The following is a 115,343-nucleotide window of genomic DNA, read 5'->3' as shown; positions in this document are numbered from 1 at the left end:
ATCAATTAAGAAAATCTAAAGTTAAGGTTGATATTTACCTTGAAGGTGGAAAGTTTGCTAAAAAAATGAAATATGCAAATAAATTAGCTATACCATATGTTATTATCATTGGAGAAGATGAGAAAACATCTAATAAAATACTTTTGAAAAATATGGAAAATGGTGAGCAACAATTAGTATCTACAGAAGAATGTATTTCAATTTTAAATAGTAGATAATTATAATGGTAGTATTAAAATCTAATAAATGATATAACATTTTTAGTATAAAAATGATTAGAGTCAATTAACTCTAATCATTTTTTATTTAAGTATTATTTAAATGCTTTTATATATGAAGACATTATGTATTCTCCAACTTTAAGATTATGTCCCCACTTTTCCTCATATTCATTAGGAACGGCTTTAGTAGTTATATTAATTTCTTTAAAACCTGAGTTTTTTAAGTATACTTCTAATTCTTCAACTGAAGAAGCACCGGTAACTCACCCACAATATAAAGATTCATCCGCCTTCATGTCCTCTGTAAGTTCCCTCATTAAAACTATATCAGAAATTGCAATACGTCCACCAGGTTTTAGAACTCTATATATTTCATCATAAACCCTTTGTTTATTTGGAGATAGATTTATAACACAGTTAGAAATAACTACATCTACAATGTTGTCTGCTACAGGTAAGTTTTCAATTTCGCCAAGTCTAAAATCTATATTTTTATAGCCGTTTTGAGAGGCTGCCATTCGAGCTTTTCTTAACATTTCATGAGTCATATCAACTCCAATTACAAAACCCGTAGGACCAACTTTTTTTGAAGCTAGAAAACAATCAAATCCACCGCCACTTCCCAAATCTAAAACAGTTTCATTAGGACTTAAGTTAGATATAGAAAGAGGATTACCACAGCCAAGTCCCATATTTACTCCTGAAGGTACAGAGTTTATTTCTTCTTCAGAGTACCCTATTTTATTTGAAATTTCTACTGCGGACTTTTTAAGAGATATTTTACTAGTGCTGCAGCAACTATTTTTATCTATCTTTCCGAGAGCTATGTTTTTATAGCTTTCACGAACAGCATTTTTTATTAGTAAGTTTTTATTTGGATTCATATAAAACTCTCCTTAATTATTTATTAAATAGTAGGGTAAGCAATAATTAGTATATTATGCATTTTATTATACTATATAAAATGGCTTATTTATACTTAGTAGTAGATAAAATGGATTAATATATAATAAATCAATGTGATTTTAAATCATAATTTGATTATAAAATCAATGAATATATAGTTAACAAAATATAAATTTTAAATAAAATTAAGAATAATTAGGTATACGAAGTTAAAATTTTTGTTATACTTTATTTTCGAAATAATGTAGATATTTGGATTATTATGGATTTACATGTTGAAAAAATATCAAATATATGGATAAAAAAACAATAAAAAGTATTTTTATGTAATAGAATAGTGTTTATGGAAGAAAAATCAGATAATTTTTTTATTGAAATAAATTCTTATACTGTTAATATATTCTTAAAAGTATATAAAATAATTAACATAAGTTAATAAGTTTATATACATATCATATAAGGTTAAGAAAATTATATATCAAGGGGGTAATTTAATGAACTTTAAAAAGGGCATATCTGTTGGACTAGCTCTATCTTTAGTGTTAGGTTCAACAATGACAGCGTTTGCTTCTCCTAATGAACTAGTTAAGTCTTTGGGAGAAAGTAAAGAAAAACTAATGGTATTACAGGCTCAGATAAAACAAGAGCCAGCACTTCAAACAATTAAAGACTCTGATGAAGTTAGAGTTATAGTAGAGTTAGACAGTGAGGCAGTACTTGAAAAGGCTACTAAAAAGGGGATAAAACTTGATGAAATGAGTAAATTTGAAGTTGGTAAACTTCAAAGCCAAGTTTTAAAAGAACAACGATCATTACAAAGTAAAATCAGTTCTAAAGGAATTAAATTTGAAGTTATAAATAGCTTTACTAATGTAGCTAATGGATTTAGTATGAAAACTACATTAGGACAAGCTAAAAATCTCGAAAGTATGGCTGGAATTAAGTCAGTTACTATTGCTAATGAATATGAAAGACCAGAGCCTATGATGAATAATAGTGGTGAAATCATAAAAACGGAGCAAACCTGGGCTAGTGGATACAATGGAGAAGGTACAGTAGTAGCAGTTATTGATACTGGTGTGGATTCAACACATAAAGATATGGTTCTTACAGATAAAAATAAAGCTGAACTTCAAGCAGATGAAGTACAAGCTATATCTAAGGAAAAGAAATTACTAGGTACCTATAGAACCTCAAAGGTTCCTTATGGATACAACTACATGGATAATAATCAAGAAATCTTAGATTTAGGTCCAGATGCTTCAATGCATGGAATGCACGTTGCAGGAACAGTAGGAGCTAATGGAGATACTAGCAAGGATGGAATTAAGGGCGTTGCTCCGGAAGCACAAATTCTTGCAATGAAGGTATTTGGTAATGACCCAGCTATGGCGTCTACCTTTGGTGATGTTATAGTTAAGGCTATAGATGATTCAGTACTTCTTGGCGCAGATGTTATTAATATGAGTTTAGGTTCAACGGCATCCTTTGTAGATGATACAGATTTAGAGCAAGTTGCTGTTAATAGAGCTGTTGATAATGGTGTAGTTATGGCATTATCAGCAGGAAATGCTAATGTGTTTGGAAATGGGCATGATAATCCATATGCAGAAAATCCTGACTACGGTGTTGTTGGTTCTCCAGGGTTAGCAACAGATTCTCTTCAAGTAGCATCTATAGAAAACAATGTTGTTACTGGATATGGACTAGAATTTTCAATTGGTGGAGAAAAGAATATAGCTCCATATGCTTCATCAGGAACAGATATTTTATCTGTATTTAAAGGAAAAGAACTTAAAGCTGTAGATTGTGGATTAGGTGGATTACCAGAACACTTCCCAGCAGAAGTAAAAGGTAATTTAGCTTTGATCGAGCGTGGTGGTTATAATTTTACAGATAAAATAGCTAATGCTGAAGCAGCAGGCGCTAGTGCAGTTATAGTTTATAATAATGCTAGTGGTGGAGAAGGACTTATAAGTATGATGTATCCAGAGGGGGGTACAATTCCAGCGTTATTTATAGGGAATTCATTTGGTGCTAAAATTGCTACACAACTAAAAACTTCAGAAGTTAAGGTTGTAGCAAATGGTAATACTATATCAGTTCCTAATACAGTTAAAGGAAGCATGTCAGATTTTACATCTTGGGGAACTACTCCAGATTTAGAGTTTAAACCTGAAATTACTGCACCTGGTGGTAATATATGGTCAACACTTAATAATAATAAATATGGAAACATGAGTGGTACATCTATGGCTTCACCACATGTAGCAGGTGGATCAGCATTAGTACTTCAAAGAGTAGATAAAGACTTTAAATTAACTGGTGAAGCAAGAGCTAAAATGGCTAAAAAGTTAATGATGAGTACAGCCGTAGCTCATGTAGACAATGGAGCAAATCAGGCAGAAGGAGTTGTTGCAGGACCCAACTATACATCACCTAGAAGACAGGGTGCTGGAATTATGGATCTTCAAGCGTCTACTACTACACCAGCTATAGTTACAGATACAACTACTGGTGAATGTAAGGTCAATTTAAAAGAAATTAAAGATAATAAAGCTACATTTACTATAGAAGTTCAGAACTTTAGTGACAAAGAATTAACTTATAATGTGGCAGGTACTGTTCAAACAGATTTAATGTATAAAGGATATACACTTTTAGAAGCACAAAATATAATTAATAAAGATACTAAAAAATTCCCAATATCTTTTAGTAATAATACAATTAAAGTAGCTAAAAATGGAAAAGCTCAACTTACTGCTACTGTGGATTTAAGCAATACTATAACAGCATTTAATAAAGCATCCATTGAAGATGTTTTTGTAAATGGTGGATATGTTGAGGGATTTGTAACTTTATCTGATCCTACAGATACAAACCCAACTTTAAGTATTCCATATCTAGGATTTAAGGGAGCATGGGATAAAGCTCCAGCTATAGATGCATCAATCTATGAAACAGAAAGAGATTCTTTCTATGGAGTTACATCTATAGTAAATAGTGATTTAGATTTCCTAGGTGTAGATTTATCAGGTAAAAATACAGATGGTAATAAAGTTGCATTCTCACCAAATGGTGATGGTGCAAATGATGCAATATTACCTATTCTTTCTTACTTAAGAAATATGAAGGAATTGGATATAGAAGTATTAGATAAAGATGGAAAAGTTATAAGAAATTTAACTCAAGATTTCAATGTAAGAAAGCATTACCATGATGGAAAATACGATAAGTATAGTATCCGCAAAGATGCTACTTGGGATGGAACTGTTAACAATAAGGTAGTTGCAGATGGTGCATATACTTATAGAGTTAAAGCAAAAGTAGATTATGATAATGCTAAATGGCAAAACTTTGACTTTAAGGTAAATGTTGATACAAAGGCACCTGCAGTTAATAAAGTTAATTATGATAAAGATACTAAACAACTAGAAGTAATTGCAGAAGATAATAATAAGGGACATGTTTATAAATATGTACTTATTAGTGATGGTAAAGCATTAGAAGAAAATGCAACAGGAAAATTTGATTTAAGCAAGTTAGATTATAAAAAGTGTTCTGTAGAAGTTTATGATTATGCACAAAATAAAACGTCTACTAAAGTAACAGAAGCAACTACAGGAGAATATAAGGAGCCTACAGGAGCAGCACAAGGAGATACTACAATTCCTACAGTGATGGTTGAAGGACCAGAATTCTTTGGAGTATCAAAGAGTGGTAAAGTAGTTGTTGAAGGTACCGTAAAGGATGCTTCAGCTATAGCAGAGTTTACTGTAAATGGAAAGAACGTACCATTAACCTTTGATACTCATAGTGGTCTTTGGAATTTCTCAACTGAAGTAGAATTAAAAGATGGATATCATAGCATTATGGTTGCTGCGAGAGATGCTGCAAATAATAAAATAGAATTTGCTCATAAAATATTTGTAGATACTACAGCACCAGTAGTTAACCTTGCAGCTGTACCATCTGAAACTACTAAAGATTCAGTAATTATTTCTGGTAAAATAAACGATAACCTACCAAGCTTAAAAGTTAAGGTAAATGGTAATGTTGTTAAAACAATAGCACCAGATTGGTCATACTTTAATGATTTAGAAAGTGCTAAATATGATTTAGCTTATGAAGTAAAATTAGCTGAAGGTGAAAATAAAATTTCTGTTGAAGCTATAGATGATGCAGGAAATACAACTGTTAAGGAAATAACTGTTAAAAAGGTTAAAAAGATTGTTGAGTCTACTGGTAGATTATATGGAAAAGATAGATATGCAACAGCAGTAGAAGTTAGTAAGACTGGTTGGGAAAAGTCTGATATGGCTGTAATAGCTAATGGAACAGCATATGCTGATGCTTTAGTAGCAGCACCTCTTGCAGCAAACTACGACGCACCAATACTATTAACTGAAGTTGGTAAATTAACTGAAGCTACAAAGACTGAATTAAAGAGATTAGGTGTTAAAACGGTTTATGTAGTAGGTGGAACAGGTGTTGTATCTGAAGCTACAGTTAAAGAGATGGCTAAGATGGGAATTGATGTAGTAAGATTAGGTGGAGCAAATAGATATGAAACTTCACTAGCAGTGGCTACACAGATAGATAGACAAAAGAATGTTGAAAATATCTATGTAGTAGGTGGATATGCTCCAGCAGATGCAGTAACTATTTCATCTAAAGCAGCTACAGATAAGACTCCAATAATATTAGTTGATACTAAAAAGATTCCTGAGAAAGTATTATCATGGCTTAAAAATCAAAAACTTAAATCAGCTTATGTTATAGGTGGAGAAGGTGTAGTTAAGAACTCAGTTATGAAAGATTTAAATAAAATCACATCTGAGGATATAGCTAAAAATAGAATAGGAGGAGCAGATAGATACGAAACTAATGCATTAGTTATAGAAAAATTATTTGCAAAAGAGCAAAAAAATATGTATGTAACTGAAAGTATGAAGTTAGTAGATTCTCTAGTAGTTGCACCTCTAGCAGCTAAAACAGGTTCACCAGTTATAATAACTAATTCTAATTTATCTGATAAACAAAAGTCTTTAGCAGATAAGATGTTAGTTAAGAAAGTAGTAGAAGTGGGTGGAGAAGTTAGTAAAACTGCTGTGCAAGATTTAGCAAATAGAATAAATAATAAGTAAAATAAAGATAATAGTAAAATATCCTAGGTAGTAATGCCTAGGATGTTTTTTATGTAAAATATGAATATATTGCAATTATTTATATTTTAGTACACGTATATGTTTAAAAATCCCAAAATATAAATCGCATACGATATAAATATTTTTTTAATGTAGTAAAAGTGAGAAATACAAAGAAAAAATCCTCTTGAAATAAATGAATACAATGTTAAAATATTCTTATAAATGTAAAATTATGCATTAAAAAATGTATAGGGGGGATATGTATGAAAAGTGATAGGTTAAGGCGTATCATGGCAGGAATTTTTACTATTATCGTAATGACCACTTCTGTATTTACTACAAATGGATTTGTAGCATATGCGGATAATAATGAATTGCATATTGATGTCAGTAGAGCGCATTCAATTACTAGAGGGGAAAAAACAATATTAAGTGCTATAACAGATTCTCAGTCAAGCAGTGAATTGGATCCACTATATAAATCTAATGATGAGGTAACTATTATTGTTGAATTAGAGGACAAGCCTTTAATTGAATATTATTCAGCAGAGAAGACATCTGATAATGTATCATCTTTTATCACGTCAGCAAAATCTCAAGGAATTAATAACAAATTATTGAAAGAACAAGAAGTTGTAACGAAAAGAATTTTGAAAGAAGTTCCTATAGTTGTGGAACAAGAATACACTGTGGTAATGAATGGATTTTCCTTAACTGCTAAATACGGTGATTTAGATACCATTAAGGCAGTTAAAGGAGTAAAAAATGCATTTGTTTCAACAATTCACTATTTACCAGAACCAGAAGTTGGGCATGAACCGACTATGAAAAATAGTAGTGAAATTATTAGTTCTAATGAGGCTAATAAAGCAGGATATACAGGTAAAAATATGGTTGTTGCAGTGTTAGACACTGGACTAGATGTTAATCACGAAGCGTTTAAAAATAGTCCAGAAGACATAAAGTACACAGAAACTGAAATTACTGATCTTATGAATTCTAAATATACAAATGCAAAGGGTAAGATATATAAGAGTGAGAAGATTCCTTTTGCCTATGATTATGCAGATAAAGATAATGATGTAAAGGATTTACAAAGTCATGGTACTCATGTAGCTGGAACAGTAGGGGCTAATGGTGAAAATTTAACTGGAGTTGCTCCAGATGCACAACTTATGATTATGAAAGTATTTAGTGATAAGTCTAGTGGGGCAAGAGATAGTGATATTTTAGCAGCATTAAACGATGCAGTAGCATTAGGTGCAGATGCAATTAATATGAGTCTTGGTTCAGGGGCTGGATTTACAGCAGAAGCTGAAGAGGTAATTAATAAAACCTATGATAGAGTAGCAGAAGCAGGAATAAATTTAATGTGTGCAGCAGGAAATGACTATAGCTCAAGTTATAATTCTAATTTAGGAATAGATCTTCCATTAGTATCTAATCCAGATAATTCTATGGTGGGATCTCCATCAACCTATAATGCTGCCACATCAGTTGCAAGTATTAATAATAGCAAAATAATTGGAGCATATATATTAGCGGATGAAACAAAAATAAGATATACAGATGCAAATGAGGGAACTAGTAAAGAATTTAATTCTCTTGAAGGTGAATCAGTAGAATATGTAGTTATTCCAGGTATTGGCACAGTAGATGATTTTAAAAATATTGATGTAAAGGGTAAAATAGTTCTAGTAAAACGTGGAACCATAACTTTTACAGAGAAAGAGACTAATGCTGTTACTGCAGGAGCATCAGGAGTTATTGTTTATGACAATGCTCCAGGAAACCTATTAAATATGAAGACTGATGGTAAAATACCAGCTATTTTTATTTCAAAGGAACATGGTGAAATCCTCGTTAATAAGTCAGAAAAAAACATTTCTATATCAAAATCATACAAGGAAGCCTTTGATTCAATTTCCAAAGGTCAAATGTCTGACTTTTCATCTTGGGGTGTAAGTCCAGATTTGAAATTAAAACCAGAAATAACAGCTCCGGGAGGAGACATATACTCTACATTACCAGGAGGAGTTTATGGTTCAATGAGTGGTACATCAATGGCTACCCCTCATATGGCTGGTGCTTCTAGCTTAGTGAGACAATATATAAATGAAAAGTTTCCTTCTTTAACAATGAAGGAGAAAGAATTATTAGCAACACAATTGTTGATGAGTACATCAATTCCTGCAACTGATCCAGATGGCGTTGCATATTCACCACGTAAACAAGGTTCTGGAGTTGCTAATATTTATAGTGCTGTAAAAACATCAGCATACTTAATTGGAAGTGATGGAAAACCAAAGGCTGAATTGGGTGATAGTACATCAGGTGAATATTCTTTCAAATTTAGTGTAAAGAACACATCAGATTTGCCAGTTAAGTATACTGTAGATACTACAGTTTTAACAGAAAAAATATTGGCTACAGATGAAGGCAAATTCTTTGCACAAGCTTCTGAAGAATTAGATGCATCTAAGGTAAGTGTTACATTAGAAGGAGTAGAGGGAAATATTATAACAGTAGATGGAGGAAAAACAGAATCTATAAGTATTTCTTTAAAACTTACTGATAGTGCAAAGAAAGATTTAAAAGTCTGTAATAATGGAACTTTCATTGATGGTTTTGTTACACTTATATCTGAAAATACGGATAAGATTAATTTGAATTTTCCATTTGTAGGCTTCTATGGAGATTGGCAAGCTATACCAATATTTGATAACGATTTATACGATGATGAAACAGCAGCTATGTATGAAACTACTCTTGGATATTTCAATAGAACTACTTGGAAAGGAAGTTACCTAGGGGTAAATCTTTTTAATGGGAAGGATAAACCTGTAATAGCTGATGAAAATAAGATTGCTATAGGACCAAATATTAACGGCTCTTATTCTGTAAATGCAGTAGTTGGATTATTGAGAAATGCAGAAGAAGTAAGTTACACAGTAACTGATAGCAAAGGCAATGAAGTTTATAAAAATAAGGCTGGAAAAGAAACTAAATCCTTCTATGATGGAAATAGTGGTAGCATTACCTATGCAGTAGATGGTGCTGGTTGGGATAGTATGAATAGTAAGGGAAATAAGCCTCTTGAGGATGGAGTTTATACTTATAAAATAAGTGGAATACCAATAGGGGGGGGTGAAAAGGATTTACAAGAGATTAAATTCCCAGTTACAATTGATACACAAGAACCAGAATTGATAAATACAAAAATTCAAACAATTGATGGAGTAAAATATCTAACTATAACTTTAAAAGATAATCATTACTTACAAGGTATGCAATTAGTAGATGAAAAAGGAGATCCTTTAACAGAAATTATTGTGTTAGATAAAGATAAAACAGGAAGTGAATATGACCAAATATTTAAGATAGGTGACTTAAATATGGAATCAGTAAAAGTCGTGGCCGTGGATTATGCTATGAATTTCCTAGAAACTGATTCTATTGCATTATCTGAGGGAGATATTGCCCCTGAAAGTGTAACCTTGAAGGATAGAAATCTTGAATTGGCAGAAGGCTCAGAATTTCAAATGAGTGCTAAAGTAAATCCTTATAATTCAAAGGATAAGACTTTAACATGGTCCTCTTCTAATGAAGATGTTGCAACAATAAGTGAAACCGGTTATGTTAAGGCTCTGACTAAAGGTGAAACCACAATTACAGTTTCTACAGTAAATGGAAAAACAGATTCTACTACATTAAAAGTTGTAGATAAAGATGAACTCACTACTGAATTAAAAGCGCCATATATAATTTATAATGATGGTAATTATAAACTTCCAGTAGATTTATTAGATAAAACAGTTGTAATAAAAGATACAGCAAAATCAGTATCTATTGTTGGAAATAATACAAATACAAATATGAATCCATATTCTGGCGTAGACATAAGCTGTGAGGGAAATGTAGACCTTGTAATAAATAATTTCAATACAAAAGTAACTTCATTCTTTAAAAATGCAATTGAATTTAAAGGAGCTAAGAATACTTTAACATTAAAAGGTGATAATACCCTTACAAGTGTATCTGAGTACTCAGATAGAGCTATTATAAGTGCAGCTTATGGTACAGAGCTTGAAATATTAGGTAAGGGTACATTAAACGTAATAGCATCAAAAAATAATTATGGAGCATGTATTGGTGGCGGAAGTTCAGAGAAAATTATGGATTCTGGTACAATAAATATAAGTGATGGTGTTATTAATGCTACTACCTATGGAGCAGGTGCAGCCATAGGCGGTGGATATGGCGGTATTGCTACTAATATAAATATAAGTGGTGGTAAGGTAACAGCTATTGCAGATGTTAAGAGCTATAATGGATCAGCAACTATAGGTAGTGGATCAGGAGCTGAAAATATTGATAAATTACCTGGAACAATTAAAGTTACTGGTGGTGAAATTAAAGCAATTAACTGTAGTAATGGCGCGACTATAGGTGATTGTAGTATGGGTAAGACAGATTACAATATATTAGTTTCAGGTGGTAGTTTAAGCGCTGAATCAAATAGCAAGAGTACCTTAACTGCTGGAGCAGCCATAGGTTCAGGTGTTTCAGCTAAAGGTAAAATATCAATAAATATTTCAGGTGGTGTAGTAAATGCTACAACTACAAGTAGAGGTGCTGCCATAGGTGGAGGCTCTAAAAGTGAAGCTGGAACTATAAATATTGAAGGTGGTACCATTACTGCAACTTCAAGTAGTTATGGTGCAGCTATAGGTAGTGGTTATAGTGGTAAGAAACAAGATATAACCATATTAAAGGGTACAATAAAAGCTACAGCAACAGATAAAGGACAAGCAATAGGTAAAGGTGAAGGTGGAGAAGAGTGCACATTAAAAGGAATAAATGATTTAACTCCTTATATAGCAACAATTTCAGCACCTAATGTAACAAATGTTAAGGTTGATGGTGTAGATTGGAATATAACAAAAGGACATGAAGAAGACGAAAATATTTATTTATATCTAGTAGATAAAACTGAGCCATACAAAGTAGAAGTTTTAGCAGATGGTGTAAATAAGATGTTCCTTGTAACAGTAAAGGATGGTAAGACTAGTGTTGAAGAAATAGATATTACTCCTCCAAAAACTCCAACTATAGCTGAAGAGAATGGGTTAGTAACATTAACAGCAGCAGATGAAGATACAACAAAAATGGAATATAGTTTAGATAATAAAACCTGGGCTGTTTATACAGAACCAGTAAAAGTTGATGAAAAAGCAACAATATATGTAAGAGCTATAGACAAAGTAGGGAATATAAGTGAACTAGGAAAGTATACAGTACCGGATAGGACAGCACCAGGAGTTCCTAAAATAGAAGAAGAAAAAGGCTTGGTAACATTAACACCAGCAGATAAAGACACAAAAGTTATACAATATAGCTTAGATGGTAAGGAATGGAAAGAATATATTGAACCAGTACAGGTACCGGAAAAGTCAACTATTTATGTAAGAGCTATAGATGAAGCTGGTAATATTAGTGGTGTAATAACTTACACAATACCAGATATAACAGCACCGAAAGCTCCTGTTATTACTGATAAGGATGGCTTAGTAACATTAACAGCAGCAGATGAGGATACAGTGAAGATGGAATATAGCTTAGACAATAAAAACTGGGATACCTATACAGAACCAGTAGCATTAAAAGAACAAGAGACTATATATGTTAGAGCTATAGATGAAAGTGGTAATGTAAGTGCTATAGTTTCTTATACATCTCCAGATGTAACAGCACCTAAGTCTCCGATTGTAACTGAAAAATCTGGTGTAGTAACAATAAAAGCAGCAGACAAAGATACGGCGAAAATAGAATATAGCTTAGATAACAAAAACTGGACTATTTACACAGAACCAGTAAAAGTTGATGAAAAAGCAACAATATATGTAAGAGCTATAGATGGATCTGGTAATATAAGTGAATTAGCACAGTATACAGTTCCAGATAGAACAGCACCTAAGTCTCCAGTTATAACTGAGAAGGATGGTTTAATAACATTAACTGTAGCAGATAAAGATACAATAAAAATGGAATATAGCTTAGACAATAAAACATGGGCTATCTATAAAGAACCAGTAAAGGTTGAAGAAAAGGTAATAATTTATGCAAGAGCTATAGATGAAGCTGGTAATATAAGTGCAGTAGTAGAATATAAGATGACAGAGAAACCAGAAAAGCCGGAAGAACCGGGAAACCCAGAAAAACCGAGTAATCCAGAAAAACCAGAAAAACCAAGTAATCCAAGTACAGGAAAACCAAGTAATCCAAGTACTTCAAGCAAACCAACAGGTAAGATACCACAAACAGGTGGTATGGTTGGAAGTGGTGTAATGGCATTAGGAGGTATAATTACCGTTGCAATTGGATCACTAGTTTTAAAAAGAAGAAAATAATTAAAATTAACAAATAAACAAAAGAAGATATAATTATAATATAAAACCAAAAGACTGAAATAGATAAATTAACTATTTCAGTCTTTTAATATGATTTAACATTCATATTACTATATATATGGTATAATTGTATTAAAATGTTAAGGGGGATATCATGTATATAATAGTAGGACTAAATATATTGTTAGTTTTCATAGCGGTAATTTATATGGTGAAAAATATACTTATTAACTACAGATTATCTGAAAGTGGACTAAAAAATGGATGTATTGCAATACTTATTTGTATAATGGTATGGTTTGCTGGAAATGGAGCACTTATTGGTATAAAAATAATAGAGGCAGAGGATACTTTAGAGTACATGGTTAATAATGAAAAAGAGGAATATGAAGAATTAGATGTAAATTTTGTTAAATCAACTATTGAAGAAGATAAAAAATATGTTAAGAAATATTTTTTAATTTCAGGAATATCCTTTGTATTCTTTGTGTTATTAACAAAGAATATTTCAAAAGAAATAAGGGAAAGACCTACTACAAGCAAATGGGACTTATCTAAGTATAAATAAAAGCATATTTACAAACTCATATGTAAAGGGTTAATATAATTATAGAAGGTTTATTAACTTTCAAAATACAAAGATGTATTATAGGGGGATTTTTAACATGGAAGGTACAATAAAAACTAAAGTAGAAAATTATACTTTAAGATTTGCTGAAGAGAAGGACATACCTTTAATTCTAAAATTTATAAAGGAATTAGCTGATTATGAAAAGCTTTTAAATGAAGTAGTTGCTACTGAAGAAATTTTAATGGAATCATTATTTGTTAGAAAGGCAGCTCAAGTAGTAATTGGTGAGTATGAAGGTATACCAGTAAGTTTTGCATTATTTTTCCACAACTTCTCAACCTTCACAGGTAAACCAGGTTTATATTTAGAAGATTTATATGTGAGACCTGAAATGAGAGGAAAAGGAATGGGAAAAGCACTTCTTTCATTCTTAGCTAAATTAGCTGTAGAGAGAGATTGTGGTAGATTTGAATGGTGGTGTATTGATTGGAATGAACCATCAATAAAATTCTATAAGCAGCTTGGTGCAATACCAATGGATGAATGGACTGTATATAGAGTATGTGATAAAGCATTAACTAATTTGGCAGCAGAATTTTAATTCATAGCTGTATTTAAAATAATAGGTAAAATTTTAATATATTATATGATTTATATAGTAAATATTTTTATTTTTTAGCGACTATTTTATAGTCGCTATTTTTTATGAAATTTATATAATAGAAAATATATTTAATAAATTCAAAAAATTTAGAAAAAGTCATTGACATTATTTATACTAATTGTATATAATAAAAGGGTAGTAAAAATTAGTAAAACTAAATAAAACTAGAAAATAAATTTTAAAAAAGGAGGTAGGAAAATGTTAAACAATTTATTAGTAATCAGTGAAATGAATAGAAATAGAGTTAATGCTAGAGTCAATGTTGGCGCTGGCAATATTAATAGTGCATATAATCACATTTTACAATTTAATATTTGGAATATTACCCTGCCTCAGAATATAGGTTTAAAAGATTGATTTTTAACAAACTATTTTGTGAGAAAAGTCCTAGGGTAACCCGGGACTTTTTATATATTTATAAGGCTTTTAATACAATTATTTATACTAAGATAAGTAAGATATACATAAGCCTAAAATGAATTTTAATATTTAAGGATTAATTCCTTAGTATTATTCACGCTATAGATGATTTAAGTCATAGTCCTATATACCAAGAGGTATAGGACTATGACTTTTTTATTTTTATTTATATCTATAGCAAATTTATAGACAGCAGAGTTTAACATGATTGGGGATTATATGACAAAAGGGAGGAAGTATTATGACTAAGAGGTGGTTTGCAGATACTAATTTTACACATTAAAACATAAGAGGTTAATAATAATAACCACATTGAAGGAGGGATTCAAGTGAAAAAAATCTTGAGCTATGTAAAAAATCATTTAGGGGTAGCTATATTTGGTATAGTTTCAATGATTCTGGTAATTTCAGCAGATTTAACAATTCCCTATGTAACTGAAATATTTATAGATGATGTACTTCGTGGTAAAAACTATGAAATTATAAATAAAATATTGTTTATTATAGGATGTATATCATTAATAAAGTTTTTCTTTGGATATCTAAAGGAGTACTTATTTGATTATTTAGGAATAACTATTTCTAAGGAAGTAAAGGAAACTTTATTCAAGCATATTGAAGGACTGTCCTTCTCTTACTTTGACAAAGTAAACACCGGTGAATTAATGTCAAGGGTAGGGGAAGATGCAGATAATATAATGGACATTATGGGCTTTGGGTTTAGGCTTTTAATAGAAAATATAGCCTATTTTGGTATAGCTTCAGTTCTATTATTAAGGATAAGTCCAACACTTACCTTAGTAGCTCTTTCTACTATGCCAATAATAGCATATATCACCATAAAATCTGAAAAGAAGATTGATGATGTATATGACAGAATAAGTGACCACATTGCAGAGCTAAATACTACAGCACAAGAAAATATTGCTGGAGTTAAGCTAGTTAAAGCTTTTGGAAGAGAAAAACATGAAATTCTTAAATTCTTAAAATACAATTCTAAAAACTTTGATTTACAAATGGAACATACAAAGATATGGATTAAATTCTTCCCATTAGAGGAGTTCTTAGGGAATCTTTCTGTAGTTCTTGTAACCTGTGTAGGTGGTATTTTAGTAATCTACAATAAGATTACTGTAGGTCAATTGGTGGCATTCACTAGTTATCTATGGATGCTTATATGGCCAATGAGAGAATTTGGATGGCTTATGAATCTATTCTCTAGAACTAAGGCTTCAGCAGGAAAGATAAACAACATTTTAGAGGTAAGCACTACTATTGAAAATTCTAAAGAGGGAATTGTTCCACAGAATATAGAAGGTGAATTATCACTTAAAAATGTATCTTTTACCTATGGAGAAAAGAATGTATTAGATAATATAAATCTTAATATTAAAGCTGGATCTACAGTAGCTATTATGGGTACTACAGGTTCAGGAAAATCAACATTAATGGCACTCTTAGGAAGAAACTATGATGCTACAGAAGGAGAAATAACTTTAGATGGTATAAATCTTAAGGATTTAAACCTAAAATCTTTAAGAGATAGTATTTCTATAGTTCCACAAGATTCTTTTCTATTCTCTGATACCATTGAGAATAACCTTAAATATGGTAAGAACAATGCTACTAAAGAAGAACTAGAAAAGGCTGTAGAGCTTGCATGTGCAAAGGAATTTGTAGATGGACTTAAGGATGGATATGACACATTAATCGGTGAGAGAGGTCTTGGACTCTCAGGAGGTCAAAAGCAAAGATTATGTATAGCTAGAGCTTTGATAAGAGATAGCAAAATTTTAATTTTAGATGATTCAACTTCTGCTTTAGATATGGAAACCGAGTATCAATTGCTTAAAAATTTATATCATGGAGACACGAAGAAGACTACCTTTATCATTGCCCATAGAATATCAGCTGTAAAAAATGCAGATATGATTTTATATATGGAGGATGGAAAGATAGTAGAGAGAGGAAATCATCAAGAACTCTTAAATAAAAAAGGTAAGTATTTTGAGATATATCAAACTCAATTTAAAGATTTCTTAGAGTTGTCAGATGAAGATGTGGCTAACTTTTAAGAGAGAAAGAAGGTGCTAGAATGGCTAAAAATTCAGTTAATCAAGACGAAAAAATTAATAGTTTAAAAGGTCGGGATATACTATTAAGATTAGTGAAATATGTAAAACCCTATAAGTTAAAAGTATCTTTAGTACTTTTTCTTATGCTTATAGTAATGGGTACAGGGCTTTTAAGCCCTATGCTTTTAAAAATTGCTATAGATAATTATATTGAAGTAAAAGATGTAGTAGGACTTATAGTTATAAGTCTAGGGTTAGTAGGAATAAATGTTATAGGTATGTATGCTAGTAAATTATCTACCTATCAAATGAATAAAACCACTCACAGTATACTGCATACTATAAGGCAAGAGCTTTATATTCATATACAAAAACTCTCATTTTCCTTTTTTGACGATAGACCAGTAGGAAAGATTTTAGCGAGAGTTGTTGGAGACGTAAACTCTCTTTCAGAGCTGTTTTCAAAATCTGTTACTACAGTTATACCACAGGCACTAAATCTTATAGCTATAGGAGTAATACTTTTTGTAATGAATGCAAAATTGGCTATAGTTTCTATAATAATTTTACCGGTACTTGCAGTTGTAGTATCTACAATGATGGTAAAAGCTAGAGCTAAATGGCAGGTATTTAGACAAAAACGTTCTAATTTAAATGGCTTTACCCATGAATCTTTTTCAGGGATAAAGATTATTCAAAACTTCACCTTTGAAGGAGAAACTACTAAGAAATTTGAAAAAGCTGTAGGTGAGGTTAGAGATGGATTTTTATCAGCAGTTAAATATAATGACTGGCTTTGGTCTTTTATAGATATGTCCTTTGGAATAAGTTCCATCATAGTGTTTTGGTATGGAGCAACCTTAACTAGACGTGGAGAAGTTTCCATTGGAACCATAATAGCTTTTATATCATATACAAGTATGTTCTGGAGACCAATCATAAATATAGCTTCTTACTACAATACATTAGTTACTAACTTTGCAGCAGCAGAGAGAATATTTGAAATTATGGATGTAGTACCAACCATTGATGAGATGGAGGGAAGTGAAGATATGCCAACTATTAAGGGAGCAGTAGAGTTTAAAAATGTTTCCTTTGAATATGAGAAAGACGTTCAGGTACTTCACAATGTAAACTTTAAAATAAGACCAGGTGAAAATATCGCCTTAGTTGGACCAACAGGGGCAGGAAAGACTACTATAACTAGTTTAATCAGTAGATTTTACGATACTACTGAAGGGGATGTTTTAATTGATGGTAAGGATGTTTCTAAGGTCAATCTTTATTCATTAAGAAGCCAAATGGGAATAATGCTTCAAGATACATTCTTATTCTCGACTTCTATTAAGGAGAATATAAGATATGGAAAATTAGATGCTACTGATGAAGAAATCATAGCAGCAGCAAAGGCCGTTAATGCCCATGATTTTATTATGAAATTAGAAAAAGGATATGACACAGAAGTTAACGAAAGAGGTTCAAGACTTTCAGTAGGACAAAGACAACTTATATCCTTTGCAAGAGCATTACTTGCAAATCCAAGAATTCTTATCCTTGATGAAGCAACATCTAATATAGATACTGCAACAGAAATATTAGTTCAAAAAGGTATAAATAAATTACTTCATGGAAGAACTTCCTTTGTAATTGCCCACAGACTTTCAACCATAAGAGACTGTGACAAAATTATGGTAGTAGATGATGGTGAAATTGTAGAGAGTGGAACCCATGAAGAATTATTAAAACTTAAAGGATTCTACTATAACTTATACATGGCTCAGTACAGCTTCTTAAATGAAGGAGCATAAGTGACCATCTAAATCTACGATTTAGATCTAGGAACTTACTCATTTGAACAAAGTGAAAAGGAGTGTCCTTGTAAATAATATAAGAAAATAAAATTTATAGCTGATTCAATGCATGATTTTAAATTAAATTTTACCTATGAGCTATGTAAATAGTTATATAGCTTCATATGAAACTATTTGTATATTTAAATAGTTTCATATATAACTAGTTAACTAGATAACTAGTTGTTCTGTTCATGCGGGTTTCAGCATTTTTTCTATATGGGAAATAGTATTAAGGCATCTTCAAAAAATAAATAAGTCAGAATGCTCGTCTATTTTGTGTTATACTGCGTCAACAGAACCCTTAGATAGTGCTACTATCTGCGGAACCTGTTTCCTTGTCTAACTCAAAATATACTTTCCATCTTTGACTTATTATTTATTTTCAGATACCTAAAATAGAACAATTAAATTCTTAAATTAGGAAGTGAGATTGAGTAATTATTAATGTTCAGATAGTTATGGTTATTTTTTTTATAATTGCCCTAACTACGTTACTGATATTAAGTTTTATCCTATTTTAAAAAAGGAATTAGACCTTATGGAATAGGAATATAGTTGATATACATAAAGATAAAATAAAGGCTAAAGATGATAGGATAAAACAACTATATACAAAAAATCTAGTATAAAACTAGAGGGAGGTAGCGGTAATGGAAAATGAAAAATATTCACAAGAAAAAATTGATATGTTCTGGAAAACATTTTTGAGGGAAACGAACAGAAATGAAACAACAAAGTGTTTAGAGGTATTCCATTTTGAATTAACTGAAAAATGGGCCAATGAACTGTTGCGTTTAGTATTAATTGGGCAAAAGAGGGCTACAGCAAGTAGTTTATTGAGGTATGAAATTGAAGGCGAGCGTATACCTCAGGTTGGTGATTTAAGTATTGTCACTGATTGGGAAGGTGTACCACGATGTGTTATTGAAACTACTGAGATAACAATTATTCCATTTTCAGATATTACTTATGACATTTGTAAGCGTGAGGGTGAGGATGATACATTGGAATCTTGGGTTGAGGGACATGCTCATTTCTTCAAGGAAGATGGAAAACAGCTAGGGTATGAATTCAGTGATGATATGCTAGTGGTTTTTGAAGATTTTGAAGTAGTATATCAAGTATAGATATTATATAAAAATAAACCTAATATGTAATGTTATTGTTGAGATATAACGTTCTTATAAATCGAATTAACAACTTATTAGACACATAAAAGTGTATAAAATGAAAGGAGGATAGATTTAGTGAGGGATTGGTACTTACAATATAATCTCTCACTAAAGATAAATTATGAATAAAGACAATATCAAAATAGAAATACCTAATGAGGAAGAAATAGATTATATTGATGAAATGCTTATGGAACATAACAAACTGTCTAAACCATTTGAACAAGAGGAGCCATACATTAAGATAAATCGTTGTATTAAGAATGAAAAGGGTGAAGTTATGGGAGGCATATTAGCTTACTCTGTGTTTTGGCACATCTTCTATATTGACACATTGTGGGTTAAAGATGATTATCGCAATAGAGGGTATGGTTCAATACTTTTGAAAGAGGCAGAGGATGCAGCAAGGAGTCAGGGATGTCATATAGCACATCTAGATACCTTCGATTTTCAAGGACCAGACTTTTATATGAAGAATGGATATAAGGTTTTTGGAATTTTAGAGGATAGCCCTAAAGGACATAAGGAGTATTTTTTAACTAAGAAATTATAAATGAAGTTAAGGGAAATATTTGAATTGAAATGAGGAGAAAATTTTAATGATCTATGAAGTAGATAGTAATTTAAGAAAAAATTTATGTTCTGTTTTTAAAAATATAGATTGTACACTTATTCTTTCATGCCTTCAAGGACATATGGGAAAAGCTTGGGCTGATGACATTGAAAAACCAACAGTTGTACAGGTTATAGTAGGGGTTTTTGCATTTTATGCAGGAAACCATAACAGTAAGGAAGCAGAAGAACTATTATATAATTTGCCTGAGAATATTTTAGTTATCGTGGATACTGAAGAGTGGAAAAAACGTATAGAAATTATTCATAAGGGACGTATGGAAAAGTTTCAACGATATAGATTTAAAAGGGATATTAAGAATTTAGATGTTGATCATTTAAATACATTTCTATCAACATTACCTGAAGGATATGAGTTAAAAAAAATAGATAAATCTTTAGCAAAAAATCCATCACTACAAGAGTTATCAGAAGATTTTACAAGTCAGTTTAAATCCATAGATGATTATATCAATATAGGCATTGGATTCTGTATTTTGCATAATGAAAAGATTGTATCGGCAGCGTCATCTTATAGTGTTTACGATGAAGGAATCGAAATTGAAGTTGATACACTTCCAGAATATAGAAGGAAAGGGTTAGCAACTATAGCAGCTGCTGCATTAATTTTAGACTGTATTAGCAAGGGGAAGTATCCTAGTTGGGATGCTGCTAATCTTGAGTCCGTTAAGTTAGCTCAGAAGCTTGGATATGTATTAAAAGAACCATATGATACTTATTATGTTAATTATATAAGATAAATTTAAGAAGAAGTTTGACTATGAAGTTTAAGTTTGTACCTATGAATGATAATTATGCAAAAACAATGATTAATGAATGGAAATATGAAAATGAATATTCCATATATGATTATTGTAATGAGGCAGAAGATTTATTGGAAAAGAAAAATTGGGGTTTCAGTAAATTTGCAGTTTTAAATGAAAAAGAAATTTTAGTAGGGGAATTAACTATAAATTTTTTTAGAGAAGTTGAAGAAGATTCAGATGATGATGGTTATGTTGATATAGACACCGTGAAAGATAATCCTGATATAAATTATGAAATGTGGGTTGGTTTTGGGTTAGAACCTAATTTAACAGGAATAGGTTTAGGAAAAGAGTTTGTTTCTGCTTGTGTCAATTTTGCAGTAGAACATCATCAATATAAAGGTGATTATGTAAGGTTGGGAGTAGCTGAATTTAATGAAAGAGCCATAAAAACTTATGAGAAATCAGGCTTTAAAGTATTTAGTGAATATGATGGCGAGATTGCAGGAGAGAAAGTCAAAGTATTATGGATGAGAAAGTCGCAATCGTAATCTATTGTGCTATAAGGATTGTAATAAGAAACAACGAAATTAAGGAATATGAAAAGGAGGATGTATGATGGTTAAAATACTAACAAGCGGATTTTCTAATGGATTCCCTGATGATTTTAACAGACTATTGAAGTCATATATAAATACGGGTATGAACTTTGTTTTTGTGGCTTCTGAATTTGAAAACATATATGACAAAACGGATTGGTATTGTAATCACTTTTTAAAGATGTTTTCTGATTGTGGAATAACTTTTAGTAGCGTAAAGGTTATAGATGGCAGAATGTCAAAAGAAACTGCACAAGATATAGTTAGAAATGCCGATGTTTTATGGCTCGCAGGTGGCGATACACCAACACAGTTTGCTTATTTGGAATCTTATGGACTGATACCATGTATTAGAGAACAAAAAGGTGTAATTATCGGAATGAGTGCTGGTTCGATAAATATGACGAAAACGGCAGTGTGTACATTAACTTGCGAACATGATGAACTGAAAATATATGAAGCACTCGGATTAGTTGAATTTTCAGTTGAACCTCATTTAGATAAAAATAATATAACCGAGGAGTTGCTTTTACTTTCAGAAAAATATCCATTGTATGGTATATGTGATGACGGTGCTATCATATGTGCAGAGGATAACACCTTATACATAGGTGAAGTATTCTTGATAGATAAGGGACAAGTAATTCGAGTTTGACATATTACAATTTATTAATTGAATATAAGTTAATACGCAACTTTCATATATCACGAATTATTAACAAAGTTATACACAGAAAATAGTCTAAAAATAAAAGAAGTGAATTTTACTTAGAGTTAATAGCTCTTGCTATAAAGGTATGAAGGTAGTTGTATATGATAAAGTTGAAGATAGTAAAGGAGTTTAAAAATACGTGATATATAAGTTTCAATAAATAAAACTCATTAATATTCCCTAATGTGATCTAAGATTGCAAGTAAATTTAATGTAGAGACTTTATTAAAACATATATAATAAAAAATCTAATTATAATTAGAGAGAAAACAGGAGGGATTACTATGAATTTTAAAATAATAGGTAGTGGAGGATGTGTTACACTACCAAAGCCACTTTGCTGTTGTAGAGTATGTATGGAGGCTAGAAAGAAGGGAAATCCTTATGCAAGATTTGGATGTAGCATATATCTAGAAGAAGCTAAGCTACTTATAGATACCCCAGAGGATATTTCTCAAAGCTTAAATTATGGAGAAATTAAGGAAATAGATAGAGTTTTATATAGTCATATGGATCCAGATCATACCCTTGGTATGAGGGTATTTGAACAGCTTCGACTAAATTGGCTAAATATTTCCCAAGGAATAGAATGTGAAAATCCCATAGAAGTTATAGCTATGGATCATGTAATGGAGGATTTAAATTCCATACGCTCAAAGCATGGCTCATATTTTGACTACTATCAAAAAATAAGAAATTTAATAAAAAGACATGTGGTTAATGATTCAATACAAATAGGAGAAATAAAAATAACTCTAATTAAGGCTGAATCTGCTACAGTATTTGTTTTTGAAGAAGGAGAAAAGAAGCTTATATATGCTCCTTGTGATGTAAAACCTTTCCCAGTGAATGGAATATTTAAGGATGCTGATGTAATGATTATAGGTAATACAGTTATTGGTGATGTCTTAAAGGGTGACTTTAAGTTAGAAGAGGACAATCCTTTAAGAGAAGAATTATTTGTAATGGATGAGATAGTGGACTTAAAGAATAAATATAATATTAAAAAGGTTATAATGACACATCTTGAGGAAGATTGGGGAAAATCCTATGATGATTATTTAGAGTTACAAAATCATTATGAAGATATTAGCTTTGCTTACGATGGAATGGTAATAAAATTATAAAACTTATTCAATAAGAGTACAAATCATTTATATAGAAAAAGGGGGTGTATTTAGTATGAGTTAAGTCTCATACTATGAAAATTATGAAGGTGGTTATATATGATAAGGTTAAGGATTTTTTAAACATTAATGAAGAGATACTTCTTGAGAAGGAATCAGTAAACCAATTAATATTATTTAATGCATATGTAAATAGAGAAAAAGATACTGATAGTGATGTTTTATTTGGGCGTGTAGAAGATGAGTCAGGAGTATCCCTTGTTTTCTGTAATGTGAGTCCATATAATTTGCAAATAAACAATTTAAAAGAAAAAGATGATAATGCTATTAAAGCATTAGTTGATTATTTGATAGAAAATAAAATTAATATAGTAGGTATTAATGCAAATAAAAAAGTTTGTGATAAATTTATTGAATATTATGAAGGTAAAACAAAGTGTCAATTCAAGGAACGCTTAGCCATGGATATTATGGAGTTGAGAAAATTAAATTCTGTTACATTGCCTAAAGGGTATTTTCGAGAAGCTACAGAGCAGGATTTAGATTTAGTAATAGATTGGCATATTAAATTTGGAAAAGAAGCTTTAAATGAGGACATGGTTGTAGAAACCTTTATAGAAAAGCTAGTTACTAGAATTAGAAATGGAGCTATATATATTTTCGAAGATGAAAATCATGTGCCAGTTTCTATGGCAGCATTTACAAAACAATTAAAGAAAGGAATTTCTGTTAGTTTAGTTTACTCAGATGCTAGAAAGAGGGGCATGGGCTATGGAGTTGCTGTAGTTTATAACCTAAGTAAATTATATTTAGAAAGAGGAAATGAGTTCTGCAGCCTCTTTGTAGATAAACGCAATCCTGTATCTAACGGAGTTTACACTAAGATAGGATATAAAATTATTGAAGATAATTTTGATTATAGAATTGTTCAGTAGGGATTAAAGAGAGAGTAATTTTTAGAATTTTTAGAAAGCTAGGTGACTTATGATGATAAACATTATAGATACTTTTAAGGATTATATGGGATTGATGGAAGAAAACTTAAATAAAGAGCCTAAGGAAAAGATGGAGTTATGGGAGAAGTTTTACAATAGTAATTTTCCAGAGATGGGGAGAAAATAGATGCTTTAGTTTGTCACGAACTTTGTCATGTAGTTCACTTTCAAATAAGAGGTGAATCAAAATTACCAAAGCAGGTAGAGCAGAGTAAGTATAATGAAGGAATCTGGAATATATATGAGGAAGGCTTTGCCCAATATTTTCAACAAGTATTAGGAGAGAGTAGTTTTGATTCTAGGGGAGAGCAGTGGAGCATTGACTGTGAAGAGTTAGAAAAAGAACTTAAATTAAAATATGTAGAAGCTTTAAAGGACAAATAAAAAGGAACTAGAGACTTTTATGGTGATTGGTTCAAAGTTTTAGGTATCAGTGATGTGGGGTATTTCTTAGGATCTAAGCTGATAGGTGAGTTAAGTAAGAGATATACCGTGGAAGATATAGCAGCTATGGATTTTAATCTTATAGAAAAAGAAGTTTTAAGCTATTTAAAAAGTTAAGTTTTTAAATAGTAATAATCACAAGAGAAGGAAATAGCTTTTACAATATGCTAAAAAGTAAAAAATAAGGATTTATTAAAGGCGTAAAAGAAAAGAGGAATAATATGAAAAGATTAAACTTATATTATTTTGGTGATATAGAAGTTTATGATAAATATAACCCTGCATATGTGTGTGATGAAAATTTTGCATCAGAAATATTATATATTATTGCAGAAAATGAGGCATTTTCATTAACACAGGAGGATATAAGTAAATTTATAGATATTGATAATCATAGGTTAAATAGTATTATAAGTAATTTGAAAAGAATAAATGCAATAGAAGAAAATAAAGAAAAATTTAAAATAAACTTCCCTATATTTTTAGAGAGTGATATTGAAATCATGGATGTATATCTAAAGAATGTGGGAGAGCAAATAGTAGATATAATTATTAGGATAAAACCTTTAGTAGTTGAGAAGCTTCAAAATTTATCAAGTTATAAGATTTTTGATGAAGAAAGATTACTATATCATATAATTTGCGACATGATTTTTGATGGAATTGCCTTTGATTTTTTTGAACAAAGAAATGTATTTACTAGCTCTAAGCTTCAGCCAGGTAATAGGAATTATATGATAATTGGATATGAAGACAGCTATATTGTTGATAGTTATAGCAATAAACCTTTATGCAGTAGTAATAATTATGGAAGTAATAAGTTTATCTTTAATAGTTTTGGAGATTCTAATGGAGTACGTAAAGATATGTATAGATTTTTTAGAATGACGCAACAGAGTATTAGAAATTCAACTCCTTTCCAAGATTTAAATCTACCATATATAAAAATTATAGATAAGGTTAATAAAAACACTGCGGAAAAATGTGGCCAACTAATGTGGGGAATTTTTAGTGAAGCAATTAATTATAATGAGTTGTCAAATGAAGATAAAGAGTTAGCAATTTTTCTTAAAGAGATGGACTACATAAACATAGATGAAACAGATAATAAATTATATTGTAATGTACCTATATTTCAAGAAAGAGATATGAAAATAGTCACCGAAATAGGTGAAATTATTCTTATAGAGATCCTTGAAACAGTAAAAAATACGTTAAGTAGCATAGAGAAATATTCCAAGGGTTTAACGGCAATTAAGCATAAAGTGAGTATAAAGGAAGTAGGAAATGAACTTTGGCATCAAATATTTGGACGTGCCAATGAGGATTTAATAAAAGAAGGAATTGTAGCTAAACCATATGAGAGTAAGAAAGAAGGAAGATACTTAAAGAGCATGATGGTATATGATTAATAAAAATAGGTTTATAGAAAGAAGTGATGAATATGAAGGATGACATATTAAAGCTAGTAAAATTAGAAAATCGCAAGGTGCTTATATTAAGAAAACCAACTGAAGAGGATTCAGAGGCTATGATTGAGTATCTAAATATAGTTGGTGGAGAAAGTGACAACCTTCTTTTCGGTAAAAATGAGTTTAGACTTACTCTGGAGCAGGAAAGAGAGCATATTAAAAATATAAATGAAAATAATAATGCTCTTATGCTCCTAGGTATTATAGATAATCAAATAGTTAGTGTTTCTCAAGTTAGTGCTCCGAATAGAAAAAGAATAGCCCATAATAGTGAATTAGCTATTTCAGTAAAAAAGGAATGCTGGAGCATGGGAATTGGCACTACAGTTATGAAAGTATTAATAGACTTTGCTAAGAATCATGAAACTATAAAAACTATAAGTTTAGGTGTTAAAGCTAGCAATAAAAAAGCTCAACATCTTTATGAGAAGCTTGGATTTGAAAAAGTGGGAGTTCATAGAAACTTCTTTAACATAGATGGAATTTATGATGATGAAATTCTTATGGATTTATATATAGAATAAAGGCGTATTACGGGGATTTAATAAAAGGTTAAAGAGGAGAAATATAAGTTGGAAAAGCAAGAATTAAAAGAATTGTTAAAGAGTATAAAGGAAAATGATTATAAAGTACCAGAAGGGGTAAATCCATATGAGTTATCTTTGAAAATGATGGACAATATAAGGGATATTGATAGTGAATTACGTGATGATCTTATACTTTCCAATCTATTTACTTGGATATATGAAAATCAGCTATCAGGAAAGCAGGTTAATGAGCTATTGTGGATAGCTTTAGATGAAAAGCATATTCTTAAGGGTTTAGGTAATATTGATGATTCGGTTTTCGGTAGAACCTTTTCAAGTGAAATAGTTGCAGCATGCATCTATAGACATAGAAGTGATAAGTTCTTATCTAAAAGTGATATTGAAAAGGCCTTTGATATTCTTTTGAAATTTTATAATGAAGATAAGGATGTTAGAGGATATGTAGAAGTTAAAGGCTGGGCTCATGGAGCTGCCCATGGTGCTGATGCTCTTGATGAATTTGCTAAGTGTGAAGAAATTGGATATGAGAGATTAAAAAACATACTAGATGCATTTTATAAAAAGTTAAATATAAATTATTATGGATATATTCATTTTGAAGATGAACGTATGATTACAGCTATTAAATCTATATTGGAAAGAGAAATAATACCAATAGAAGAAATAGAAGCTTGGGTTAAGGGGTTCAACAAAATAGAAAAAGTGGGAAGATATCCAGAAGATCTAGTCATTGCTTTTAATATCAATATATTTTTGAAAAGCCTGTACTTTAGACTAATTGATATACCTAAATATGAGAATATTGCAAATACAGCTAGAGAAGTATTGAATGAAATAAGTAGATTTAAATAAGGGGAGTAGAAATGATAAAGGTAATGCAGATTTCAAGCGATATTGCAGATATTATCCATGATATACAGAAAAGGTCATTTAAACAATTGCTTGACAAATATCATGATTATGATGTAAATCCTGCAATGGAAAGTATTGATATGGTTAAAGAAAAGATGGATAGAGCCAATACTACTGCTTATATTTTTAAACTGAATGACGTTAATGTTGGCTGGGTTAGAGTAACAGAATTAGAGGAAATGACTTATAAGATATCAGCTTTATGTGTTCTTCCAGAATACCAAAATAGGGGAATTGCACAAGAAGCATTGAAACAAATAGAAAGTTATTATCCTAAAGTACAGAAGTGGGTTTTGGATACAATATTTCAGGAAAAGGGCAACTGTCATCTATACGAAAAATTAGGATATAAAAAAGTTGGTGATCTAATACCGATAAATGAAAGAATGACACTTGTTAGTTATGAAAAGATATGTAAAATATAAGATTGATTATTTACTAGAAGTAATTTTAAAATTATAAGATAGTTCAAACTTGCCTAATTTGAAAAAGAGGAGTGATACTAAGTGACAAGTCATAATATTATGCATGAAGTGAAAATTGACAAGTCGTGCTTTGAGGTATTTCCAGAATTAGAATCTGATAGATTAATATTTAGAGAGGTAAATCCAGAAGATGTAGAAGAGATATTTAAGATTTATAGTGATCCTGAAGTTGCTAAATATGATTGGTTTACACCCATTAATACTAAAGATGATGCACTATCCATAATAAATCATTACAAAAATGAATTTAAAAATAAAGAAGAGATTACATGGGGTGTAGCAAGAAAGAATGATAATAAAATCATTGGATATTGTAATTTAGGGAGCTTTGATGATGCTTCAATAAGAAGCGAGATTGGATATGGATTTAATCGTGATGAATGGAATAAAGGATATGCAACTGAAGTTATAAGGGTTTTGGTGAAATTCGGATTTGAAGTAATGAACTTTAATAGGATAGAAGCCACTGTAACCCTTGGTAATGAAGCGTCTGTAAAAGCTCTAAAAAAAGCAAACTTTGTTCAAGAGGGTATTTTTAGAGAAAGAACCATTATGAAAGGTGAGTTTGTGGATGATATTGTATTAGCCATATTAAAGAAAGATTATAAAGTATGATGATAAAGTTCTTATGGATTTATGCTTTTAAGTAAATAATTAGGGGATGAGTTTTTGAAAATTGGGGTTATTGGACCAACGGAAAATGAAATTATGCCTTTTATTGAGGAGATTTCTAATAAAAAAGTAGAAAATGTTGCTATGCTGACATTTTACAGTGGTATATATGAAAACAGAGATGTTGTTGCATTGTATTGTGGGGTTTGTAAAGTAAATGCAGCCATTGCAACTCAAATATTAATAGATAAATTCAATGTTACTCATATTATTGTAACAGGGGTAGCAGGAGGAATAGATAATATATTAAATATTGGAGATACTGTTATTTCAACAGAAATAACATATCATGATGTGGATGAAGGTATCTTGACTGAATATCATCCATGGATGGAAAGTATATACTTTAAAGCAGACAGTAAGCTGGTTGAATTATGTAGAGCAGTGATAGATAAAAATACATTCACTCAAAAAATATTCTTTGGAAGAATTGTTACTGGAGAAGCCTTTATAAGTAATAATGGTCGTACTGAAATAATTTCTAAATATCATCCACTTTGTGTAGATATGGAAACGGCAAGTATTGCTCATGTGTGTTACGTGAATAATGTTCCATTCATAGCAATAAGGTCTATAACAGATACAGAAGATCAGTGTGGGGTAGAAGTATTTGAAAAGAACTGTGTATCAGCATCAAATAATTCAATTAATATGGTTAAAAAAATATTAGAGATGAGGTGGATGTAACATGAGAACTGAAAAGGAAATGTTTGATTTAATATTGAGTGTTGCAAATAGAGATAGCCGAATTAGAGCTGTTTATATGAATGGTTCTCGGGCAAATCCTAATGTGAAAAAAGACATTTTTCAGGACTATGACATTGTTTATGTAGTTACTGATACAGAATCTTTTCTGAGAGATGAGGATTGGATAAGTGTTTTTGGTGAGCCAATTATTTTCCAAGAACCTGATAAGCTTGATAAAATGCAAGGAAGAGATGTTGATTTTAAAAATGGCTATACTTATTTAATGCAGTTTACAGATGGAAATAGAATTGACTTGCATATTCAGCCTATAGAGATATTAATAAAGGAATATGGAAAAGATAAATTAACTGTTCCTTTACTTGATAAAGACAGCTGTTTACCACAAATACCAGCAACAACTGATGAAGATTATTGGGTAAAAAGACCTACCTATGGACAATATTATAGTCGATGTAATGAGTTTTGGTGGGTAGCGCCATACTGTGCAAAAGGACTTTGGAGGGAAGAAATTCTTTTTACAATAGAGGTAATGAATAGTTATGTAAGAAAAGAATTATTAACTATGTTATCTTGGCAGGTGGGGATTCAAACAGAATTTAAAGTAAGTATAGGGAAAGCAAATAAATATTTAAAAGAATATTTGGATTTAGATGTATGGACAAGGTTAATGAGTACCTTTAATATGAGTGATTATGATTCCTCTTGGAATGCACTAATTACAACATGCCAGTTATTTGAAGAGATTGCACCTAAAGTAGGTAAAATATTTGGATATGAATATAATTATGAAGAGGCTAAGAGAAGCTATGAGTTTATAAAGCATATCAAAGAATTACCGAGGGATGCTACAGAAATATATTGATTAAATAAAAATATATAGTAATTGGGGTGGGATAAAATAATGGTAATCTATAATGATATTTTAGAAAGAACTGAAAGGCTTGAAATAAGGGCACTAAAATTAGAAGATTATAAAGTATGGCTAAGGGGGTTCAAAGAACAGAATGAATCTCAATCTCCTTATGATGAGGGATGGTTTGATACATCTTTTATCACTGAGGAATGGTATGCTAAGAAATTAAAGGAACGAGAGGAACTAGGCAAAAATGATTCCACCTATATGTTGAATATTTTTCGTAAAGAGGATGGAGCTTCAATTGGTTATTGTGATATTACAACTCATGTGCGTGAAGACTTCCAATATGCAAGGGTTGGTTATACAATACATAATCAGTTTTGGAATAAAGGTTATGGAAAGGAGAGTATAAAAGCACTAGTTAATATAGGATTTGAAGACTTGAATTTTCACAGATTAGAGGCTCATATAAATCTTGATAATATAGTTTCTAAAAAAGTAATTTTATCAGCCGGTTTTCATTTTGAAGGAATTAGAGAAAAGTTTATTCTGGAAGATAATGAGTGGAGAGACAATGAAATATACTATATTATTAATAAAAATTGGAAATATAATCAATAATAGTTAAGAATAGATAAATGAAACTTTTTTAAAGTGTGTAAGAGTTTAAGGAAAGATGATATGTAGATTAGATGGAGAAGAGGATTTGGAAGTTTTCGCAGAATGAGATGGCAACGTGAATAGGAAGAGGAAGACTTTTCAATTAAGAATGAGGTAATGGAACTAGAACTATAGAAAATTAGGACAAAGAGGGGCAGACCCATAATTTTAAGTAAGGTGGTATTTAGATGAAGATAGAGGATATTTCAAAGATAGAACAGGAAGCGGATAGAGTTTCAGCTCTTTATGATATTTTTGATGAAGGTTCAAGATTATCTACAAAGGCAAGGCAAGTGGAGTTTTTAACAACGGTAAGGCAGATTGAAAAAAATCTTAGACCAAGTATGAAAATACTAGATTTAGGAGCTGGAACAGGAGAATATAGCTTGTACTTTGCAAAACGGGGATTTGATGTAACTGCCATTGAGCTAGTTGAAAAACATGTTATGCAAATAAAGGGAAAAGTTGATTCTCAAATGTCCATGGAAGTATTTCAAGGTAATGCAATGGATATATCTATGGTTAAAGATAAAACTTATGATATTGTATTATGCTTTGGTCCCTTATATCATTTGTCAAAAATTCAAGATAGGATGAAGTGCATAGCAGAAGTAAAAAGAGTTTGTAAGAAGGATGGAAAGATGTTCTTTGCATTTATATCTAATGACATGGTTATTACTACGGAAACTATGCTCTATGAAGAAGATTTTTTAAAGGGAAATAACTATAATCATGACACCTTTAAAGTTGTAGACTTTCCTTTTGTTTTCCATACAGTAGACCAGTGTAGAAAGCTATTAAGAGAATCTGACTTAAAAATTACGTCAGAGGTTGCTACAGATGGATTAAGTGAACTCTTGGCAGATAAAATAAATAATATGGATGAGGAAAGTTATAGTAAGTGGCTTAACTATCATTATTATTGCTGTGAAAAGCCTGAGTTTTTAGGTACAAGTAACCACCTTTTATTTGTAGCGGAGAAGTAAATATTAAATTCATTGTGAATTGAGGTGTAAATGATGATTGATTTGGTACAGCCAGAACCCTGTCTTGAGGAAAAATTTATTGAAATGTTTAATGACTATAATAAAAATGACGAAGATGTGATTGAGAGAAGGTATTCTAGAGCAAATTATGATTTTAAAAGTTATTTAGATTATCTTAAGAATAGGGAAAAGGGAGTTAATCTAGAAGTGGGACACGTTGCATCATCAGAATGGTGGCTTTTAAATGAAAACAAGGATATTTTAGGAACTGTTAGATTAAGATATGAGCTTAATGAGACAAACTATGAAGAAGGTGGACATATTGGTTATGATATATCACCAAGGTATAGAAGAAAGGGATATGGAAAGTTAATATTAAATTTAATATTGGAAAAAGCAAGGGTGCTAGGACATAGAACAGTTTTAGTAACATGTGACTTTGATAATATTGGTTCTAAAAAGATAATTGAGTACAATGGTGGAAGGTTAGAAAACACTGTAATTTCAAAGGAATCAGGTAAAGAGGTATTAAGATATTGGATAGAACTTTAATTGGAAAGGATTTCTTTTTACCACAGATAGCTATGGAAAAGTATATTATTTAAGATATCTATTTAATTGGTATATGATATATGAACTATAGTGATATAAATAATATGAAAGATAAAGTCTACAAGAATTAAAGGAATGAAGTTATTATTGGACTGGAGGAATTTACATGAATAGGATAGAGAAATTAAAAAAAGGTGATTTTATTGGTATTTTTTCACCATCATCACCAATAACATATTCATGTCCTAAAAGATTTGAAAGAGCAAAGAAATATTTACAAGATAAAGGATTTAAAATAGTAGAAGGAAACTTAACAGGAAAGTACGATTTCTATAGGGCAGGTAGTATCAAAGAGAGGGCAGAGGAGTTAAATAATTTAATTAGAGATCCCGAAGTAAAATGTATAATGTCCACTATTGGAGGAATGAACTCAAATTCACTCCTTCCTTATATAGATTATGAAGCATTTAAAAAGAATCCTAAAATAATAATAGGTTATTCTGATGTTACAGCAATTCTACTGGCTATTTATGAACAAACAGGAATAAGTACTTATTATGGACCTGCATTGGTAGCTTCATTTGGGGAATTACCACCCTTTGTTGATGCCACTTTTAAATATTTAAAAGAAATTACGATGGATGAAATAAAAATTCCTTATGTTTTTGAAATTCCACAATATTGGACAGATGAATATGTTAATTGGGAAACACAAGATAGAGGCAAAGAAGAGAGAGAAAATAAATGGATTACGATCTATGAAGGGGTTGCTAGAGGTAGAATAATAGGTGGAAATCTGAATACAATGCAAGGTATATGGGGGAGCAAATACATGCCTGAAATAAAGGATGGAGATATACTTTTTATAGAAGATTCTTTAAAAGATGCTGCAACAATAGAAAGAAGTTTTTCTTTTTTAAAAGTAAATGGTGTCTTTAATAGAGTTTCAGGAATAATACTTGGAAAACATGAGTTGTTTGACGACTTAAAGACAGGTAAAAAACCATATGAAATATTGTTAGAAGTGTTAGGCAATAAAAAATTACCATTCATTGCAGATTTCGATTGCTGTCATACACATCCAATGATGACTCTACCAATAGGATGTGAGATTGAACTTGATGCTACAAACAAGAAAGTAAGTATTATTGAGGAATGGGGATTATAGGGTATTGCGAATTTAACAATGTTTACTAATTACTGGAGGGAGAGTTTATGGAAACATATATAAAAAAGAAATTGCAGGAAAGAAACCATAGAATAATTGAAGCTATAATCAAAAAGGCAGAAAATGTATGTCCAGGCTCCATTGCATTAATAGGAATTGCCGGTTCGTTCCATTCTGGTGATATCTATGAAAAATCCGACTTAGATTTATGTATCGTTATTAATGATGATAGTGGTTGGAAAGTTGCATCGTGCTTTATCATTGAGGATGTAGCTTTTGATATATATTGTACTCCATGGAATAGACTCGAGGAAATGTCAAAATATAATGATCCCTATATTACAAAACTAATAGAGTTAGATATTGTTTACTGTAATGATGAGAAGTACATGCAGAAATATATGAAATTAAGATCAGTTGTTATAAATAAACTAAATGAAGAGTATTCAATAGAAAATATTGAGAAGGCTGAAAATTTTGTCAATGAAGCAATGAAAGGATATGGAAATGTAATGCTGAGTAATAAATACGGTGAATGTAGATATGAGGCAGCAAGTATTTTATATTATATTGAGTTTGCTATTTATATGTATAATAAGTCATATGTAAAAAGAGGTGTTAAAAGAGTCCCAGAAGAAATTTCTACAATGAAATATCTTCCCATAGGTTTTAATGAATTATATTGGAATTTAATCAAAGCGACAAGTATTCAAGAGGTTAAAGAATCATCAACAATGTTAATGAAATCACTAAAAGATTTTGCAAAGGAAATGAAGGATAAAGTTATTTCAAAAAAGGTAATCTCCCAAGCTGACATTATTGGCACATATGAAGAAATTTATTCTAATTGGAAGAATAAAATGTATCATGCTGCTGAAAAGGGTGATACCTATTTATCATTGATGACAGCTGCCAGTTGCCAACAATTCTATGACGAAATGTATAGTAAATACGATATTGCTAGAACAGACCTAATGAAGAATATCACTCCAGACAACTTAGCTTTATCAGCAAAAGAATTTGATAATTCAATGGAAGAATATAAAAAGAACTATGAAACACTTGGTATGGAGATTGAATATTACAAAAATTTGGATGAATTTGAAAAAATGTATTTAGGGTAATCAATGATTTTTATTAGAATAGTAGCAGTTCATGATACTAATAATATTACCTAGCTGTATATTCAATATTAAAGAATGAGTGGAACAATGAAGCATTGGAATCTATATAATTTGATTATCTAAGAATTAAATTAATAAAATAGCAAGAATAGAAGAGGTATTATGTTTATGGAATTTAAAGAAGTAAAAATCGAAATATATGTTCCAGAAGAATATGTAATAGAATTAAGAGATGAACTTAATAAAGTGAATGTTTGCAAAATTGGAAACTATGATAATGTTATCTCGATAACAAATGTTAGAGGATATTGGAGACCTTTAGAAGGTTCAAATCCTTTTATTGGTGAAGTAGGTAAAGTATGCGAGGGTCAGGAATGTAAGATTGAGATAAGATGTAAAAAAGAATATGTTAGGAATGCTATTAAAGTTATTAAAAAAATTCATCCATATGAAGAACCACTAATTAATATTATTCCAATTATAAATGAATTATTTGAATAAAAAATAATTCATTTGAATTAGATGGACAAAGGTTATAGGAGGAATTTTATGATTAATTTGCGGTATCCAATAATAGAAGATGCTGAGGATTTCTTTAGAATACTTATAGAGGGAAGGTTTGAATTTTATTATGCAACAATACCTGAAAGTATTGAATTGGAGAGAGAATGGATTAAGAGACGAGAGTATAAAAGAGCAAATAATCTTGAATACAATTATTCAATCATATATGAAGATGCTGCTATAGGAGGATGTAATATAAAAATATTTCAAGATAGTCCTCACGTTGGAGAAATAGGTTATTTTATAGATAGAAATTTTTTTAATAGGGGCATTGCAACCGAAGTTGTAAAGATGTTAGAAAATATTGCTTTTAATAATTTGAAATTAATAAGACTGGAAATTCGTATGGATCCACGAAATAAAGCAAGTGAAAGAGTTGCTATAAAGAATAATTTTAAAAAAGAAGGCTTATTAAAAAAGGTTATGAAGTTTGAGAATAACTATTATGATAATTTGCTCTATGCAAAAATAAATGAAGAATAACCAAAGGAGAGATTAAAAGAAAAGATTCAATTGTAATAAATTTAAAGGAGAAAATAAAATCATGAAAATATGCTTTGAAGAATTTAAAGATGAAATTGATACTCTTGTAGGATTTTTAACATCAGATACTTGGGAATTTTATGGAACACCGAACCAAAATCCTGAAAGAATTAGAGAGAGCTATGAAAAACATTATTATACTGGGGATGACTGCAAAACGTTTTGGGTTATTCTAGATGAGGGTATAAAAGTGGGAATGATAAGAATTTATGATTTACAAGATGATAGCCCGTTGTTTGACATAAAACTTTTGAGCAAGTACAAAGGTATGGGAATCGGGACAATTACTGTGAACTGGCTTGTTGATTATATATTTAATAATTACTCTGATAAGGAAAGGATAGAGGCAAATACAAGGCAGGATAATTATGCAATGAGATGTGTATTCCATAAGTGTGGTTTTGTTAAAGAGGCACATCATCGAAAGGCATGGGGAAGTAAAAATGGAAAACTATATGATGCAATTGGTTATGGTATTACAAGAGAAGATTGGCAAAATGGAAAAACTACCCCAGTAAATTGGAATGACTTTAAGTGTTAATTATATAAATAAACAAAATTCTTATTTGACGAATTATAAAGATGTAGTAGTACAAAAATAAAATAGATAAATTTTAGTTAAGCTTATTCACTTATTGTACAAGTTTAACTAAAGATAATTATGAGAATTACAATAAAGAAAGAAGATTTTAAAATGATAAATATTAGTATAGAAACAGAAAATCTAATTATAAGACCATTTTTACCATACGATGCAAAGGATGCAGTATATTATAGTCAACAACCCAATGTGTCTTACTGGCTGTCTGATATGGTTTTGCATAATGAGTCAGAAGCACTTTCTTGGATAAATTGGCTAAATGAAAAGTTTAATATAAATGAGCCTTTTATAATATTGGCAATTGAATATAAAGTGGAGCATAAATGTATTGGTGTTGTGGGAGTTCATGCAAAAGCTGAAATAGATAATGAAGTTGAGATTTTATATGGTATTTCTGATAGCTACCAAGGGAATGGATATGCAACAGAAGCAGCTAAAGCGCTAATTCAGTGGGTTTTTGAAAATACTGAATTAAAGTCTTTAACTGCAATCGTAAAGCCAGAGAACACTTCATCTAAAACTGTGATTAATAAACTTGGATTTAATTATGTTGACGACAGAGTAGTACTATATGATGGTGAAATGTGTAAGTTTAATTATTATAAATTGTTTAATAATCATTCATAATAATTATGTTAAAAAGGAGAGCGCAATGAAGTTAGATATAATAGCTGTTTACGAAAATCTGGATGACTACTTGTTAGATATGGAAAAAGAAAATGCAGATTTTGAGATGTTATGGGATAAATATGCCATTAAGCCTTATTGGGAAAAAATTAGCCAATGGGCGCCATTTGATATGTCTGATAGAAAACCACAACCTATCAAGAACATATTTAAATTAAAACAACAGATTGAAGTAATGAGAAATATAGACATTAACGATATTAAACATAGGTTTATGCAAATAGTGAATACACTTCCTAATTATGATGATGATCCTATAGTAATTGCCATCTATCCCGTTGATGATGACAATTTGATTGTTAAGGAAAATCAAAATGGTGTATGGGGAGTTAATGTGTTTGGTAACATTTTATTAAACATTAATCCATTAGCTAAAAATTATTTAGAGTGGATACCTTATGTATTTGCTCACGAGTATCATCATAGCGTGTGGGGGAATTATTGGCACGTGGTACATGGAGGACGTACAGGAAAGTTTATAGAATCTATGTTAATCGATGGGCAAGCAGATGCCTTTGCGAAAAGTTTTAATCCGTCTTTAAATCCTAAGTGGATTTCTCAAATAAGTGAAGAACAAGAAGAGGAATTATGGAATAAGCATTATTCTAAATTGTTAAATTATACTGATGTAGATTATGGTAAATACATGTTTGGTGATGATGAAGTGGGAATACCTTGGTGTGCAGGTTATTTCTTTGGATATAGAATTGTTGAATATTTTAAAAGAAACTATCCATATACTAGTGAAAAGGAAATGATTGAAATGAATTCAGACGAAATTTATGATATGAGTGGGTATGGTCAAAATAATAAGTAGTTTTTAATAAATATCTAGAGAAATAAGGAATTTAAATTAAAAGGGGAAATTTATATGTTGACACATAAGGGGACACAAACAATAAATACAGATAGGCTTTTACTGAGAAAGCTTGAAATTGAAGATTCCAATGACATGTTTAAAAACTGGGCAACAGATAGTGAAGTAACAAAATTTTTATCTTGGAAGCCCCATGATAATGTAGAAGAAACTAAAGAAATTATAAAACAGTGGACTTTGGAATATGCAAATGATGATAACTATAATTGGGCTATTGTGTTAAAAGATATTGGAGAAGTTATAGGTGAAATTTCTTTGGTGAGAATAAATGAAAAACATTATTCCTGTGAAGTAGGATATTGTATGTCAAGAAAATATTGGAATATGGGCATAATGACTGAAGCATTGAAGGCTGTGATTGATTATTTATTTTCTGAAATTAGATTTAATAGAATAGTAGCACTTCATGATACTAAAAATGGTGCATCAGGAAAGGTAATGAATAAAAGTGGAATGAAGTATGAAGGAACATTAATACAAGCTAGTTTCAGTGAGAAAAGAGGCTTTTATGATTTAGCGATATATGCCATATTAAAAGATGAATGGAATAGTGAAAGTAGAAGTTAAAATAGAGAAAGTTCTATGAATATAAAGGAGAATATTGATATGTATACAAAAAATGAAATTATAGAAATTGCTAAGGCTCAGTTAGCTCTGGATTATAACTGTGAGGTATCTGATTTTGAAAAAGAAGTAAATACAATAGTTGAGAATAAACTTGTTGAAGGTAGAAGAATTTATGATACTGATGGATGTGCTCTTAAAATACTATGTTTTGGAAACAAAGCAATTATTAGTACAACTCCTACATTGATGCCATGGCTTGAAGAAAAATTTATTAATGCAAGTGCGGCATGGCTATTTGAATATCCTAAACTTAGGGCTATTGATAAAAAGCTACAGGAGGTTGGACATGAGATAGCAGATGCTCACCATTATTATCTACCAAATCCTGATGTTCAAGAGATGGATAAACCTATTTATGATATAAAATGGTACGAGCAAGAAGAAATTTTGAAGTTTAAGGGTGATAAGAGATTTGGAGAAGCTTTTTTATTTGATAAAAATATTCCAGATATGCTTGCAGTCTCTGCTTGGGATGGTGATGAAATAATTGGTATGGCGGGTGCAAGTGCAGATAGTAAAACTATGTGGCAAATAGGTATTGATATTTTGCCAGAATATAGAGGTAAGAGAATAGGAACAACCTTAGTTAAACTTTTAAAGAATGAAATTTTAAAGAGAGGAAAGGTTCCTTTTTATGGAACGGTGGAATCTCATTTTCACTCACAGAATATTGCCATAAATTCAGGCTTTTTCCCAGCATGGGCGGAACTTTATTCGAGAAGTAATTCCAAGGAATGCTAGTGCCATTAAATTGTATAAGGAATGTGGTTTTGATCACTTAAACATGATACAGCTTAGAAAAAATTATGATAAAACCTTAGATAAGGATGAGCATATAGAAGTTTTAGGTTTTGATTTTATAAAATATTAAAGGAGATATTTATGATAGAGGGGAAAAGTGTAGTTATAAGGCAAATTGAACTAGGAGATGAGGAGTATTTATATAAATGGTGGAATGATGGAAGTTTTATGTCTCATGCTGCCTTAGCCTATGGTACTTTAGAGAGTAAGACTGCAATAAGAAATAGTATAGAGAAGGAAGTTTTAAATTCACAGTTATATGCTGCAAGTAAAAGATTTATAATCTGCAAGAAGGAGGATATGACTCCTATAGGTGAGATGAGTTATTGTGGCTGGGATAAAAGGGAGCAAAAATGTGAATTTGGAATAAAGATTTGGAAGGAAGAGCAAGGAAAGGGCTATGGAAAGGATGCTTTAAGTCATTTCATAGATTTCATGTTTAGATTTTTAAATTTAAATAAGATTGAACTTACTAGCATGATAGATAATAAACGCGCTCACAGTTTATATAGAGCATTAGGCTTCAAAGAAATTGGAATTGTAAGGGAAGGGTTCTTTGATAGTAGAACAGGAAAGTTTTCAGATGTAATGTACATGGATTTATTGAAAAGAGAATGGATTGATATTAGAGAAGAAGTATTGTAACAGATACATCAGAAGGAGATAATTATGATTTTAAACCAAGTTATAGGAATTGAAACTGAGAGATTAATTATTAGAACAATGTCACTTAGATTTATAACAGAAGTCTTAAAAAATGATATAAATGCGTATGATCATATAGGTGTAAATTTTAATGAAGAATGGCCAAGTTCCGATATAATGCCTGCGTTACCAATATTTAAGGCTCAGCTAGAAAAGAAACTTCCAGATGGGTATGGACCTTGGATTTTTATTGATAAGGCGGACAATACCATAATTGGAGATGGTGGATTTAAAGGTTCTCCAAATGATATTGGAGAAATTGAAATTGGTTATAACATAGTTGAAAGCAAAAGAATGCTTGGGTATGGCTATGAAGCCGTTAATGCTTTGATAGAATGGGCATTTTCTCAGGAATCTGTGAAGGTAATTATGGCAGAATGCTTAAGAGATAATATGCCATCTATTAATTTATTAAATAAGGTTGGAATGACTAAGGTTAGAGAAGATGAAGAATTGGTTTATTTATCCTTAGATAAGAGCATTTGATAGTATAGTGTTTATCACGTAAAAAATTATTAAGGATAAGGAGAATATTGATAAATATGAATAAGATTGCTGTAATAGGAAGTGGCGGTTCAGGTAAATCTACATTTTCACGTAAGTTAGGAAGCATATTAAATCTTCCTGTATATCATCTAGATACTTTGTATTGGAATCCGGGTTGGATAGAGACACCAAAGGATAAATGGGAGAGTGTAGTAAGAGAATTAGCTGATAATGATCAATGGATTATAGATGGAAACTATAGATCAACTATGGATATCAGGTTAAACTCAGCAGATACAATAATATTTCTTAATATGTCAACTCTACTTTGCACCTATAGAATTGTAAAGAGAAGATTCATATTCAAAGGAAAGAAAAGGCCAGATATGACAGAGGGATGTGAAGAAAAGCTAGATTTAGAGTTTGTTAAATGGGTATTGAAGTTCAATAAAAATGAAAGACCTAAGATTTTAGAAAAGCTTAAAAACTATGAAGACAAAAAGATAATAGTACTTAATAATCTAAGAGAAGTAGATGAACTTCTTAAGAATTTAAAAGAAAATTAGAATGGTAAGTAAAGTTGATAAGAGTGTAAAGGAGATGAAAGAATGAGTATATATAATTCATAGTTTTGATGAGTGCATGGAGGCTATAATAAATCCAAAGGAAGTAGTAGATAGAATTGAGGGTTTTCCTAAAGTAATAATAGCTACTTTTTCTCATAAAGTAATGGATGTTTTTTCAAAGTTAGAAGGTGTAGTTCAAGTAGGGGTTACAAGGTCAGTAAATGGTGACGTAATTATTTATAAGATGAATTACGAGGGCAAGGATATAGGATTTTATATGACTCCAGTAGGAGGCTCCTTTGCAACAGGTACCCTTGAAGAAATTATAGCTATGGGGGCAGAGAAGGTTATAGTATATGGCTCTTGTGGTTCATTAGATAAAAATATTACAGCTGGACATTTAATTGTTCCAACTGATGCATATAGAGATGAAGGGGTAAGTTATCACTATATGAAACCAAGTGATTATGTAACTATTGAAAAGGCTGATAAATTGGCAAGTATATTAAATGATTTAAAAATTCCCTATGTTAAAGGAAAGATTTGGACAACTGATGCAATTTATAGAGAAACCATAGGAAATATGCAAAAAAGAAAGGCTGAAGGATGTATTGCTGTGGATATGGAATGTGCATCACTAGCAGCTATGTGCAAGTTTAGAGGAGTAGAGTTTTTTCAATTTCTATACTCAGCAGATAACTTAGATAGTGAAAAGTGGGAAAAAAGAATTCTTGGTAATCTTGATTTAAGTGAAAGAGAAAGATATATGATGATAGCTTTTGAGGTTGCAAGTAATATATAAAATTATTTTAAAATAAATGTAAGTAATGTATAATAATAACAAGGGAGTGTAAATGCTCATTTTAGGGGGGAAGTTTATGATTATATCAAATTTCAGTAAATATTCTAATTTGCTAAAGGGGTATACAGAACTGCGATGCCAAGAAAATTCATCCATAGGTATAATGATGACAAATGGCAGTTTGATTCAGAATATTAGAACAAATTCTAGTGGTATTTCTGCAAGAGTAAATGTAAATGGAGCATGGGGATTTGCTTCTAATTCTAATATTAAGGATGAAAGTATTAGACAAGTACTAAATATTGCAAGGCAAAATGGGGAATTTTTAAATTCTAAGTCAGTGAGTAGGCATAGAGAGTTAATAATTTCAAACTATTCTATAGAAAAATCATTTGCTACAAAGAAGGCAAGATTAACTCAAAAACAATTAATAGAATTTACTAAAGAGATAGATAATTATATTATAAAAAAATATAGTAATTTAGTTAGCAGAAGTATAAGAATTAATGAATTAAATATGGAAAAAAGTCTTATTACATCTTCAGGAGCTGAGTTATATTCATTTTTACCAAGAGCAAATATAATGATAGAATTAGTGGTTAATGATAATAATGGTGTACCTGTAGAATTATATGAAATTATAAGTGGATTGGGTCAATTTGAGGATAAGTTTTTAAAACCAGATGATCTATATGAAAAAATAGATAAGACTTATGAAAGACTAAGAGAAAAGGCTGAGGGAGTATATGCAAGTGGTGGATTAAAAGAGTGTATATTGGCTACAGATTTAGCTGGTATCCTTGCCCATGAAGCAGTTGGACACACTACAGAGGCAGACGTTGTACTAGCTGGCTCTATAGCAAATGAATATATGGGCAAAGAGGTAGCTAGTCCGTTAATTACTTTAGTGGATTATGCTAATACAGCATTTGGTGATACATGTCTAGTACCTATATATATAGATGATGAAGGAACTAAGGCAGAGGATGTAACTATAATAGATAAGGGCATTTTAAAGGGATATATGCATAATAAAGAAAGTGCAAATATGTTTAATGTAGCACCAACGGGAAATGCAAGAGCCTATGAGTTTTCAGATGAGCCTATAATAAGAATGCGAAACACTTGTATCCTTCCAGGAACGAATAAACTTGAAGAAATGATTGCTTCTGTAGAGGATGGATACTATCTAATGAATCCTGGTAATGGTCAAGCTGATGCTACTAGTGAGTTTATGTTTGGAGTAACTATGGGCTATGAAATAAAGAATGGAAAGCTAGGTAAAGCCATAAAGGATACCACTATATCAGGAGTGGCCTTTGATATGTTAAAGACTGTTACTATGGTATCTGATGACCTTTCATGGTCAAATAGTGGAATGTGTGGAAAGAAACAACCTATAACTGTAGGTATGGGTGGACCTGCAATAAAATGTAGTGTAAATATAGGGGGAAAATAGTATGGGAAATAGAGAAATAGCCTTATATTGTATTGATAATATAGTGAAGCAAGGGGCGGATAAGTCTCAATGCATTCTTAAAAGTAATAAAAAATATGAGTTGAATTTTGGAAATGAAGATATAACTCTTTTAAGAACAACTATTGATACTAACATAGATTTAGTAGCTATAAAGGATGATAAAAAATCTACTATAACCTTAAATAAACTAGAAGAAGAAGCAATAAATACAAAAATTAAAGAGTTAATGGAGATGTGTGAATCAGCAGAGAGTGATCAGTGTAATGATATTGCAGAAGAGCAACCTAAAGAGGAATTTAGTAGTGGAGCTAGTGAGCCAGACTTAGATAAGATGTATGAATTTACAAGTGTATTTTTAAAGAAACTAAAGGAAGAGTTTCCACAGGTTAAGTTTTCGGATGGAACTACCTTAGAATTTAATAGTAGTGAAACTAATTTTTTAAATTCTAATGGTGTAGACTTTAAAATAGTAGAAGGAATATATAGAGTTGACATAGGGTTCTTGGCAAAGGAGGGTGAAAAATCTACATCTTTTACAGGTTTTAGTTATTTATTTAATGAATTACCTTTAGATTTTATGGAGTATGCTGATGTTAGACAAAGATTTAAGGATATAGTTAGTCAACTTAATTGCGAGAGAATAAAGGATAAATTTATTGGAGATATAATTTTAACTCCAGAGTTAGTAGTAGAAATGCTATATTACTATAATATAAATTTTCTTGGAGATAGATCACTAATTGGTGGTACAAGTATTTTAAAGGATAAATTAAATGAGAAGGTTGCTAATCATAATTTTACGGTTAAATGCATGCCTCTAAATGATGAAATAGCTAATAAGAGTTTTGTAACTAAAGATGGCTATAAAACAGAAAATATAAGTATCATAGAAAATGGGATATTAAAGTCATTTATTATAGGATTATATGCTGCAAAGAAAATTGGAAAGCCAGTTACTAAAACTGACTTTAATATAGTTGTGGATAATGGAGATAAATCCATAGAAGATATAATAAAATCGACTAAAAAAGGAATAATTCTAGGAAGATTTTCAGGAGATATGCCAGCATCAAATGGAGATTTTTCAGGAGTAGCTAAAAATAGTTTTTATGTTGAAAATGGAGAAATTAAGTATGCCATAACTGAAACTATGATAACTTCAAATTTAAAGGATATGTTTAATAATATAGAAGAAATCTCTATAGAAACTTTAAATACTGGAGAATCCGTAACTCCTTGGATGAAAATTAAAGGTGTAACTATTTCAGGAAATTAAAATCATAAAAGCTCTATGACTGAAGACTTTTAGTCATAGAGCTTTGCTATATATTGTTTATTCTTCACCTTTAAATATGGAGCCTAATCCTTTAATAGCTAAAAATATTATAAGCATTACTACAAAGATTCCGCCCATACCTTTACCCATTACAATTAAACTTTCCATGAATGCCTCTATATTTATATTCATTACATGCCACCTCCGATTAAGAAGAGAACTAATCCACCAGCTATAACAGATCCTATTTGTCCAGATACGTTAGCTGCAACCGCATGCATTAATAAGAAGTTTTGAGGATCTTCTTTTTGACCCATTTTTTGGATTACTCTAGCGGACATAGGAAATGCAGATATTCCAGCTGCTCCAACCATTGGATTAATTTTATCCTTTGCAAATAGATTTATAAATTTAGCAAATAAAACTCCACCAATAGTGTCAAATATGAAGGCAATTAGACCAAGACCTATAATCATAAAGGTTTGAGAGGTTACAAAGAATTCAGCTTTCATCTTAGAAGCTATAGTAATTCCTAAAAGTAAGGTTACTAAGTTAGCTAATTCATTTTGTGCAGTACTGGATAACCTTTCTAAAACACCACATTCTCTAATTAGGTTACCAAACATTAAGAAACCTATTAAAGCTACAGAGGTTGGTGCAATAAGACCAGCAATAACAGTAACTATTATTGGAAATAATATCTTTGTAGTTTTAGAAACAGATTTAGGATTGTACTTCATTTTTATCTGTCTCTCTTTTTTAGTAGTTACTAGCTTGATAGCAGCTGGTTGAATAATTGGTACTAAAGACATATAAGAATAGGCGGCCACGGTTATGGGTCCTATGTAATTGCTTTTAAAATAGTTTGCAACAAAGATAGAAGTAGGTCCATCAGCAGCTCCTATAATTCCGATGGAAGCTGCATCTTTTAATGAAAATCCTAATAGTGCCGCTAAAGAAATGGTAAAGAATATACCAAACTGAGCTGCAGCGCCAAATAAAAGCATTTTCGGATTTGTAAGCAATGGACCAAAGTCGATCATAGCTCCAATACCTATGAATAAAATAAGTGGAAACAGCTCATTAGCTATACCCATATTAAATAAATTGTCTATTATTCCGATTTCTTCATGACCATTAATAAGTTGAGTTACAGCTCCAGAGAGCGGTAAGTTTACAAGAATTGCACCAAACCCCATTGGTAGTAAAAGTGCCGGTTCAAAACCTTTTTTAATTGCAAGCCATATTAGCCCTGCACCTATACCCCACATTATTAGTTGTTGCCAGGTGACGGACATTATGCCTTTCAGTAGAAATTCCATGATTAATCCTCCCATATAAGTTGAATATTTTGCCATTGTAGTTAGTGAGTGTAATTATAATAAAATAGTATTCCCCAATATATTTATTACAACAACATAATTTTACTACAACGTATACATAATTTCTATAATTGTATTTATATAACATAAAAATAACCTAGGTTGTAGTAAAAAGTGAATAGAATAATCACTTAACCTACAACCTTAGGTTAAAATATAATCATTAAGTAGTTAAGTAATCTTTTAGTGTTTTTATAATAAAATCTATGTTTTCATAACTAATCCAGTAGTGAGTAACAAATCTCATTAAGCCATCTTCTATATCACAAACCTTTATGCCTCTTTCTAAAAGGTGTTGAACTAAGTCTTGAGAATTTACAGAAGTAGGTAGCTCAAAGAATACCATATTTATGTGTAGGTTATCTTCCATTACTTTAAATCCAGGAAGTTTTGCTAGTTCTTTAGATAAGTATACAGCTTTCTCATGATCTACTTTTAGGTTTTCTCTCATATCTTTTAATGCCACAAGCCCAGCAGCAGTTATTACACCACATTGTCTTAAGCCACCACCCATTAGTTTTCTATATTTTCTAGCTCTATCAATAAAATCTTTGCTACCTGCTAAAATAGATCCTACAGGAGAACAAAGTCCTTTTGATAAGCAGAACATTACTGTATCTACATTTTTAGTGATTTCCTTTACATCTACATCAAGATAAGCAGCAGCATTAAATAATCTTGCACCATCTAAATGAATAGGTAAATTATATTTATTAGCAACTTTTCGTATTTCAGCCATATTTTCTAGAGAAATAACTCTTCCATTTGAATGAGAATTTTCAAGACATATTAAGGCAGTATCAGGATAATGGATATCTTCTTCTTTTCTTATGGTTGCTTCTATTTCACTAGGTGAAAGTTCACCCATATTGCTATTTAAGGTTCTAAGTTGAACTCCAGCAATAATTGATGCTGCTCCAACTTCATGACAAACTATATGACAGTCATTTCCTAGAATAACCTCATTCCCTTGTCTACAGTGAGTAAGTAATGAAAGTTGGTTACCAAAAGTTCCACTAGGAACAAATAGTGCAGCTTCTTTGCCTACAAGTTCTGCAGCATATTTTTCAAGTTCTACAGTAGTCTCATCATCTCCATATACATCATCACCTACAGTAGCTTCATACATAGCCTTTCTCATAGCTTCCGTCGGTTCTGTTACGGTGTCACTTCTTAAATCGATAAATTTCATACATATCCCCCCTACGTCATAATTAAATTGTACTATGAGAGGGGTTAAAAGTCTAGAATATCTCATGGTATTTCAGATAAGAGAGAATTATAGAAAAAATTTAAAATTATATAATTATTTTCATGTAACATATATAATATTAGTATGAATTATAAATTTTTAATACAGAGTTATATTAAAAAGGGGTTGAGTTTAAATGAAATCTGCTACAAAGGATCGATTACAATTATTGCTTATAGGTATCTGTTTTTTATTAATGTTATTAGGGGTTAGATATATAATTGGGAGCAATATTGAGGCAATATCTTATATAGGTATGGTGAAGATTGTAAGAGAAAATGATGAAGAATCTATAACCATATATAAGAAGTATAATAATGCTTATGGATACAAAATAAAAGAACAAGATAAGTTTTTATTAAAGTATGAAAGTGGATATAATAAAAGTAATTTAGAAACATTAATGCTAACAGAGGAACAGTACAATGAATTAGTAGAAGGATAATACTATTGGTTTAAAGTAAAGAATTATGATCCAGAGAAAGATAATAGTGGTGTTGTTAAAAAAATTTATACTAGTAATCCTAGGGCGAAATAAGTTAAAGGTTTTTGAAAATGTTGTTAACTAGATTTTAAATTATGGGTATAACGGAGGAAAACAATGATAGATGTATGTTTATTAGGCTGTGGAGGATCTATGCCAATGCCGGAAAGAAGCCTTTCAGCTACTTTAATTAATTATAAAGGAAGAAAGATACTTATAGATTGTGGTGAAGGGACTCAGGTTTCTATGAAGATGGTGGCATGGGGGTTTAAGTCCATTGATATTATATGTATTACCCATACCCATGGAGACCATATCATAGGACTTCCAGGGCTTCTTTCAACTATAGGTAATAGTGGTAGAACTGAGCCTTTAACTATAATTGGTCCTGAGGGAATTACTAGGGTTGTAAATGGTCTAAGGGTTGTTGCAGAATATTTACCCTATGAGGTAAATATTATAGAAGCCCCTTCAAAGGTAGAGCTTAATGTATCAAAGGATGGGATATATGTGGCAGAGAATAATGAGCATAGAAAAATTCATAGTAGTGAAATAATATTAAATGCTATAGATGTAGACCATTCATCACCTTGCAAGGGATATAGTTTTTATTTTAAAAGGGAAAGAAAGTTTAATGTAGAAAAGGCTATGGCAAATAACATTCCTAAAAATCTATGGAGTAAGCTACAAAGGCAGGAAGAAGTAACTTTTGAAGGGAAAACATATACTGGAGATATGGTATTAGGAGATGAGAGAAGAGGAGTTAAGATTAGTTTAATAACTGATAGCAGACCAATGGATTCAATGGTGGAATTCATTGCAGAAAGTGATTTGTTTATCTGTGAAGGCACCTATGGTAAGGATGAGGATATAGACAAGGCTATCAAAAATAAGCATATGATTTTTAGAGAATCTGCCACTCTAGCTAAGGAAGGGAGAGTTAAAGAGCTTATATTAACTCATTTTAGTCCTATTATGGGAGAACCAGCACAGTTTATAGATAATGCTAAAAAGATATTTGAAAATAGTATCATAGGAGAAGATAGGATGGTTAGGGCATTAACTTATATGAACTAAAATGAATTATTCATTAAATTTATAGCATTATAACTCTATATATTGTAAAATGTAGGGTATACTGTTATATTGACTAAAGATAAACTGTAAATATGAGTAAGTTGAAATTGATGTAAATGTAGTTTTAATTATTGCTGGAGGTCTAAAATGGATAATACTATTAATAATGATAAAATTAAAGATAAACCTAAAAATTATAAAAAGGAGTACTTAATAGGGATATGTATTTTAATAGGATTTATATTTCTCCAATTATTTGTTTCAGGATTTCATGATATTTATGATGATTCACCAGTGTTTTGGATTATACTTATGGTAAGCGGTATTGGGTTTCACAGGAAAGATTGGAAGAAATATATGATATTGATTTTTCCAATATTAAATTATTTTATATTTAGATTTTCTTATATTTATATTCCTAACTATATTATAATTTTTATAGTGTTATCAGTTTTAACTATTTTTTATGCAGTTAAAGAAAATTCCCATAAAAAGAAAATTAAAATTGCTTTTGTAGTAACTTTAGGTATATTATTATTTTCTTTAAATTATTACCATTATTCTAATAAAATAATAAAAGATAGAAATTTGGAAACTGAAGTAATACATTCTCAAGAAATATATAGACCTACTTTTTTACCTTTAAAACAAGATGAGTTAAATAAGATAAATAGAATAACTATTGGAAGTATAAATAAAGTAAAGGACTTAAGGGGGATAGAAGAAATGAATGCTCTGAAACAGTTAAGCATAGATGATGATGGTTTTATTATAGATTATAGTCCTCTTTTAAAATGTAAAAGCCTAAAAATATTAAACATTTATAATGGTTGTTTAGATAAGCTAGGTGAAGTTGAAACCTTTGAAAATATAGAAGATGTGGGTATTGATTACATAAAAAAAGGTTCTTTGGAAGATATACCATATTTTCCAGATGCAAAAGTATTGTATATTAATGCAGATAAACCAATTAGTCTCTTAGGGTTGAAAAACTTCCCTAAAGTTGAAGATTTATCTTTATCTGTTACAGGAACTCCAGATTTGGATGGTATAGAAAACCTTACTAATTTAAAAGAAATTACACTACATGATAAGGTTATTAAGAATTATGATAAATTGCTTAGTATGCCTACATTGAAGAAAATATCATTATATTCACCACTTAATGTTAATGAAGAGCTTATAAAAGCAGCCAAAGCTAAAGGCATAGAAATTGATATTATGGAAGAATCTAAGATAATATTTGAATAAATTCAAGTAATATGTAAGATGAATTTATGAATAATTATTATAAATACCTATGGACTAAAACACTGTTGTGTGCCTAGTCTATAGGTATTGTTTTGTTTTAAAAACTATGTTATATAAGTTTTTTATTAAGTTATTTTTCAATATTATATGTCATAAAATTATATTCTTTATGACTTTTTAAATATGTAGACATTAGGCTTATTAGTGGTAATAAAATTAAATAAAAAGAGAATAAAATAGCTCTTGCATCTACACCTAAAGTGGTTAAAGGTACTAATACAGCTACATTCCAAGGTATTAAAGGAGCTATTACAATAGCTGAATTTTCTAGATCAAGTGCCAATCGTTCTTTATCATAACCTAATCTAATATAGGTATCATTCATAGTCATTTTTGTAAGCATTACTGCCAATACTTGAGTACAGCCAACCATGGAACTAATGATACTAGTTATTATAGTAGTGAGAAATAAAGTATCAGGTCTTTTTATTTTATTTAAATATTCTTCTATAAAATCTAGCATATTAGCCCCTTGAAATATTCCGGTAAGTGCTGAAGAGAGAAATACTATAAAGGCTAACTTTATCATTGATATTATACCTCCACCCTTTATGATGCTGTAAAGAGGGTTATCAATAGGTAATTGAAAACCAAAGATGGCAGTTTTAATAATTTCACTACAGGTAGCATGTTGAAAAATGAAGGATATAATAGCAGCAACAGTCATACTGATAAACATAGAAATTTTCACTTCAATTTTAAAGAATGATAGTACAATTATAATTAATGCAGGAAGCAATGCTATTATATTTATATTAAAAGTTTCGGTTAGCTGAGATAATATATCTGAGTTACTATAATTTACAGGCATGAATAAGGATAGAATTAAATATAAACCTAGAGATAATATTAAGGGCATTAAAGAAGTTTTAGTCATTCTCTTAATATTATCGTAGAGATTGGTATTTGTAATAGATGCAACTAGATTTGCACTGGAAGACATAGGTGATGCTCTATCTCCAAGATAGGCACCAGAAAGAATTGCTCCAGCTATTATAAGGGTATTACCACCACCAGCTCTAGCCATTACTATCAAAGAAATACCTACAGTACCAATGGTACCAAAAGAAGTTCCAAGGAGCATGGATATAAAAGCTGACAAAATAAAGGCGCTTACAGCAAAGAAGCTTGGATGAATAAGATTAATTCCATAATAAACAATTGAAGGAACTGTACCAGAAATCATCCAAAGAGAAACGATTGCTCCTATTAGAATAAATATCTTTAATACCCCTAAGGATTCTTTGCCTCCTTCAATTAAATATCTAAATCCATCCCTAATGGAGACGCCTCTTTTTATTGCTATAATAAAGAATATACATAGTACCATGAATAAAGATAGAACAGTATCTATATTTCTAATTACTCCTGTTATAAATATAATTGTAGAAATGATTAGCCCTAAAATTACGTCCATAAAAATCCCCCATATAAATAAATTTCACTTATATATTATCTTTAATATTATAAATTTACAATATAGAAAGCGATAAATTTATAGTCTACTGATTTTAAAAATATAGTAAATTCAGAAAAAGGTGTTATATGGAATGAATTTATTTTTATTTTGTGGGATTATTTGGTTATATTTACGTATATTATATAGAGAATATTTTAGGGAGTGATTGTTGTGAGAAGAAAAGTGATTCCTGTAATAATTTTTGCAGTAGCAGTTTTTCTTGCTGGTTGTGGTAATAAAAATAGTGAAGAAGATAAGAATATTCATGTAGATACTAATATAAATAATAATAATAATGTTGTAACAAACAACACTGATAATACCTTAAAAGAAGAAAAAAATACAGGTTCTAAAGAAACTACTAAAGAGAATAGCACTACTAAACCAGAAGAAAGTAATAATAACCATAAGTCAAGTTATAGTATAGATGACTATTTTAAATTTAAGGGAAATGTAAAATACAGTTATACTGGTACAAATTCAGAGTATGCAGAATATGTTACCTACGTTGATTATATAAATGGTAATAAGGTTCAACTAAGAAGTAATAATGGAGGAACAGAAACGGTCACAGTTTTACAAAATAATAATGGAGAAATTGCAAAAATATTTGAAAGAAATGAGTGTTATTATAGAGAAAATTTCACCAATAAACCATATAACGTAAGTGAAGTATTACTAAAGGAGCCACTAGTGGTAGGTACTACATGGAAATTATCAGATGGAAGTAAAAGATATATTTCAAAGGTAGATGTAAAGATTTCAATAGGCAATGGAGATTGTAGAGCTCTTGAAGTTACAACAGAAAATACAAATGGCCAAATTGATTTACAGTATTACGCTGTTAACAAGGGGTTAATTAAATCTATTTATGATATTAAAACCATGAAAGTTACTTCAACTTTAAAAAGTATAGAAGAGAATATGAGATTAAATCAAAGTATAAGATGTTATTATCCAGATGAAAATTATAAAATTCATTATGAAGATAAAAAACTTACTTTTTCCACTAATGATATAACTAAAATAGCTATTCAAAATTTATTTAAGAACTTTCCAGGAAATAACAAGGGACAATTGTTAGGGAAAAATGTAACTATAAATAGTTTATATTTAAATGATGATGGCATGGTATATATAGATTTTAGCAGTAATTTTGTAAAAGAAATGAATGCAGGCTCAGGATTTGAAAGTGCTATCTTAGAGAGCATTGTAAATACTATAGGAAAATACTACGGAGTTAATAAAGTTTATATTACTATAGATAATAAGCCTTATAGTTCAGGTCATATAGTAAAAGCTAAGGGTGAATATTTTAAAGTAACATGTGAATAAGTTAGGAAAAATTTTTATAAAAAATGTGTTGAATATTAAAATGATATAAAAGCTATTTAAAAAGTAGTATATTAGATAAACAATTTTATTAAAAGATTACTTAATGGTATCTTTTAGGTGGAATTGTTTATTTTATGTAAAATATAATAACAACAGAAAAACCAACAATAGACACATAAATACAATAATTTATTATAAAAAGAAAATGAATTTAATAAATTAAGAAAATTTATTTGTTTATAAAACATTATATAAAACAGTAGAATAAACATAGAAAAGTTAAGATGATATTAAGATAATTATTATATAAATTAAGGGGGATATAAAGACAATGAAAACGAATAACATTTCTCAGGAAAAACGACCTAGCTTTGGAGCAGCAATATTTATAATTCTTTTCTTATGTGTTGCAATGGCTTTACAAATTTTTGTTTTTAAACAAAACTATGCTACTCATATTACACTTATCATAGTAACAGCTGTTGCTGCAGTAGTAGCATTAATATCTGGGTTTACATGGAAAGATATTGAAGATGGGATTGTATATGGATGTAATATTGCATTAGTACCAATGCTTATACTTATGCTTGTAGGAGTTCTTATTGCTACATGGATTGCAGCCGGAACTATACCAACTCTTATATATTATGGGTTAAAAATAATATCTCCATCATTCTTTCTAGTTACATCAGCATTAGTTTGTTCTATAGCTTCAGTTTCAACAGGAAGCAGTTACACTACAGGAGCTACATTTGGAGTTGCATTCATGGGAATAGGAATGGGACTAGGAATTCCAGCACCATTAACAGCAGGTGCAGTAATTTCAGGAGCTATTTTTGGTGATAAAATGTCTCCATTGTCAGATTCTACAAATCTGGCAGCTGGTGTGGCAGAAGCTAACCTTTTTGATCATATTAAATCTATGTGTTATACTACAGGACCGGCTTTTATAATATCATTAGTGCTTTATGCATTTATAGGATTTCAATTTAAAGCGGATGCTATAGATGCTTCACAAATTAATATTATACTTAACGGATTGAAAGATAACTTTACATTAAATCCATTAATGTTAATTCCACCAATTATAGTTGTTATTTTAGCAGTAAAAAAAGTTTCTGGACTTGCAGTAATGGTTATAGCATCTATTGTGGGATTAATATTTGCTGTGATATTTCAGGGGTTTGGAATTGGAGAAATGCTTGGATTTATGAATGATGGATTCATATCTAGCACGGGAATTGCAGAGATCGATGCACTTCTAAGCCGAGGAGGACTTCAAAGCATGATGTGGACAATATCACTAGGATTTATTGGAATAAGTTTTGGTGGACTACTAGAAAAAACTAAAGTTTTAGGTGTTTTATTAGAAAAGATGTCAGGGCTAGTTAGTAAACAGGGAGGATTAATCAATACACATGTTATTTCATCTATTGCAGTTAATTTATTCTCTGCAAGTCAATATATAGCATTAATAATTCCAGGAAGAATGCTTGTACCTGCTTATAAAAAACTTAAAATTCTTCCTCAAGTTTGTTCAAGAACTTGTGAAGATTCTGCAACGGTTACTTCACCATTGGTTCCATGGGGATTATGCGGGGTATATTTTTCAGGAGTTTTAGGGGTCTCTACCATTGAATATATACCTTATGTATTTTTAGCATTACTTTGTCCTTTAATTACAATTATATATGCATATACTGATAAATTTGTATTTAAAGAAGGCGACATAAAATCTTCAAGTACTTATGAAAATAAATCTGTATAGTTAGGGGTATATACTTATGAAAAGAACAGCAATTGATTATATAAATAAAGAAAGTGTTACGTGTCTTTTAAAAACACTTGTTAATATTCCGAGTCCTTACTTTCATGAAAAGGAAATTATGGATACTGTTTATACCTGGCTAGAAGAGCATAACCTAAGCCCACAATTTCATCACTACAATGAAAAGAAAATTACTCAATTTCAAGGACTAAATGTTATAGGTACTATTAAGGGGGAAAAACATGGACCTAAAGTTTATTTCAATGGACATATAGATACTGTAAATCAGTGTAATGGATGGGATACTGACCCTTTTAAAGCTGTAATTAAAGAGGGAAAGCTTTATGGATTAGGAGCTTTAGATATGAAATCAGGAGTGGTAGCTATAATGCTTGCCCTTGAAGCATTCAAGTCACTTCATAATGATTTTAATGGAGAAATTGTTTATTCAATTGTTTCTGACGAAGAAGGACCATATGGATTAGGTACAGATGCGGTTATAAGGGATGGTATTGCAGACAATGTTGATGTGGCAATAGTAACAGAACCTAGTAGTGGATTTTGTAAGAAACCTTTTCCATGTGTTTGTTTAGGGGCAAGAGGTGGATTCAATTATATTGTAACTTTAAAGGGAAAATCATCACATGCAGCAAATCCTGAAAGAGGAATAAATGCATTAGTCGATTCCGCAAAATTAATGATAGAGCTTGAAAAGTCATCTCTTATTGAAGATGAAAAGTTAGGTAAGGGTTCAATATGTATTTTAGGATGCAATAGCAAAAATGAAGCTTGTAGTGTACCAGATGAAGCATCTTTTACAGTATTTAGACATGTAGTTAATGGCGAGGATGAAGATTATGTTAAGAAAGAATTATTTAATGCGGTAGCAAGAGCTGGTATTAGTTCTAAGGTTGAATATTCATTAAGAGAACATCCCAATGAAGAGACTAAGGGGTTTCTTCCATATACTATTGATGAAAATAACTCATATGTTGAAAAATTCATAGAAAGCGTAGAGGAAGCTTCTAAGAAGAAGTGCACTATTGACTATTTTAAAAGTATAGGAGATTTTAATTATGTAGGTTCAAGATTAAAGGTTCCAACTATAATATTTGGTCCTGATGGAGGTAACTATCATACAAGTAATGAATATGTGATAATAGATACTGTAACAGAAACAGCTTTGTCTATTTACAATTATTTATGTAACCTTCTATGTAATTAGAATTCTGTAGATTGTTAAAAGATTTTAAGGAGAGGTAACGTTAAAAGTTTTATTAAAACATTTTAGCGGCCTCTTTTAAATATGTATTAATAAAATTATAAGTGTTATAATGGGGTATATAATGAAAATTCGAGGTTGTTAATATGGCTGACTTAATTTTATATAATGGGAATATAATAACTTTTTCAGAGATGCAATGCTTTCAGTGGATTGCAATTAAAAATAAAATGATAACACAAATGGGATTTGAAGAAGATTACTTACATATAGCAGATAATAACACAGAGCTAATAGATTTAAAAGGAATGACTGTGCTTCCAGGATTTTATGATAGCCATGTTCATCTTGTTCAAACGGGATTGAATTCTATCAGTGTTGATTTAAGCAATGCTACAAGTTTTGATGAAATTTTTAAGCTTATTAAGAAATATTGTGATACTGCACCAAAGGATACCTTAGTTAGAGCAACAGGTCTAGATGAAACTAAACTTAAAGAGAAGAGACTTCCAACAAGATATGAAATTGATAAAGTTTCTCCAGATCATCCAGTTTGGATAAATAGAAAAGAGTATCATACTAGTATTTTAAATTCCTTAGCATTACACAAATTTACTATACCTTTAAATCTTAAAGGTGTAGTAAAGAATGAAGCTAATATTCCAACTGGTGTCCTTACCCATACTGCGAATGCATTAGTTAGAAAGCAGATATTGGAAAGTATTAGTAATAAAGCGCGATTTTCTGCAGTAAATAATACTTTAAAAAGTGCTATTGCGAAAGGTGTAACTACAATTAATGCTATGGAGGGGGGATATACTTTCCATGATAAGGATGCAGAGTTTATTTTTGATACAAAGGATGATTATCCAATAGATATCATATTATTTTATCAAACTATTAATGTGGATAAGGTGATGGAGAAAAAATTAAATAGGATTGGTGGAAGTATTTTTTTAGATGGATCTTTTGGTTCAAGAACAGCAGCGTTATGTGAACCATATGAGGATGATGTTACCAAATCAGGTATATTATATTATACTCAAGAAGAATTAAATGAATTTGTATTGAAATGCTATGAAAATAATATTCAGTTAGGTACCCATGCTATAGGTGAATTAGCTATTGAGCAAATAATTTCTGCCCATGAATTTGCAAATAGTATATATCCAAATAAAAATCTTCGTCATCGAATAGAGCATTTTGAACTTCCATCTAATGAGCATATTAATCGTGCAAAAAAGTTAGGATTGATTGCATCTGTTCAACCCACCTATGAATATTTTTGGGGGGGAAAAGGGAAGATGTATGAGAAGCGATTGGGAAAAGAACGAACTAGAAAGACAAATCCATATAGAACTATGATTCATAATAATCTTATAGTTTGTGGAGGCTCTGATAGTGATGTAACTCCTATTAATCCATTACTAGGTATTTATTCTGCAGTAAATCATCCTAATGAAAATGAGAGAATAACTGTGTTAGAAGCTATAAAAATTTTTACTATTAATAGTGCCTATGCTGTATTTGAAGAGGATAAAAAGGGATCTATAGAAGTCGGAAAATATGCTGATTTAGTTATATTAGACAAAAATCCCCTTAGCATAGATTCTAAGGAAATTAACGATATAGGTGTTGTGGCAACTATTAAAGAAGGTAATATACTATATGAATGTCGACTTAGACAGGATACTTATTAGTTAGTAGGTGATAAATATTGAGTAGAGTTCATATATGTGTTTTAGGTGAAGTAGATATCAAAGTAGATGGTGTAAGTGTAACCGATAAGCTTAGTAATAAGGCTATAGGATTGCTTTGTTTTTTATGTACTAATAAAGGTAAAAAATTTACTAGAGATAGGCTTTGTACGTTTTTTTGGAATAATGCAACTATTGAAAATGCTAGATATAATCTAAGATATAGCCTTTGGGTATTACGTAAAATATTTAATCGCGAGGATTGTGATTTATTTATTAGTTCAAAAGATAGTTGCATGATAAATCCAGAATTTGATTATTATATAGATGTTCTACAAATAAATTTTGTAATGGAAAATTTAGAAAATGAAGAAAATCCTATATTATCTTTAGAAAAATGTAAAGATATTTATAATGGTGAATTTCTTCAAGGATTTTATTTGAAGAATTGTCCTGATTTTAATGATTGGATTTTCTTTGAGAGAGAAAAATATCAGGAGTGTTATAGCACATTGTTATTTAAATTAGCTAAGCTATATTCAGAAAATAGTATGTATAGTGAATCTATTATAGTATTAAATGAAGTGCTAAAAATTAATCCCTATAGAGAAGATATTTATTTGGAGTTAATGAATTTATATATGCAAATTAATGATATACAAGCTGCTTTAAAGGAATATAAGAAATGTGAGTATATTTTAAGGGAAGAGTTAAATATACGTCCTAGTGAAGAAGTTATAAGCTATTACAAAAGTATTATTTGTAATAGTGAAAATACAAAAATAAATTTTCATAGGGTAGATAAAGTTAATGTGAATAATGTTAAAAAGACTAGTATAATTGTACAGTGTTATCCTATAAATGAGATTAAATATTTTGGTATAGCATGTATAGTGGAAAAAATTATGCAGAGGTATTCAATTGAGCAGTTAATGGATTTAGATGAGTTTATTCTAAAGGACCTGTTAAGAATACAGCCAAAAGTTTTGTTAATAAATAAAAATCTAAGAATTGAAGATAACTTAAACCATTATAACGAAGAGAATAGAATTTATTTTTCTTTCGAAAGTTTACTTTTATATATTGAGAAAGTTTATCCTTTAGAAATTCATATTAAAAATGTCAGTAATATTGATGATATATCGCACAATATACTTAAATTATTTAGTTTAAAAAACCCGGAATGTAAAATAAAAATCTTAGTAGATGGTAACAAAGTTATATTATAGATAGAGTCAAAATAAGACTTTAACAAGAAGAATAAAATGAGTATTATCAGATATATTTAAATCTATAGGAAAAAATTTCATGAATAAAAGGTGTTGACTATTAAATTAAAATAGGATACTATGATAACAGTTAAATATGAATTTACAAATGCAACGAAAAGGGAAAGTAATTAGTATAAGTTATTACAGAGAGGGTTAATTTGCTGAGATAACCTATAATAAGTATTAGTGAAGTGCCCCTTGGAGCAGAAAAGCCGAAGCAAGTAGGTTTTTATGGGAACTCCCATTACAGAGTTAGGGTATGTAGTACCTAAAATGAGATGGATATTTTTATATCTAATAAGAGTGGAACCGCGGAAGTATACCTTCTGCCTCTGTATATTACAGGGGCAGAAGGTTTTTTGTTCTATAAGTTTACGTGGAAAATTAGTAGCTTATAGAATTTTGCTGGCCAGCAAAGAACAAATGAAATAAGGAAGCTCTACTAAAATGCTTATAAGTAAATTCAAAATTACTAAACAAAATTAAAAATAAAAGGAGATTTTAAAATGAATATAAATTTAATATTAGCAGTAATACTATCATTACTAGCAGTGTTTACCATATATGCAGTTGAAGAAAAGACTAATAAATTTACTTATACTACATTAACAGCACTTGCTTTAGGAGTTATTTTAGGAGCGATATTTAAAGAAAACATTTTATTTTTAGATATAGTTGGAAAAGGATATATGTCCTTAATTAAAATGATAGTTGTACCTTTAGTTATGGTTTCACTAATTACAAGTATAGTTAGACTTAAAAATTTAGATACATTAAAGTCTATAGGAATTAAAACACTAGGAATTTTATTAGGAACTACAGGAATAGCAGCAGCTATAGGAATTGTCGTAGCTAAGGTATTTAACTTAGGACAAGGATTAACTTTTCCGGGAGCAGAAGACTTTGTAGCTAGGGAAATACCTACATTTACTCAAGTGCTAGTGGACATGCTACCATCAAATCCAATAGCATCTATAGTAGATAATAGAATAATTCCCATAGTTATATTCTCACTATTTGTAGCTATAGCTTTAGTTACAGAAGATAATATAAATCCAACTAAAGCTAAACCTTTTAAAGATTTTGTGTTATCAGCTCATACTATAGTATCAAGAATAACTCAAATAGTATTAAAATTTATACCTTATGGAGTTTTTGCTTTAATTGCAAAGGCTGTAGCAAGCAATGGATTAGAAACTATTAAATCCTTAATATGGGTTATTGCGGCAGTTTATATAGCAGCTATACTTCAGTTTATAGTGGTTTATACTCCACTTATTGCTTTTGTAGCGAAGAAAAATCCTTTAAAATTCTTCAAGGGAATCTTTCCAGCTCAAACAATGGCTTTTACAAGTCAAAGTAGCTATGGAACACTACCAGTAACTATAAAATCTTTAGTTGAAGGAGCTGGAGTTTCTGAAAATATAGCTAGCTTTGTAGCACCTCTTGGATCGACTATAGGAATGAATGCTTGTGGAGGATTGTATCCAGCTATAGTAGCTATATTTGTTGCTAATGTATTTAATGTGGATATGACAATTTACTCATATGCTTTAATAGTATTAACTACTATAGTATCTTCAATAGGTATTGCAGGAGTTCCAGGTTCAGCAACTATGTCTACAACAGTAGTATTAGCAACATTAGGATTACCTATAGAAGGTATGGCAATGATAATTGCCGTTGATTCTATAATTGATATGATGAGAACAGCAACTAATGTTACAGGCTCTGCAGTGGCAGCTTTAGTAGTAGATGAAACAGAAAAGAGAAAAGTTGCCAAAAAGAACAAATAGTAAACGAATATATCATTATAATATTTAAACACATTTTAACAGTGAGTTAAACTAAATTCTGAAAACAAATAATAATAAATTCAAAATAACTTCATCCTAAAGATAATTAGCTTTAGGATGAAGTTTTTTATATGCAACTTAGCATAGGATTTATGCAGCTTAGAAGGATATGATTGTCTTAATAAATTTTAAAGAATATACTTAAATTATAGATTATAGATAATTTGAATTTTTTAACTGGTTAAAGAATTTGAATAGAAAGGAAGGCGTTAAATGAAGATTATAATAAATGAAGTTGAAGATATTGAAGATGTAGAAATAGTAATTAACTGCAAAACAATAGATGAAAATGTGACAAGAATTATATCTAAACTTAAAGCCTTAGAAGAAAAAATAACAGGGAATAAGGATGGAAAGATATTTATTCTAGATACAAATGAGATATTTTACTTTGAGTCAGTTGATAAGAAAACCTTTATTTATATGGATAAGGAGGTTTTACAGACACATTTAAGACTCTATGAATTAGAAGAAAGACTTAAAAATACAGATTTTTTTAGAGGTTCTAAATCTACTATTATAAATCTGCGAAAGGTAAGAAATATAGTCCCTATGTTTGGAGGACGAATAGAGATACTTCTAGATAATGATGAAAAATTAGTAGTTTCAAGACAGTATGTACCTATCTTAAAAAATAAGTTAGATTTATAGGAGGAGTATTGTATGAAAGAATTTTTTAAGAACACATTAGAAATAAAGATAATAACATGTATGTTCTTTACATCTCAGGTTGTTATTTATACTCTTATTGCTCCTTTTTTAGGAGAAAAAAGTATTCAGCTAAGTTTAATATGGCAGATGATATTTATATCTATAATTTTAACTCTTCTCCAATATGTTATATATGCATCTAATATATTTATGAAGGTAAAGACTTGGATTAAGATAATTGTTCATTATTTGCTGCTTGTTTTTATAGGTTATATATTAGCTATGATCTTTAATTGGTTTGACTTAAGTAGTGGTAATAATTTTACTATTGCATTAAGTATATTTACTGTATGTTTTATTTCCTTTACTGGGTCTATTGCATTATACAATAAGGTTTCAGGAGAAAGATTTAATGAAAAATTGAAACTGTATAAAAGTTCAAAATTTGATGATAAATAGGGGGATAGTAATGAATATAATTGAAACTAACAAATTAACAAAGAGTTATGGAAAAAATCGAGGAATAGTAGATGTGAACTTGCAGGTTAAAGAAGGAGAAATTTTTGGATTTGTAGGTCCAAATGGAGCAGGAAAATCTACTACTATTAGAACTCTTTTAAATTTTAATTTTCCGACTTCTGGGTATGGAACAATTCTTGGAAAGGATATAGTTAAAGAAAGTAGTGAAATAAAAAAGTATATTGGATATGTACCTAGTGAAGTAAAGTTTTATGATGAATCAAAGGTTAAAGATATTATAAGATATGCTGAGAGTTTTTACGAAAATACTAATAAAGAAGATACTGATGAACTATGTAAAGAACTGGAGGTAGAGTTAGAGAAAAAAATGAGTGAATTGAGTCTTGGAAACAAGAAAAAGGTAGCTATAGTACAAGCACTTATTCATAATCCTAAGCTCTTAATTCTTGATGAACCTACTAATGGACTAGATCCACTTATACAAAAAAAACTTTTCAATATACTAGAAAAACAAAGAGCTAAGGGAACTACAATATTCTTATCTTCTCATAATTTAGTTGAAGTTGAAAATCTATGTGATAGAGTTGCAGTAATAAAAGATGGAAAGATTATTGATGTAATTGAAATAGATAAGCTTGCCAGAAAAACGGGAGTAAAAATTACCTTAAAAGCTGAGGGGATAGATAATAAGAAGGTTGAAGAGTGTAAGGGAGAGGTTATAGAAAATAATAAAGGTGAAATAACTTTTAGTTTTATAGGAGATATTGATGAATTAATTAAAGAAATTGCTAAGTTTAATGTTGAGAAGTTACTTATAGGTGAGCATACTTTAGAGGATACATTTATGGATTATTATAAGAGGGAAGGGGAGAAGTAAGATGAATATATTCAAGTTTGAATTTAGAAGACTATTAAAATCTGCTATTATTTGGTCTGTAGTATGTGTAGGACTAGTAATAATGTTTATGGCATTATTTCCTAGCATGAAGGATAGTGGAATGCAAGAAATTGTTGCTACAAAACTAGATGCTTTGCCACCTGCACTATTAGAGGCTTTTAATCTTGAAGATGCTGTAGATTTTGGAAACATTTCAGATTATTTAGCCTATGCAATTCAATATATATCTATGGCAGCTGGAATATATGGAATAATTCTTGGAATAACTGCTTTAGTAAAAGAAGAAAGTGAAGGTACCATTGAGTTTTTATATTCAAAGCCAATTACGAGAAATAAAATAGTAACTTCAAAATTAATTTCCTCAGCAATTATATTTTACTTATTTATTGTTATAGTTGGAGTTGTAACTATGGGAATTTCTATGGCTGTAAAGCCAGAAGAGGTTGAGACTATGACACTATTAATGGATATAAAAACTTTATTTATAGGAATGGCTTTTCTCGGATATATATTTATGGCCATAGGATTTTTATTATCGGTTATAATAAAATCTAGCAAACAAGGGACATCTATTGCACTAGGAGTATTCTTTACAACTTATATATTTGGAATTATAGGGAAGATGAAAGATGAACTAGAAGGATTTTTATATTTATCACCCTTTGATTATGTAGTTCCAGCTAAGCTGCTAAAGAATGGGTTTGAAGTGAAATATGTACTTTTAGGATTAGGAATAATTGCCATATCTATTGTAACTACTTATGCTATTTATAATAAAAAGGATTTAGCCTAAATAGAGTTCTTAGCTTCTTCGAAGCTTTAGAAATCGTTATCCAGGGACGTAGCAGATCTTCGCACCCACTTTGAAGAAAGATGGGAGTATTAGAGCTGGTAGTCATCGGATAAACTTATATAAATAAATACCTAGCACTTTAATTAAAGAGCTAGGTATTTATTTTCATTTAATATTTAGTTCTTCTTTGTTTCATGATAACTAATCCTACTCCTAAGAAAGCTACTGAAAAAGCTAACATTATTAACATTTCAAATAGGAGTGGAGTGAGAGTATCCATATTAAATGTTGATAGGGCATTAAGTTTATCATTTACATTTATAAACCAATATACTGGATTAAATATAGCAGTACTTTTTACTGTTTCGCTGAGAAGTTGCTGAGGAACAAAGGCACCTCCTAAGAAGCAACAACCTAAAGACACAAGGTTAGAAATTGGCCCTATGGAATTTTTAGTGGATATATTGCTAATTAAGAAGCTAAGGCATAAACAAGTTATTGTAAATATTAGAGAGTTTATACCATGTAACACTCCACTAAAAGAAAACATGTCTTTAGGATACATTACTATTGCTAGTGCCATGAATATAGTCCAAGTAGATAATGCTAAAACCATATCTCCTAAAAATATCTGCATGTTGAAGTTATAGGAATTAATAGGTGAGCATAAATTTCTCCTTTTTAAATCTGGAGAATTGAAAATATTTGATACTATAGATATTCCAAGTATTAACATACATAGCATAGGATAAGCTAAATAGTTAAAGTAATAGGTAACGCTACTTTTAGTATCTTCTTTATTATCCTTTGCTAAAGTAACTTCTGTATCTATAGATAAATCTTTATTTACTAGATCACTTATTTTTTCAAAGTCTAAGTTCTTAGTATTATCAATGTAAACTTTGGTTGTGTTAAGATAATTATTTATCATTGATTTTATAAAAATACTACTGGAAGAGTTAGGTATACTTTGAGTTTCTAAAGTATAGGAATTATCTTTAAGAAAACTATCTTCAAATCCTTTAGGGATGGTGATTACAATTTCTGCTTCTCTAAAAAATAATGCATCTCTTATTCCTTCATCGGTAGTTTTAATTTTTACCAATTTAGAATTTTCTTCAATGTATGCTTCTAAATTATTTGAAAGAGGAGAATTATCATTATTTAAAACTGCTACTTTACATTTTTCAGTTTCAAAAGAGGTTGAATCTGTAGAATTCCCAACATTACTAAAAATAATTGTCATAAATATAAATATAGCCATATAAAGCAATAAAGAGGAAAGGGCACTTTTTTTTACTATTCTAAAATACTGTTTAAATACTTGCATACTTTTGCCTCCTTAAAACTAGATAAGTAACTATTGAGAATATAACTCCATACAAGGATAGAAGACCAAGATTAAGAAAATATCTATCATAGGTACTATAATAGTATAATGAATAAAATCCGTCAGTAATTAAGTTAACAGGATTTATATAGGATAAGATAGGAAATTTATCTTGAATGAAGTATTTAATCTGAACTGCCATCATTCCAGACAAAAAAGAGCATGCCATTGTAAATGCCAATAAAATGCCTTCCTTTACGCTAGCTTTTTTATTAATTAAAGAACTTACCATGGCACCCAAAGTTATTCCATTAAAACAGCCTACAAAGCAAAGTAAAATTACATAACCTATGGAGTTACCAAAGTCTATTTTTAAAACTTGAGAAATATATAGTATAACTATTAGCACTGTTGAAAAATAAAATAATAAAGTAGCACTAATTGCAGCTAAAAAGGTTTTTATTTTATTCACAGGAGCTATATTAATTCTTGCTGCTCTTTGAGATTGATTTCCTTGGATGTTTATAACATCAGTACAACCAGGGGTTGAACCTAGAATGCAAGTCATAGCTAAAAGGGTATAAAAATAAATTACAACAACGTTTGTAGAACTATTCAATTCTTTATCTTTAGTGTAGTTATTATAAAGAGCAATATTATTCATAAAATCTTCATTCATAATACTTGGGTTTATGGATACTAAATTTGATATGGTGGAATACTTTTGACTATAACTATCTACAAAAGTTTTTATTATGGACTCGTTAATACCAGACTTTGCAACAGTTATTTCAATATTATTTACAAAAGTTATATACCCTGAAATTTTACCTTTAGAAAGCAATTCTTTCGCACTATTCTCATCAGTACTTTCTATATTAAATAAATCACTTTCCTTCATAGCTGTAGAAAAGCTTTCAGGTATATTGCTATTACTTACAAGAGCAATATTAACATTCTCAAACTCTTCACCGGTGAGTATATTTGAAAAGGCTAAATTGAAAATTGTAGCTAATGCAATTGGAAATAATAAGGTCCAAAAGACACTTAATTTATCTCTAAAACGACATTTAAGTTGATACTTAAAAATATGCCAAAACATTCTATATTCCTCCTTTAATCTCTAAGCTCTTTACCTGTAATTTCCAAGAATACATCATTTAAGGTAGGTTGCTCTGAGTAAATTTTCCCATAACTTATTTTATTATCTCCAATATAACTAACAATGTCACCAAGAGAACTATGTCCACTTTTTGTTCTAATATTTAGTAAATTATTTTTATAGTCTACTGATATAACATTAGGGAGAATATTTATATTTTTTATATGATTTTCATTTAAATTAAAGGCCTCAATAGTTATTTTCTCACCTAAATCAATAATTGACTTTAGTTCTTCCTTTGTGCCCTTAGCAATGACTTTTCCCTTGTCCATAATAGCGATTGAAGTACAAAGCTGTTCAATTTCTTCCATGTAGTGCGAGGTATATATAATTGTGGCTCCTTCAGCATTTAATTTTTTTATTCCCTCTAAAATGTGATTTCTACTTTGAGGGTCAACAGCTACCGTTGGCTCGTCTAAAATGATTAGTTTTGGATTATGAGCTATACCACAAGCAATGTTTAATCGTCTAAGAAGTCCTCCACTTAACTTTTTAGGAATAAATTTTTTGTAATCTGAAAGACCAACAAAATCAATAGCCCTCTCCACAAGTACTTTCCGTTCCTTCTTATTGGTTACATATAATCCACAGAAATAATCAATGTTTTCATACACTGTTAATTCATCAAAGACGGCTACATTCTGCATGACGATTCCAATATCTTTTTTTACTTTATAAGTTGTTGGAGTCATTTCCTCTCCTAGGATTTCAATAGTCCCTTTATCATATTTAAGTAGAGATAGCATACAGTTTATAGTAGTAGTTTTACCAGAACCATTTGGACCTAAAAGACCAAATATTTCACCTTTTTTAATGTCCAAATTTAAGTGATCTAAAGCAATTAGTTCACCATATCTTTTTACCAGGTTTTCTATTTTTACAATCATAGTTAATACTCCTTACTTTATTTAGTTTATACTTATAGTTTATTAGAGAATCTCTTTGTAGGTAAGTGCTATTTGTCATTAATATTACATTACATTTGTCACATTAAGAAATTTGTATATGGTATTATAGATATATAAAGTGAGGGAGTATAGATGAATAATATATTAAATAAAATTATTTTGATTATAGGTTCGGCATTATTACTTATAGAAAATTATAGTATAGAAAAATTAATCTTACCCATTTTAGTTACAGTGGCAATAACTTGTTTTCTAGAATATTTTAGCCAGGATAAATTAAATGTAATAGTATTAATAATATATAGTATCCTTTGCATTTTATATCCTGAATTTCTTATGGGCATTCCTATAATATTTTATGATACTATTTTTTCAAAGTATAAATATATATGCATCTTAACTTTAATTCCGTACCTTATGAATATACATAAATACTCACATATTATTAGTATAATGATTCTTGGACTTCTTATTACGTCAGCAACCTTAAAGTTTAATACTGTGAAATATGAAAAATTGCATGATAAATTTATAAAACAAAGAGATGATTTAACTGAGATATCTATAGTATTAGAAGAGAAAGTAAAGGAATTACAATATAAACAAGATTTTGAAGTCAATTTTGCAACATTAAAGGAGAGAAATCGTATTTCAAGAGAAATTCACGATAATGTAGGACACCTTTTAACTAGCTCTATATTGCAAATTGGTGCTATTATGGTAGTTACTAAAGAGGAACAAACAAAAAGGCTTCTAGAGGACATTAAATCTACCTTGGACCAAGGTATGGATTCTATTAGAAGTAGTGTTCATAATTTACATGAAGATTCTATCGACTTATATGTACAACTTTCAAAGCTTATAAATGAATTTAAGTTTTGTAAGGCTACTTTAAATTATGAGTTTTCTTCTAATCCAGATGTTAAGATTAAATATGCTATTATTGCTATTGTAAAAGAGGCACTATCTAATATAATAAAACATTCAAATGCAACCACAGTAACTGTAAGTTTATATGAACATCCAAAATTATATCAAGTAATTATTTTAGATGATGGAAGTAAAAAGAAGGTAAGTATGGATGGTGGAATGGGATTACAAAGCATTGAAAAGAGAGTAAATAGCCTAAATGGTATTGTGAATTTTGATAATTCAAAAGGGTTTAAAATATTTATTTCTATTATGAAGGAGGGGAAACTATGAGAATAATTATTATAGATGATGATAAGCTTATAGCAGCATCATTAAAGACAATCATAGAGACATCAAGTGATATAAAAGTTATATCTCTTGGATATAGTGGTGAAGAAGCTATAGAGCTGTATAATAAGTATACTCCAGATATATTACTTATGGATATTCGTATGGGGGGAATGTCAGGGCTAGAGGCTGCACAGAAGATTTTAAAATCTCATAATGAGGGGAGAATATTATTTTTAACCACTTTTGAGGATGATGAATATATTATAACTGCATTAAAAGTTGGTGCTAAGGGATATATTTTAAAACAACATTTTGAAAGCATAGTACCTGCCTTAAAGGCAGTAGAACTTGGACAAAGTGTTTTTGGACAAGAAATTATATCTAAAATTCCTACCATGTTAAATAGTACTGAAAATAAAAAAGATATATCAAAGTATGATTTAATTGATAGAGACATTGAAATAATCACTTTAGTTTCTAAAGGACTTTCAAATAAAGAAATATCAGCAAAATTATTTTTGAGTGAAGGTACAATAAGAAACTATATAAGTAGTATTTTAGAAAAATTAAATCTTAGAGATAGAACACAACTTGCAATATTTTATTTTAACAATATAAAGTGAAAAAATTCTATATTTAAAAATAAATATAACTTTAATTTATTAGAAATTAAAAAATTTAATTATCCTTATATATTGTAGAAAGAAAGGATATAATAGGAAAAGCAATAAAAGAATAATAACTGTGTATATGCTTATACTATAATTATAAAAATATGCATAGGAGGTTTATTATGAAAAAAATAGCGCTTTTAATTGCAACAATAGCATTAACCACAGGACTTGTAGGATGTACTAATAATGGCACTGCAAGAAATAATAAAAATACTGGTGGTGAAATTGCTCAGAATCAAACTAAAAATGGAATAGCTAATAATGCAACTAATAATAACGGAATTAAAGAGAGTGGAGTTTTAGGTATAAATGATACGAATAGTAATAATAATACACTCTTTGGTATGGACTTAACTAACAATAATTATTCTAACGGTATATATCGTGGTTCATATATAGATGAGGATGAATTAACAGTTGAATTTACTTTAGCTAATAATCAAATTAAGGATATTAAATTTATAGCATTATCTAATAATGATGATAATTATTTAAAAGATAGTAATTTCAAGAATGTGAAAAATCATTACGAAGCTTTGATAAACTATTTAAAGGATAAAGATATAAGACAAAGTCTTAATGATTTATATAACCCTTCTTCTATAGTTAAGGATATGGATCAAAAAGTTGAAGTAGGTAAGGTAACATCAGCTATACATGATGCTTTAAATAGAGGTGTATATTCTACTACTAATGGTACTAATAAATAATATATATTAGATTGGTAATAAAAAGGGACTGTCTCAAAATGAATTACTAAACTTTACATTAAGGTTTAGCTTATTTTGAGATAGTTTTTTAGTTTAATGATATTAAAATGCTATTTATATAAGAATAGAGTAGCATTGAAATTCTATATACATATAATATACTAATAGAATAAAATCAAGGATAAAAAATTATTCGAAAATTACAGATGAATTAAATATATAATCGAAGGAAGTACTGTAATTAAAACAAAATATATTAGTGTATGAGGTGTAATATATGGATACAATTGAAAATGAATTAAAATATGTGACAAATGAAAATTCTGATTCCATAGAACTAGAGACAAATCTAATTCAAGAACAGAGTAAAGATCCAGGGCCACAAGGCACACCTCCTAAATATGGGACAGATAAAATGTTAAATCCTTGCGAATGCCCACAAGATTTTGGACAAGTAAAAATAATAGATGCTGAAACTAAATGCAGAATAGTTAAATTTTCTATTAAAGTTAAGAATCTTTGTAGAGGAAAAGAATATTTAGTTGATGTAGTATTATATAAGTGGGTTTGGGTTTGGCCTCATAAATGGGTTAGAGTACCTATCGCAGAAGATTGCAAAATTGCAAAATTTACTGGATGCGACAATTGTGGAGAAGATATAGTTTATTTTAAATTAGCTATTAAAGAACCTTTATGCTCTGGACAATATATAGGCTTTGATGTTACTGGAAACTATGTGAATTCTTGCGAATTATAGTTTTGAAATATTATTAGGTAACTTTAATAAAATAATAGGAGCTAAGATTGTCATCCTAGTACCTAACTTATAATTATTATGTAAAAACTCCTTAGAATATAACTTTCTAAGGAGTAATTTTTTTTATTAAGCTATTACGGTTTTAGTAGTCTCTTCTTTTTGATCCTTTTTCCAAGTACTATTTAATAAATAGAAAGATGTTACTGCAGAAATTAAATCTGAAGCAGGATATGCTATCCATGCACCTATGGTACCAAAAATATTTACAAAAACTATAGCTAAAGGAATGAATACTATTAACTGTCTAAATAAAGATAATCTAAATCCTTTTTTAGCTTCATCAATTGCTTGATAGTAGTATATACCTATATAATATAAACCAACTAAAGGAAGAAGGAATATACATATTCTAAGGGCCTTAACAGCCTCAGGTAATAACTTTGCATCAGTTAAAAACAAACCTATCATTTTTGGAGCAAAATACATAATAAATACTCCAAATATTAAAGAGATTATTGTTACAGTTTTTATAGATGCTTTAACTGTATTTTTAACTCTATCAAAGTTTCTTGCACCAAAGTTAAAGGCTACAATCGGCTGCATAGCAGAACTTATACCAATTATTGCAATAAACATAAACATAGATATTTTAGTAATAACACCTACTATTATTATAGCTTCGTTACCACCTCTAGAAATTAATAAGTTATTTAAAACTACAGAAACTATTGCATCTGATATTTCAATAACAAAGGTTGAAAATCCCACAGCAATTAATCCTTTAATTAATGTAATATCTATATTTGGTAGAATATTATTTATTGAAAGTTTAATTTTAAAGTGTTTAGTTACATCTTTAAACTTGTATAGAACAAAAATTAAGCCTACAAATTGAGAAACTACAGTAGCAATAGCTGCACCAGCTATACCTATATCTAAATGAGCTACTAATATGTAGTCAACTACAATATTTAGAAGTGCACCGATACTGTTAGCATAAAGTCCTATTTTAGAGTTTCCTAAGGCTGTCATTACTTGAGAGCATACTATAGTTAATCCTTGAAATATTGCTCCTATAAAAATTATAGATATATAATCATTAGTTAGCCCAAAAGTAACGTCACTTGCACCAAGTTTATATAATAATCCACCTCTAAATAAGAATAAAAGTAGAGGGATTATTGTTAAAGATCCTATTGTAATAGATATTGAATTAATTATTGTGGATTTAATCTTTTCAGGTTGTTTTTCACCGGAATATCTTGAAACGTAGGTTGAAGCTCCTACACCAATTAAGAAAGCGATTGCTATAAGAAAACGTTGAATTGGAAATGCAACTGTTAAGGCACCGATAGCATTAGGACCAATATATCTACCAACAAAAACTGTGTCTACCATGTTATAGAGTTCTGCTACTAGTAAAGAAAAAATTGCAGGTATGGCAAATTTAAATAATACTCTGTATGTTCTTCCATCCGAAAATATTTTAGGGTTAATTCCCATTAGTCTCACCTCATTTATTTGAAAATTCTGCATATTCTTCTTGAGTTTATTTTATAAAAAGTTCTCTTTATTTTTATAGAAAAATACGTTTTGTCTTCATGTTTAATTTATTATTAAAATATTTTATCTTATATTAATATTATAGTTGAAAACAATTAAATAAACATTCACTTAAGTGTCCATCAAAAAGTACTATTCTGCCCAAATAGTTATTGGTTAAAAATAGGAAAAAGCACAAAAGCACCTTAATTAGGATGCTTTTGTACTTAAAATCAATATATTTTATACATAACATAATATATTTTAACTGAAAGTATATATATATTCATATAAATTGAGGTAAAATTAATTAATCTTAATAGGCTTCTGAACTTCATTGATTATAACTAATGTAGCTCCATAGGTTTTTAGGGTAACTAAAATATTTATAACTGTACTCTTCTTAAAGTATTTAAATCTAATATTAGGATAAGAAGCTTTATGAAGAATACCATTTTCATCTTTGTTAAGTCTAGTTGGTCTCCCCATATCAATCCAATAGTTATAGGATGAACCAATCTTTTCATTTATTTCATAGGTAGTTACATTAATATCTGAGTGAATATTAGTTATATTAAGAGAAAGTTTTTTCGAAGTCGCATTTTTTATACCTCTAAGCTTTGAAAAACTTGCCATAGAAATTAAATCATTGATTTTATCATGATAAGTATAAAGTAAAATCTCATATTGATTGTTAGTTTTAGTAACTACGTATCCATCACCTTTAGCTACTAATGTATTACCTAATTTATTTAAAAGTGAATAGGCATAAAAGGCAGGTTTTTTTATTCCCTTATCATTTATAAGACCAGGATAACCAAAGAATAGTTCATTGGTTATATTTACTTGCTTATCAAGGACGTCAAAGGCCCTTATAAAGCTTAAATCTCCCTTATGATTTACTACATTATCAATAATAAATGGAATCATATAGGCTGTATCATATATATTATTTACTTCATTATTTATCATAAAAGGTTCTTCTTCAAAATCTAATTTATTGTAAATTAATATTTCTTCAATTGAAATCCTCAAATTTTCAGGAAAGGTAGAGGAAAATTCAAATCTAAAATTTTTGTAATTAAGAGTTTCTATTGCACTGAAATATTCCATGAAGGATAGAAGAATATTTTTAAAATCTTCATGTATATCTATAGAATTTTTAAGGGATAATATATTTTTAGAGGCAACTTCATAGCTTTCATCGTTAATGTCATTTATATGTTCTTCATAGGTGCTATTCATATCTAAAACAATTATAGGCACTATATCTAAAAATTCTATAAACTCTAGTACATCCTTTGCTCTATTCCAGTTATGAAATTTAGAGCCAGGGAAAATAGCCATATCAGTACTAAATAAATTTAGGATCCGTCCATATTCAAAATCCATTTCCCTTTGAAGTTCTTCTAGTGTATCTTTATTATCTTCAATTAAAAGGTCAAAGGCATCACCAATGGTTATAATTCTATTAAAATTCTTATCAAATTCACCTATACAATTTTCCATATTAATATTTAACTGATGAATTTTATCCTCATAATTAAACCTGTCGTAGTCCTCCAGATAATATATTACTTCATCTAGACTTTCTTCTAAAGGATGAGTTATATATTTAGTCAACTTTTCTAGGACTTCAGGAGTAGATTTATATTTTTTTCTGAATTGTAAAGGCGTAAGCTTATAGTGAAGTTTAAAGTGCTTATTAAAGTATCTAGTATGAGAAAAGCCAATTTCCTCAGAAATTTCAGATAGTGTCATATCTGTATCCAAAATTAATTTTATAGATTCTTCAACTCTAATAAGATTTAGAAAATCAGTAAAGGAATATCCTGTAGCATATTTTATTTCTCTTGATAAATAATGGGTGCTTAGATATTCGTTACTAGATATATCTTTAAGGGTTATATTATTTTGATAATTATTATAAATATATTTAGATATACTATGATATCTTTGAAGTTGATCTTTATTTTCTTTAAGTTCTTGTTTTTCATGAATTAAATAGTTAAAGTTATTTATTAGATGATAAAGGAGTTTTACAAGGATATCTTCGATTTCTTCATCATAATTATCTTGTTTTTGTACTGTTTCACAAAGCACTTGACAAAGAAATACTCTTAAATCTTCATACTCTTCACCTAATTGCGAAGCCTTACTAGAAGAGTTTGTATAAAAAAACATATTCTCAATATCGTTATAGTACTTTTGAAAAAAGTATGGATCTATTTGAAATATGAGTACTTTATTGTCAGGATCATCACTTTCAATGCTATGAACTTCATCTATATTTATAATTTCAATTTGATTTTCACTTATTACATATTTTTCAGTATTTATATATAGATTGATTGTGCCTTTTATAACATAAAGAATTTCGATGCAATAATGCCAATGGATTGGATAATTTTTAATGGTATTAAAAGAAATAGATACAGGCATATTTGCAGAATAATTAATATATTGTCTATGCATTATAAACTCTCCTTGCCAGTTTCTTTAGTATTAATAGTATTATAGCATTAATTAGAAAAAACATGCTAGGGGAATAAAAGTGAGAAAGGGGAAAACCTCAAGAAACTATTTTTCTTGAGGTTTTTGGATTTATTATGAACTTGCATAGCTAATTTTTACCTAAGCAATATTTTAAGGCTCTATAACATTTCTATAAAAGCTGCCATTCTAGTGTTAAGTTGTCCAATGTCAGCAGTAGAATAATCTGTTTCTATACTGATGTAAGGTATTTTTTTAGTGTTATTAACAAATCTTTTAATTTGCAATGTTTCTACGCTATAAGTATGACAAGCTTGAAGTACTACATCCACCACTGCATCAACTTTATATTCATCTATCATTCTATTAAGTAGCTCTGTACGGTTAGGATTAGGTGTCATACAAGAACATCCAATATTTAAATATTTACGAGCAATAGCATCATAGATATCAGGATTATTTTCATCTACTAATTCATCGATAGCTTTAGCACCAGTACAGTTTTCAAAAGCCATGACATGAGCTCCATTATCTTCTATTGCTTTTATAACTTTTTCTGTAGCTCCACCAATAGGACATCCAGTTATAAGAATACGAGGTTTCTTTTCATATTTTTTTTCTACTTCATATTCACCCTTAATTTTCTCAATTAGGGCATATATTTCTTTTGGTACCTCTGCTTTATCAAATTTAAATGTAGTACCATAAAGAACTTTAAACATATCTTGTCCTAATATCGCTGGGGGATCAAGTTTTCCAAGACCGTAGAAGGCTTTAAGAGCTTTTCTTTCTTCATTTTTTAATTTAATAGCTTTTTTAATATTTTCATCACTTATATTAGTTTCAAATTGTTTTTCTAAAACTTCTTTAAATTTTATTACTTCTTTCTTCCAAAGCTTTAAACCTTCTTCACTTTGAGAGTTTGGTAGTTCCATAACATGAACAGGCTTAAACTCACTTAAATATTCATACATTTTTTTCTTTCCATCACAAGTAGTTTCACCTACAACTAAATCAGAAAAGTAAAAGAATGGACATTTATCTGTTTTTGCAAATCCATAACTTGATTTGATAAGTGGACATAGATTACGCGGTAATTCTTTTTCAGCTTCTGCAATTGTCTCATCAGACATAGAACAAAGAGATACAACACTTGCACCCATGGCAAGAGGTAATTCCTGTGGCATATAAGTACAAAATACTCCTACTAAAGGTATATTTTCATCTTTAAGTTTTTTTGCTGCAATAAAGGAGTTTCTCCTAGCCTCTGCAAAGTCTTCAAATATTTCAGGTAGTTCTTTTCTTATTTTCATTTTAATTCTCCTATCATTTTACGTGGTTATTTAAAAATAATCTATCTAATAAGATTATACATAGAAATTATGTAATATTATGAATTATAGTGTTATTTTATACATTTATATCTATCTATAGAATGTTATAATACTACATTGATAAAAATAGTGATAAAATTATATTGTATATAGTAGTTTAAGTAGTAAAAATTATTATTAATTTATTAGGATTTTATAGGAGGTAGGGAAAATGAAATACAGTTTTGATGAAAAAGTGGACAGGATAGGTAGTAACTGTTTAAAGTGGGACTTAATAAATAGAACATATAATGATAGTGAAATTATACCTCTATGGGTAGCAGATATGGATTTTAAAGTGCCAGAAGAAATAGGAGATGCTATAAGAAAAAGGTTAGAACATCCTATTTTTGGATATTCCCTTACACCACCATCATACTATAAAGCTGCTATAAATTGGTTTGATAAAAGATTTCAATGGAAAGTTGAAAAGGGATGGATGAAGTTTGCTCCGGGAGTTGTACCAGGTCTAAAAACTATAGTTGCTGCTTACACAAAACCAGGAGATGAAATTATAATTCAAACGCCGGTATATCATCCTTTTTATAGTATTATAAAAAATAATGGGTGTCAGGTTGTAGAAAATCCCTTAACTTGTAAAGATGGTAGATATGAAATGGACTTTGATAACTTAGAAAAGATAATTACTAAAAAAACTAAGATGATAATTCTTTGTAGTCCTCATAATCCAGTAGGAAGAGTATGGACTGTAGAAGAATTAAAAATGGTTGGAGAAATATGTATAAAGAATAATGTACTAGTGGTAGTAGATGAAATTCATGCAGATATAGTTTATAAACCTAATATACATACAGTATTTGCATCTATCAATGAAGAATTTGCTGATAATTCTATAATATGCACAGCACCAAATAAAACCTTTAATATTGCAGGGTTTAAAACTGCAAATATAATTATGAAAAATGAAAAATTAAGAAATCAATATATATTGCAAATGGAAAAAGACTGTATAGAAGGAGCAACTACTTTAGGTGCAGTAGCACAAGAAGCAGCGTATACTAGTGGAGAAGAATGGTATCAAGGTCTTATGGAATATTTAGCAGGAAATATAGGCTTTACTTTAGAATTCTTTGATAAAAGAATTCCTAAAATTAAGATTAGAAAACCAGAAGGAACCTATTTATTGTGGCTTGATTGCTCAGGATTAAATATGAAGCCAGAAGAATTAAGTAAATTCTTCCTTAAAAAGTGTAAAGTATGGTTAAATGATGGTAGCATGTTTGGACATGATGGAGCTATGTTCCAAAGAATGAATATAGGAACTAGTAGAGTTGTTCTTCAAGAAGCTTTAGAAAGAATAGAAAGAGAAGTAAATAAATTATAGGTTTATAATAAGAGGTTGCCTAAAAAATCAGGCAACCTCTTAAATAGTTACTTTAAATTGTAATTTTCAATAAGTTTTAGAGTTAGTTCTAAAGCATCTTCTCCATTTACCCATATATCAGGTTTGATACCTTCACCTTCCTTAAAGAACTTTTCATCATATAGCCTTAACCAGTTTCCATAGGAAAATTCAATATGGGAATTTGGAAGGTAACCCAGTTCTACATTAGAACTTTCAAGAGTACCATGAGTATTAGTACCAACTACTACAATATTTTCAAAATCCTTTAGATGCTCTACAAAGAATTCAGCAGCTGAGGAGGTTTTTTTATCTGTAAGAACAAAGATAGTATTTAAATTTTTATTAAGCTCTTTTTTAGATTTAGGTATATGTTCATAATAATAAGCATGAATTTTTTCAAGTTGTAAAGTTTTTAGGTCCTTATGAAAGGTGTTAAAATCGTAGTAGGAGGGGGCATCCTTAGATCTTCCATAAAGAAGTAGAAAAAGACCCTTCCCTTGAGATGAAACTCCAAAATATTCATTTATCCAGTTTAAAGCGGTCAATATATCACCACCATTATTACCACGTAAATCTAATATACTTACAGGAGAATCCTTTACTTTAGAAGCAGTATTAATGAAATCTATTCGTTCTAAACCTATATTGTAGGGAACTTCTCTGGAAGATATTATAGGAACATCATCTATAGTTGTGTAGTCTAAAGGTGAAATAGACTCATCTGAAAAAGTATTTGATAATTTCAGTTCAATATCTTTAGTATATTCTGATTCACCTCTATAAAAAACAACATTTAAGTTCCTTGAAGCTTGTCCAGAATATTTTGCTAAAACACCTAAATTGTATAATAGCTTACCTTCAGTATTTATTGAAAGATATAAATAATTTTCGATGTTTTCATCTTTATTTATAGATTTAATGTAGTAAAGAACACCTCCATATTCTACATAATAGCCTATTCTGTTTTTGAAAATTCCTAGAGTTGAATTTGTATAATATCTAGAGGTATTTTCTAAGTCAAAGCCATTGGTACCTATATAAAAATGTCTATCAGGAATAAAAGCAAGATTATCTTTTAAGGTTTTTGTTAGTTCAGCTACATTAATTACATCATTATCACCAATAAAACTTAAAACTGATTCCTTAGCCTGTAAAAATAATTTATCACTACCATAATAATTATATGGTGCGTAGCTAGATTTTAAAGCCTTAAAATATAGTTCTACATCATAAATAGCTTCTTTTCTGGTTATAGCAGTAGGAGATATTACGTGAGGTGTTGAAAATAGTAGAGCGTGCTCTTTAGCAGTTAGTATATCTTCATTTGGAATTTCGGATATAAATTCTCTAATATTTAATTTAGATATGGGAATATTTAAATTTTTATGATTTATCTTTTCTAAAGCTTTTTCAAAGGAAATATCTTTTTTATAATAAGGTAAATAAATTAAAATTAAACCTAAAATTATAATAAAAAGAATTTTAAAAGTTTTTTTCAAATTAAAATCCACCTCCCTATAATTCTATTAAATAAGGTTATTATACCATAAAATGTAAAAAAATAAAGACTTTATGAATAAAAATAAAACAAATTAATAATTGACTGCCTTTTAGTTACACTATGTTTTGGTTATAATGTTATTAATAAGAATTGGAAAAGTATTTCAACTAGTTTTAGTATAGATAAATGTTAATTTTACATTAATGTTAATATATAGTATAAAAAAATTGGGAGTGATAAAGTGGCAAAGATTATTATAATAGAGGATACAGAAACTATTAGGCAGGAGCTTGCAACATTTTTAAATAGATATGGATATGAGGTAATAGCCCCTACTAATTTTGAAAATATAATATCTATTATTGAAAAAGAAGAGCCCAATCTCATACTCTTAGATATAAACTTACCTGTATTTGATGGATTCTACATTTGTAGAGAAGTGAGGAAAACTTCTCAAGTACCTATAATTGTGGTTACAAGTAGAGATAGTGATATGGATGAGCTAATGAGTATGAATCTAGGAGCAGATGACTTTATAACTAAGCCTTATAATACACAAATACTTTTAGCAAGGATAAATTCAGTGCTAAAGAGGGTAAATCAAGGGAATGAAGGGAATCAAGAAATATTAGTATATAATGATTTAAAGTTAAATCTATCTAATGGGACCATAAACTGTGGAGATAATGCTTTAGAAATCACTAAAAATGAATTAAAAGTTCTTTATTACCTTATAAAGAATAAAGGAAACATTGTATCTAGGGAGGATCTAATGGATTATCTATGGAAGTCTAATTTGTTTGTAGATGATAACACTTTGTCAGTTAATGTGACAAGACTTAGAAAAAAATTAGAGGAAATTGGAATTAAAGATGTTATAGAAACAAGAAGGGGACTTGGATATATAATGCCATAAATATATAAATATTTATGTAGAGAACTATTTATACATAAAACTATTTAAATATGGAAAAATAAAACTATTTAAATAGTTGTTCTGTTTATGCGGGTTTGAAGGAGTTTTCTACTATAAATAGTAGAGAGGAATAGATAAAATGAAAGTTAGGGATTATCTTAAATCAAGAATTGGCTTTTTAATAATTAATGGAGTCCTATTTATGATTTTTGTATCTATTTTAATATTTTTAAATGTAGGGAGTGGACTAATATTTTTATCTTTCATATTATGGTTTACTCCATTAAGTACATATTTAACCCTTGAAGTTATTAAACATAAGAAATTTCTAGACAATATTACAGGAACTATAGATAGCTTGGATAAAAAGTATTTGCTTCCAGAGGTTATGGAAAAGCCAGATTTTTTAGAAGGTGAAATAGTTTATCAAGTTCTTAAGGAATGTAATAAAAATATGCATGAAAATGTAAAAAAGTATGAATGTACCCAAAAAGAATATAGAGAATACATAGAAATGTGGGTTCATGAAGTAAAGACGCCTATTGCTTCTGCTAGACTTATTATAGATAATAACGAAAGTACGGTAACAAATAAAATTGGACATGAATTGAAGAAGGTAGAAGATTTTATAGAACAAGTCCTTTATTACTCAAAGAGCAACGATGTAAGTAAGGACTATATTATAAGAGAATTTAATTTAGAAGAAGCTGTTATGGAGATTTTAAGAAAGAATTCTAGAGATTTCATAAATAAAAAAATATCCTTAGAGATAGGAGATATGGGAGGTAAAATTTTCAGTGATATAAAATGGGTGGAATTTATTTTAAATCAAGTTTTAGGAAACGCCATAAAGTACTCTAAGGAATCAAATGGGATAATAAAAATATATTCAACTTCTACAGAAAATAAAATAACTTTAACTATAGAAGATAATGGTGTTGGAATTTCAGAAAGAGACATTTTTAGGGTTTTTGAAAAAGGTTTTACTGGGGATAATGGAAGAAAGTTTGGTAAATCCACAGGAATGGGATTATATCTGTGTAAAAAACTTTGTAATAGACTTGGATTGGGGATAAGTATTGAGTCAAAGTTAGAATATGGAACTAAGGTGTATATAAATTTTCCCCTAGGAAGATTTACTAGTTTCTAATAATAGCTAAAATAAAAACTGATTGGATAAAAATTAATCTCAATCAGTTTTTTTGTGGTAAATATTTGATTATATTATACTTATACCTAGGACTTCAATAGTCTAAAAAACAGGGCTACTCCTAATTTTATAGATGAACTTCTAGACTTTCATTATTATCTTACGAAAATGAAAGATTAATGACATGAAATTAAATACAACATATTTTTAGAAAAATATATAATAAGCTCATAAAGTTAAGGAAAAACTTAAAATGTATTTTAGGAGGATGAATTATGGAAAATGTCTTAAAGGTTGTAAATATAGAAAAATATTATGGTGGAAAGGGAAATGTGACTAAGGCTATTGATAATATAAGTTTTGAGGTAGAGAAGGGGGAGTTCCTTGGAATAATGGGACCTTCTGGAAGTGGTAAAACTACACTTTTAAATTGTATATCTACCATTGACACAGTGACTACAGGAAATATAATTATAAATAATAAAGATATAACTAGTCTTAAGAATAATGATATTGAAAAGTTTAGAAGAGATGAGCTTGGATTTATATTTCAAGATTTTAATCTTTTAGATACATTAACTGCTTATGAAAATATTGCATTGGCACTTACTATACAAGATGTAAAACCTAAAAGTATAGATGGAAGAATTAAAGCAGTAGCAAACAAATTAGGTATAAGTGAAATTATAAATAAATATCCTTATGAAATGTCTGGTGGTCAAAAACAAAGAGTTGCTTCAGCTAGAGCTATCGTTACTAATCCATCACTAATTTTAGCTGATGAACCAACAGGAGCATTAGATTCTAAGTCTTCTAGATTATTACTAGACTCCTTTGAGAAATTAAATGAAGAACTAGAAGCTACTATACTCATGGTCACACATGATGCGTTTACAGCTAGTTATGCTCATAGGATTTTATTTATAAAAGATGGAAAAGTATTTAATGAACTAATTAGAGGAAATGATAGTAGAAAAGAATTCTTTAATAGAATTATTGAGGTAGTGACATTACTTGGAGGTGACAGTGGAGATGTATTCTAAAATTGCATTAAATAATGTAAAGAAAAGTTTTAAAGACTATACCATATATTTTTTAACTTTAACCTTTGCCGTTTGTATATTTTATAGCTTTAACTCTATAGAATCACAAAAGGCAATGTTTGAAATAAGTAAGAAGGAAGCTAGTTTTATAGATATGTTAACTACAGTTATTTCTTGGGTATCTGTATTTGTGTCAGTAATTTTGGGTGGACTCATTGTTTATGCAAATAACTTTATGATAAAACGAAGAAAAAAAGAACTTGGTGTATATATGACATTGGGTATGAGTAAAAGAAAAATCTCAAGTATTTTAGTGTCTGAATCTTTTTTCATAGGCCTTATGTCTTTAGTAGCAGGGTTAATCTTTGGTATAGTTTTATCACAAGGATTATCTCTTTTTACAGCGAAGTTATTTCAGGTAGGCATGAGTGAATACAAATTTGTATTTTCACAAAATGCTGCTGTAAAGACTATAGCTTATTTTGGAATAATGTTTTTACTTATAATGATATTTAATACCTTTGTAATTTCAAAATACAAACTTATAGATATGATAAATGCTAATAAGAAAAGTGAAAATATAAAGATTAAAAATCCTATAGTATCAATTATTATTTTTATTTTAGGAGTAGGAATACCTATAACTGCTTATAAGTTTATAATAGAAGTGGGATTAGACATAACTGATTCTAGATTTACTATTTCGATAATACTGGGGATTCTAGGAACTATATTATTTTATTATGGATTAGCTGGATTTATATTGTATGTAATCAAGAATAGTAAAAATATATACCTTAAAAAACTAAATATATTTGTTACTAGACAGATAAGTAGTAAAATTAACACAAATTTTGTATCTATAACAGTTATATGTTTAATGCTCTTTATAACTATTTCTATATTATCTACGGGATTGAGTTTTAAAAATTCTTTAGAAAGTAGTCTTAAGGATACAGTACCTTTTGATGTCTCAGCTAGAATTATAAATTTTGAAGGCTCGGAAAACAAAACTATAGAACAGGCCATTAAAGAATTAGGGTTCAATTTCACAGATAAAGAAAAGTATGTAGTATTACAAGAGTATAGACTAGAAGAAAGTTATGGTGATTTATTAAAGGGATATGGAGATGGCAAAGAAGATAAATTTCTAGATAAAGGTTATAATGACATGTCAGCTCTAAAGATAAGTGATTATAATAAACTAAGAGAGTTAAATGGACAAAGTCCTATAGACTTAAAAGAAGATGAAGTATTAATAACCTCTAACTTTAGTAAATTAGTGCCTTTAGTTAAAAGCTATATGAAGGAAAACACAGTAATTAAAATAAATAATATAAACTATAATATAAAAAATCAAGAGCTTATTACAGAAGCTTATGAAAGCACAGGCTTTGCTAATAATTTCTTTACAGTAATACTTCCAGATAAAGCTTTAGAAAACCTTAAGCCCTATGACTCTATATTAAATTGTAACTTTGTAGGTGAAGATAGAGAAAAACGAGAATCAGAAATAGGAGAAATATTCAAAAATAGCAGAGATGAAAATGCTTCGGGTAAAGACTTTATAATATTAGGTGATACTAAGACTGGCATATACAGTATGACAAAAGGAGCTACTACAACAATTTTATATATAGGTATATATATAGGGATTGTATTTTTAATATCTAGTGCAGCAGTCCTTGCTCTTCAACAATTATCAGAAGCTAGTGAGAGCATTGATAGATATAAAGCTCTAAGAAGGATTGGAGCTTCAAGAAAGATGATAAATAAAACTATATTTATTCAAACTTTAATATACTTTGCAATGCCATTAGTATTAGCTATAATTCACTCCATAGTTGGAATTAGTGTAGCTAATGAATTTATATCTCTTTACGGCAATGCAGAGATAGGGGCTTCAGCCACTATAACAGCACTACTGATAATAGCTATATATGGAGGCTATTTCTACGCCACCTATATAGGCTATAAGAATGTAACTAACACTCCAAATCTATGATTTGGCTAAGTGTTAGTTACTCCAGGGAATGAAATGAATATATTTTTTAGTAGTAAAGGTAGCCTTAATGGCTACCTTTATATTTACATATAAGGTTATATTACATAACTACTATCAATTTTTAGATGAGAGTTTATAAACCACATCACACATATTAGCAACTTCTGGAGAATGGGTAACTAAAATTATGCATTTACCATGATCATGTGCCAATTTTTGAAATATTTTTATAATACTATTTTCTGTTTCAACATCAAGATTTCCAGTTGGTTCATCTGCTAAGATTACTGCAGGATCATAGGATAATGCTCGTGCAATAGCAACACGTTGTTGTTCACCACCGGATAACTTTAATATTCTACGATTAGCTGTAGTTTCATCCAATCCTACACTATTTAATAGTTCTAAGGCTTTTTCTTTTTTATTTGATATTTTTTTACCTGATGTGTCTATTGAAAGAATAACATTTTCAATGGCTGTTAAGTGAGTTAAGAGATTGAAACTTTGAAAAACAACTCCAATAAAATTACTTCTATATTTACAAGAATTGAGTTTGCTTATATCTTTTCCATCAAATAAAATGGAACCTTGTGTTGGCTTGGCAAGTCCAGATAATAAGGAGAGAAGGGTTGTTTTACCGGCGCCAGATTTTCCTACAATAGAATAAACTTTATTATCTTTAAATTCATAATTCATGTGACTTATAATTTCATGTTGCTTATTGTCATAAGAATAACATAAATCTTTTAGTATAAAAGAACTCATAATAACGGCCCCCTTTAAGTACGATTACTTAAGATTTTTAATGGTTCATATCTAAGAATAGATATTACTGCTGTTGCACTTGATATCAAGGCAAGTAAAATACCTAGTCCTAATAGTTGGAATAAAACAACAACATCTATACTTGCTGTAATATCTTTAACATAATTAATTTTTGTTTTACTATTAGACGGCCTTGACATGCTACCTTTACTACTGTCCATTCTACCTTGAAATTCACCACCGAAGTTTTCTTTAGTTGTTTGGTTAGATGTTTCTACAGAAGCAATTTGATTTTCTAACAACTTATCTGCGATTGGAACAGAAATAGTAGCACCAATACAAATGCTTATTACTATGGAGATAAATGTAATGATAAATGCTTCAGATATAAATTGAGTTGCAATTTTTACTTTATTCATACCAATAGCAGCTAATACCCCAATTTCATATTTTCTTTCTCTTGCAGCAAATAGGTTGAAAATAATTAGTATAGCTGCACCTATTATTAAAACAACTAAAAGAAAATACAGTGAATAATTGCTTAAGTTATTTAGTGGTATTAGGCTTTGTTCGTAGGAATCAACATCTTGTGATGAAATTGTATAGATTGTATCATCTAAACCAAGAGCAACAACGTCTGTTTCAAAAGCCTTATAGTTTTCAATATTAGAGAACACGTATGTACCACTTTCCTGACCACGTAAAGCTGTAGAGATTTCTATTCCTGATGTTTCATCAGTCTCAACTGTTGCATTTGATTTAGATTTATCAACAATTGAGTTTAAGGCATTGAAACTTACATAAATTTGATTTGCAGGATCAGATGAAGCATTAAAACCCATCATGTTTCCTTGTTGAGAGGTAGAAGATTCACTATTGTTATATATACCGCAAACTGTCATTGCTACATTTTCTTCCTCATTATTTGGATTTACTAATGTGATACTATCTCCAATCTTCAATTCATTAAGAATGGCTAATTCATCACTAACAATGCATTGTGGTTTCGTTGTCTCTGAATCAAACACAGTTCCATCTGTAATTTTTTTTGTACCATTCTTAAATGATGTCATTGCATCGTGGGAACTGTATCCAATAATAGTGAAATCTCCCTGACTCCCCATTTTACCAAATCCCTTATTACCATTTGGGTTATTCACTGGCATTCCATTTGAATTAATAGAATCTTCTTCATTTGTAGTAGAGGTATCTACGGGTGATAAAGTGATATCGCCGTTAAGAGAAGAGGTAATAGTATAGTAAAAATCATTTACAAATTTAGATTGTGCATAAATTTGCATTTCCTCTAATGATAAATTTTGTGAACCTTGTAATGTTTTTAATTTATCATTAGAGGATTCAGCATTTTTCATTAGTGATTGTCGGTCTACGGATATTTGTGCAGTAATTTCCAATGAATCAAGAGAGGCCTCCCTTGAAGTTTCTGCACTTTGTCTAATACTAAGGGCAATACAAGCGGAAACAGAAATAATTATTGTTATAATTGTAATTAAAATATTTCTAACTTTTGCTCTTGTAATACTTTTTAAGGCATTTTTAAAGATGTACATAATAATCTTCCTTTCTAACAGAGATTAAATTTTCTAAGTGGTTACCTGTAAGATTAATTATGAAATACTTACCTTAAAATAATCTTAAAAATGTAATATATAAATAAAGTTTCTACACTCTAATAGTTTAATTATATATTAGAATATAGAAACATTATTATAACGAAAATATTAAAAAATTTATTCCAATTTTAGCTCCACTCTATTCTTGAAAAATTATTAACTAGTAAAAATTTTAACTAATATAAAATTTATTTATATTTAAATGATATTACATTAATTATATACTTATACAGATTAATCCTGTAAAATAATATTATGATAGACAAATGGAAAATAAAAAAATTTATTTAAAAAAATGTTAAGGCGGTTTTTGGAAAGTTTTTATAAAAGCTTTAAATTTATAGATGTAGAGGTGGAGAAAATGAAAAAAGTCTTAATTCTTGGAGGAAGCTATTTTATAGGAAAAGCCATTGTAGAAGCTTTATTAGGTTCTCAGAAAGATTATGAAATTTACACCTTAAATAGAGGAAGCAGAAAAAACGAAGATAAAAGAATTACTAATATAATTTGTGACAGAGAAGATTTAGATGAAATGAAAAAATGTCTTAGTGAGCATGAATTTAATTATATAATTGATGTGTCTGGACTTAATGTAAATCAGTTAGAAATTCTTCATGAAGCCTTAAATTATGAAAAGTTAGAGAAATATATTTTTATTAGTTCAAGTGCTGTCTATGATGTAGAAAATTATAAAATACCTTTTAAGGAATCATTTATGTTAGGTAAAAATAAATATTGGGGAGATTATGGAACAAACAAAATAGAGTGTGAAGAGTTTTTAGAGGATAAGTATAACTATAGTAATGTTCAGCTTATAATACTACGCCCTCCTTATGTTTATGGAGAAAATAATTATGCAGCAAGGGAAGGCTTTATTTTCCATCATATTATCAATGATAGGCCTATTCTAATTCCTAATGATGGAGAGACTAAAATTCAATTTATCTACTCTAAGGACCTAGGCAATTTAGTAGAAGGATTTTTAGAGACAAATCAAGATAATCTATCTATTTATAATGTTGGGAATAGTGAGGCAGTGACCTTTAATACATGGATAGAATTATGTGAGAAGGCTGCTGGTAAAAAGGCAATAAAGTATCATTTTTATTATGAGGAGAAGGGGTATAATGAGAGAGACTTCTTTTCATTTTTTAATTATGACAATGTGTTGGATGTAAAAAAAGTCCATAGTATATTTAAAGAAGAAACTTCTATGGAGGAAGGCTTAAAGAAGTGCTATCAATGGTATCTTCATAATGAATCTACGGTTATGATGAAAAAGCATGTAGCAGAAAAGGAAGAAGAAATTTATAAGTTATTAGGAAAATAGTTCATAGTTTTATAATATGGATGTATAACTATGAATTTAGTAATATATGGAGATTAAAATGGATAAGTTAATATTTTGGGATTTTCAAGGTACATTAGCTCATAATGAGTGGATGCTTAGTAAAGCTTTATTCAAGGTTTTATGTAAGTATGAACCATATACGGAAATAGGTATTGAAGATTTTAAGAAAATCTCATTAGTGGGATTTCCTTGGCAACAACCTGAAAAGGAATATGTGAATCTCACTTCTAGTGATGCTTGGTGGAACCATGCTGAAGATATATTAATAAAGGGATATATAAAGTTAAATATCTCAGAAGAAAAAGCAGCTATCTACTCAAAAGAAATTAGACAAGTACTTGCATCAGGAGAAAGTTTTCAACTATATGAAGATACAATAGAAGTATTACAGTACTTTATGAAAAAGGGTTATTCAAACGTAATACTCTCAAATCATATTCCTGAATTACCTAAGATAGTAGAGAAATTAGCATTATCACCGTATATAATCGATTGTATATCATCTGCTAATGTTGGATATGAGAAGCCAAATCCTAAAATATATCATTATGCTTTGAAGAAGCATTGCAATTATAGGGATATATGGATGGTTGGAGATAGTATTTTAGCTGATGTAACAGGTCCAGAACATGTTGGAATTAAAGCAGTATTAGTAAGATCTAATACAGAAGAAAATGTTAGATATTACTCAAAGGATTTATTAGGAGTGAAAGAAATAATAGTATAGAAAATTAATATTGAAAATGGTTAGCAATAAGCTATTGAGTTCATACAGGATAAGATAATCATTAGATTTAGAAAAACTATTTATTATACTGTGATAATTAAAAATACATTGGAGGATAGCTATGATAAAACAGTACACAAATTTAAATGATTTAGATATGTCTAGAGAAATAAAAGAAAATATTGAAAGAATATTCATGGGGAATAATGGAGAAAAGACCTTAGAGCACAGTATTAATGTTGCTAAAACTAGTATTATAATTGCAGAAAAATATAACTTAGATAAAGATGTTTGTGAAATTGCTGGATATCTTCATGACATTAGTGCAATTATTAGCCCTGAAGACATGCTACAGTATGCTAAGGATAATAATTGGTATATAGATGAGGCAGAAAAAAAGTACCCATTTTTATTACATCAACGTTGTTCAGTTAAATTAGCAAAGGAAGGTTTTAACATAGAAGATAATAATATACTAGGTGCAATAGGTTGTCATACTACTTTAAAATTAAATCCTACACCATATGAGATGACTTTATTTATAGCTGACAAACTTTCATGGGATCAAGATGGAAGACCTCCTTTTTATGATTTGGTAAAAGAAGAATTAGACAAGTCATTATATCATGCATCTTTAGCATATATGAATTATATTGTAGATAATAAGTTAATATTATATCCACATAAATGGTTTATAGAAGGAAAACAATGGCTAGAAGAATTTATTAATAAAATAGGTAATTAATTAAATGTATATATAATGGATGAACTTTAGATAAAGGGTAGGGTGAGTGTTATATGGATTTTTTATATATTGTTATAGGGGTTATAGTGGCTGAGTTTATATGTTCAATATTGTTTAAAGGACTTAATGATAGCATTATTGGACTTTTTAAACCGATGCAGAAATTTGTATCAAAATCTAAGAAGAAGAAAATATGGAGTGCTATAGGGTATGGTATTGCTGTTTTTATTGCTTTGACAATTAAGGATAGTTTTGAACTACATTACATTTGGTATGGTATATTAATTGGAGTTTTATTGTCGCTTAATGACATAATCTTTGAGAGAGGAGTATTTGAGAAGAGAATAGACAATCTATAATAATATTAAAGTATAAAATTTTATAGTATTAATAAGGTATAAAGCTAGTTTTATGATAGCTTTATACCTTTTATTTTAATTTATTTTAGACATAACTCTTTTAAATTCGGATATTGCACCATTAAGAGAAATTAAATCTTCATCTGGTAGCACAGATAACTTTTCCTTAAGAAAGCTTTTCATTAAATCCTTTTTGATTTTAAAGACTTCATTGGCTTTTTCTGTTATTTCAATTCTAATAACTCTTCTATCTTTTGGATCTTCATATCTATTAACATAACCACACTCAAGGAGTTTATCTATTATTGGGGTCATATTGGGTTTAGATATACAAAGGTCTCGGGCTATACTAGACACCGATGAAGGTCCATTTTGAGCTAGGTAAAAAACCACTTTTACATGAGATGGTGGCACAACTGTATTTTTCATAAAGTCTTCTAATTTTATAATCTTTTTATGAAGTAGCATCATAAGAAGGAAAAAGTCCTCAGATAGTTTAGTTAAATTTTTTTCATCCATAATAATTCTCCTTTGGCTGCAGTATTGAATTTCTATATTAAAATCGTTAATTAAAAATTAAAAAATCCACAATAAAATAGTTATTGACTTATAATAGTTATAAAACTATAATTAATATATGTTTATAACTGTTATATACTTATAAATAATATAATATCATAATTTATATAAATTAATAAGTATTTTATAAGATTATTATAAATAAATTTTTTTTAAATTGCAAATAAACTGATAAATTGTAAATACTATTGTTATCTATGTTCATATAGCATAGGTAATAAAGTATTTTGTTTTTAGTTTATTTCTTAGTGATTCATTATTGTAAGAGGGAGTGGAGGAATATGTTCAAGTTAATTAAATATTTAAAGAACTCAGTGGTGCCAATTATCATCATAATTGGATTACTAATTGTTCAAGCAGTCTGTGACCTTTCTTTACCTGACTATACTTCTAATATAGTAAATGTTGGAATTCAGCAGGGGGGAGTAGAAAAAGTTACACCAGAAGTAATTAGAAAGAGTCAATTAGAAAAGTTAGAACTATTTATTAGTGAAGAGGATAGAATAGAAATTAAGAGTAATTATACTTTGTTAGATAAAGATTCTCTTAGTGATGAAGAATACAATAAATATGTGAAGAAGTATCCTTCTTTAGAAAATGAAGGTGTATATAAGCTTACAACTAAGAAAAAGGATAAAGAAACCATTGAAAAGTTAAATGGAATATTTGCAAGGCCAATGTTAGTAGTGCAAGGCTTTGAAAGTGACAGTGAAGAAAGTAAGGCCATGAAAGCAGCAATTATAGCGGAGTTTCCTCCTAATATGGGTATAGATGAAAATGCAGATATATTGGAAGTGATGTCACAGTTACCGCAGGAACAGCGAGATACTATGATGAAAGATATAGATAAAAATTTTGAGAACTTACCTAATACTATGATAGACCAAGCAGCTATTAGTTATGTAAAAAATGAGTATAATAATATTGGTTTGAATATAGACAAAATGCAAACTAACTATCTTCTTTATACAGGAGGATTAATGATACTTATAGCCCTACTAAGTATGGCTGCTACAGTAACTGTTGGATTTATTGGGGCTAGAGTGGCAGCAAACCTTGGTAAAAACCTTAGAAGTAAAGTATTTTCTAAAGTTATAGGTTTTTCTAATGCAGAATTAGATAAATTTTCTACTGCGTCACTTATAACTCGTAGTACCAACGATATTCAGCAAATTCAAATGCTTATGGTAATGCTTCTAAGAGTAGTATTCTATGCACCAATCTTAGGAATTGGTGGAGTAATAAAGGTTTTAAATACAGAAACTTCAATGGCTTGGATTATTGTTGTTGCAGTAGTTGCTATTTCAGCAGTAGTAATTGTTTTATTTACAGTAGTTATGCCAAGATTCAAGAGGGTTCAGAAACTAGTTGATAGGATTAACCTTGTAACTAGAGAAATTTTGACTGGTATGATGGTAATTCGTGCATTTAGTACAGAAAGACATGAAGAAAAAAGATTCGATAAAGCAAATAATGATTTAACCAAGAATAATTTATTTGTCAATAGAACTATGGCTTTAATGATGCCAACTATGATGTTGATTATGAATGGAATTACTATTTTAATAGTATGGAATGGATCACATAGCATTGATGCAGGAACCATGCAAGTTGGAGATATGATGGCATTTATTCAATATACAATGCAAATTATAATGGCATTCTTAATGATATCTATGGTTTCAGTGATGTTACCTCGTGCTACAGTTTCAGCTGGGCGTATAGATGAAGTATTATCCACTGAATATGTAGTTAAGGATCCTGTAGCTCCAATAAAACTTGAAGAAGATAAAAAGGGATTTCTTAAATTTAATAATGTTTCCTTTAAGTATCCAAATGCTGAAGAAAATGTTCTAAGTAATATAACTTTTACTGCTATGCCTGGAGAGACTACCGCATTTATTGGTAGTACAGGAAGCGGTAAATCCACCCTTATTAATCTTGTACCGAGATTTTATGATGTGACTGAGGGAGAAATACTTTTAGATGGAATTGACATTAGAAAAGTAAGTCAACATGATTTAAGAGAAAAGATAGGTTATGTACCTCAAAAAGGAGTGCTATTCTCTGGTACCATTGAAAGTAACTTAAAATATTCAGGTAAAAGTATTACAGACGAAAATATGATAAAGGCTGCAGAGATTGCACAAGCCACTGACTTTATTAAAGGTACTAAGGAGAGTTATAATACTGAAATATCTCAAGGGGGTACTAATGTTTCAGGGGGCCAAAAACAAAGACTTTCTATTGCAAGAGCTATTGCTAAAAAACCAGAGGTATATATTTTTGATGATAGTTTCTCAGCTTTAGATTTTAAGACTGATGCGGCATTACGAAAAGCCCTTAAAAAAGAAACATTAAATAGTACAGTTCTAATTGTAGCTCAAAGAATAAGTACGATTCTACATGCAGAGCAGATAATAGTTTTAGAGGAAGGTAGAATTGCAGGTATTGGAACTCACAATGAGTTAATGAAAACTTGTGATGTGTATAAACAAATAGCACTATCTCAACTTTCAAAGGAGGAGTTAGCTAATGAGTAAGGAGCAAAATATGAAAAAAGGGCCTATGGGTGGTGGAGGACCTATGGGACGTGGACCAATGGGAGGTCCTGGAGAAAAAGCTAAAAACTTTAAGGGCACCATGCAAAAGCTTATTAGTTATCTTAAACCTTTTACTGCATCCATAATAATTGTTATAATATTTGCCGTTGGAAGTGCTGCTTTTTCTATAATTGGACCTAAGGTTTTAGGTAAAGCTACCACTAACATTTTTAAGGGACTTGTAGGTAAGATAACAGGTTCAGGAGTAGGCATAGACTTTGAATATATAGGAAGAATTTTATTATTACTTTTGATTTTATATATAATTAGTACATTATTCTCTTTTGTACAAGGTTTTATAATGTCAGGAGTTACTCAAAAGGTTTCATATAATCTTAGAAAAGAGATTTCTGAAAAAATTAATAGAATGCCTCTTAAATATTTTGATAATAAGACTCATGGTGAAGTTTTATCTAGGATAACAAATGATGTAGATACCGTAAGTCAAAACTTAAACCAAAGTATGACTCAAGTTATAACTTCAATTACTACATTAATTGGAGTACTAATAATGATGATTTCAATAAGTGGTATCATGACAGGGGCAACTCTCCTTATATTGCCAATATCTATGTTTTTAATATCGGTAGTAGTTAAGAAATCTCAAAAACACTTTAGAAATCAACAGAAATATTTAGGAAATGTTAATGGTCAAGTAGAAGAGGTTTATGGAGGTCATAATATAGTTAAGGCCTTTAATGGAGAAGAAGAGGCAATTAGAGAATTTAATAAGTTAAATGATAAATTATACGACTCGGCTTGGAAGTCTCAATTTTTATCTGGAATGATGATGCCTATTATGACCTTTGTAGGAAACATAGGCTATGTAGTAGTATCTATTTTAGGTGGATGGCTGGCTATTAAGAAAACTATTGAAGTTGGAGATATTCAATCCTTCATTCAATATGTAAGATCTTTTAATCAACCAATAGCTCAGTCAGCTCAGATAGCAAATCTAATGCAATCTACAGCAGCGGCTGCAGAAAGAGTTTTTGAATTCTTAGCAGAAGAAGAGGAAGTGCAATTTGCAGAAAACCCTATTAAAATAAAAAATCTGTTATTGTCAGAAGATGAGGGAGAAGAAATTCAAGGTGAAGTAAACTTTGAAAATGTTCACTTTGGGTATAAAGAAGATAAGATTATTATCAATGATTTTTCAGCACATGTAAAACCAGGACAGAAGGTTGCTATAGTTGGACCTACTGGAGCAGGAAAAACTACCATGGTTAAATTGCTTATGAGATTTTACGATGTGAATAGTGGAGCTATCTTAATAGATGGTCATAATATTCAAGATTTCAACCGTCAAGATTTACGTAGTATATTTGGTATGGTACTTCAAGATACTTGGTTATTTAATGGCTCTATTAAGGAAAATATCAGATATGGTAGATTAAATGCCAATGATGAAGAAGTTATTGCTGCAGCTAAGGCTGCCAATGTGGATCACTTTGTAAAAACTTTACCTGATGGATATGATATGATTTTAAATGAAGAAGCTAATAACGTGTCTGCAGGTCAAAAGCAATTACTTACTATAGCTCGTGCAATTCTTGCAGATCCTAAGATTCTAATTTTAGATGAAGCCACTAGTTCTGTAGATACTCGTACTGAGGTTTTAATACAAAAGGCAATGGATAATTTGATGAAGGGTAGAACTAGTTTTGTAATTGCTCATAGATTATCTACTATAAGGGATGCAGATTTAATCCTTGTAATGAAAGATGGAGATATAGTAGAACAAGGAAATCATAATGAGTTACTTGCAGCCAATGGCTTCTATGCAAACTTATATAATAGTCAATTTGAAGACATTAAAGAAGATGTAGTTTAATAACTAAATAAAAAGTAAATAGAGTTTTTTAACTAGGATAGAGTTTATTCCATCTGAAGTTTATTGACATAGTTTTTAAGAACTAGCTTAAATTAAGTAAATTAATTTGAGTTAGTTCTTTTTATTTTAGAGATAAGTATAACCTAGTATTTAGGAAATAATAATAAAGTAATTAATTAAATATATAATAAATATAAGTTCATTTAATATATAAATAATTAATAGACAAATATGAAAAAGATGATATAATTACCATTAATAAATGTGTAATATTAAATATGCTAAAAAATAATTATAGTAAACTGAATAAAATTCATGTTTATTAAATATATGGAATATTAGAAGGAGATTTATCATGAAGGCAAAACAGGTTTTAGATATAGCTCTTTCAGCAGGTGAACTACTTATTAGTAATGGATCAGAATCCTATAGAGTAGAGGAAACTATTGAAAGGATATGTAAAGCATATAATTATAAAAGTGAATGCATAACTACAGGAAAAGGAATTTTTATATCTATTTTAGATGAGGATCAAGAAAAGGTTACATCACTAAAAAAGGTTAGAAGCAAGAGTGTTGATTTATATAGCATAGAGCTAGTAAATAGTTTTTCTCGAAGCATCGAGTCAGAGAAGATTTCCTATGAGGAAGCAATGGAAAGACTAGAAGATATAAGAAAAACGCCTACTTTTAAATTACCTATTAGAGTGTTAGCTGGTGGGATGACTTGTTTTATTTATTCATTATTTTTCAACGGAACAATTTTTGCAGCCTTTATATCTACAATTATTGGTATGATAATATATTATATGGTAGATAAGGTATCCAATGTAGGATTTTTTCAGTTCTTTATCTTCTTTTTCTCAGGATTTCTTATAGCTAGTATAAGTATTTTATTTGAAAATATTATAACTATAGTGAACAAGGACAAGATTATACTAGGGTCTATCATGGTACTATTACCTGGTGTAGCCCTTACTAATGGAATAAAAGATATAATTTATGGTGATTTTACATCAGGAATTTCAAAGGTGGGTGAGGCTGTTTTAATAATTACAGCAATTGGTTCAGGAATTGGTACTGCATTAGCCTTTAGAAATTTTCTAGGAATCTTTTAGATATAATATATTTAGATGAAAGTAGAGGCTATGTTATGATTAGACAAATTGTTTTAGCGTTTTTTGGAAGTGTATTTCCTGCCATATTATTTAATATAGATAGAAAAAAATTAGCTTGGGCTGGGATTTCAGGAACTCTTGCATGGTTAAGCTATTTAATAGTGTTCAACTATGGAGGAAGTGTAATTATTGCTACTTTCATGGGGGCATTTGTAGTAGGAGTTTATAGTGAAGTAATGGCAAGAAGGTTAAAGGCTCCAAGTATGCAGTTTTCAATACCAGGAATATTCCCGTTAGTACCAGGAGTTATGGCCTATAACACAGTATTATATATAGTAGCTCAAAATTATGACCTTGCTTATAGCAGTGCAATGAAAACTATTATAGTAGGTGGAGCTATTGCCTTTGGAATGATGTTATCTTCAACTACTTATAAATTTTTTAGCAAAATTCAAAGAGATATAGAAACAAAGAAAACAGCATAAAATAAAATATTAGGCTATGTTTTAAACTGTTGTTAAAACATAGCCTATATTTAAATTAAGTTTAAATTTATACTTAATTATTGAGCCTTCTTTTCGTTTTCCTTGTTATTTTCAGGGTTACACTTATTATCACACTCTGGTTTTCTCATATGTTTTCCAGGAGTCTTTGTATTTTGTTTTTTCTCATCAGTTTCGTTTAGAGTTGGTTTCTTTTCATCTTCTTTAGGAGCTTTTTCATTCTCAGGCTTAGACTCACTTATAGTTTGCTTCTTTTCATCAGGTTTTTTTGTCTTTTCTTCTTCCTCAATCATAGTTGGTTTCTTTTCCTCAGTGGGTTTTTCATCCTTAGATTTTTCTGATGGAGTCTCTATAGTAGTCATTTTTTCACTATTAGAATCCATTGATATATTATCATATCCAAAGGCTACAGTAGAAGAAGTCATGATGGCACCAACTAATGTTAGCATAATTAAAGATTTTTTCATTGTAATACACCGTCCTTTTAAAGTATTTACTTAAATTCTTAAGTATGAGTATATTTGATGAGAACAACAAGAATAAGGATAAGCTATTGAAAAATAAAAGGTTTAAGAAAACTCGACTTTAGTTTATCCTTAGAAAGAAAAAATATGTTATTAAAAATTTTCCATTAAAAATGTGGATAATAATAAATTAAAAGTAAATTTGAAAATTATAGTTTTTATGTTATAATGAAGTTAATTTAATAATTATTTAGCTAGGGGTGCCTAATGCTGAGAGAAGCAATAATTGCTTTAACCCTTGAACCTGATGTGGATAATGCCATCGAAGGAAAGCTTTAAAAGATTTTAATAATAGCTTATTTATAAAAATGTTTATAAATATTTATTTTATGAATTCATCTAAAGGCTTACCTTGTGTAAGCCTTTATTTTTTTAGATAAGAATTAATAAAGGTTTGTAAAAAAATATGTAAGCAATTATTTTCTCCTAAAGAAAGGCGCTAAATTATTAAATTAAATAATTATTGTACGTAGGGAGGAAGAAAGTATGAATTTTACAACACAAATGGATGCCGCTAGGAAGGGCATTGTAACAAGAGAGATGGAGATTGTAGCTAAGTCAGAGAATATGGATATTCAAGAGTTAAGGGCTTTAGTAGCGGAAGGGAAGGTAGCTATACCTGCTAATAAAAATCATAAATCCCTTGTACCACAGGGAGTAGGACAAGGTCTCAAAACTAAAATAAATGTAAATTTAGGTATATCCAAAGATTGTGATGATATAGATAAAGAAATGGAAAAGGTAAAAGTTGCTTTAGATATGAAAGCAGAGGCTATTATGGACCTTTCTAATTATGGAAAAACTGCAAAGTTCAGAGAAAAGTTAGTAGAAATGTCTACAGCGATGATTGGAACAGTACCAATGTATGATGTAGTTGGCTTTTATGATAAGGAACTAAAGGATATCTCTGTAGATGAATTCTTTAAAGTAGTAGAAAAGCATGCACAGGATGGAGTAGATTTTGTAACTATCCATGCAGGACTAAACAGGGAAACTATAAATACTTTTAAAAGAAATAAGAGGATTACTAATATAGTTTCAAGGGGAGGATCTCTTTTGTTTGCTTGGATGGAATTAAATCAGAGAGAAAATCCATTCTATGAGTATTTTGATAGATTATTAGATATATGTGAAAAATATGATTTAACTTTAAGTTTAGGAGACGCATGTAGACCAGGTTCGATAGCTGATGCCACAGATGCTTCACAAATTAAGGAGCTTATGGTATTAGGTGAGCTTACAAAAAGAGCTTGGGAGAGAAATGTACAAGTTATAATTGAAGGTCCAGGGCACATGGCTATAAATGAAATAGAAGCTAATATGTTACTTCAAAAAAGACTTTGTCACGGAGCACCATTTTATGTTTTAGGACCTTTAGTTACGGATGTAGCTCCAGGTTATGATCATATAACTTCTGCCATTGGTGGAGCTATTGCAGCAAGTTATGGAGCAGACTTTTTATGTTATGTAACTCCAGCAGAACATTTAAGACTTCCAAACCTAGATGATATGAAGGAAGGTATAGTAGCAGTAAAAATTGCAGCTCATGCAGCGGATATTGCTAAAGGAATTAAAGGTGCATCGCAGTGGGATAATGAAATGAGTAAGGCAAGACAGGAACTTGATTGGGAGAAGATGTTTACCTTAGCTTTAGATGAAGAAAAGCCAAGAAAATATAGAAAAGAATCTACACCTCATCATGAAGATAGTTGCACTATGTGTGGTAAAATGTGTTCTATGAGAAATATGAACAAGATTCTTAGTGGAAAAGATATTAACCTTTTAAGAGAAGATGATTAATAATTAATAAAAGGACACTATTAAAAATTAAGCTTTTATTGGTAGTTTAAGCTTAGTAATTTTAAGAGTGTCCTTCTTTATTATACTTTTATGTTTAATAACTTGAATAATATAATTAATAATAAAGGAATAACTGTTTTAAAGTTTAAATTATTAATATATATCTGCAGTTGCTAAGTTCACTGAATTTATTGAATTTAGCATTAGTTCATCTTCTAAGGTGTTTATTAACGTAACTTTATCTCTTCCAGATTCTTTAGAGATATATAATTGTTTGTCTGCAATTTCAATCATATAGTCAGTTGATCTAAGAGAGGAAAGGTTTCCATAGACCCCACCAATACTAACAGTAATTACAGAACTCTCATTATCATGAGTAGATTTTATTTTTAAGTCCTTAACTTTACAACTTATTAGATTACCTAGGTAAATAGCTTCATCATAGGTTAAATCCTCAGCAAGATATATAAATTCTTCTCCACCGTATCTACCACAAAAATCGTGACGGGAGGTAGAAATGTCTTTTAAACATTGAGCAATACTAGCAAGACATTTATCACCATGCATATGACCCCAATAATCATTATATAATTTAAAGTTATCCACATCTATCATAAATAAAACCATATTATTTTTATTGAGTTTAGAATATTTCCATAGTCTACTAAACATTTGGTCAATGGCATGTCTATTTGAAATTTTAGTAAGAGAATCTTTCAATGCTTTAAATCGTAAATTCTTATTCTCATTTTTCATATATTGTAGCCTTTTATTTTGGGATTCTATTTCCATTTCTAGTTTTTGATTTATTATTTTAATTTGTTCTAATTCTTCAGCTTCTATAGCATGATTACATTGAATTCTTATAATTTCTAGTTTAGATTTCATAGTAGATGAAGAAACTTCTTCTTCTGAAAGGTGGTACTGCCTGTAATATTCTAAGGCTGTTTTAAAATCTCCTAATGATTCGTAGTATTTAGAAAGCTGCAAATGTATTTTACTAAGCTTATGTTTGGAATTAAGTTCCTCAGCACAATGTATAGCTTTATTTAAATATTCTATAGCATCACCAGAAGAAGTGGAAAGCTTTAAAAAACCAATGTTAAAGTATAAATCTATGATATAAAATTTGTTACTAATGGTTTCTAAGTGTTCTAAGGATTTATTATAGTATTCCATGGCTTTATCAAACTCTTTATTTTTAAAGTGAATGAAACCAATATTATTTTCTATTTCACCTAGGAGTATAAAGTTATTAAATTCAATAGCTATATCATAGCTTTCAAAAAATATTTTTAAAGCTTTATGGTAATTATTCTTCTCTAGAAGAACTTGTCCTATATTAAATAAAATAGATGCAGATAGTGAAGTATAATTAAATTTTTTAGCTTTAGCTAAAGCTTTCTCATAATATTTCAAGGCTTTATTATATTGGGTAGTTATCCTGTGAATCTCTGCCATATTATTAAGGGAACAGGTGTGAATAAAGCTATGTTTATCATCAATACACAAATCTAGAACTCTAAGACAATTTATTAAAGAATCCTCATAAAGTCCAACGTGAAAATATGCGCAACTTAAAAGATTTAAAGCTACAACAATGCCTTCCTCTTCATTTAATTCCATAAATATATCTAGAGCATGATGACCATATTCTACCCAGTTGGCAAGATTTGATAGTGATCTGTAAATTAAAGCAAAATTAATAAAGCAATAGCCCATTGCAGATTTATTATTAAACGCTTCAGCTAATTTTAATGCTTCTTTTGTTATTTCATAAGCTTTTCTAGGATCGCTATGTACAATAGTGTTTCCATCATCAATAAGTTTAAAAAGTTCTTTTGAGTTATTATCCATACTAAACAACCTACTTTTCTTAGAATAGTTTAATTATAATTTGAATTTAAACTTATAACTGATTAACCAATGAATTTTTAACCTTGCGGTTACAATAATATAATAACATAAAATTAGATGAAAAATAATAAAAAATTATATGTTACATAAAAATTACTTAGAGAATTTAAGTAATATAAGTCTAAATAAGTAATTATATGTTACATTTAATTTACTTGTTATTAGTCACAATATTTTTTTAATCTTTCAAAATCTAGAATAACTATTTTTTTAGATGTGCTTGCTAATATTCCTTGGGATTTTAACTCATTAAGAACTCTAGTAACGGTAACTCTAGAGCAGCCGATTAAATTTCCTAATCCTTCATGGGTAAGCGGGAGACTTAGTTCAATTGGATCATTACATTTAGAATAATTATTTATAGTTTGAGCAACAATTCTACAAAGAGCAGAGCAAATTTGAGCTCGTGGTGATCTCTTTAAAAGGTCTCCCATCTGAAATAAAGAAATTTGATATTTTCTTAATATACTTTGAAGAAAATACTCATAATTTTTAGGTTTATCATTTAAATAATTATATAAAGTTTCATAATCAATAAATGAGATTGAAGTATCTTCTAATGTAACTGGAGTAATGCCTATATGAGAGTGATGAAATAAACTTTCCTCCCCATATATTTCTCCTGGTATTAAAAAAAATAAAATTTTTTCAAGACCATTTTTAGTATAGATACAAACCTTCACTTTTCCTTCAGTAACTATTGAGAGTTTACCCCCAGGAAAGTAATCTATATGCTCATTTTTTTTATAATGTTTTATAATTCCTAAAGGAGCAAGTTCTTCAAGAAAAAAGGTTCTCATTTTTTCTTGTGGAATATGTTTAAAGTATTCTTCATACATATATTAAATCATCCTTTTCAATTTAATAGAGTAATAAGTAATGTTTATGTTAAATCTTAAAAAACGTCTATAGTATAATATAATTCCTCATATTATAGGAATTATTTTTAAACTAAATTTTATTCATTAGTATTATTTTTGTTATTAATAGTAGATTCATTTTGTGGAGTAACAGTAGCAATAGTTGATAGGTTTGTACCTATAGCTTGAAAAAGATTTCCTAATAGATTAATTTCATCAGAAGTTCTATTTTTAGCTATATATATAGAGAGAATAGCAGCTGCTACAACTAATTCTTCGGGGTTTAGATTATAAGACATAAATTCACCTTAAGAAAATAATTATTATTTTATATATTATGCAATAGAAATAGAGATGTCAATAAATTTAAATATAATTTTAGTTTATTGCAATAAAAAATCTATCAAATAAATGATAGATTTTTCTACTTGTATTATTATAGGCTATTCATATACTTTTTCCAGTCTCCATGATGAATATAGATTGCATGGGAATTAAAGTTTTTATCATTGCCATCTACGTATTTATATACATAACAATTTTCAATAGCCTTTGTTTCAAGATTTTTGACATTTATAGTAGTTCTTATATATTCATTGATTGATATATCTTCAAAGGATCTGAATCCTTCCATTTGATCTAAGGAAACTATATCTTCATAAAAATCTTTTAGTGCCATAATTTCTCCAATAACAGTATCTTCTCCATCTAGTAAAGCAGGGTATCCCTTGTGAGGAAGATGGAAAAGCTTTCCCCTTACTTCGCCTAGAGAAGCTGGAGATACTTTACTTTTTAAGTATTTATCATAGTTAAAGAAACCTTCTCTTAAGCTTCCATATACAAATACTTTTTTTTCTTCTGTTGGGTATGTCATTAGCAGATTGTACCTCCTATAGTTTTAATGTCTTCATTTCCATTATTAACTAGGGCTTCTATACAAAGCTCAAGACATTTTGAAATATCTTGAAGATTCATATAAGGTGTATTTGGCTTTGTAACCACTTGATTTGGTATATATGGAACGTGAATAAATCCACCTTTCATATGAGAGTACTTTTTATCGATAAGATAAAGTAATCCATACATTATATGGTTACAAACAAATGTTCCAGCAGTATTAGAAATTGCAGAAGGATAGCCATTATCTACCATGTTTTTAACCATTGCTTTTATAGGTAAGTTAGAGAAATAAGCATTTTCTCCATCTTCTTTAATTTTTATATCTATTGGTTGATTTCCTTCGTTATCTTTAATTCTAGCATCATCTATATTAATAGCAACTCTCTCCGGCATAACTGCAAATCTACCACCTGCTTGTCCGATGCAAATAACTGCATCTGGGTTATGATTTTTGATAGAGCTTTCAAGGGCCTCTATTGATTTATTAAAGACAGTAGGAATTTCTACCTTTATAACTTCTACGCCAGCAATATTATTAGGAAGTAATTTTACTGCTTCAAGAGCTGGATTTATAGGTTCTCCTCCAAAGGGATCAAAACCACTTATTAAAACTTTCATATATATATTTAATGAAGCATTAGCTTCATTAAAATTCACCTCCTTTAGTTATATCTTATATAAGCTTTTAAAATGCTAAGAAATACATTAAAACTATGTGTGCTATTAGTAATGTCATAGCCACAGGAAATTGGCGTTTAATAATTGCATTTTTGTCGTCAATTTCTAGAAGAGCTGCAGGCATAATATTAAAATTAGCTCCCATTGGTGACATTAGTGTTCCACAATATCCAGCAGTAAGAGCTAAGGCACCAGCAACTACTGGATTAGCCCCCTGTGCAAATACAAATGGAATTCCAATACCAGCAGTGATAACTGCAAATGCAGCAAAGGCATTTCCCATAATCATTGTAAAGATAGCCATACCAATGCAGTAAGCAGCTACTCCAATTAAAAGATTTCCTTCAGGTATGAAGCTTGATATACCATTAGCAATAACAGTACCAACTCCAGCAGCTGTAAATAGTGAGCCTAATGCAGTAAGAAGTTGAGGCAAGATACTTACAGGTCCAACAGAGTCAATCATTCTAGCTCCATCCTCTAAAATGAACTTTGGATTAGCTTTTGTGATAATTAAGGTTGCAATAGTTGCTATCACAGCAGCTATACCAATAGCAGCTGTTCCGCTAATAGAGGTAAATTGTGCTATTCCTAGAGCTACAATTGCGATTACTAGAGGTGGTAAGAAAACTTTATTTTTAAGTTTTCCAGATTGAGTTTTAGCAAACTCTCCATCGAGGGGTTTGGTAGGTAGCATTTTAACTTGCTTAGAAACGGTCAAGCAACCTAAGGCTATTATTAAAATCCCAACTATATTAGCAGGGATATAAGGTCCAGCTATGAATATAATACCTAGAATTGACCAAAATATTGAAGTACCAATTCTAGCTTTATGATCTTTATTTGTAAATGTATAAACTGATAGGGAAATCATTAGGAAGCCCACTAAGGCATAAAAGATTTCCAATAAAAAATTTGATAGTGCTGCCATATCCATAATCGATTCCTCCTTTAATTATCTTTTTTAGAATATTTCTTAATTAATGATTTATCTAATAAATGATTTTGTACTAATACCATTATAAATAGTATTACAGCTATTGGGATAGAAGCTTTAGCTACATCAAGAGCATCTACTACATAGCCTTGTTCCTGAAGTGTACTGGTTATTAGAAGTACTCCTGAGCTAGCCATAAATAAGTTTTGTCCAAAGAAGTTACCATAGTTGTCCATAGCTGCAGAAGAAGCCTTAATTCTATCCTCATCTTCCTTATCAATTTCTCCAAAGTTACTAACGGCAGCACCTTGTGCCATAGGGTTAACAAGAGGTCTAACAAATTGAGGATGTCCACTCATTCTAATAGAAAGGGCAGCTGCCACTTGTCTAACTAGGGCATAGACACTTAATAGCTTTCCAGCAGAAAGAGATTTAGCATTACTTATAAGAGTTGCAGCTCTTTCTTTAAGTCCATATCTTTCACACATACCAATTACAGGTAATGTTAATATGAATAATGTTATGGCTCTTTGAGATACAAAAGTTTGTCCTAGAGTAGTCAATATTTCGTTAATACTCAAACCAGCAACGAGCCCTGTTAAAACCCCCGCAGAAAGAACCACAGCAATAGTATCGAGTTTTAACGTAAAACCAATGATAACAATTATAATACCGATTAATTTGATCATTATTATCCTTCCTCCCATGAATTTATATAATTTTTTAAAATTATACACTATTATGAAAAGTAAATATGTATACAGGTATACAAAGAACGGATAAATATTAGGTATAGATGAAGTTGATTGGATAAAAATAAAATTTAATCATTATGCATCAATAACTATTTTTATCCATATTGTATTAGTAGTTGTAGTATGATAATATTAGTCTAGTAAAATGGAATAATTAATATTTATAGCATATTTTTAGGGAGATGATAAGAGTATGGGAAAAATTATACTTACCATAGTAATAACAGTATTGATGCTCCTATTTGCAATTTTCTATTTTGGAGGTATCATATTTGTTACTTTTGCAGAAGGAATAAAGTTATTGCCAATAATTTTGCTTTTAATTGCCATAGGTATAGCAGGAGCAATTATTTATAATATGATAGAAAGAATAAAAGAAATAAAAGGGGGAGACGAAAATGATATTAGTAAATACTAATTACATTGCAGGAAAAGAGTTAGAAATGTTAGGAATGGTTAAAGGGTCAGTGGTGTGGTCTAAAAATATAGGTAAGGACATTCTTAGTGGTCTTAAAACCGTTGTAGGTGGAGAGATAAAAGGCTATACAGAAATGATGAATGAAGCTAGAGCCATATCTACAAAGCGTATGGCTGACGAAGCAGAAACTATGGGTGCTGATGCTATAGTAAATATAAGGTATGCAACAAGCTCAATAATGAATGGTACATCTGAAGTTATTTGTTATGGAACTGCAGTAAAATTTAAATAAAATTATCTGAGATAGACTGAGTCAAATAAAAAATTTTGACTCAGTCTTTATTATTTATTGCAAAAATAATGTTTTAATACGACCTTTAAAGAAGGACTACTAATATTCATATAGCTTGTATATTATAATAATGTAATTTTAAATAGAGGCTAGAAATAAAAAGTTTAAATCTTTTTGTATAAATAAGCGTATATAAATAAAGGATATTTCTTAAGATATAGGTATTAAGATTTAAAGTATGAGTAGAGAGTTAATACGTTCTTATATAACGATCTTCACTAAAGTACAACGACTTCTAAGTATCAAAAATACTGATACTAAGAAGTCTGTTAGTAAGCTTCAGTGGGAGAAAACTCCATCTTAAGCAAAGAACTCTATTTATATGAAATATGGAGGTATATATATGAAAAAGAATAAATTTAAATTGTTATGTAGTACTTTAGTTTTAACTACGGTGGTACTTTTTTCAGGGTGTAATAATATAAATGCAGGTGAAAGTGAAAAAGAGGAGGAAACTGTTGAAGTAGGAAATACAGAAAATCAAGATAATGATGAAGTTTCAGCAAGCACAGAAGATAAAGGGGGGATTATTAAAAAACCTAGTGATTCTGCGAGGGAGCTTGAGTTTAAGGATAGTTATGAAAGATCTCCATATTATAATTCAAGTAAAAAATATCCTATTATCACTATTTGCAAATCAAAAGAATGTTTAAGGGAGCATGAAGGGAAAGTAAAAGGACTTACTGTAAGTATGCTGTCATGTGTAAATGAAAACCGTGACGTAGATGCAAGCAAATATGATGATGAGTTTTTTTCTAAAAAAGCTTTAATTATTGTAACACTAGATGAATCAAGTGGATCTGTGAGGCATAAAGTAAAAAAGGTAATTAAAGAGGGCAATGAAATTTCTATAGCGATTGAGAGAATGGTTCCTGGAATTGGAACTGCAGATATGGCAGAATGGAATATATATATTGAGTTAAATACTGAAGACGTAGATGAAAATGATATAGTGAATCTTGGTTTGATTAAAGGTCTAAACTAGTTTTTAAATTTATGGTGAGCATGTAATTATATTAAGATTCATGCTCACCATTTTTTATGTAATTATTTATAGTTCATATTTCTTTTATAGTTGGAAATTATAGAAAAGGTGAATTACTTTAAAATAAATGCGCTATAAAGATGTAAAAAGGTATATAATAAAAGGTAGAGTAAATTTATTGAAAAAGGAAGAAATTTTAATTAGGAGAATTGTGAGAATGAAGTTTGATTTAGAGTTGAGAGAGATAAAGGATATATGTGGAAATGTTATTTTTAATAGAGCCATGGATATGTACCTTAGAAATAAAGTTAGAAGTATAAGGATCAATGAAAACTCTATAAATATATTATCAGTTACAGCCATAGTACAGTCAGCCTATGATGTAAATAATTATAAAACTAGTGTACTTATAAATAATAAAAATTTTAAATTATATCCCAACTGTAGTTGTGAAGCTTTTAGTCAATATCATATGTGTAAGCATGTAGGAGCTGTACTTATAAAGTTAAATAAGGAAGGTGTAAGAGGCAGGGGTATAAATATTCCTAAGTCTGGAGAAGAAGAGCTTCTTGAAACCTATAAAAGTACCTTTGACAAGGCTATTAGAGGAGTTAAGAAAGAACCTCTAAATATGGATATTACCTTAGTGGTAGAGGATGAGCACTACGGAAGTAAGAAAAAAAGTTTTTATTTAGAGTTAAAGATAGGAACTAGTAGATTATATGTGGTAAAAAATATTCGTGAACTTATGGAGTGCATGTATACAAGTGGTGGAACTATTAATTTTGGAAAAGAGCTTCAGTATAATAACACTAAATATATGTTTAAAGATAAGGATCAAGAAATCATGAATATTATAAAGGAAATTTATGATTTAAATTTAGAAGTAATGAATAGGGTATATACTAATCGTTCTGTATTCTTTAGTGGGAAAAGGGTATTTCTTTCAGAAGGACAACTTAAAAATATTCTAACCATTAAAAATGGGAAGACTATCAATTTAGATTATAAGGGAGAGCATTATAAAGATATAACTGTTTCATTAGGAAACATGCCTACTAGTTTTTATATGTTTATGAAGGGAGAAAATCTAAATATAGATATGAATGGTGAAATCTCACAGGCCATTTGTGAGAATACAGGACTTTATTATTTAAATAATACTTTATATCTATTGTCTGAAAAGGAAAAAAGTGATTTTACTCCACTTCATAGAGCATTTATGAAATCAAAAAATAATACTATATCCTTTAAAAAAAGTAGTATTAATGATGTGGCAAATTTTCTTCTACCTAAATTAAAGAGTATAAGCCCCATTGTTATTAAAGATGAAAGTGTAAAGGAACTTATAAAGGAGGAGCCTTTAGTAACAGAATTTTACTTAGATAAGGATAAAGATAGAGTAACTTGTGATGTGAAGTTTAATTATGGAGAAGAAAGCTTTTATTATAATTTAGAAAATGAAAGTAAAAATATCAAAGAAGAAAATCAACAATTATTAAATGAAAAAGAAGTGGGCGTATCTGAAGATATTAGTGAAGATATAATTATTAGAGATTTAGTGAAGGAAAGAAAGACTATAGAGAAGCTTAATGGACTTGGATTTAAAAATATAGATGAAAGTTTTTATATTGAAAATGAAGATGAATTAGTAGAGTTTTTAACCTATGGTGTGGAGGAATTAGCTGAGGTAGGAGAGGTTTACTACTCTGATAGCTTTAAGGAGATAAAAATATTAACGCCTAAATCCTTTAATTCTAGCATTAGATTAAATGATTCAGATCTTTTAGAGTTTAATTTTAATATTGAAGGAATTTCTAAAGAAGAATTGAAGGCAACTTTAACTTCAGTTAAACAGAAGAAAAAATACTATAAACTAAAGAATGGTTCTATAATTCCACTTCAGGGAAGTGAATTTAAAGATATTTATTCTGTTATTGATAACTTTGATATATCAATTTCAAAGTTAGCTAGTGGAAGTGTAGAAATACCTAAGTATGCATCCTTATATATAGATGAAAAGATCAATAAGGGGGCATTGAATTTTGTTACAAGAAATAAAGGCTTTAAAAATCTTATAGATAATATAAAAGATGTAAAAAGTAATGAATATAAGGTTCCAGAAGAACAAGGTGAAGTATTAAGAACTTATCAAGAAATTGGGTTTAAGTGGTTTAAGACCTTATCTCAATGTGGATTTGGTGGAATTCTAGGAGATGAGATGGGACTTGGTAAAACCCTTCAAGCTATAACATTTATAAATTCAGAAAAACAAGAAGGAAATTTGAGAAATAAGGCACTAATTGTATGTCCCACTTCATTAGTTTATAACTGGGTTATGGAATTTGAAAAATTTTCTAAGGGTCTAAGGATTGTAGCTGTAAGTGGAAATAAAGCAGAGCGAGAAATATTAATAGAAAACATAGAGGAGTACGATGTAATAATTACGTCTTATGCATTAATAAGAAGGGATTTTGAATATTATGAGAAGATGAAATTTGATATTTGTATTATCGATGAAGCACAATATATTAAGAATCCAACTTCTTTAAATGCAGAATCTGTGAAGTCAATTCAAGCTAAGAGTAAATTTGCTATGACAGGAACACCAATAGAGAACTCACTTACAGAACTTTGGTCTATTTTTGATTTTATAATGCCTGGATATTTAAAAACCCATGGAAAGTTTAATAAAAACTTTGAATTGCCTATAGTAAAAGAAAAGAATGATAAAGCTTTAGAGGAATTATTGAAGCTTATAAAACCATTTATTTTAAGAAGATTTAAAAGGGATGTAGCTCTTGAACTACCACCAAAGATAGAACATAAAATAGTGGTGGACATGACTTCAGAACAGAAAAAACTATACTATTCTTATGTAGATGCCTATAAAGAAGAGATGGAGCAGGAAATAAAGGAAAAAGGCTTTAACAAAAGTAGGATGAAGATACTGTCACTTATTACTAGACTTAGACAAATTTGTTGTGATCCCGCTTCCTTTATAGAAAATTATAAAGGTGATAGTGGAAAGTATCATGCTCTTTATGATATTTTAGAAGAAGCTTTAGAGAATAATCATAAGGTACTATTATTTTCTCAGTTTACTACAATTCTAGGGAGTATAAGAGAAAAGTTAAATAAAAAGGGCATAAACACTATGTATTTAGATGGTTCTGTTCCATCTAAAGATAGGATGAATTTAGTTAAAGAGTTTAATGAGGGGGAATCATCAGTATTTTTAATTTCTTTAAAGGCTGGGGGAACAGGAATTAATCTTACATCAGCTGATATGGTAATACATTTTGATCCATGGTGGAATCCAGCAGTGGAAGAACAGGCTGAAGATAGAGCTCATAGAATTGGACAAAAGAATACTGTGGAGGTAATAAAACTTATAGCCAAGGGAACTATAGAGGAGAAAATTTACAATATACAAGAAAAGAAAAAAGAAATCATAGATAAAGTAATAGATGGAGAAGAACATACGGAATTGACCTTATCTTCTATGAATGAAAAGGAACTAGAAGAGTTATTTTCATAATGAAATTCTATATGAAAAGTGTTTACTACAGCGTATTTTAAGAAGATAATTACCAATTAATTATATTTAGATAATGAAATTTTTAGCTTATCGAAATAAATCATTGAAAATATAAGGGATATGAAGTATAATTATATTGTGAAGAATAGTGTTTAGATATAAGGTACTTAAAGTTTACAACATGAGAATTTAAAGGTTAAGAATTATCTTAGCCATAATTATATGTTATGTAATAAATATATTAAGATGTATTTTGCAAGGTTAAGATTTTTCTAACCTTGCATTAGTACTTAAATAGACAATTTAATTTAGAAGGGAGATACTACATGGGTAGACAAAATGCACTAGGTGAAGAAAAAATCACAAAATTATTACTTAAGTTTTCTATACCAGCCATCATTGGGATGTTGGTTAACGCACTATATAATATTATAGATAGAATGTTTATAGGACACATTCCAGAGGTAGGAAATTTAGCAATTACAGGTATTGGAGTAACTATGCCAATATCAACTATTATATTAGGCTTTGGTATGTTAGTTGGAATAGGTACTGCTACTACTATTTCCATTAGATTAGGACAAAATAAGAAAGAAGAAGCAGAGAAGATTCTAGGAAATGCTTTTACTTTAATTATAATCATTAGTTTAGCTATAACAGCTATAGGATTAATCTGGGGAAAGGATATACTAAGAATGTTTGGAGCTAGTTCAAACACCCTAGTATATGCTGAAGAATACATGCAGATTATATTTATAGGTACTATATTTAACATGTTAAGTTTTGGACTTAACCATACCATAAGAGCTAGTGGAAGTCCTAATATAGCCATGGCATCTATGCTTATAGGTGCAATTACAAATATAATTCTTGACCCAATATTTATATTTACATTAGGAATGGGAGTTAAAGGAGGAGCTATAGCCACAGTAATAGCTCAAATTGCTTCAGCTATATGGGGAGTAAGTTTCTTTTTAAGGGGAAATGCTAATCTTAGAGTTAAAGTTAAAAACTTTAAGCTAGAAAAAAAGTTGATACTAGCTATATTTGCTATAGGTATGTCGCCATTTAGTATGCAAATTGCTGCAAGTATAGTTCAAGTAATATCAAACAATGCTTTAAGGAGTTATGGTGGAGATTTAGCCATAGGAGCAATGACTATAATAAGTAGCATAACTATGATAATTCTTATGCCGATTTTTGGATTAAATCAAGGAGTACAGCCTATTATTGGATATAATTATGGAGCTAAAAAATATGATAGAGTTAAGGAGGCTATAAAGTATCCTCAAATAGCAGCTTTAATTATTGCTACCATAGGATTTTTAATGGTAGAACTTATTCCAGGAGTTTTAGTAAAGTCATTTAACTCAGATCCACATCTACTTTCAATAACAAAGTATGGAATGAGAATTTTCCTTTCTATGATTATTTTTGTAGGGCCGCAGATTATAAGAACTAATTACTTCTCTTGTATTGGAAAAGCTAAGAAATCCATGTTCTTAAGTTTATTAAGACAAGTAATACTTTTAATACCATGTATTATAATTCTTCCTTTGATACCACTTCCTAATGGAGAAACTCTTGGATTAACAGGAGTATGGTTGGCGGGGCCAACTAGTGATTTTATATCTGTTATAATCACTAACTTTATCTTTAAACATGAAATAAAGAAGTTAGATAATCCTAACTCAGAAGATGGAGAAGTTATGGGAGAGGCCATTTAAGTTTCTCAACTTAGATAAATGAAAAAACTGTTAGCATAATAGTATGTTAACAGTTTTTTTATATTAAAAAGTCTTTATATTTTAATTATACGTCGTGTAGCTTTTAAACTATAGAAATACCACCTTCAACAAGAATATGTTGAGAAGTTACGTAGCTAGAAGCATCTGATGATAGATAAATAATTGTTCCATTAAGTTCACCTTTTTTACCTGGTCTTCCAGCAGGAGAAATAGCATTGTAAGCTCTAAGAAAAGGTTCATGCTTAAAAAGAGTATTTTCTGTCATCTCAGATTCAAAAAGGCCAGGACCTATAGAATTAACTGTAATATTATCTTGCATATAGCTTGCAGCCATACCCATAGTTAAGCCTCTAACAGCTGCTTTAGAAGTATTGTAGGAGTGACGGAAAAGAGAAGGATCTTTGTCTGCAATAACAGCATTTATAGAAGCTATGTTAACAATTTTACCATATTTCCTGTCTCTCATATGAGGAACTACATATTTACTCATTAAGAAAATTCCCTTAACGTTAATGTCCATAACTTTATCCCAAGCTTCAACAGACATGTTTTCAACAGAACCTGCAGTTGCAACTCCTGCGTTATTAAGAAGGATATCAATTTGTCCAAAGTGCTTAATAACTTCGTCTATTGCTGCTATAACACTTTCTTCATTAGCAACATCACATTGAACAGCTAGAGCTTTTCCACCATTATTTTCAATTTCTTTAACTACATTATCAAGTTTATCTTTTCTTCTTGCAAGTAGTGCAACACTAGCTCCATATTCAGCATAAGCTCTAGCGGCATCAGCTCCTAGTCCACTAGAAGCACCTGTAACTATAGCAACTTTACCAGTAAGATTGAATAAATTGTTCATAACATCAAATCCTTTCTAAAATATAAATCTCTTGTAAATATTATCAATAAACAAATATTATTAATAGATATTTACTTGCTATAATAATATAGTAGCATAACTTCAACATATTGTAAATTAATTAATTATTTAACAAGGTGCTTTAATACTAATTTATAATTAGTATTATGCTAATCTGAGAGATTAATTGTCATGCAGTTGTAGATTTATCATACAAAATATTCTATAATTTTAATATACTCTCAAGTATAAGACGTTAGTCTTGAGGAATATGAATGATTAATATTTGTAGAGCTAAAGTAGAGGAAGAAAGTATTTTAAGTAATATTGCTATAAATTCGGAAGCATATTGGGGTTATGGTGAAGAATATATGAAAAGTTATAAAAACACTTATGGTGTAAGTGAAAACTATATAAAGGAGGAGTAGAATTGAAATTAAAAAATAAAACTTTTTTAGGAATCTGCTTAATACTATTATTATGCAGTTTTAGTGGTTGTACATTGGATACAGGGAAAGCAGATGTTTATGATAATAATGAAAAAATTGCAAAAGATGGAGATAGCTATAGCTATGTAGGTAGGAATGAATCGGGTTCTAAAAATGAAATTACCGTTAAATATGGGAAGTTTTCAGGAGCAGATACAATTTGGAATATAGAATCAGAGGGACAAAGTGAAATTACCATTAAATATGATTCAAAGGTTGAAAGTGGTGATTTTAAAGGGGTTTTAATTAGTCCAGAAAAACAGGTGGAGGATATACTAGTAGGCACTAAAACTGGAGAAAGAACAATAAAATTAATAGAGGGAAAATATAGATTTAAATTTGTAGGAAATAAAGCAAAGGGAAAGATTGAAATTTCAATTAAAACTGAAGAGGATGAACAGGTTAAGATAAGAAAAGTAGATAATGACTAATATTAAATCGTTTATAAGGGACATATGAAAATAATTAAGTTAGAAATCTTAGTTAATTTCCATATAGTCCTTATTTATATTATTACAGTTATACTAACATAGAAAATTCATTATATAATTCTATTCTGATATTAAAGAAATCTTTTGTTTTATCAATGGTATTATCTTATTTACATTTTCTTTACCAGTATATATCACACGGATAACACCTTTTCCTTTACAAGCATAGATTTCGTATCCATCACTTGTTTTATGAACAATTAAAAGATCTAGCTCATCATCATGTAAAATAGGAGGCGTAGTATCATCCGTTCTTGAGTCATCACCATCCTCCCATAATTCTAAGAGTAGTTTTTGGGACATGGATTTAAATCTTACTTGATATACTTCATTATTTAGTATAGCATCATGAGATTTTAAATAGGTTGTAGTAGGATTAGTCATTATAGCCCCCATTTCAAAACTAGTATACTTTAATGGAGCAAAAAAGGTTTTTTTCAAATTGTAGTGACGTTCATAATTAACTTCCTCAGAAGTGGAAATTGGAGTTTCTTCTAAGGTTTCTGAGTTTTCTATTTCCTTTAGTCTTATAATTGCCATGGAAGTCGTATCATCAGGAATAGTTTTTTCATCATCATAACCTGTAAACAATGATGTGAAGGTTAAAACTACTAAAGTTATTGAAAGTAGAATTAGACAAGAACTAATAAAAATAGATACTATATAATTAGACTTCCAAGGTGCATTATGATCCACAGAAGTTCCTTGTAAAAGGCACTTTCTAAGTTTGCCTATATATATAATTTCAAACAATCCATTAATAAAGGTTGAAATAATTATTAATTGGGAAAGAAGTTCTAGAAAACTCATATTTACTAAAACACTAACGTATCTTTTATCAATAAACATAGGGATAACTGCATAAAATGCAAATAGAATTGCAAAAGAAATAAGAAGTTGTGTTAAAGCTTTTTTATAAAAGGGTTTTAATAGCTGTGCATATTCTTCGGGGATAATATGAACCTCTGTGGTATTGAATTCATAGGGTGATGAGAAAATATGAAAATTGTTATAGTTTGTAACATATTCCCATCCATGAGCTTTATACATTCTAATTTGTTCTTCTCCCAATTCATTCTTTTCCTTAGACATTTCTATTCTATAGTACATATCCCTAGGTTCATCTTTATTAAATTTGGCGAAATATTTCCCCATTTTTTCTATGAAAAGTCCTCTTTTAGCCATGGAATTAAGCCAGCTTTCGGTAACACCAATTTTCCAAGGAGAGCCTGGTTTAAATTTATAAACAGATTTACTCAAAATTAAATCCTCCTAAAAACATGAATAATATATTACATATTAAATAAATTATACCAGTAAATTTGATAGAAGTTAATCTAAAGTTAATGAAAGTCTATTATTGTTCTTAAAAAATTATGAGTTTATGAAATGTACATTTATTATTTCAAATTTCTTAATACTTTTTTAGACAAATAAGTAAATCTGTATAATTACATTTTAATTGTATTAAACTATAATAATAAATAAGCAATCTTCATTAATTAATTTAACTAGAAAGTTGAGGTAATTATTATGAGTAAAAAATCAAATAAAAGTAGCATAAATCCTTTAGTGGCTATAGGAGCTATAGCAGGGGCAGCAACAATAGCTACTTTAGGAGCTAAAAAACTTAAGAACAAATCACAAAGTCAAGAGACGGAAATTGAATATATAGATCATTCAGGAAAACAAGTTTACTTTGTTGGAGGAGGTTTAGCTTCTTTAGCAGGAGCAGCTTATCTTGTACGAGACTGTAATTTTAAAGGCGAAAACATTCATATTATAGAGGGAATGCAAATTCTTGGTGGTAGCAATGATGGTGCTGGAGATGTACAAAATGGTTTCCTATGTCGTGGTGGTAGAATGCTAAATGAAGAAACTTATGAAAATTTTTGGGAACTATTTTCAAGCATTCCATCTTTAGATATGGTAGGTAAAAGTGTTACAG

The 115,343-nt window shown here is 29.6% G+C and carries 106 protein-coding genes, 1 riboswitch and 1 other annotated feature (2 of these 108 only partly in view); of the genes, 81 read left to right on the top strand and 25 right to left on the bottom strand.

Annotation, left to right across the window (positions count from 1 at the left end):
- Window positions 1-218, top strand: partial view of a histidine--tRNA ligase gene (hisS, locus tag B2S02_RS16165; protein ID WP_346847476.1) — the final stretch only. The gene continues 1,099 nt to the left of window position 1, outside the view; 218 of the gene's 1,317 nt are visible here — the last part of the coding sequence; its start codon lies beyond the left edge, outside the window; it ends in the stop codon at window positions 216-218.
- Between the two features lie 95 nt (window positions 219-313).
- On the opposite strand, the gene arsM is transcribed toward hisS, so the two are convergent.
- A complete protein-coding gene (gene arsM / locus B2S02_RS16160) occupies window positions 314-1,105 on the bottom strand; it encodes an arsenite methyltransferase (protein ID WP_346876549.1) in 792 nt (263 codons plus the stop codon).
- 516 nt (window positions 1,106-1,621) lie between these two features.
- Here arsM and B2S02_RS16155 point away from each other — a divergent pair.
- The 41 genes from B2S02_RS16155 (at window position 1,622) to B2S02_RS15955 (ending at window position 44,856) form a co-directional block, all read left to right on the top strand.
- Window positions 1,622-6,274: a cell wall-binding repeat-containing protein gene (locus B2S02_RS16155; RefSeq protein WP_346921031.1), complete on the top strand. Its 4,653-nt coding sequence runs from the start codon at window positions 1,622-1,624 to the stop codon at window positions 6,272-6,274.
- 266 nt (window positions 6,275-6,540) lie between these two features.
- A complete protein-coding gene (locus tag B2S02_RS16150) occupies window positions 6,541-12,687 on the top strand; it encodes a S8 family serine peptidase (RefSeq protein WP_346921030.1) in 6,147 nt (2,048 codons plus the stop codon).
- Window positions 12,688-12,841: 154 nt separating this feature from the next.
- Window positions 12,842-13,255 carry a hypothetical protein gene (locus B2S02_RS16145; protein WP_150845722.1) on the top strand — a complete coding sequence of 138 codons (414 nt, stop codon included), beginning with the start codon at window positions 12,842-12,844 and terminating at the stop codon, window positions 13,253-13,255.
- A 97-nt stretch (window positions 13,256-13,352) separates the two neighbouring features.
- On the top strand, window positions 13,353-13,859 hold the full coding sequence (locus B2S02_RS16140; protein WP_346847472.1) for a GNAT family N-acetyltransferase: 507 nt from the start codon (window positions 13,353-13,355) through the stop codon (window positions 13,857-13,859).
- A 261-nt stretch (window positions 13,860-14,120) separates the two neighbouring features.
- Window positions 14,121-14,279 (top strand): hypothetical protein, encoded by a 159-nt coding sequence (locus B2S02_RS16135; protein WP_346847471.1) that lies wholly within the window; start codon window positions 14,121-14,123, stop codon window positions 14,277-14,279.
- A gap of 392 nt (window positions 14,280-14,671) precedes the next feature.
- Window positions 14,672-16,417: an ABC transporter ATP-binding protein gene (locus tag B2S02_RS16130; RefSeq protein WP_346876545.1), complete on the top strand. Its 1,746-nt coding sequence runs from the start codon at window positions 14,672-14,674 to the stop codon at window positions 16,415-16,417.
- A 20-nt stretch (window positions 16,418-16,437) separates the two neighbouring features.
- Complete coding sequence (locus tag B2S02_RS16125; RefSeq protein ID WP_346847469.1) at window positions 16,438-18,225, top strand: ABC transporter ATP-binding protein; 1,788 nt, start codon at window positions 16,438-16,440, stop codon at window positions 18,223-18,225.
- A gap of 695 nt (window positions 18,226-18,920) precedes the next feature.
- The gene (locus B2S02_RS16120) at window positions 18,921-19,397 is read left to right on the top strand and encodes an ASCH domain-containing protein (protein WP_346847468.1); all 477 of its coding nucleotides are present in this window, start codon (window positions 18,921-18,923) and stop codon (window positions 19,395-19,397) included.
- Window positions 19,398-19,563: 166 nt separating this feature from the next.
- Window positions 19,564-19,995 (top strand): GNAT family N-acetyltransferase, encoded by a 432-nt coding sequence (locus B2S02_RS16115; protein WP_346847467.1) that lies wholly within the window; start codon window positions 19,564-19,566, stop codon window positions 19,993-19,995.
- A gap of 46 nt (window positions 19,996-20,041) precedes the next feature.
- Window positions 20,042-20,815: a GNAT family N-acetyltransferase gene (locus B2S02_RS16110; protein WP_346876544.1), complete on the top strand. Its 774-nt coding sequence runs from the start codon at window positions 20,042-20,044 to the stop codon at window positions 20,813-20,815.
- 20 nt (window positions 20,816-20,835) lie between these two features.
- Window positions 20,836-21,372: a GNAT family protein gene (locus B2S02_RS16105; RefSeq protein WP_346876543.1), complete on the top strand. Its 537-nt coding sequence runs from the start codon at window positions 20,836-20,838 to the stop codon at window positions 21,370-21,372.
- Between the two features lie 127 nt (window positions 21,373-21,499).
- Window positions 21,500-22,075 carry a Type 1 glutamine amidotransferase-like domain-containing protein gene (locus tag B2S02_RS16100; RefSeq protein WP_346847464.1) on the top strand — a complete coding sequence of 192 codons (576 nt, stop codon included), beginning with the start codon at window positions 21,500-21,502 and terminating at the stop codon, window positions 22,073-22,075.
- 341 nt (window positions 22,076-22,416) lie between these two features.
- Window positions 22,417-23,259, top strand: a complete 843-nt coding sequence (locus tag B2S02_RS16095; RefSeq protein WP_346876542.1) for an MBL fold metallo-hydrolase — start codon at window positions 22,417-22,419, stop codon at window positions 23,257-23,259.
- A 74-nt stretch (window positions 23,260-23,333) separates the two neighbouring features.
- Window positions 23,334-24,194: a GNAT family N-acetyltransferase gene (locus B2S02_RS16090; protein WP_346876541.1), complete on the top strand. Its 861-nt coding sequence runs from the start codon at window positions 23,334-23,336 to the stop codon at window positions 24,192-24,194.
- A 52-nt stretch (window positions 24,195-24,246) separates the two neighbouring features.
- A complete protein-coding gene (locus B2S02_RS16085; RefSeq protein ID WP_346876540.1) occupies window positions 24,247-24,381 on the top strand; it encodes a hypothetical protein in 135 nt (44 codons plus the stop codon).
- 311 nt (window positions 24,382-24,692) lie between these two features.
- Window positions 24,693-24,815: a hypothetical protein gene (locus B2S02_RS16080; protein ID WP_346876539.1), complete on the top strand. Its 123-nt coding sequence runs from the start codon at window positions 24,693-24,695 to the stop codon at window positions 24,813-24,815.
- 104 nt (window positions 24,816-24,919) lie between these two features.
- Window positions 24,920-26,110 carry a hypothetical protein gene (locus B2S02_RS16075; RefSeq protein WP_346890974.1) on the top strand — a complete coding sequence of 397 codons (1,191 nt, stop codon included), beginning with the start codon at window positions 24,920-24,922 and terminating at the stop codon, window positions 26,108-26,110.
- A gap of 32 nt (window positions 26,111-26,142) precedes the next feature.
- Window positions 26,143-26,694 carry a GNAT family N-acetyltransferase gene (locus B2S02_RS16070; RefSeq protein WP_414632268.1) on the top strand — a complete coding sequence of 184 codons (552 nt, stop codon included), beginning with the start codon at window positions 26,143-26,145 and terminating at the stop codon, window positions 26,692-26,694.
- 48 nt (window positions 26,695-26,742) lie between these two features.
- Complete coding sequence (locus B2S02_RS16065; protein ID WP_346921029.1) at window positions 26,743-27,570, top strand: DUF2785 domain-containing protein; 828 nt, start codon at window positions 26,743-26,745, stop codon at window positions 27,568-27,570.
- An 11-nt stretch (window positions 27,571-27,581) separates the two neighbouring features.
- The gene (locus B2S02_RS16060; RefSeq protein WP_346876536.1) at window positions 27,582-28,055 is read left to right on the top strand and encodes a GNAT family N-acetyltransferase; all 474 of its coding nucleotides are present in this window, start codon (window positions 27,582-27,584) and stop codon (window positions 28,053-28,055) included.
- Window positions 28,056-28,136: 81 nt separating this feature from the next.
- Complete coding sequence (locus tag B2S02_RS16055) at window positions 28,137-28,730, top strand: GNAT family protein (protein WP_346876535.1); 594 nt, start codon at window positions 28,137-28,139, stop codon at window positions 28,728-28,730.
- A 54-nt stretch (window positions 28,731-28,784) separates the two neighbouring features.
- Entirely contained in the window at window positions 28,785-29,474 is a 690-nt protein-coding gene (locus B2S02_RS16050) for a 5'-methylthioadenosine/adenosylhomocysteine nucleosidase (protein ID WP_346876534.1), read from the top strand.
- A 1-nt stretch (window position 29,475) separates the two neighbouring features.
- Window positions 29,476-30,357 (top strand): aminoglycoside 6-adenylyltransferase, encoded by an 882-nt coding sequence (locus tag B2S02_RS16045; RefSeq protein WP_346876533.1) that lies wholly within the window; start codon window positions 29,476-29,478, stop codon window positions 30,355-30,357.
- 39 nt (window positions 30,358-30,396) lie between these two features.
- Entirely contained in the window at window positions 30,397-30,972 is a 576-nt protein-coding gene (locus tag B2S02_RS16040; protein ID WP_150845739.1) for a GNAT family N-acetyltransferase, read from the top strand.
- 227 nt (window positions 30,973-31,199) lie between these two features.
- Window positions 31,200-31,997 carry a class I SAM-dependent methyltransferase gene (locus B2S02_RS16035; RefSeq protein WP_346921028.1) on the top strand — a complete coding sequence of 266 codons (798 nt, stop codon included), beginning with the start codon at window positions 31,200-31,202 and terminating at the stop codon, window positions 31,995-31,997.
- Window positions 31,998-32,027: 30 nt separating this feature from the next.
- Complete coding sequence (locus tag B2S02_RS16030) at window positions 32,028-32,549, top strand: GNAT family N-acetyltransferase (protein ID WP_346847451.1); 522 nt, start codon at window positions 32,028-32,030, stop codon at window positions 32,547-32,549.
- A gap of 166 nt (window positions 32,550-32,715) precedes the next feature.
- The gene (locus tag B2S02_RS16025; RefSeq protein ID WP_346921027.1) at window positions 32,716-33,717 is read left to right on the top strand and encodes a S66 peptidase family protein; all 1,002 of its coding nucleotides are present in this window, start codon (window positions 32,716-32,718) and stop codon (window positions 33,715-33,717) included.
- A 47-nt stretch (window positions 33,718-33,764) separates the two neighbouring features.
- Window positions 33,765-34,841, top strand: coding sequence for a hypothetical protein (locus tag B2S02_RS16020; protein WP_346921026.1), 1,077 nt, complete (start codon window positions 33,765-33,767; stop codon window positions 34,839-34,841).
- Between the two features lie 168 nt (window positions 34,842-35,009).
- Window positions 35,010-35,342, top strand: coding sequence for a divalent cation tolerance protein CutA (gene cutA, locus B2S02_RS16015; RefSeq protein ID WP_346879606.1), 333 nt, complete (start codon window positions 35,010-35,012; stop codon window positions 35,340-35,342).
- A 48-nt stretch (window positions 35,343-35,390) separates the two neighbouring features.
- Window positions 35,391-35,888, top strand: coding sequence for a GNAT family N-acetyltransferase (locus tag B2S02_RS16010; RefSeq protein ID WP_346921025.1), 498 nt, complete (start codon window positions 35,391-35,393; stop codon window positions 35,886-35,888).
- A gap of 61 nt (window positions 35,889-35,949) precedes the next feature.
- Window positions 35,950-36,489, top strand: a complete 540-nt coding sequence (locus tag B2S02_RS16005; RefSeq protein ID WP_346921024.1) for a GNAT family protein — start codon at window positions 35,950-35,952, stop codon at window positions 36,487-36,489.
- 120 nt (window positions 36,490-36,609) lie between these two features.
- Entirely contained in the window at window positions 36,610-37,176 is a 567-nt protein-coding gene (locus B2S02_RS16000) for a GNAT family N-acetyltransferase (protein ID WP_346921023.1), read from the top strand.
- Window positions 37,177-37,201: 25 nt separating this feature from the next.
- Window positions 37,202-38,053: a DUF2268 domain-containing putative Zn-dependent protease gene (locus tag B2S02_RS15995; RefSeq protein WP_346921022.1), complete on the top strand. Its 852-nt coding sequence runs from the start codon at window positions 37,202-37,204 to the stop codon at window positions 38,051-38,053.
- A 54-nt stretch (window positions 38,054-38,107) separates the two neighbouring features.
- Window positions 38,108-38,680: a GNAT family N-acetyltransferase gene (locus tag B2S02_RS15990; protein WP_346921021.1), complete on the top strand. Its 573-nt coding sequence runs from the start codon at window positions 38,108-38,110 to the stop codon at window positions 38,678-38,680.
- A 39-nt stretch (window positions 38,681-38,719) separates the two neighbouring features.
- Window positions 38,720-39,481, top strand: a complete 762-nt coding sequence (locus B2S02_RS15985; protein WP_346847442.1) for a GNAT family N-acetyltransferase — start codon at window positions 38,720-38,722, stop codon at window positions 39,479-39,481.
- Window positions 39,482-39,622: 141 nt separating this feature from the next.
- Entirely contained in the window at window positions 39,623-40,186 is a 564-nt protein-coding gene (locus B2S02_RS15980) for a GNAT family protein (protein WP_346847441.1), read from the top strand.
- A gap of 24 nt (window positions 40,187-40,210) precedes the next feature.
- Window positions 40,211-40,732: a GNAT family protein gene (locus B2S02_RS15975; RefSeq protein WP_346847440.1), complete on the top strand. Its 522-nt coding sequence runs from the start codon at window positions 40,211-40,213 to the stop codon at window positions 40,730-40,732.
- A gap of 56 nt (window positions 40,733-40,788) precedes the next feature.
- Complete coding sequence (locus tag B2S02_RS15970; RefSeq protein ID WP_346847439.1) at window positions 40,789-41,298, top strand: DNA topology modulation protein; 510 nt, start codon at window positions 40,789-40,791, stop codon at window positions 41,296-41,298.
- Between the two features lie 76 nt (window positions 41,299-41,374).
- Window positions 41,375-42,100 (top strand): nucleoside phosphorylase, encoded by a 726-nt coding sequence (locus B2S02_RS15965; RefSeq protein ID WP_346921020.1) that lies wholly within the window; start codon window positions 41,375-41,377, stop codon window positions 42,098-42,100.
- Between the two features lie 76 nt (window positions 42,101-42,176).
- Window positions 42,177-43,559 carry a TldD/PmbA family protein gene (locus B2S02_RS15960; protein WP_346847437.1) on the top strand — a complete coding sequence of 461 codons (1,383 nt, stop codon included), beginning with the start codon at window positions 42,177-42,179 and terminating at the stop codon, window positions 43,557-43,559.
- A gap of 1 nt (window position 43,560) precedes the next feature.
- Window positions 43,561-44,856 (top strand): metallopeptidase TldD-related protein, encoded by a 1,296-nt coding sequence (locus tag B2S02_RS15955; protein WP_346878269.1) that lies wholly within the window; start codon window positions 43,561-43,563, stop codon window positions 44,854-44,856.
- A gap of 57 nt (window positions 44,857-44,913) precedes the next feature.
- Here B2S02_RS15955 and B2S02_RS15950 read toward each other — a convergent pair whose 3' ends face one another.
- The 3 genes from B2S02_RS15950 to B2S02_RS15940 all read right to left on the bottom strand — a co-directional run bounded on the left by B2S02_RS15950 (window position 44,914) and on the right by B2S02_RS15940 (window position 47,430).
- A complete protein-coding gene (locus tag B2S02_RS15950; RefSeq protein WP_341349072.1) occupies window positions 44,914-45,048 on the bottom strand; it encodes an OadG-related small transporter subunit in 135 nt (44 codons plus the stop codon).
- The gene (locus tag B2S02_RS15945; protein WP_346849150.1) at window positions 45,048-46,178 is read right to left on the bottom strand and encodes a sodium ion-translocating decarboxylase subunit beta; all 1,131 of its coding nucleotides are present in this window, start codon (window positions 46,176-46,178) and stop codon (window positions 45,048-45,050) included. The genes B2S02_RS15950 and B2S02_RS15945 overlap by 1 nt, the downstream gene beginning before the upstream one ends.
- Window positions 46,179-46,401: 223 nt before the next feature.
- The gene (locus tag B2S02_RS15940) at window positions 46,402-47,430 is read right to left on the bottom strand and encodes a GntG family PLP-dependent aldolase (RefSeq protein WP_346921019.1); all 1,029 of its coding nucleotides are present in this window, start codon (window positions 47,428-47,430) and stop codon (window positions 46,402-46,404) included.
- A gap of 196 nt (window positions 47,431-47,626) precedes the next feature.
- Between B2S02_RS15940 and B2S02_RS15935 the strand changes: the two genes are divergently transcribed.
- From B2S02_RS15935 to B2S02_RS15925, 3 genes are all read left to right on the top strand, one after another.
- Window positions 47,627-47,935: a hypothetical protein gene (locus B2S02_RS15935; protein WP_346849148.1), complete on the top strand. Its 309-nt coding sequence runs from the start codon at window positions 47,627-47,629 to the stop codon at window positions 47,933-47,935.
- Window positions 47,936-48,091: 156 nt separating this feature from the next.
- Complete coding sequence (locus tag B2S02_RS15930; protein ID WP_346921018.1) at window positions 48,092-49,051, top strand: ribonuclease Z; 960 nt, start codon at window positions 48,092-48,094, stop codon at window positions 49,049-49,051.
- Between the two features lie 147 nt (window positions 49,052-49,198).
- Window positions 49,199-50,302, top strand: coding sequence for a hypothetical protein (locus B2S02_RS15925; RefSeq protein ID WP_346921017.1), 1,104 nt, complete (start codon window positions 49,199-49,201; stop codon window positions 50,300-50,302).
- A gap of 130 nt (window positions 50,303-50,432) precedes the next feature.
- On the opposite strand, the gene B2S02_RS15920 is transcribed toward B2S02_RS15925, so the two are convergent.
- A complete protein-coding gene (locus B2S02_RS15920) occupies window positions 50,433-51,779 on the bottom strand; it encodes a Na+/H+ antiporter NhaC family protein (RefSeq protein ID WP_346878272.1) in 1,347 nt (448 codons plus the stop codon).
- 213 nt (window positions 51,780-51,992) lie between these two features.
- Here B2S02_RS15920 and B2S02_RS15915 point away from each other — a divergent pair, with 213 nt between their 5' ends.
- The 10 genes from B2S02_RS15915 (at window position 51,993) to B2S02_RS15870 (ending at window position 63,792) form a co-directional block, all read left to right on the top strand.
- Complete coding sequence (locus tag B2S02_RS15915; RefSeq protein ID WP_346878273.1) at window positions 51,993-53,156, top strand: GerMN domain-containing protein; 1,164 nt, start codon at window positions 51,993-51,995, stop codon at window positions 53,154-53,156.
- Between the two features lie 331 nt (window positions 53,157-53,487).
- Window positions 53,488-54,924, top strand: a complete 1,437-nt coding sequence (nhaC, locus tag B2S02_RS15910; RefSeq protein ID WP_346921016.1) for a Na+/H+ antiporter NhaC — start codon at window positions 53,488-53,490, stop codon at window positions 54,922-54,924.
- 16 nt (window positions 54,925-54,940) lie between these two features.
- Window positions 54,941-56,149 (top strand): ArgE/DapE family deacylase, encoded by a 1,209-nt coding sequence (locus tag B2S02_RS15905; protein ID WP_346878275.1) that lies wholly within the window; start codon window positions 54,941-54,943, stop codon window positions 56,147-56,149.
- Between the two features lie 143 nt (window positions 56,150-56,292).
- Window positions 56,293-57,846 carry an amidohydrolase gene (locus B2S02_RS15900; protein WP_346879596.1) on the top strand — a complete coding sequence of 518 codons (1,554 nt, stop codon included), beginning with the start codon at window positions 56,293-56,295 and terminating at the stop codon, window positions 57,844-57,846.
- 17 nt (window positions 57,847-57,863) lie between these two features.
- Window positions 57,864-59,072 carry an AfsR/SARP family transcriptional regulator gene (locus B2S02_RS15895; protein WP_346921015.1) on the top strand — a complete coding sequence of 403 codons (1,209 nt, stop codon included), beginning with the start codon at window positions 57,864-57,866 and terminating at the stop codon, window positions 59,070-59,072.
- A gap of 144 nt (window positions 59,073-59,216) precedes the next feature.
- Window positions 59,217-59,451, top strand: a binding site (T-box leader).
- A 169-nt stretch (window positions 59,452-59,620) separates the two neighbouring features.
- Entirely contained in the window at window positions 59,621-60,910 is a 1,290-nt protein-coding gene (locus B2S02_RS15890; RefSeq protein WP_346921014.1) for a dicarboxylate/amino acid:cation symporter, read from the top strand.
- A gap of 273 nt (window positions 60,911-61,183) precedes the next feature.
- Window positions 61,184-61,621 carry a LytTR family DNA-binding domain-containing protein gene (locus B2S02_RS15885; RefSeq protein WP_346849139.1) on the top strand — a complete coding sequence of 146 codons (438 nt, stop codon included), beginning with the start codon at window positions 61,184-61,186 and terminating at the stop codon, window positions 61,619-61,621.
- 12 nt (window positions 61,622-61,633) lie between these two features.
- Entirely contained in the window at window positions 61,634-62,080 is a 447-nt protein-coding gene (locus B2S02_RS15880) for a hypothetical protein (protein ID WP_346849138.1), read from the top strand.
- Window positions 62,081-62,090: 10 nt separating this feature from the next.
- A complete protein-coding gene (locus B2S02_RS15875) occupies window positions 62,091-62,978 on the top strand; it encodes an ABC transporter ATP-binding protein (RefSeq protein WP_346849137.1) in 888 nt (295 codons plus the stop codon).
- A 1-nt stretch (window position 62,979) separates the two neighbouring features.
- Entirely contained in the window at window positions 62,980-63,792 is an 813-nt protein-coding gene (locus B2S02_RS15870; RefSeq protein WP_346849136.1) for an ABC transporter permease subunit, read from the top strand.
- Window positions 63,793-63,961: 169 nt separating this feature from the next.
- Here the strand turns inward: B2S02_RS15870 and B2S02_RS15865 are convergent, their stop codons facing one another.
- The 3 genes from B2S02_RS15865 to B2S02_RS15855 are packed head-to-tail and all read right to left on the bottom strand — an operon-like array spanning window position 63,962 to window position 67,171.
- On the bottom strand, window positions 63,962-65,122 hold the full coding sequence (locus B2S02_RS15865) for an ABC transporter permease (protein ID WP_346878280.1): 1,161 nt from the start codon (window positions 65,120-65,122) through the stop codon (window positions 63,962-63,964).
- A complete protein-coding gene (locus B2S02_RS15860; RefSeq protein ID WP_346921013.1) occupies window positions 65,109-66,224 on the bottom strand; it encodes an ABC transporter permease in 1,116 nt (371 codons plus the stop codon). Before B2S02_RS15860 ends, B2S02_RS15865 begins: the two co-directional genes overlap by 14 nt.
- A gap of 14 nt (window positions 66,225-66,238) precedes the next feature.
- On the bottom strand, window positions 66,239-67,171 hold the full coding sequence (locus B2S02_RS15855) for an ABC transporter ATP-binding protein (protein ID WP_346849133.1): 933 nt from the start codon (window positions 67,169-67,171) through the stop codon (window positions 66,239-66,241).
- Window positions 67,172-67,324: 153 nt separating this feature from the next.
- Here B2S02_RS15855 and B2S02_RS15850 point away from each other — a divergent pair, with 153 nt between their 5' ends.
- From B2S02_RS15850 to B2S02_RS15835, 4 genes are all read left to right on the top strand, one after another.
- Complete coding sequence (locus B2S02_RS15850; protein WP_346849132.1) at window positions 67,325-68,395, top strand: sensor histidine kinase; 1,071 nt, start codon at window positions 67,325-67,327, stop codon at window positions 68,393-68,395.
- Window positions 68,392-69,018, top strand: coding sequence for a response regulator (locus tag B2S02_RS15845; protein WP_035135308.1), 627 nt, complete (start codon window positions 68,392-68,394; stop codon window positions 69,016-69,018). The genes B2S02_RS15850 and B2S02_RS15845 overlap by 4 nt, the downstream gene beginning before the upstream one ends.
- Before the next feature lie 170 nt (window positions 69,019-69,188).
- Window positions 69,189-69,779 carry a hypothetical protein gene (locus B2S02_RS15840; protein ID WP_346849131.1) on the top strand — a complete coding sequence of 197 codons (591 nt, stop codon included), beginning with the start codon at window positions 69,189-69,191 and terminating at the stop codon, window positions 69,777-69,779.
- Window positions 69,780-70,056: 277 nt separating this feature from the next.
- Window positions 70,057-70,536, top strand: coding sequence for a hypothetical protein (locus B2S02_RS15835; protein WP_346849130.1), 480 nt, complete (start codon window positions 70,057-70,059; stop codon window positions 70,534-70,536).
- 126 nt (window positions 70,537-70,662) lie between these two features.
- On the opposite strand, the gene B2S02_RS15830 is transcribed toward B2S02_RS15835, so the two are convergent.
- The 3 genes from B2S02_RS15830 to B2S02_RS15820 all read right to left on the bottom strand — a co-directional run bounded on the left by B2S02_RS15830 (window position 70,663) and on the right by B2S02_RS15820 (window position 75,884).
- Window positions 70,663-72,039 (bottom strand): MATE family efflux transporter, encoded by a 1,377-nt coding sequence (locus tag B2S02_RS15830; protein WP_346878281.1) that lies wholly within the window; start codon window positions 72,037-72,039, stop codon window positions 70,663-70,665.
- Window positions 72,040-72,384: 345 nt separating this feature from the next.
- Window positions 72,385-74,553: a helix-turn-helix domain-containing protein gene (locus tag B2S02_RS15825; protein ID WP_346849128.1), complete on the bottom strand. Its 2,169-nt coding sequence runs from the start codon at window positions 74,551-74,553 to the stop codon at window positions 72,385-72,387.
- Between the two features lie 179 nt (window positions 74,554-74,732).
- The gene (locus B2S02_RS15820; RefSeq protein ID WP_346921012.1) at window positions 74,733-75,884 is read right to left on the bottom strand and encodes a double-cubane-cluster-containing anaerobic reductase; all 1,152 of its coding nucleotides are present in this window, start codon (window positions 75,882-75,884) and stop codon (window positions 74,733-74,735) included.
- Between the two features lie 232 nt (window positions 75,885-76,116).
- Between B2S02_RS15820 and B2S02_RS15815 the strand changes: the two genes are divergently transcribed.
- Entirely contained in the window at window positions 76,117-77,289 is a 1,173-nt protein-coding gene (locus tag B2S02_RS15815) for a MalY/PatB family protein (RefSeq protein WP_346849126.1), read from the top strand.
- 47 nt (window positions 77,290-77,336) lie between these two features.
- On the opposite strand, the gene B2S02_RS15810 is transcribed toward B2S02_RS15815, so the two are convergent.
- On the bottom strand, window positions 77,337-78,809 hold the full coding sequence (locus B2S02_RS15810) for a S41 family peptidase (RefSeq protein WP_346879593.1): 1,473 nt from the start codon (window positions 78,807-78,809) through the stop codon (window positions 77,337-77,339).
- 243 nt (window positions 78,810-79,052) lie between these two features.
- Between B2S02_RS15810 and B2S02_RS15805 the strand changes: the two genes are divergently transcribed.
- From B2S02_RS15805 to B2S02_RS15790, 4 genes are all read left to right on the top strand, one after another.
- A complete protein-coding gene (locus B2S02_RS15805; RefSeq protein WP_035135324.1) occupies window positions 79,053-79,727 on the top strand; it encodes a response regulator transcription factor in 675 nt (224 codons plus the stop codon).
- Window positions 79,728-79,866: 139 nt separating this feature from the next.
- Entirely contained in the window at window positions 79,867-80,877 is a 1,011-nt protein-coding gene (locus B2S02_RS15800; protein WP_346849124.1) for a sensor histidine kinase, read from the top strand.
- A gap of 275 nt (window positions 80,878-81,152) precedes the next feature.
- Window positions 81,153-81,920 carry an ABC transporter ATP-binding protein gene (locus B2S02_RS15795; RefSeq protein WP_346849123.1) on the top strand — a complete coding sequence of 256 codons (768 nt, stop codon included), beginning with the start codon at window positions 81,153-81,155 and terminating at the stop codon, window positions 81,918-81,920.
- The gene (locus B2S02_RS15790; protein ID WP_346921113.1) at window positions 81,910-83,925 is read left to right on the top strand and encodes an ABC transporter permease; all 2,016 of its coding nucleotides are present in this window, start codon (window positions 81,910-81,912) and stop codon (window positions 83,923-83,925) included. The genes B2S02_RS15795 and B2S02_RS15790 overlap by 11 nt, the downstream gene beginning before the upstream one ends.
- A 114-nt stretch (window positions 83,926-84,039) precedes the next feature.
- On the opposite strand, the gene B2S02_RS15785 is transcribed toward B2S02_RS15790, so the two are convergent.
- Both B2S02_RS15785 and B2S02_RS15780 read right to left on the bottom strand, forming a co-directional pair.
- Entirely contained in the window at window positions 84,040-84,690 is a 651-nt protein-coding gene (locus B2S02_RS15785; protein WP_346921011.1) for an ABC transporter ATP-binding protein, read from the bottom strand.
- 14 nt (window positions 84,691-84,704) lie between these two features.
- Window positions 84,705-86,261 carry an ABC transporter permease gene (locus B2S02_RS15780; RefSeq protein WP_346921010.1) on the bottom strand — a complete coding sequence of 519 codons (1,557 nt, stop codon included), beginning with the start codon at window positions 86,259-86,261 and terminating at the stop codon, window positions 84,705-84,707.
- A gap of 424 nt (window positions 86,262-86,685) precedes the next feature.
- On the opposite strand from B2S02_RS15780, the gene B2S02_RS15775 reads away from it, so the two are divergent.
- The 4 genes from B2S02_RS15775 (at window position 86,686) to B2S02_RS15760 (ending at window position 89,506) form a co-directional block, all read left to right on the top strand.
- Entirely contained in the window at window positions 86,686-87,654 is a 969-nt protein-coding gene (locus tag B2S02_RS15775) for an NAD-dependent epimerase/dehydratase family protein (RefSeq protein ID WP_346891002.1), read from the top strand.
- 58 nt (window positions 87,655-87,712) lie between these two features.
- Window positions 87,713-88,402, top strand: coding sequence for an HAD family hydrolase (locus B2S02_RS15770; protein WP_346849119.1), 690 nt, complete (start codon window positions 87,713-87,715; stop codon window positions 88,400-88,402).
- Between the two features lie 121 nt (window positions 88,403-88,523).
- Window positions 88,524-89,147 (top strand): HD domain-containing protein, encoded by a 624-nt coding sequence (locus B2S02_RS15765; protein WP_346921009.1) that lies wholly within the window; start codon window positions 88,524-88,526, stop codon window positions 89,145-89,147.
- 53 nt (window positions 89,148-89,200) lie between these two features.
- Window positions 89,201-89,506: a hypothetical protein gene (locus tag B2S02_RS15760; protein WP_346878289.1), complete on the top strand. Its 306-nt coding sequence runs from the start codon at window positions 89,201-89,203 to the stop codon at window positions 89,504-89,506.
- 75 nt (window positions 89,507-89,581) lie between these two features.
- On the opposite strand, the gene B2S02_RS15755 is transcribed toward B2S02_RS15760, so the two are convergent.
- Window positions 89,582-90,025 (bottom strand): MarR family transcriptional regulator, encoded by a 444-nt coding sequence (locus B2S02_RS15755; protein WP_346878290.1) that lies wholly within the window; start codon window positions 90,023-90,025, stop codon window positions 89,582-89,584.
- 341 nt (window positions 90,026-90,366) lie between these two features.
- Between B2S02_RS15755 and B2S02_RS15750 the strand changes: the two genes are divergently transcribed.
- The 4 genes from B2S02_RS15750 to B2S02_RS15735 all read left to right on the top strand — a co-directional run bounded on the left by B2S02_RS15750 (window position 90,367) and on the right by B2S02_RS15735 (window position 96,124).
- Window positions 90,367-92,628 (top strand): ABC transporter ATP-binding protein, encoded by a 2,262-nt coding sequence (locus B2S02_RS15750; RefSeq protein WP_346849115.1) that lies wholly within the window; start codon window positions 90,367-90,369, stop codon window positions 92,626-92,628.
- Window positions 92,621-94,522: an ABC transporter ATP-binding protein gene (locus B2S02_RS15745; RefSeq protein ID WP_346921008.1), complete on the top strand. Its 1,902-nt coding sequence runs from the start codon at window positions 92,621-92,623 to the stop codon at window positions 94,520-94,522. The genes B2S02_RS15750 and B2S02_RS15745 overlap by 8 nt, the downstream gene beginning before the upstream one ends.
- Window positions 94,523-94,877: 355 nt before the next feature.
- Window positions 94,878-95,639: a threonine/serine exporter family protein gene (locus tag B2S02_RS15740; RefSeq protein WP_346877982.1), complete on the top strand. Its 762-nt coding sequence runs from the start codon at window positions 94,878-94,880 to the stop codon at window positions 95,637-95,639.
- Between the two features lie 5 nt (window positions 95,640-95,644).
- Window positions 95,645-96,124, top strand: coding sequence for a threonine/serine exporter family protein (locus tag B2S02_RS15735; protein ID WP_414632900.1), 480 nt, complete (start codon window positions 95,645-95,647; stop codon window positions 96,122-96,124).
- Between the two features lie 77 nt (window positions 96,125-96,201).
- Here B2S02_RS15735 and B2S02_RS15730 read toward each other — a convergent pair whose 3' ends face one another.
- A complete protein-coding gene (locus B2S02_RS15730; protein WP_346849113.1) occupies window positions 96,202-96,609 on the bottom strand; it encodes a hypothetical protein in 408 nt (135 codons plus the stop codon).
- A 243-nt stretch (window positions 96,610-96,852) separates the two neighbouring features.
- Window positions 96,853-96,954: riboswitch (TPP riboswitch) on the top strand.
- A 198-nt stretch (window positions 96,955-97,152) separates the two neighbouring features.
- On the opposite strand from B2S02_RS15730, the gene thiC reads away from it, so the two are divergent.
- Entirely contained in the window at window positions 97,153-98,466 is a 1,314-nt protein-coding gene (gene thiC, locus B2S02_RS15725) for a phosphomethylpyrimidine synthase ThiC (RefSeq protein ID WP_346849112.1), read from the top strand.
- Window positions 98,467-98,619: 153 nt separating this feature from the next.
- On the opposite strand, the gene B2S02_RS15720 is transcribed toward thiC, so the two are convergent.
- The 7 genes from B2S02_RS15720 to B2S02_RS15690 form a co-directional block, all read right to left on the bottom strand.
- A complete protein-coding gene (locus tag B2S02_RS15720) occupies window positions 98,620-100,323 on the bottom strand; it encodes a tetratricopeptide repeat-containing diguanylate cyclase (protein WP_346849111.1) in 1,704 nt (567 codons plus the stop codon).
- A 221-nt stretch (window positions 100,324-100,544) separates the two neighbouring features.
- Window positions 100,545-101,222: a Crp/Fnr family transcriptional regulator gene (locus B2S02_RS15715; protein WP_346849110.1), complete on the bottom strand. Its 678-nt coding sequence runs from the start codon at window positions 101,220-101,222 to the stop codon at window positions 100,545-100,547.
- 119 nt (window positions 101,223-101,341) lie between these two features.
- Window positions 101,342-101,542: a hypothetical protein gene (locus B2S02_RS15710; RefSeq protein ID WP_346849109.1), complete on the bottom strand. Its 201-nt coding sequence runs from the start codon at window positions 101,540-101,542 to the stop codon at window positions 101,342-101,344.
- Window positions 101,543-101,679: 137 nt separating this feature from the next.
- A complete protein-coding gene (locus B2S02_RS15705; RefSeq protein ID WP_346849108.1) occupies window positions 101,680-102,117 on the bottom strand; it encodes a gamma-glutamylcyclotransferase family protein in 438 nt (145 codons plus the stop codon).
- The gene (gene pcp, locus B2S02_RS15700; RefSeq protein ID WP_346849107.1) at window positions 102,117-102,761 is read right to left on the bottom strand and encodes a pyroglutamyl-peptidase I; all 645 of its coding nucleotides are present in this window, start codon (window positions 102,759-102,761) and stop codon (window positions 102,117-102,119) included. The genes B2S02_RS15705 and pcp overlap by 1 nt, the downstream gene beginning before the upstream one ends.
- A 67-nt stretch (window positions 102,762-102,828) precedes the next feature.
- Window positions 102,829-103,758, bottom strand: coding sequence for a DUF979 domain-containing protein (locus tag B2S02_RS15695; RefSeq protein WP_035131631.1), 930 nt, complete (start codon window positions 103,756-103,758; stop codon window positions 102,829-102,831).
- 14 nt (window positions 103,759-103,772) lie between these two features.
- Window positions 103,773-104,444, bottom strand: coding sequence for a 5-oxoproline transporter, DUF969 family subunit (locus B2S02_RS15690; protein ID WP_150844005.1), 672 nt, complete (start codon window positions 104,442-104,444; stop codon window positions 103,773-103,775).
- A gap of 262 nt (window positions 104,445-104,706) precedes the next feature.
- Here B2S02_RS15690 and B2S02_RS15685 point away from each other — a divergent pair, with 262 nt between their 5' ends.
- The 5 genes from B2S02_RS15685 to B2S02_RS15665 all read left to right on the top strand — a co-directional run bounded on the left by B2S02_RS15685 (window position 104,707) and on the right by B2S02_RS15665 (window position 111,536).
- Window positions 104,707-104,931 carry a hypothetical protein gene (locus tag B2S02_RS15685; protein ID WP_035131633.1) on the top strand — a complete coding sequence of 75 codons (225 nt, stop codon included), beginning with the start codon at window positions 104,707-104,709 and terminating at the stop codon, window positions 104,929-104,931.
- A complete protein-coding gene (locus tag B2S02_RS15680) occupies window positions 104,912-105,223 on the top strand; it encodes a YbjQ family protein (protein WP_035131635.1) in 312 nt (103 codons plus the stop codon). The genes B2S02_RS15685 and B2S02_RS15680 overlap by 20 nt, the downstream gene beginning before the upstream one ends.
- Before the next feature lie 403 nt (window positions 105,224-105,626).
- Window positions 105,627-106,268 (top strand): hypothetical protein, encoded by a 642-nt coding sequence (locus B2S02_RS15675; RefSeq protein WP_346849105.1) that lies wholly within the window; start codon window positions 105,627-105,629, stop codon window positions 106,266-106,268.
- 217 nt (window positions 106,269-106,485) lie between these two features.
- Complete coding sequence (locus B2S02_RS15670) at window positions 106,486-109,809, top strand: DEAD/DEAH box helicase (protein ID WP_346921006.1); 3,324 nt, start codon at window positions 106,486-106,488, stop codon at window positions 109,807-109,809.
- A gap of 326 nt (window positions 109,810-110,135) precedes the next feature.
- Window positions 110,136-111,536, top strand: a complete 1,401-nt coding sequence (locus B2S02_RS15665; protein WP_346849103.1) for an MATE family efflux transporter — start codon at window positions 110,136-110,138, stop codon at window positions 111,534-111,536.
- Window positions 111,537-111,639: 103 nt separating this feature from the next.
- On the opposite strand, the gene B2S02_RS15660 is transcribed toward B2S02_RS15665, so the two are convergent.
- Window positions 111,640-112,416: an SDR family NAD(P)-dependent oxidoreductase gene (locus B2S02_RS15660; protein ID WP_346849102.1), complete on the bottom strand. Its 777-nt coding sequence runs from the start codon at window positions 112,414-112,416 to the stop codon at window positions 111,640-111,642.
- Between the two features lie 275 nt (window positions 112,417-112,691).
- Between B2S02_RS15660 and B2S02_RS15655 the strand changes: the two genes are divergently transcribed.
- Both B2S02_RS15655 and B2S02_RS15650 read left to right on the top strand, forming a co-directional pair.
- Window positions 112,692-112,844 (top strand): hypothetical protein, encoded by a 153-nt coding sequence (locus B2S02_RS15655; RefSeq protein WP_346877975.1) that lies wholly within the window; start codon window positions 112,692-112,694, stop codon window positions 112,842-112,844.
- A gap of 2 nt (window positions 112,845-112,846) precedes the next feature.
- Complete coding sequence (locus tag B2S02_RS15650) at window positions 112,847-113,335, top strand: hypothetical protein (protein ID WP_346877974.1); 489 nt, start codon at window positions 112,847-112,849, stop codon at window positions 113,333-113,335.
- Window positions 113,336-113,455: 120 nt separating this feature from the next.
- On the opposite strand, the gene B2S02_RS15645 is transcribed toward B2S02_RS15650, so the two are convergent.
- Window positions 113,456-114,655: a DUF2812 domain-containing protein gene (locus B2S02_RS15645; RefSeq protein ID WP_346921005.1), complete on the bottom strand. Its 1,200-nt coding sequence runs from the start codon at window positions 114,653-114,655 to the stop codon at window positions 113,456-113,458.
- 273 nt (window positions 114,656-114,928) lie between these two features.
- On the opposite strand from B2S02_RS15645, the gene B2S02_RS15640 reads away from it, so the two are divergent.
- On the top strand, window positions 114,929-115,343 hold the beginning of the coding sequence (locus tag B2S02_RS15640; RefSeq protein WP_346849098.1) for an oleate hydratase. 1,313 nt of this gene lie beyond the right edge of the window; 415 of the gene's 1,728 nt are visible here — the first part of the coding sequence; its start codon is at window positions 114,929-114,931; its stop codon lies beyond the right edge, outside the window.

This window comes from Clostridium sp. UBA7339, from assembly GCF_002470865.1.
Taxonomy (GTDB): domain Bacteria; phylum Bacillota; class Clostridia; order Clostridiales; family Clostridiaceae; genus Clostridium_J; species Clostridium_J sulfidigenes.
This window is presented reverse-complemented; position numbering and strand designations above follow the sequence as displayed.

Bases quoted from the DNA above. Each gene is read 5' to 3' on its own strand.
- B2S02_RS16155 (WP_346921031.1), top strand. From the start codon at position 1,622: ATGAACTTTAAAAAGGGCATATCTGTTGGACTAGCTCTATCTTTAGTG.
- B2S02_RS16150 (WP_346921030.1), top strand. From the start codon at position 6,541: ATGAAAAGTGATAGGTTAAGGCGTATCATGGCAGGAATTTTTACTATT.
- B2S02_RS16145 (WP_150845722.1), top strand. From the start codon at position 12,842: ATGTATATAATAGTAGGACTAAATATATTGTTAGTTTTCATAGCGGTA.
- B2S02_RS16140 (WP_346847472.1), top strand. From the start codon at position 13,353: ATGGAAGGTACAATAAAAACTAAAGTAGAAAATTATACTTTAAGATTT.
- B2S02_RS16135 (WP_346847471.1), top strand. From the start codon at position 14,121: ATGTTAAACAATTTATTAGTAATCAGTGAAATGAATAGAAATAGAGTT.
- B2S02_RS16125 (WP_346847469.1), top strand. From the start codon at position 16,438: ATGGCTAAAAATTCAGTTAATCAAGACGAAAAAATTAATAGTTTAAAA.
- B2S02_RS16120 (WP_346847468.1), top strand. From the start codon at position 18,921: ATGGAAAATGAAAAATATTCACAAGAAAAAATTGATATGTTCTGGAAA.
- B2S02_RS16115 (WP_346847467.1), top strand. From the start codon at position 19,564: ATGAATAAAGACAATATCAAAATAGAAATACCTAATGAGGAAGAAATA.
- B2S02_RS16110 (WP_346876544.1), top strand. From the start codon at position 20,042: ATGATCTATGAAGTAGATAGTAATTTAAGAAAAAATTTATGTTCTGTT.
- B2S02_RS16105 (WP_346876543.1), top strand. From the start codon at position 20,836: ATGAAGTTTAAGTTTGTACCTATGAATGATAATTATGCAAAAACAATG.
- B2S02_RS16095 (WP_346876542.1), top strand. From the start codon at position 22,417: ATGAATTTTAAAATAATAGGTAGTGGAGGATGTGTTACACTACCAAAG.
- B2S02_RS16090 (WP_346876541.1), top strand. From the start codon at position 23,334: ATGAAAATTATGAAGGTGGTTATATATGATAAGGTTAAGGATTTTTTA.
- B2S02_RS16085 (WP_346876540.1), top strand. From the start codon at position 24,247: ATGATAAACATTATAGATACTTTTAAGGATTATATGGGATTGATGGAA.
- B2S02_RS16075 (WP_346890974.1), top strand. From the start codon at position 24,920: ATGAAAAGATTAAACTTATATTATTTTGGTGATATAGAAGTTTATGAT.
- B2S02_RS16070 (WP_414632268.1), top strand. From the start codon at position 26,143: ATGAAGGATGACATATTAAAGCTAGTAAAATTAGAAAATCGCAAGGTG.
- B2S02_RS16060 (WP_346876536.1), top strand. From the start codon at position 27,582: ATGATAAAGGTAATGCAGATTTCAAGCGATATTGCAGATATTATCCAT.
- B2S02_RS16045 (WP_346876533.1), top strand. From the start codon at position 29,476: ATGAGAACTGAAAAGGAAATGTTTGATTTAATATTGAGTGTTGCAAAT.
- B2S02_RS16040 (WP_150845739.1), top strand. From the start codon at position 30,397: ATGGTAATCTATAATGATATTTTAGAAAGAACTGAAAGGCTTGAAATA.
- B2S02_RS16035 (WP_346921028.1), top strand. From the start codon at position 31,200: ATGAAGATAGAGGATATTTCAAAGATAGAACAGGAAGCGGATAGAGTT.
- B2S02_RS16030 (WP_346847451.1), top strand. From the start codon at position 32,028: ATGATGATTGATTTGGTACAGCCAGAACCCTGTCTTGAGGAAAAATTT.
- B2S02_RS16025 (WP_346921027.1), top strand. From the start codon at position 32,716: ATGAATAGGATAGAGAAATTAAAAAAAGGTGATTTTATTGGTATTTTT.
- B2S02_RS16020 (WP_346921026.1), top strand. From the start codon at position 33,765: ATGGAAACATATATAAAAAAGAAATTGCAGGAAAGAAACCATAGAATA.
- cutA (WP_346879606.1), top strand. From the start codon at position 35,010: ATGGAATTTAAAGAAGTAAAAATCGAAATATATGTTCCAGAAGAATAT.
- B2S02_RS16010 (WP_346921025.1), top strand. From the start codon at position 35,391: ATGATTAATTTGCGGTATCCAATAATAGAAGATGCTGAGGATTTCTTT.
- B2S02_RS16005 (WP_346921024.1), top strand. From the start codon at position 35,950: ATGAAAATATGCTTTGAAGAATTTAAAGATGAAATTGATACTCTTGTA.
- B2S02_RS16000 (WP_346921023.1), top strand. From the start codon at position 36,610: ATGAGAATTACAATAAAGAAAGAAGATTTTAAAATGATAAATATTAGT.
- B2S02_RS15995 (WP_346921022.1), top strand. From the start codon at position 37,202: ATGAAGTTAGATATAATAGCTGTTTACGAAAATCTGGATGACTACTTG.
- B2S02_RS15990 (WP_346921021.1), top strand. From the start codon at position 38,108: ATGTTGACACATAAGGGGACACAAACAATAAATACAGATAGGCTTTTA.
- B2S02_RS15985 (WP_346847442.1), top strand. From the start codon at position 38,720: ATGTATACAAAAAATGAAATTATAGAAATTGCTAAGGCTCAGTTAGCT.
- B2S02_RS15980 (WP_346847441.1), top strand. From the start codon at position 39,623: ATGATAGAGGGGAAAAGTGTAGTTATAAGGCAAATTGAACTAGGAGAT.
- B2S02_RS15975 (WP_346847440.1), top strand. From the start codon at position 40,211: ATGATTTTAAACCAAGTTATAGGAATTGAAACTGAGAGATTAATTATT.
- B2S02_RS15970 (WP_346847439.1), top strand. From the start codon at position 40,789: ATGAATAAGATTGCTGTAATAGGAAGTGGCGGTTCAGGTAAATCTACA.
- B2S02_RS15965 (WP_346921020.1), top strand. From the start codon at position 41,375: ATGGAGGCTATAATAAATCCAAAGGAAGTAGTAGATAGAATTGAGGGT.
- B2S02_RS15960 (WP_346847437.1), top strand. From the start codon at position 42,177: ATGATTATATCAAATTTCAGTAAATATTCTAATTTGCTAAAGGGGTAT.
- B2S02_RS15955 (WP_346878269.1), top strand. From the start codon at position 43,561: ATGGGAAATAGAGAAATAGCCTTATATTGTATTGATAATATAGTGAAG.
- B2S02_RS15950 (WP_341349072.1), bottom strand. From the start codon at position 45,048: ATGAATATAAATATAGAGGCATTCATGGAAAGTTTAATTGTAATGGGT.
- B2S02_RS15945 (WP_346849150.1), bottom strand. From the start codon at position 46,178: ATGGAATTTCTACTGAAAGGCATAATGTCCGTCACCTGGCAACAACTA.
- B2S02_RS15940 (WP_346921019.1), bottom strand. From the start codon at position 47,430: ATGAAATTTATCGATTTAAGAAGTGACACCGTAACAGAACCGACGGAA.
- B2S02_RS15935 (WP_346849148.1), top strand. From the start codon at position 47,627: ATGAAATCTGCTACAAAGGATCGATTACAATTATTGCTTATAGGTATC.
- B2S02_RS15930 (WP_346921018.1), top strand. From the start codon at position 48,092: ATGATAGATGTATGTTTATTAGGCTGTGGAGGATCTATGCCAATGCCG.
- B2S02_RS15925 (WP_346921017.1), top strand. From the start codon at position 49,199: ATGGATAATACTATTAATAATGATAAAATTAAAGATAAACCTAAAAAT.
- B2S02_RS15920 (WP_346878272.1), bottom strand. From the start codon at position 51,779: ATGGACGTAATTTTAGGGCTAATCATTTCTACAATTATATTTATAACA.
- nhaC (WP_346921016.1), top strand. From the start codon at position 53,488: ATGAAAACGAATAACATTTCTCAGGAAAAACGACCTAGCTTTGGAGCA.
- B2S02_RS15905 (WP_346878275.1), top strand. From the start codon at position 54,941: ATGAAAAGAACAGCAATTGATTATATAAATAAAGAAAGTGTTACGTGT.
- B2S02_RS15900 (WP_346879596.1), top strand. From the start codon at position 56,293: ATGGCTGACTTAATTTTATATAATGGGAATATAATAACTTTTTCAGAG.
- B2S02_RS15890 (WP_346921014.1), top strand. From the start codon at position 59,621: ATGAATATAAATTTAATATTAGCAGTAATACTATCATTACTAGCAGTG.
- B2S02_RS15885 (WP_346849139.1), top strand. From the start codon at position 61,184: ATGAAGATTATAATAAATGAAGTTGAAGATATTGAAGATGTAGAAATA.
- B2S02_RS15880 (WP_346849138.1), top strand. From the start codon at position 61,634: ATGAAAGAATTTTTTAAGAACACATTAGAAATAAAGATAATAACATGT.
- B2S02_RS15875 (WP_346849137.1), top strand. From the start codon at position 62,091: ATGAATATAATTGAAACTAACAAATTAACAAAGAGTTATGGAAAAAAT.
- B2S02_RS15870 (WP_346849136.1), top strand. From the start codon at position 62,980: ATGAATATATTCAAGTTTGAATTTAGAAGACTATTAAAATCTGCTATT.
- B2S02_RS15865 (WP_346878280.1), bottom strand. From the start codon at position 65,122: ATGCAAGTATTTAAACAGTATTTTAGAATAGTAAAAAAAAGTGCCCTT.
- B2S02_RS15860 (WP_346921013.1), bottom strand. From the start codon at position 66,224: ATGTTTTGGCATATTTTTAAGTATCAACTTAAATGTCGTTTTAGAGAT.
- B2S02_RS15855 (WP_346849133.1), bottom strand. From the start codon at position 67,171: ATGATTGTAAAAATAGAAAACCTGGTAAAAAGATATGGTGAACTAATT.
- B2S02_RS15850 (WP_346849132.1), top strand. From the start codon at position 67,325: ATGAATAATATATTAAATAAAATTATTTTGATTATAGGTTCGGCATTA.
- B2S02_RS15845 (WP_035135308.1), top strand. From the start codon at position 68,392: ATGAGAATAATTATTATAGATGATGATAAGCTTATAGCAGCATCATTA.
- B2S02_RS15840 (WP_346849131.1), top strand. From the start codon at position 69,189: ATGAAAAAAATAGCGCTTTTAATTGCAACAATAGCATTAACCACAGGA.
- B2S02_RS15835 (WP_346849130.1), top strand. From the start codon at position 70,057: ATGGATACAATTGAAAATGAATTAAAATATGTGACAAATGAAAATTCT.
- B2S02_RS15830 (WP_346878281.1), bottom strand. From the start codon at position 72,039: ATGGGAATTAACCCTAAAATATTTTCGGATGGAAGAACATACAGAGTA.
- B2S02_RS15825 (WP_346849128.1), bottom strand. From the start codon at position 74,553: ATGCATAGACAATATATTAATTATTCTGCAAATATGCCTGTATCTATT.
- B2S02_RS15820 (WP_346921012.1), bottom strand. From the start codon at position 75,884: ATGAAAATAAGAAAAGAACTACCTGAAATATTTGAAGACTTTGCAGAG.
- B2S02_RS15815 (WP_346849126.1), top strand. From the start codon at position 76,117: ATGAAATACAGTTTTGATGAAAAAGTGGACAGGATAGGTAGTAACTGT.
- B2S02_RS15800 (WP_346849124.1), top strand. From the start codon at position 79,867: ATGAAAGTTAGGGATTATCTTAAATCAAGAATTGGCTTTTTAATAATT.
- B2S02_RS15795 (WP_346849123.1), top strand. From the start codon at position 81,153: ATGGAAAATGTCTTAAAGGTTGTAAATATAGAAAAATATTATGGTGGA.
- B2S02_RS15790 (WP_346921113.1), top strand. From the start codon at position 81,910: ATGTATTCTAAAATTGCATTAAATAATGTAAAGAAAAGTTTTAAAGAC.
- B2S02_RS15785 (WP_346921011.1), bottom strand. From the start codon at position 84,690: ATGAGTTCTTTTATACTAAAAGATTTATGTTATTCTTATGACAATAAG.
- B2S02_RS15780 (WP_346921010.1), bottom strand. From the start codon at position 86,261: ATGTACATCTTTAAAAATGCCTTAAAAAGTATTACAAGAGCAAAAGTT.
- B2S02_RS15775 (WP_346891002.1), top strand. From the start codon at position 86,686: ATGAAAAAAGTCTTAATTCTTGGAGGAAGCTATTTTATAGGAAAAGCC.
- B2S02_RS15770 (WP_346849119.1), top strand. From the start codon at position 87,713: ATGGATAAGTTAATATTTTGGGATTTTCAAGGTACATTAGCTCATAAT.
- B2S02_RS15765 (WP_346921009.1), top strand. From the start codon at position 88,524: ATGATAAAACAGTACACAAATTTAAATGATTTAGATATGTCTAGAGAA.
- B2S02_RS15760 (WP_346878289.1), top strand. From the start codon at position 89,201: ATGGATTTTTTATATATTGTTATAGGGGTTATAGTGGCTGAGTTTATA.
- B2S02_RS15755 (WP_346878290.1), bottom strand. From the start codon at position 90,025: ATGGATGAAAAAAATTTAACTAAACTATCTGAGGACTTTTTCCTTCTT.
- B2S02_RS15750 (WP_346849115.1), top strand. From the start codon at position 90,367: ATGTTCAAGTTAATTAAATATTTAAAGAACTCAGTGGTGCCAATTATC.
- B2S02_RS15745 (WP_346921008.1), top strand. From the start codon at position 92,621: ATGAGTAAGGAGCAAAATATGAAAAAAGGGCCTATGGGTGGTGGAGGA.
- B2S02_RS15740 (WP_346877982.1), top strand. From the start codon at position 94,878: ATGAAGGCAAAACAGGTTTTAGATATAGCTCTTTCAGCAGGTGAACTA.
- B2S02_RS15730 (WP_346849113.1), bottom strand. From the start codon at position 96,609: ATGAAAAAATCTTTAATTATGCTAACATTAGTTGGTGCCATCATGACT.
- thiC (WP_346849112.1), top strand. From the start codon at position 97,153: ATGAATTTTACAACACAAATGGATGCCGCTAGGAAGGGCATTGTAACA.
- B2S02_RS15720 (WP_346849111.1), bottom strand. From the start codon at position 100,323: ATGGATAATAACTCAAAAGAACTTTTTAAACTTATTGATGATGGAAAC.
- B2S02_RS15715 (WP_346849110.1), bottom strand. From the start codon at position 101,222: ATGTATGAAGAATACTTTAAACATATTCCACAAGAAAAAATGAGAACC.
- B2S02_RS15710 (WP_346849109.1), bottom strand. From the start codon at position 101,542: ATGTCTTATAATCTAAACCCCGAAGAATTAGTTGTAGCAGCTGCTATT.
- B2S02_RS15705 (WP_346849108.1), bottom strand. From the start codon at position 102,117: ATGACATACCCAACAGAAGAAAAAAAAGTATTTGTATATGGAAGCTTA.
- pcp (WP_346849107.1), bottom strand. From the start codon at position 102,761: ATGAAAGTTTTAATAAGTGGTTTTGATCCCTTTGGAGGAGAACCTATA.
- B2S02_RS15695 (WP_035131631.1), bottom strand. From the start codon at position 103,758: ATGGATATGGCAGCACTATCAAATTTTTTATTGGAAATCTTTTATGCC.
- B2S02_RS15685 (WP_035131633.1), top strand. From the start codon at position 104,707: ATGGGAAAAATTATACTTACCATAGTAATAACAGTATTGATGCTCCTA.
- B2S02_RS15680 (WP_035131635.1), top strand. From the start codon at position 104,912: ATGATATTAGTAAATACTAATTACATTGCAGGAAAAGAGTTAGAAATG.
- B2S02_RS15675 (WP_346849105.1), top strand. From the start codon at position 105,627: ATGAAAAAGAATAAATTTAAATTGTTATGTAGTACTTTAGTTTTAACT.
- B2S02_RS15670 (WP_346921006.1), top strand. From the start codon at position 106,486: ATGAAGTTTGATTTAGAGTTGAGAGAGATAAAGGATATATGTGGAAAT.
- B2S02_RS15665 (WP_346849103.1), top strand. From the start codon at position 110,136: ATGGGTAGACAAAATGCACTAGGTGAAGAAAAAATCACAAAATTATTA.
- B2S02_RS15660 (WP_346849102.1), bottom strand. From the start codon at position 112,416: ATGAACAATTTATTCAATCTTACTGGTAAAGTTGCTATAGTTACAGGT.
- B2S02_RS15655 (WP_346877975.1), top strand. From the start codon at position 112,692: ATGATTAATATTTGTAGAGCTAAAGTAGAGGAAGAAAGTATTTTAAGT.